107 protein-coding genes and 4 tRNA genes (2 of these 111 cut by a window edge) are annotated in these 113,182 nt (G+C 69.3%); 73 read left to right on the top strand and 38 right to left on the bottom strand.

Features of this window, described 5'->3' with window-relative positions; genetic code table 11:
- Window positions 1–1,546 carry the 3' portion of a cytochrome c biogenesis protein ResB gene (gene resB / locus CCK91_RS16035; protein WP_079003290.1) on the top strand. 119 nt of this gene lie to the left of the window's left edge, so the window shows 1,546 of its 1,665 coding nt (coding positions 120–1,665); the start codon falls outside the window, past its left edge; the stop codon is at window positions 1,544–1,546.
- Entirely contained in the window at window positions 1,543–2,598 is a 1,056-nt protein-coding gene (ccsB, locus tag CCK91_RS16040) for a c-type cytochrome biogenesis protein CcsB (RefSeq protein ID WP_086474868.1), read from the top strand. The genes resB and ccsB overlap by 4 nt, the downstream gene beginning before the upstream one ends.
- Window positions 2,599–2,614: 16 nt before the next feature.
- Here the strand turns inward: ccsB and CCK91_RS16045 are convergent, their stop codons facing one another.
- Window positions 2,615–3,592: an o-succinylbenzoate synthase gene (locus CCK91_RS16045; RefSeq protein ID WP_086474869.1), complete on the bottom strand. Its 978-nt coding sequence runs from the start codon at window positions 3,590–3,592 to the stop codon at window positions 2,615–2,617.
- 62 nt (window positions 3,593–3,654) lie between these two features.
- Here CCK91_RS16045 and CCK91_RS16050 point away from each other — a divergent pair, with 62 nt between their 5' ends.
- The 5 genes from CCK91_RS16050 (at window position 3,655) to CCK91_RS16070 (ending at window position 10,628) form a co-directional block, all read left to right on the top strand.
- Window positions 3,655–5,142, top strand: a complete 1,488-nt coding sequence (locus CCK91_RS16050) for a hypothetical protein (protein ID WP_086474870.1) — start codon at window positions 3,655–3,657, stop codon at window positions 5,140–5,142.
- Between the two features lie 16 nt (window positions 5,143–5,158).
- Window positions 5,159–6,085 carry a 1,4-dihydroxy-2-naphthoyl-CoA synthase gene (locus CCK91_RS16055; protein ID WP_064294597.1) on the top strand — a complete coding sequence of 309 codons (927 nt, stop codon included), beginning with the start codon at window positions 5,159–5,161 and terminating at the stop codon, window positions 6,083–6,085.
- A gap of 57 nt (window positions 6,086–6,142) precedes the next feature.
- A complete protein-coding gene (locus CCK91_RS16060; RefSeq protein WP_086474871.1) occupies window positions 6,143–7,303 on the top strand; it encodes an AMP-binding protein in 1,161 nt (386 codons plus the stop codon).
- 106 nt (window positions 7,304–7,409) lie between these two features.
- The gene (locus CCK91_RS16065; RefSeq protein WP_242664579.1) at window positions 7,410–9,551 is read left to right on the top strand and encodes an acyltransferase family protein; all 2,142 of its coding nucleotides are present in this window, start codon (window positions 7,410–7,412) and stop codon (window positions 9,549–9,551) included.
- A gap of 39 nt (window positions 9,552–9,590) precedes the next feature.
- Window positions 9,591–10,628, top strand: a complete 1,038-nt coding sequence (locus CCK91_RS16070; protein ID WP_086474873.1) for a 1,4-dihydroxy-2-naphthoate polyprenyltransferase — start codon at window positions 9,591–9,593, stop codon at window positions 10,626–10,628.
- Here CCK91_RS16070 and CCK91_RS16075 read toward each other — a convergent pair.
- Complete coding sequence (locus CCK91_RS16075) at window positions 10,566–10,913, bottom strand: DUF4229 domain-containing protein (protein ID WP_086474874.1); 348 nt, start codon at window positions 10,911–10,913, stop codon at window positions 10,566–10,568. The two genes, CCK91_RS16070 and CCK91_RS16075, sit on opposite strands and share 63 nt — an antisense overlap.
- Before the next feature lie 71 nt (window positions 10,914–10,984).
- Between CCK91_RS16075 and CCK91_RS16080 the strand changes: the two genes are divergently transcribed.
- From CCK91_RS16080 to CCK91_RS16090, 3 genes are all read left to right on the top strand, one after another.
- Window positions 10,985–11,407, top strand: a complete 423-nt coding sequence (locus CCK91_RS16080; RefSeq protein ID WP_085514031.1) for a PLD nuclease N-terminal domain-containing protein — start codon at window positions 10,985–10,987, stop codon at window positions 11,405–11,407.
- Window positions 11,404–13,140, top strand: coding sequence for a 2-succinyl-5-enolpyruvyl-6-hydroxy-3-cyclohexene-1-carboxylic-acid synthase (menD, locus tag CCK91_RS16085; RefSeq protein WP_086474875.1), 1,737 nt, complete (start codon window positions 11,404–11,406; stop codon window positions 13,138–13,140). Before CCK91_RS16080 ends, menD begins: the two co-directional genes overlap by 4 nt.
- A 98-nt stretch (window positions 13,141–13,238) precedes the next feature.
- On the top strand, window positions 13,239–14,102 hold the full coding sequence (locus CCK91_RS16090; RefSeq protein ID WP_086474876.1) for a polyphosphate kinase 2 family protein: 864 nt from the start codon (window positions 13,239–13,241) through the stop codon (window positions 14,100–14,102).
- A 17-nt stretch (window positions 14,103–14,119) separates the two neighbouring features.
- Here the strand turns inward: CCK91_RS16090 and CCK91_RS16095 are convergent, their stop codons facing one another.
- Complete coding sequence (locus CCK91_RS16095) at window positions 14,120–15,358, bottom strand: isochorismate synthase (RefSeq protein ID WP_242664580.1); 1,239 nt, start codon at window positions 15,356–15,358, stop codon at window positions 14,120–14,122.
- A gap of 88 nt (window positions 15,359–15,446) precedes the next feature.
- Entirely contained in the window at window positions 15,447–16,289 is an 843-nt protein-coding gene (locus CCK91_RS16100; RefSeq protein ID WP_086474877.1) for a helix-turn-helix domain-containing protein, read from the bottom strand.
- 101 nt (window positions 16,290–16,390) lie between these two features.
- Here CCK91_RS16100 and CCK91_RS16105 point away from each other — a divergent pair, with 101 nt between their 5' ends.
- From CCK91_RS16105 to CCK91_RS16140, 8 genes are all read left to right on the top strand, one after another.
- Entirely contained in the window at window positions 16,391–17,071 is a 681-nt protein-coding gene (locus CCK91_RS16105; protein WP_086474878.1) for an SDR family NAD(P)-dependent oxidoreductase, read from the top strand.
- Between the two features lie 63 nt (window positions 17,072–17,134).
- Window positions 17,135–17,839: a demethylmenaquinone methyltransferase gene (locus CCK91_RS16110; RefSeq protein WP_086474879.1), complete on the top strand. Its 705-nt coding sequence runs from the start codon at window positions 17,135–17,137 to the stop codon at window positions 17,837–17,839.
- Between the two features lie 150 nt (window positions 17,840–17,989).
- Window positions 17,990–19,549 carry an APC family permease gene (locus CCK91_RS16115; protein WP_079706661.1) on the top strand — a complete coding sequence of 520 codons (1,560 nt, stop codon included), beginning with the start codon at window positions 17,990–17,992 and terminating at the stop codon, window positions 19,547–19,549.
- 164 nt (window positions 19,550–19,713) lie between these two features.
- Window positions 19,714–20,151 (top strand): hypothetical protein, encoded by a 438-nt coding sequence (locus CCK91_RS16120; RefSeq protein WP_079706662.1) that lies wholly within the window; start codon window positions 19,714–19,716, stop codon window positions 20,149–20,151.
- Window positions 20,152–20,253: 102 nt separating this feature from the next.
- On the top strand, window positions 20,254–21,315 hold the full coding sequence (locus tag CCK91_RS16125) for a polyprenyl synthetase family protein (protein WP_242664581.1): 1,062 nt from the start codon (window positions 20,254–20,256) through the stop codon (window positions 21,313–21,315).
- Window positions 21,316–21,428: 113 nt separating this feature from the next.
- Window positions 21,429–22,814, top strand: a complete 1,386-nt coding sequence (locus CCK91_RS16130; protein WP_086474881.1) for an FAD-dependent oxidoreductase — start codon at window positions 21,429–21,431, stop codon at window positions 22,812–22,814.
- An 87-nt stretch (window positions 22,815–22,901) separates the two neighbouring features.
- Window positions 22,902–23,969 (top strand): hypothetical protein, encoded by a 1,068-nt coding sequence (locus tag CCK91_RS16135; RefSeq protein ID WP_086474882.1) that lies wholly within the window; start codon window positions 22,902–22,904, stop codon window positions 23,967–23,969.
- A 73-nt stretch (window positions 23,970–24,042) separates the two neighbouring features.
- Window positions 24,043–25,080: an alpha/beta hydrolase gene (locus tag CCK91_RS16140; protein WP_086474883.1), complete on the top strand. Its 1,038-nt coding sequence runs from the start codon at window positions 24,043–24,045 to the stop codon at window positions 25,078–25,080.
- Window positions 25,081–25,421: 341 nt separating this feature from the next.
- On the opposite strand, the gene CCK91_RS16150 is transcribed toward CCK91_RS16140, so the two are convergent.
- On the bottom strand, window positions 25,422–25,910 hold the full coding sequence (locus CCK91_RS16150; protein ID WP_056014685.1) for a YajQ family cyclic di-GMP-binding protein: 489 nt from the start codon (window positions 25,908–25,910) through the stop codon (window positions 25,422–25,424).
- Window positions 25,911–25,963: 53 nt separating this feature from the next.
- Here CCK91_RS16150 and CCK91_RS16155 point away from each other — a divergent pair, with 53 nt between their 5' ends.
- The 4 genes from CCK91_RS16155 (at window position 25,964) to CCK91_RS16175 (ending at window position 30,150) form a co-directional block, all read left to right on the top strand.
- Window positions 25,964–26,728: a lytic transglycosylase domain-containing protein gene (locus tag CCK91_RS16155; RefSeq protein WP_086474885.1), complete on the top strand. Its 765-nt coding sequence runs from the start codon at window positions 25,964–25,966 to the stop codon at window positions 26,726–26,728.
- Window positions 26,729–26,833: 105 nt separating this feature from the next.
- A tRNA-Tyr gene (locus CCK91_RS16160) sits at window positions 26,834–26,915 on the top strand.
- A 945-nt stretch (window positions 26,916–27,860) separates the two neighbouring features.
- The gene (locus CCK91_RS16170) at window positions 27,861–28,688 is read left to right on the top strand and encodes an inositol monophosphatase family protein (RefSeq protein WP_086474887.1); all 828 of its coding nucleotides are present in this window, start codon (window positions 27,861–27,863) and stop codon (window positions 28,686–28,688) included.
- A gap of 316 nt (window positions 28,689–29,004) precedes the next feature.
- Window positions 29,005–30,150 carry a M23 family metallopeptidase gene (locus CCK91_RS16175; protein WP_133060022.1) on the top strand — a complete coding sequence of 382 codons (1,146 nt, stop codon included), beginning with the start codon at window positions 29,005–29,007 and terminating at the stop codon, window positions 30,148–30,150.
- A 614-nt stretch (window positions 30,151–30,764) separates the two neighbouring features.
- Here CCK91_RS16175 and rfbB read toward each other — a convergent pair.
- The gene (gene rfbB, locus CCK91_RS16180) at window positions 30,765–31,763 is read right to left on the bottom strand and encodes a dTDP-glucose 4,6-dehydratase (RefSeq protein WP_071258697.1); all 999 of its coding nucleotides are present in this window, start codon (window positions 31,761–31,763) and stop codon (window positions 30,765–30,767) included.
- A 55-nt stretch (window positions 31,764–31,818) separates the two neighbouring features.
- Complete coding sequence (gene poxB / locus CCK91_RS16185) at window positions 31,819–33,555, bottom strand: ubiquinone-dependent pyruvate dehydrogenase (protein ID WP_086474889.1); 1,737 nt, start codon at window positions 33,553–33,555, stop codon at window positions 31,819–31,821.
- A 244-nt stretch (window positions 33,556–33,799) separates the two neighbouring features.
- On the opposite strand from poxB, the gene CCK91_RS16190 reads away from it, so the two are divergent.
- The 4 genes from CCK91_RS16190 (at window position 33,800) to treZ (ending at window position 41,136) form a co-directional block, all read left to right on the top strand.
- A complete protein-coding gene (locus CCK91_RS16190; protein WP_159453425.1) occupies window positions 33,800–34,861 on the top strand; it encodes a serine/threonine-protein kinase in 1,062 nt (353 codons plus the stop codon).
- Window positions 34,862–34,955: 94 nt separating this feature from the next.
- A complete protein-coding gene (gene glgX, locus CCK91_RS16195; protein ID WP_086474891.1) occupies window positions 34,956–37,004 on the top strand; it encodes a glycogen debranching protein GlgX in 2,049 nt (682 codons plus the stop codon).
- The gene (gene treY, locus CCK91_RS16200; RefSeq protein ID WP_086475108.1) at window positions 37,001–39,355 is read left to right on the top strand and encodes a malto-oligosyltrehalose synthase; all 2,355 of its coding nucleotides are present in this window, start codon (window positions 37,001–37,003) and stop codon (window positions 39,353–39,355) included. The genes glgX and treY overlap by 4 nt, the downstream gene beginning before the upstream one ends.
- Window positions 39,356–39,360: 5 nt before the next feature.
- On the top strand, window positions 39,361–41,136 hold the full coding sequence (treZ, locus tag CCK91_RS16205; protein WP_086475109.1) for a malto-oligosyltrehalose trehalohydrolase: 1,776 nt from the start codon (window positions 39,361–39,363) through the stop codon (window positions 41,134–41,136).
- A gap of 201 nt (window positions 41,137–41,337) precedes the next feature.
- On the opposite strand, the gene CCK91_RS16210 is transcribed toward treZ, so the two are convergent.
- Window positions 41,338–43,122, bottom strand: a complete 1,785-nt coding sequence (locus tag CCK91_RS16210) for a glycoside hydrolase family 13 protein (RefSeq protein WP_086474892.1) — start codon at window positions 43,120–43,122, stop codon at window positions 41,338–41,340.
- 218 nt (window positions 43,123–43,340) lie between these two features.
- Here CCK91_RS16210 and CCK91_RS16215 point away from each other — a divergent pair, with 218 nt between their 5' ends.
- The 5 genes from CCK91_RS16215 to CCK91_RS16235 all read left to right on the top strand — a co-directional run bounded on the left by CCK91_RS16215 (window position 43,341) and on the right by CCK91_RS16235 (window position 45,378).
- A complete protein-coding gene (locus CCK91_RS16215) occupies window positions 43,341–43,718 on the top strand; it encodes a PGPGW domain-containing protein (protein ID WP_086474893.1) in 378 nt (125 codons plus the stop codon).
- Window positions 43,719–43,949: 231 nt separating this feature from the next.
- Window positions 43,950–44,702: a lytic transglycosylase domain-containing protein gene (locus CCK91_RS19395; RefSeq protein WP_242664582.1), complete on the top strand. Its 753-nt coding sequence runs from the start codon at window positions 43,950–43,952 to the stop codon at window positions 44,700–44,702.
- Window positions 44,703–44,782: 80 nt separating this feature from the next.
- Window positions 44,783–44,854 (top strand) — tRNA-Thr (locus CCK91_RS16225).
- 42 nt (window positions 44,855–44,896) lie between these two features.
- Window positions 44,897–44,973, top strand: a tRNA-Met gene (locus CCK91_RS16230).
- A gap of 141 nt (window positions 44,974–45,114) precedes the next feature.
- Window positions 45,115–45,378, top strand: a complete 264-nt coding sequence (locus tag CCK91_RS16235) for a hypothetical protein (RefSeq protein ID WP_086474894.1) — start codon at window positions 45,115–45,117, stop codon at window positions 45,376–45,378.
- 53 nt (window positions 45,379–45,431) lie between these two features.
- Here CCK91_RS16235 and CCK91_RS16240 read toward each other — a convergent pair whose 3' ends face one another.
- The 8 genes from CCK91_RS16240 to CCK91_RS16275 all read right to left on the bottom strand — a co-directional run bounded on the left by CCK91_RS16240 (window position 45,432) and on the right by CCK91_RS16275 (window position 52,686).
- Window positions 45,432–45,641, bottom strand: coding sequence for a hypothetical protein (locus CCK91_RS16240; protein ID WP_086474895.1), 210 nt, complete (start codon window positions 45,639–45,641; stop codon window positions 45,432–45,434).
- A gap of 225 nt (window positions 45,642–45,866) precedes the next feature.
- On the bottom strand, window positions 45,867–46,301 hold the full coding sequence (locus CCK91_RS16245; RefSeq protein WP_133060023.1) for a hypothetical protein: 435 nt from the start codon (window positions 46,299–46,301) through the stop codon (window positions 45,867–45,869).
- A 144-nt stretch (window positions 46,302–46,445) separates the two neighbouring features.
- Window positions 46,446–47,222: a trehalose-phosphatase gene (gene otsB, locus CCK91_RS16250; RefSeq protein ID WP_086474897.1), complete on the bottom strand. Its 777-nt coding sequence runs from the start codon at window positions 47,220–47,222 to the stop codon at window positions 46,446–46,448.
- 112 nt (window positions 47,223–47,334) lie between these two features.
- Window positions 47,335–50,136, bottom strand: coding sequence for an immunoglobulin-like domain-containing protein (locus tag CCK91_RS16255; RefSeq protein ID WP_207568249.1), 2,802 nt, complete (start codon window positions 50,134–50,136; stop codon window positions 47,335–47,337).
- A 272-nt stretch (window positions 50,137–50,408) separates the two neighbouring features.
- Window positions 50,409–50,909, bottom strand: a complete 501-nt coding sequence (locus CCK91_RS16260) for a DUF3592 domain-containing protein (RefSeq protein ID WP_086474898.1) — start codon at window positions 50,907–50,909, stop codon at window positions 50,409–50,411.
- Between the two features lie 34 nt (window positions 50,910–50,943).
- Complete coding sequence (locus tag CCK91_RS16265; protein WP_133060024.1) at window positions 50,944–51,495, bottom strand: hypothetical protein; 552 nt, start codon at window positions 51,493–51,495, stop codon at window positions 50,944–50,946.
- 82 nt (window positions 51,496–51,577) lie between these two features.
- A complete protein-coding gene (locus CCK91_RS16270) occupies window positions 51,578–52,156 on the bottom strand; it encodes a hypothetical protein (RefSeq protein WP_133060025.1) in 579 nt (192 codons plus the stop codon).
- A 131-nt stretch (window positions 52,157–52,287) separates the two neighbouring features.
- The gene (locus CCK91_RS16275; protein WP_086474901.1) at window positions 52,288–52,686 is read right to left on the bottom strand and encodes a MerR family transcriptional regulator; all 399 of its coding nucleotides are present in this window, start codon (window positions 52,684–52,686) and stop codon (window positions 52,288–52,290) included.
- A gap of 92 nt (window positions 52,687–52,778) precedes the next feature.
- Between CCK91_RS16275 and CCK91_RS16280 the strand changes: the two genes are divergently transcribed.
- Window positions 52,779–53,480, top strand: coding sequence for an SDR family oxidoreductase (locus tag CCK91_RS16280; protein ID WP_086474902.1), 702 nt, complete (start codon window positions 52,779–52,781; stop codon window positions 53,478–53,480).
- 101 nt (window positions 53,481–53,581) lie between these two features.
- Here CCK91_RS16280 and CCK91_RS16285 read toward each other — a convergent pair whose 3' ends face one another.
- From CCK91_RS16285 to CCK91_RS16295, 3 genes are all read right to left on the bottom strand, one after another.
- A complete protein-coding gene (locus CCK91_RS16285; protein WP_086474903.1) occupies window positions 53,582–54,271 on the bottom strand; it encodes a M23 family metallopeptidase in 690 nt (229 codons plus the stop codon).
- A 74-nt stretch (window positions 54,272–54,345) separates the two neighbouring features.
- Window positions 54,346–55,122: a M23 family metallopeptidase gene (locus CCK91_RS16290; RefSeq protein ID WP_165767071.1), complete on the bottom strand. Its 777-nt coding sequence runs from the start codon at window positions 55,120–55,122 to the stop codon at window positions 54,346–54,348.
- A 110-nt stretch (window positions 55,123–55,232) separates the two neighbouring features.
- Window positions 55,233–55,523 carry a hypothetical protein gene (locus CCK91_RS16295; RefSeq protein WP_086474905.1) on the bottom strand — a complete coding sequence of 97 codons (291 nt, stop codon included), beginning with the start codon at window positions 55,521–55,523 and terminating at the stop codon, window positions 55,233–55,235.
- Between the two features lie 244 nt (window positions 55,524–55,767).
- Here CCK91_RS16295 and CCK91_RS16300 point away from each other — a divergent pair, with 244 nt between their 5' ends.
- The 8 genes from CCK91_RS16300 (at window position 55,768) to CCK91_RS16335 (ending at window position 60,461) form a co-directional block, all read left to right on the top strand.
- A complete protein-coding gene (locus CCK91_RS16300; RefSeq protein WP_133060026.1) occupies window positions 55,768–56,211 on the top strand; it encodes a helix-turn-helix domain-containing protein in 444 nt (147 codons plus the stop codon).
- Entirely contained in the window at window positions 56,156–56,602 is a 447-nt protein-coding gene (locus tag CCK91_RS16305) for an ImmA/IrrE family metallo-endopeptidase (protein WP_165767072.1), read from the top strand. Before CCK91_RS16300 ends, CCK91_RS16305 begins: the two co-directional genes overlap by 56 nt.
- A gap of 21 nt (window positions 56,603–56,623) precedes the next feature.
- A complete protein-coding gene (locus CCK91_RS16310; protein WP_207568250.1) occupies window positions 56,624–56,929 on the top strand; it encodes a DUF3253 domain-containing protein in 306 nt (101 codons plus the stop codon).
- A gap of 58 nt (window positions 56,930–56,987) precedes the next feature.
- Window positions 56,988–57,578 (top strand): histidine phosphatase family protein, encoded by a 591-nt coding sequence (locus CCK91_RS16315; protein WP_086474908.1) that lies wholly within the window; start codon window positions 56,988–56,990, stop codon window positions 57,576–57,578.
- On the top strand, window positions 57,575–58,372 hold the full coding sequence (locus CCK91_RS16320) for a sulfite exporter TauE/SafE family protein (RefSeq protein ID WP_086474909.1): 798 nt from the start codon (window positions 57,575–57,577) through the stop codon (window positions 58,370–58,372). The genes CCK91_RS16315 and CCK91_RS16320 overlap by 4 nt, the downstream gene beginning before the upstream one ends.
- A 63-nt stretch (window positions 58,373–58,435) precedes the next feature.
- Window positions 58,436–58,885 (top strand): MaoC family dehydratase N-terminal domain-containing protein, encoded by a 450-nt coding sequence (locus tag CCK91_RS16325; protein WP_085512810.1) that lies wholly within the window; start codon window positions 58,436–58,438, stop codon window positions 58,883–58,885.
- On the top strand, window positions 58,882–59,313 hold the full coding sequence (locus CCK91_RS16330) for a MaoC family dehydratase (RefSeq protein ID WP_242664583.1): 432 nt from the start codon (window positions 58,882–58,884) through the stop codon (window positions 59,311–59,313). The genes CCK91_RS16325 and CCK91_RS16330 overlap by 4 nt, the downstream gene beginning before the upstream one ends.
- A gap of 11 nt (window positions 59,314–59,324) precedes the next feature.
- Window positions 59,325–60,461 (top strand): UDP-N-acetylmuramate dehydrogenase, encoded by a 1,137-nt coding sequence (locus CCK91_RS16335; protein ID WP_086474910.1) that lies wholly within the window; start codon window positions 59,325–59,327, stop codon window positions 60,459–60,461.
- Between the two features lie 48 nt (window positions 60,462–60,509).
- On the opposite strand, the gene CCK91_RS16340 is transcribed toward CCK91_RS16335, so the two are convergent.
- From CCK91_RS16340 to aceA, 3 genes are all read right to left on the bottom strand, one after another.
- Complete coding sequence (locus CCK91_RS16340; RefSeq protein WP_086474911.1) at window positions 60,510–61,721, bottom strand: pyridoxal phosphate-dependent aminotransferase; 1,212 nt, start codon at window positions 61,719–61,721, stop codon at window positions 60,510–60,512.
- A 112-nt stretch (window positions 61,722–61,833) separates the two neighbouring features.
- The gene (aceB, locus tag CCK91_RS16345) at window positions 61,834–63,489 is read right to left on the bottom strand and encodes a malate synthase A (RefSeq protein WP_086475114.1); all 1,656 of its coding nucleotides are present in this window, start codon (window positions 63,487–63,489) and stop codon (window positions 61,834–61,836) included.
- A gap of 115 nt (window positions 63,490–63,604) precedes the next feature.
- Window positions 63,605–64,951 carry an isocitrate lyase gene (gene aceA, locus CCK91_RS16350; protein ID WP_086475115.1) on the bottom strand — a complete coding sequence of 449 codons (1,347 nt, stop codon included), beginning with the start codon at window positions 64,949–64,951 and terminating at the stop codon, window positions 63,605–63,607.
- A gap of 151 nt (window positions 64,952–65,102) precedes the next feature.
- Here aceA and CCK91_RS16355 point away from each other — a divergent pair, with 151 nt between their 5' ends.
- The gene (locus tag CCK91_RS16355) at window positions 65,103–66,596 is read left to right on the top strand and encodes a helix-turn-helix transcriptional regulator (RefSeq protein ID WP_086475116.1); all 1,494 of its coding nucleotides are present in this window, start codon (window positions 65,103–65,105) and stop codon (window positions 66,594–66,596) included.
- A 60-nt stretch (window positions 66,597–66,656) separates the two neighbouring features.
- On the opposite strand, the gene CCK91_RS16360 is transcribed toward CCK91_RS16355, so the two are convergent.
- Complete coding sequence (locus CCK91_RS16360) at window positions 66,657–67,730, bottom strand: alkene reductase (protein ID WP_086474912.1); 1,074 nt, start codon at window positions 67,728–67,730, stop codon at window positions 66,657–66,659.
- Window positions 67,731–67,967: 237 nt separating this feature from the next.
- Here CCK91_RS16360 and CCK91_RS16365 point away from each other — a divergent pair, with 237 nt between their 5' ends.
- A complete protein-coding gene (locus tag CCK91_RS16365) occupies window positions 67,968–69,236 on the top strand; it encodes a low temperature requirement protein A (RefSeq protein WP_086474913.1) in 1,269 nt (422 codons plus the stop codon).
- Here CCK91_RS16365 and CCK91_RS16370 read toward each other — a convergent pair.
- Window positions 69,211–69,771, bottom strand: coding sequence for a DUF805 domain-containing protein (locus CCK91_RS16370; RefSeq protein WP_086474914.1), 561 nt, complete (start codon window positions 69,769–69,771; stop codon window positions 69,211–69,213). The genes CCK91_RS16365 and CCK91_RS16370 overlap by 26 nt on opposite strands.
- Before the next feature lie 251 nt (window positions 69,772–70,022).
- On the opposite strand from CCK91_RS16370, the gene CCK91_RS16375 reads away from it, so the two are divergent.
- From CCK91_RS16375 to CCK91_RS16400, 6 genes are all read left to right on the top strand, one after another.
- Window positions 70,023–70,095, top strand: a tRNA-Trp gene (locus CCK91_RS16375).
- A gap of 41 nt (window positions 70,096–70,136) precedes the next feature.
- Window positions 70,137–70,409, top strand: a complete 273-nt coding sequence (secE, locus tag CCK91_RS16380) for a preprotein translocase subunit SecE (protein WP_079706702.1) — start codon at window positions 70,137–70,139, stop codon at window positions 70,407–70,409.
- A gap of 139 nt (window positions 70,410–70,548) precedes the next feature.
- Complete coding sequence (gene nusG / locus CCK91_RS16385; protein WP_079706703.1) at window positions 70,549–71,511, top strand: transcription termination/antitermination protein NusG; 963 nt, start codon at window positions 70,549–70,551, stop codon at window positions 71,509–71,511.
- A 93-nt stretch (window positions 71,512–71,604) separates the two neighbouring features.
- Window positions 71,605–72,036 carry a 50S ribosomal protein L11 gene (gene rplK, locus CCK91_RS16390; RefSeq protein ID WP_056014074.1) on the top strand — a complete coding sequence of 144 codons (432 nt, stop codon included), beginning with the start codon at window positions 71,605–71,607 and terminating at the stop codon, window positions 72,034–72,036.
- Between the two features lie 113 nt (window positions 72,037–72,149).
- Window positions 72,150–72,839: a 50S ribosomal protein L1 gene (gene rplA, locus CCK91_RS16395; protein WP_079706704.1), complete on the top strand. Its 690-nt coding sequence runs from the start codon at window positions 72,150–72,152 to the stop codon at window positions 72,837–72,839.
- A 79-nt stretch (window positions 72,840–72,918) separates the two neighbouring features.
- Complete coding sequence (locus tag CCK91_RS16400; RefSeq protein ID WP_086474915.1) at window positions 72,919–73,476, top strand: GNAT family N-acetyltransferase; 558 nt, start codon at window positions 72,919–72,921, stop codon at window positions 73,474–73,476.
- 103 nt (window positions 73,477–73,579) lie between these two features.
- On the opposite strand, the gene CCK91_RS16405 is transcribed toward CCK91_RS16400, so the two are convergent.
- Window positions 73,580–74,536 (bottom strand): NADP-dependent oxidoreductase, encoded by a 957-nt coding sequence (locus CCK91_RS16405; protein ID WP_086475117.1) that lies wholly within the window; start codon window positions 74,534–74,536, stop codon window positions 73,580–73,582.
- A gap of 301 nt (window positions 74,537–74,837) precedes the next feature.
- Here CCK91_RS16405 and CCK91_RS19720 point away from each other — a divergent pair, with 301 nt between their 5' ends.
- Entirely contained in the window at window positions 74,838–75,467 is a 630-nt protein-coding gene (locus CCK91_RS19720) for a Pr6Pr family membrane protein (protein ID WP_064294549.1), read from the top strand.
- Window positions 75,464–76,237, top strand: coding sequence for a DUF998 domain-containing protein (locus tag CCK91_RS16410; protein ID WP_165767073.1), 774 nt, complete (start codon window positions 75,464–75,466; stop codon window positions 76,235–76,237). Before CCK91_RS19720 ends, CCK91_RS16410 begins: the two co-directional genes overlap by 4 nt.
- Here CCK91_RS16410 and CCK91_RS16415 read toward each other — a convergent pair.
- Window positions 76,204–77,430: an ROK family transcriptional regulator gene (locus CCK91_RS16415; protein ID WP_086474917.1), complete on the bottom strand. Its 1,227-nt coding sequence runs from the start codon at window positions 77,428–77,430 to the stop codon at window positions 76,204–76,206. The two genes, CCK91_RS16410 and CCK91_RS16415, sit on opposite strands and share 34 nt — an antisense overlap.
- 42 nt (window positions 77,431–77,472) lie before the next feature.
- Window positions 77,473–78,135 (bottom strand): YqaJ viral recombinase family protein, encoded by a 663-nt coding sequence (locus CCK91_RS16420; protein ID WP_086474918.1) that lies wholly within the window; start codon window positions 78,133–78,135, stop codon window positions 77,473–77,475.
- 154 nt (window positions 78,136–78,289) lie between these two features.
- Between CCK91_RS16420 and CCK91_RS16425 the strand changes: the two genes are divergently transcribed.
- The 4 genes from CCK91_RS16425 to CCK91_RS16440 are packed head-to-tail and all read left to right on the top strand — an operon-like array spanning window position 78,290 to window position 82,288.
- Window positions 78,290–79,036 carry a sugar phosphate isomerase/epimerase family protein gene (locus CCK91_RS16425; RefSeq protein WP_086474919.1) on the top strand — a complete coding sequence of 249 codons (747 nt, stop codon included), beginning with the start codon at window positions 78,290–78,292 and terminating at the stop codon, window positions 79,034–79,036.
- Window positions 79,033–80,142 (top strand): Gfo/Idh/MocA family protein, encoded by a 1,110-nt coding sequence (locus CCK91_RS16430; protein WP_086474920.1) that lies wholly within the window; start codon window positions 79,033–79,035, stop codon window positions 80,140–80,142. The genes CCK91_RS16425 and CCK91_RS16430 overlap by 4 nt, the downstream gene beginning before the upstream one ends.
- A complete protein-coding gene (locus tag CCK91_RS16435) occupies window positions 80,139–81,257 on the top strand; it encodes a Gfo/Idh/MocA family protein (RefSeq protein ID WP_086474921.1) in 1,119 nt (372 codons plus the stop codon). Before CCK91_RS16430 ends, CCK91_RS16435 begins: the two co-directional genes overlap by 4 nt.
- The gene (locus CCK91_RS16440; protein ID WP_165767074.1) at window positions 81,254–82,288 is read left to right on the top strand and encodes a sugar phosphate isomerase/epimerase family protein; all 1,035 of its coding nucleotides are present in this window, start codon (window positions 81,254–81,256) and stop codon (window positions 82,286–82,288) included. Before CCK91_RS16435 ends, CCK91_RS16440 begins: the two co-directional genes overlap by 4 nt.
- Before the next feature lie 46 nt (window positions 82,289–82,334).
- Here CCK91_RS16440 and CCK91_RS16445 read toward each other — a convergent pair whose 3' ends face one another.
- A complete protein-coding gene (locus CCK91_RS16445; RefSeq protein ID WP_064294542.1) occupies window positions 82,335–82,595 on the bottom strand; it encodes a hypothetical protein in 261 nt (86 codons plus the stop codon).
- Window positions 82,596–82,704: 109 nt separating this feature from the next.
- On the opposite strand from CCK91_RS16445, the gene CCK91_RS16450 reads away from it, so the two are divergent.
- Window positions 82,705–83,544, top strand: a complete 840-nt coding sequence (locus tag CCK91_RS16450) for an NAD-dependent epimerase/dehydratase family protein (RefSeq protein WP_086475119.1) — start codon at window positions 82,705–82,707, stop codon at window positions 83,542–83,544.
- Window positions 83,545–83,619: 75 nt separating this feature from the next.
- Here CCK91_RS16450 and CCK91_RS16455 read toward each other — a convergent pair whose 3' ends face one another.
- From CCK91_RS16455 to CCK91_RS16470, 4 genes are all read right to left on the bottom strand, one after another.
- Entirely contained in the window at window positions 83,620–84,111 is a 492-nt protein-coding gene (locus CCK91_RS16455) for a MarR family winged helix-turn-helix transcriptional regulator (protein ID WP_165767075.1), read from the bottom strand.
- A 17-nt stretch (window positions 84,112–84,128) separates the two neighbouring features.
- Window positions 84,129–85,886, bottom strand: coding sequence for an MDR family MFS transporter (locus tag CCK91_RS16460; protein ID WP_086474923.1), 1,758 nt, complete (start codon window positions 85,884–85,886; stop codon window positions 84,129–84,131).
- Between the two features lie 299 nt (window positions 85,887–86,185).
- On the bottom strand, window positions 86,186–86,866 hold the full coding sequence (locus CCK91_RS16465; RefSeq protein ID WP_086474924.1) for an ABC transporter ATP-binding protein: 681 nt from the start codon (window positions 86,864–86,866) through the stop codon (window positions 86,186–86,188).
- A gap of 90 nt (window positions 86,867–86,956) precedes the next feature.
- Entirely contained in the window at window positions 86,957–88,480 is a 1,524-nt protein-coding gene (locus CCK91_RS16470; protein WP_086474925.1) for an ABC transporter permease, read from the bottom strand.
- 236 nt (window positions 88,481–88,716) lie between these two features.
- On the opposite strand from CCK91_RS16470, the gene CCK91_RS16475 reads away from it, so the two are divergent.
- The 4 genes from CCK91_RS16475 to CCK91_RS16490 all read left to right on the top strand — a co-directional run bounded on the left by CCK91_RS16475 (window position 88,717) and on the right by CCK91_RS16490 (window position 92,227).
- Complete coding sequence (locus tag CCK91_RS16475; protein ID WP_079003251.1) at window positions 88,717–89,475, top strand: response regulator transcription factor; 759 nt, start codon at window positions 88,717–88,719, stop codon at window positions 89,473–89,475.
- Window positions 89,472–91,067, top strand: a complete 1,596-nt coding sequence (locus CCK91_RS16480) for a sensor histidine kinase (protein ID WP_242664584.1) — start codon at window positions 89,472–89,474, stop codon at window positions 91,065–91,067. Before CCK91_RS16475 ends, CCK91_RS16480 begins: the two co-directional genes overlap by 4 nt.
- Window positions 91,068–91,094: 27 nt before the next feature.
- Window positions 91,095–91,715, top strand: a complete 621-nt coding sequence (locus CCK91_RS16485; protein WP_086474926.1) for a phosphoribosylanthranilate isomerase — start codon at window positions 91,095–91,097, stop codon at window positions 91,713–91,715.
- A 101-nt stretch (window positions 91,716–91,816) separates the two neighbouring features.
- Entirely contained in the window at window positions 91,817–92,227 is a 411-nt protein-coding gene (locus CCK91_RS16490) for a DUF5684 domain-containing protein (protein WP_086474927.1), read from the top strand.
- 24 nt (window positions 92,228–92,251) lie between these two features.
- Here CCK91_RS16490 and CCK91_RS16495 read toward each other — a convergent pair whose 3' ends face one another.
- A complete protein-coding gene (locus CCK91_RS16495) occupies window positions 92,252–93,409 on the bottom strand; it encodes an AAA family ATPase (protein WP_086474928.1) in 1,158 nt (385 codons plus the stop codon).
- Window positions 93,410–93,728: 319 nt separating this feature from the next.
- Between CCK91_RS16495 and rplJ the strand changes: the two genes are divergently transcribed.
- The 5 genes from rplJ (at window position 93,729) to CCK91_RS16515 (ending at window position 97,083) form a co-directional block, all read left to right on the top strand.
- A complete protein-coding gene (gene rplJ, locus CCK91_RS16500) occupies window positions 93,729–94,247 on the top strand; it encodes a 50S ribosomal protein L10 (protein WP_079706724.1) in 519 nt (172 codons plus the stop codon).
- Between the two features lie 78 nt (window positions 94,248–94,325).
- A complete protein-coding gene (gene rplL / locus CCK91_RS16505; protein ID WP_086474929.1) occupies window positions 94,326–94,712 on the top strand; it encodes a 50S ribosomal protein L7/L12 in 387 nt (128 codons plus the stop codon).
- A gap of 329 nt (window positions 94,713–95,041) precedes the next feature.
- On the top strand, window positions 95,042–95,185 hold the full coding sequence (locus CCK91_RS19725) for a hypothetical protein (RefSeq protein WP_165767076.1): 144 nt from the start codon (window positions 95,042–95,044) through the stop codon (window positions 95,183–95,185).
- Between the two features lie 147 nt (window positions 95,186–95,332).
- Window positions 95,333–95,794, top strand: coding sequence for a MarR family winged helix-turn-helix transcriptional regulator (locus CCK91_RS16510; protein WP_064294532.1), 462 nt, complete (start codon window positions 95,333–95,335; stop codon window positions 95,792–95,794).
- Window positions 95,791–97,083: an MFS transporter gene (locus tag CCK91_RS16515; protein ID WP_086474930.1), complete on the top strand. Its 1,293-nt coding sequence runs from the start codon at window positions 95,791–95,793 to the stop codon at window positions 97,081–97,083. The genes CCK91_RS16510 and CCK91_RS16515 overlap by 4 nt, the downstream gene beginning before the upstream one ends.
- 116 nt (window positions 97,084–97,199) lie before the next feature.
- Here CCK91_RS16515 and CCK91_RS16520 read toward each other — a convergent pair whose 3' ends face one another.
- A complete protein-coding gene (locus CCK91_RS16520; RefSeq protein WP_086474931.1) occupies window positions 97,200–98,249 on the bottom strand; it encodes a LacI family DNA-binding transcriptional regulator in 1,050 nt (349 codons plus the stop codon).
- Between the two features lie 298 nt (window positions 98,250–98,547).
- Here CCK91_RS16520 and CCK91_RS16525 point away from each other — a divergent pair, with 298 nt between their 5' ends.
- The 3 genes from CCK91_RS16525 to CCK91_RS16535 all read left to right on the top strand — a co-directional run bounded on the left by CCK91_RS16525 (window position 98,548) and on the right by CCK91_RS16535 (window position 102,096).
- Window positions 98,548–99,861: an ABC transporter substrate-binding protein gene (locus CCK91_RS16525; protein ID WP_086474932.1), complete on the top strand. Its 1,314-nt coding sequence runs from the start codon at window positions 98,548–98,550 to the stop codon at window positions 99,859–99,861.
- A 130-nt stretch (window positions 99,862–99,991) separates the two neighbouring features.
- A complete protein-coding gene (locus CCK91_RS16530) occupies window positions 99,992–101,125 on the top strand; it encodes a carbohydrate ABC transporter permease (protein WP_086474933.1) in 1,134 nt (377 codons plus the stop codon).
- Window positions 101,122–102,096: a carbohydrate ABC transporter permease gene (locus CCK91_RS16535; protein WP_086474934.1), complete on the top strand. Its 975-nt coding sequence runs from the start codon at window positions 101,122–101,124 to the stop codon at window positions 102,094–102,096. The genes CCK91_RS16530 and CCK91_RS16535 overlap by 4 nt, the downstream gene beginning before the upstream one ends.
- A gap of 340 nt (window positions 102,097–102,436) precedes the next feature.
- Here CCK91_RS16535 and CCK91_RS19730 read toward each other — a convergent pair whose 3' ends face one another.
- Entirely contained in the window at window positions 102,437–103,228 is a 792-nt protein-coding gene (locus tag CCK91_RS19730) for a DUF559 domain-containing protein (RefSeq protein ID WP_086474935.1), read from the bottom strand.
- A 355-nt stretch (window positions 103,229–103,583) separates the two neighbouring features.
- On the opposite strand from CCK91_RS19730, the gene CCK91_RS16545 reads away from it, so the two are divergent.
- From CCK91_RS16545 to CCK91_RS16570, 6 genes are all read left to right on the top strand, one after another.
- Complete coding sequence (locus CCK91_RS16545) at window positions 103,584–105,473, top strand: ABC transporter ATP-binding protein (protein WP_086475121.1); 1,890 nt, start codon at window positions 103,584–103,586, stop codon at window positions 105,471–105,473.
- Window positions 105,474–105,583: 110 nt separating this feature from the next.
- Window positions 105,584–107,821 carry an adenylate/guanylate cyclase domain-containing protein gene (locus tag CCK91_RS16550; protein WP_207568251.1) on the top strand — a complete coding sequence of 746 codons (2,238 nt, stop codon included), beginning with the start codon at window positions 105,584–105,586 and terminating at the stop codon, window positions 107,819–107,821.
- Entirely contained in the window at window positions 107,818–109,239 is a 1,422-nt protein-coding gene (locus CCK91_RS16555) for a mechanosensitive ion channel domain-containing protein (RefSeq protein ID WP_086474937.1), read from the top strand. The genes CCK91_RS16550 and CCK91_RS16555 overlap by 4 nt, the downstream gene beginning before the upstream one ends.
- 86 nt (window positions 109,240–109,325) lie before the next feature.
- Window positions 109,326–109,940: a GntR family transcriptional regulator gene (locus CCK91_RS16560; protein WP_165767077.1), complete on the top strand. Its 615-nt coding sequence runs from the start codon at window positions 109,326–109,328 to the stop codon at window positions 109,938–109,940.
- 121 nt (window positions 109,941–110,061) lie between these two features.
- Complete coding sequence (locus CCK91_RS16565; protein ID WP_086474939.1) at window positions 110,062–110,853, top strand: aquaporin; 792 nt, start codon at window positions 110,062–110,064, stop codon at window positions 110,851–110,853.
- A gap of 157 nt (window positions 110,854–111,010) precedes the next feature.
- On the top strand, window positions 111,011–111,526 hold the full coding sequence (locus tag CCK91_RS16570; protein WP_086474940.1) for a hypothetical protein: 516 nt from the start codon (window positions 111,011–111,013) through the stop codon (window positions 111,524–111,526).
- A gap of 96 nt (window positions 111,527–111,622) precedes the next feature.
- Here CCK91_RS16570 and CCK91_RS16575 read toward each other — a convergent pair whose 3' ends face one another.
- From CCK91_RS16575 to CCK91_RS16585, 3 genes are all read right to left on the bottom strand, one after another.
- Window positions 111,623–111,832, bottom strand: coding sequence for an antitoxin (locus CCK91_RS16575; RefSeq protein ID WP_079706736.1), 210 nt, complete (start codon window positions 111,830–111,832; stop codon window positions 111,623–111,625).
- A gap of 118 nt (window positions 111,833–111,950) precedes the next feature.
- Window positions 111,951–112,739: a DUF305 domain-containing protein gene (locus CCK91_RS16580; RefSeq protein WP_242664586.1), complete on the bottom strand. Its 789-nt coding sequence runs from the start codon at window positions 112,737–112,739 to the stop codon at window positions 111,951–111,953.
- Window positions 112,740–112,743: 4 nt separating this feature from the next.
- Window positions 112,744–113,182, bottom strand: partial view of a DUF3105 domain-containing protein gene (locus CCK91_RS16585; protein WP_086474941.1) — the 3' portion only. It continues 266 nt past the right edge of the window; only the last 439 of its 705 coding nucleotides appear in the window; its start codon lies beyond the right edge, outside the window; its stop codon occupies window positions 112,744–112,746.

The following is a 113,182-nucleotide window of genomic DNA, read 5'->3' on the forward strand; positions in this document are numbered from 1 at the left end:
GCGCACGGCGCTGTTCCTGCTCCTCCTCCTCGCGATCGCCGCGGTGCCCGGTTCGCTGGTCCCGCAACGGTCGAGCGACCCGAACGGCGTCACCCAGTACTTCACCGACAACCCGGACCTCGCGCCGATCCTCGACAAGGTGCAGGCGTTCGACGTCTACAGCTCGGCCTGGTTCTCCGCGATCTACCTGCTGCTGTTCATCTCGCTCATCGGTTGTGTGATCCCGCGGACGAAGCACCACTGGCTCGCCCTGCGCTCCCGCCCGCCGCGGACGCCCGCGCGCCTGTCACGGCTCTCCGCGTTCGAGCGTCGCAGCGACGACAGCGGCGCGACCGCCACCGAGCTCATCGACGACGCGACGAAGCAGTTGAAGCGCCAGGGCTACCGTGTCGAGCGCTACGACGCCGAGGGATCCGCATCGGTGTCCGCCGAGCGCGGCTTCCTCCGTGAGACCGGCAACCTCGTCTTCCACTCGGCTCTCGTCGGCATCCTCGTGACGGTCGGCTTCGGCGGCGGCTTCGGGTTCTCCGGTCAGCGCGTGCTCGTCGAGGGTCAGACCTTCGTCAACACCCTGCTCGACTACGACTCGTTCAACCCCGGCCGCTTCTTCAACGAGTCGGAACTGGCCCCCTACAAGTTGACGCTCGACGAGTTCGGCGTCACCTACGAGACCGAGAACCTCGACGCGTACGGTCAGGCGATCGACTACCGCGCGAAGGTCACGACGACCTCGCCCGGCGGGAAGCCGCAGGACGCGACGATCAAGGTCAACGATCCGCTGCGGTTCGAGGGCACCGACGTCTACCTGCTCGGCAACGGCTACGCGCCGACGATCACCGTGCGCGACCCCGAGGGCAAGGTCGTGTTCAGCGACTCCATCCCCTTCCTGCCGCAGGACGCCCAGCTCACCTCGCTCGGCATCGTCAAGGTCCCGGACGGACTGGCGGAGCAGCTCGGCATGATCGGGTTCTTCTACCCGACGCAGGCCGCGTCCAAGCCGCCGTTCTTCTCGTCCTACCCCGACCTCGCCTACCCGGTGCTGACGCTCAACGTCTACTCCGGCGACCTCGGGATCAACGCCGGTGCTCCGAAGTCGGTCTACGCGCTCGACGTCGACGACATGAAGCAGCTCACGGGCGGCGACACCGGCGTCGAGTCGATCGAACTCACGCCGGGGCAGATCACCGACCTGCCGAATGGACTCGGCACGGTGTCCTTCGACAACGTCGCCGCCAACCCGTCGACCGAGAACTACGCCGGCTCCGTCAAGCGGTTCGCCTCGTTCGACGTGCACCACGACCCGACCCAGCTGTGGGTGCTCGCGTTCGCCATCCTCGCCCTGTCCGGCCTCATCACCTCGCTCTTCGTCGCCAGACGTCGCGTCTGGGTGAAGGCCGTGACCGGGAGCGACGGCACCGTCTCCCTTGAATACGCCGGGCTCGCCCGCGGCGAGGACCCCGGCCTCGAAGCGGCCGTCGCGGCGATCGCAGAAGCGCACAGTCCAACGCCTGTCCCGTCCGAACCCGAAGGTAGAATCACCCCGTGACCCTCGTCGAAATCTCGAACCTCTGCCTCTGGTCGGCCGTCGCCGTCTACGCACTGGCGTTCATCGCCTTCACGTTCGACCTCGCGCGCCGCAGCGCCGAGGTCACCGCGGCGATCGACGCGGCCGAGCGGGCCGAGCTGGAACGTTCGGCAGCCGCCGAGGAACGCGTCGGTGCACTCACCTCCGCCTCGGCGCGGACCGCTGCACCGATCGTCACGAGCGACGGTGTCCCGCGCAAGACCCGCCGTCCCTCGGACGAGCCCGAGCAGCAGGCGTCGCGCAAGTCGCCGAGCCTCCGGGTCGGGGTCTCGCTCACGGTCATCGCCTTCCTCCTCCACCTCGTTGCGGACGTGACGCGCGGTATCGCCGCCGGTCGTGTCCCGTGGGCGAACATGTACGAGTTCGCGATGACGGGCACGCTGCTCATCGTCGCGGTGTTCCTCGTGGTCATCGCGCGGGTGGACCTCCGGTTCCTCGGTAGCTTCGTGATCGGCCTCGTGACCGTGCTCCTCGGCCTCGCGACCGCGAACTTCTACGTCGAGGTCGTCCCGCTGCCGCCGGCGCTGCAGTCGGCGTGGCTCGTCATCCACGTGTTCGTCGCGAGCCTCGGCACGGCGTTCTTCGCCATCGGCTTCGCGTTGAGCGTCGTGCAGCTCCTGCAGGGGCGTCGCGAGCGCCGGCTCGGGCTCGTGCAGCCGGCCCAGGGCTCAGGGCGTCTCCGCTTCCTGCTCACCCTCCCGAACGCGGAGCGCCTCGAGAACCTCGCCTACCGCGTCAACATCATCGGCTTCATCTTCTGGACGTTCACGCTCATGGCCGGTGCCATCTGGGCGGAGCGCGCCTGGGGTCGGTACTGGGGCTGGGACACCAAAGAGGTGTGGACCTTCATCATCTGGGTGATCTTCGCCGGCTACATCCACGCCCGGGCGACGCGCGGCTGGCGCGGATCACGCGCGGCCACGCTCGCGATCATCGGCTTCAGCGCCGTGATGTTCAACTTCGTCGTCGTGAACGTGTTCTTCAAGGGTCTGCACGCCTACAGCGGCCTGTAGGACCCTGCACCGGTCCTCAGCCCAGTAACGCGTGGGTGCGGCGGAGCCGGTCGAGCCACCACGCCGTGCGCTCCGGTGACGCCGTGAAGTGCTCGAGGAGATCGACGTCCACCTCGACGCGCCGGACGGCGATGCCGCCGTCCACGGGATCGAGCGGCGCGGTCGTCACATCGCCGCCGAGGAGCGCGGTGGTGGCGAGGCCGCAGTCGTAGTCGAGTTCCGGCAGGGCCGCCGCGAGGTGGGCACCCATGGAGATGCCGACGGAGGTGTCCAGCGCGCTCGAGACGACGATCGGCAGGCCGGCCTCGCCCGCGATGCGGAGCGCGGCGTGCACGCCGCCGAGCGGCTGCGCCTTCACGACGAGCAGGTCGGCGGCGCCGGCGCGAGCCACGGCCAGGGGGTCCTCGGCTTTGCGGACGCTCTCGTCCGCCGCGATGGCGACGTCCAGGGAGGAGACCCGTTCACGGATCTCGGCAAGTTCCGCGACGGTCGCGCAGGGCTGCTCGACGTACTCGAGGTCGAAGGGTTCGAGGGCGCGGATGGCGTGTTCGGCCTCGTCGACGTTCCAGTTGGTGTTGGCGTCCACGCGCAGTCGACCCTCGGGCCCGATGGCCCGCCGGACGGCGGCGACGCGCGCGACGTCGTCGGCGAGCACCTGCCCGCGCTCGGCCACCTTCACCTTCGCGGTCCGGCAGCCCGGGAAGCGGGAGAGGATCGACGGCACGTCCGCCGCGTCCACCGCCGGGACCGTCGCGTTCACGAGGATACGATCCCGGTGGAGGGGCGGGAGGTCCGACCAGCCGAAGTCGATGGCGGCCCGGAGCCAAGCGGCCGACTCCTGGTCGTCGTACTCGACGAAGGGGGAGAACTCCGTCCACCCGGCGGGCCCACGGAAGAGGACGGCCTCGCGGGTGTCGATGCCCCGGAACCGGACGCGGAGGGGGATGGAGACCACACGGGCGGTGGCGAGGACGTCGTCGAGGGTCGCTTGCATGTCCCCATCCTGCACCCGGACGTCGGAAGCCGTCGCGGGACGCCCGTGACACAATCGATCCCGTGCCGCTGTTCTCCCGACGCAAGCCGCCGCCCGGCGATCGGCGAAGCGTGCCCGCGGACGAACCCACTGCCTTCTCGGTGCCCGAGCCGATCTTCGAGCCGAGCCCCGAGGCCGAGGTGCTCCCGGTGATCGAGGAATCGCCCGGCGGATCCTCCGACGAGCCGCGCGATCCGAACGCCCCGCCGATCCCCGGGGCGCCGCCGGCAGCCGCGTCCTCGGCCGCGCCAGCACCGGCCACCCCGGAACGCACGCCCGAGGAGCTGGAGGCGGAGACCGCAAGGTTCCGTCGTCCGGGGTCCCGAGGGCGACGGACGCCACGGCAGCCCGCATCGCGGAAGCCGTCGTCGCGCCGTCAACGGAAGTCGGCGGAGCGCGCGGCCGCCTCGCAACCCGAGTCCACGGCGATCCCGGCCGATGACGGCGAGCGGAGTCCGGCGGCCCACCCGCCTGCCGCCGGTGCATCCCCGACGGGTCGGGACGAGCTCGGCGCACGGAGTCGGGGTGTCGTCGCCTCCTTCTCGCCGCTCGCCCTGCTCGGCGCGGTGGTGGCCGTCACCCTTTTCACCGTCCTGCTGGCCGTGAGCTACCGGCCCGGCGAGGGGGCCTGGGCCATCCTCGTGGCGTTCGTCCTCGTCGTCGTGGTGCAGATCGTGCTGCTCATCGGGAGTGTCATCGTCATCCGCCGGAAGGTGCGGCGCCGCTGGGGCGTGCTGGCGTTGGTGCTTCTCCTCGTCGTCAACCCGGGCACCGCGATGGCGGTCAGCGCCCTCTCCACGGACCGGGCAGGGGGTGGCTCCTCCGTCGGCGGCAGCGGTGACGAGGAGCACGACCCGATCTGGGACACCTACCCGGGATCCGCCTACGTCGATGCGAAGGAGACCCTCGACGGGCCGAGCTACGAGGACTTCGTCGGGACGTCCGACGAGATGCTCGCGGAGATCCGGACGGCGTTGACCGCCGAGTTCGGCTTCGACTGGGTGGAGCGACAGCCCGCCGAGACGGAGGTCGATCAGAACGGGTACGGCGGGGACTCCATGCTCTTCGAGTACACGGCACCGGTGTGGCAGACGACGACGACCGTGCGCACCTTCGAGGAGAAGTCGCGGGTGGTCGAGCTGATCCGGCAGGTCCTGCTCCGCTACGGCATCGCGAACCTCGACATGCAGAACGCACCGTCCTCCTGGCGTGAGCCGGGCGAGCTCACCGAGCGGTACGGCGGCGAGACCCTCGACACGCAGGCGCTGTGGGACCTGCACACCTACAACGCCATCACGGGGGCCGGCGACTTCCGGACGAGCATCGTCGATCTCACGCTCGATTCGGCCGGCACGGTCGCGAAGGACCGTGAGTTCGACGTCGACTACTACGACATGGCGGCGGAGGGTGTCGAGCTGCACCTCGACTCCTATGCGCTCCTGAAGGAGGCAGACCGCGCCGACTACCTGGAGGCGCTCAAGCCCTATGCGGACCTCGACAAGCCGAAGTAGTGCCTAGGCTGGACGCATGAGCGATCGAGTGTCCGAACTGTTCGACCCGGAGATCTGGGACGTCGTACCGGGGTTCGAGGACCTCACCGATCTGACGTACCACGTGGCGCGCGAGGGCGGCTTCGTGCGCATCGCGTTCGACCGCCCAGAGGTGCGCAACGCCTTCCGCCCGCACACCGTCGACGAGCTGTACCGCGCGCTCGACCACGCGCGCCAGAGCCCGACGGTCGGCGTGGTGCTGCTCACCGGCAACGGTCCGAGCGCGAAGGACGGCGGCTGGGCGTTCTGCTCGGGCGGCGACCAGCGCATCCGCGGTCGCGACGGCTACCGCTACGCGAGCGACGACGCCGCAGACGACGAGACGGCGAGCGGCATCGACGCCGCGCGCAACGGGCGCCTGCACATCCTCGAGGTCCAGCGCCTCATCCGCTTCATGCCGAAGGTCGTCATCAACCTCGTTCCCGGGTGGTCTGCGGGCGGCGGGCACTCCCTCGGCGTCGTGTGCGACCTGTCGATCGCGAGTCGAGAGCACGCGCGGTTCAAGCAGACCGACGCCGACGTCGGTTCCTTCGACGCGGGGTACGGGAGCGCGTACTTCGCCAAGCAGGTGGGCCAGAAGTTCGCCCGTGAGGTGTTCTTCCTCGCCCAGGAGTACGACGCGGAGCGCGCGCTGCAGGCGGGCGCGATCAACGCGGTCGTCCCGCACGCGGAGCTCGAGCAGACGGGGGTCGCCTGGGCCCGCACCATCCTCGGCAAGTCGCCGACCGCCATCCGCATGCTGAAGTTCGCGTTCAACGCCGTCGACGACGGTCTCGTCGGCCAGCAGGTCTTCGCGGGCGAGGCCACCCGCCTCGCCTACGGCACCGACGAGGCGGTGGAGGGGCGCGACGCCTTCCTGGAGAAGCGTAAGCCGGACTGGGCTCCGTTCCCCTGGCAGTTCTGAGCTCCGTGACGTCGAGGGGTCCGCGGCGCTCCGACGCACCCGGCGTACGCTGAATCCATGACCCGTCAGCTGCTCCCCGTCGACGCGTCCGCCTCGGTGATGCTCGCGGCCCTGGAGACGGCGCTCGACGGTTCCGGACCCGCGGTCCTGCCGATGCAACCCGGATCGTCCGCGGCACCGGCCGTGGTCGACGACCGGGTGGCCCTCGTGATCGAGACGTCCGGCTCGACGGGCGTACCGAAGCGGGTCGCCCTCGCGGCTGACGCCCTCCTCGCGAGCGCGGCCGGTTCCGCAGTGGCCCTGGGCGGCGCTGAGGCCCATCGCCGTTCCTCGCAGTGGATCCTGGCCCTCCCGACGCACTACATCGCCGGCGTGAACGTGCTGCTCCGGTCGATCGTCGCCGGGACCAGGCCGGTCGAGGCCCCGGCGGGATCGTTCGACGCCCGGGCGTTCTGCGGACTCGTCGAGCGGCTCGACGCCGATGCCGGCTTCGCCGCCCTCGTGCCGGCACAACTGCGCATGCTCGTCGACGCCGCCGAGACGAGCGCCTCCGTGCGTGACGCGCTCGCCGGACTCGCCGGGCTGCTCGTCGGGGGACAGGCCACCCCGGTTCCGCTGCTGGAGCGGTCCGCTGCGCTCGGCATCCGCGTCGTGCGGAGCTACGGTTCCAGTGAGACGTCCGGCGGCTGTCTGTACGACGGCGTGCCGTTCCCCGGTGTCGAACCCCGGCTGGTGAACGGAGAGCTCCTCATCGCCGGGCCCGTGCTCGCCGAGGGCTACCTCGGCGAACCGGACCGCACGGCGACCGCCTTCCCGGACGACGGCGGCCGACGGTGGTACCGCACCGGCGACACCGCCGAGTTCGTCGACGGCGTCGTCCGAGTGACCGGGCGGGCGGACAACGTGATCATCAGCGGCGGCGTGAACATCTCCCTCGACCGAGTGCAGGCCGTCGTCCGGTCGGTGCCCGGGCTGGCCGAGGCCGTCGTCGTCGCCGTCCCCGACGAGCGGTTCGGTCAGGCGTCCGCGATCGTGACCGGGGTCGGGACCCCCTCGGACCAACGCGAGGACGACGCGCTGCTGCGGACCGCCCGGCACGCCGTCGCGGAGGCGCTCGGACGCCCTGCGCGCCCCGCCCGACTCGTCCGTCTGGCCGAGCTGCCGCTGCTCGCGAGCGGCAAACCCGACCTCGTCGCACTCCGCTCACGACTGGGTTGAGCCCGTCCTCCGCGTGACCGTGAGGGCCGGTTTGCAGGCGGTTGTCGCATAGGGCATGCTCTCCCATGCGCGTCGACGAGCGACCGCAGCCGGGGGACGACGACAGGTGACAACGGGGACCGACACGGGCGCTGCGCCCACGAGGCCGACCACGGCGTTCCGCGCCGACATCCAGGGGATGCGGGCGCTCGCCGTGACCGCGGTGATCCTCGCCCACGCGACCGGCTGGCCAGCCGGCGGCTTCGTGGGCGTGGACGTGTTCTTCGTGATCTCCGGCTTCCTCATCACCGGGTTGCTCCTGCGCGAGCACGAGCGCTCCGGACGCATCTCCCTGCCGGCCTTCTTCGGTCGGCGGATCAAGCGGATCCTGCCCGCGTCGCTCGTCGTCCTGGCCGCGACCGTCGCGCTGGCGTCCTGGCTCTTCAACGCGCCGCGGGGGCTCACGACCTGGTGGGACGCGGTGTCGGCCGCGCTGCTCGTCTCGAACTGGCGCTTCGAGGCATCGGGAACCGACTACTTCCACGCGACGGACGCCGCGTCGCCGCTGCAGCACTTCTGGTCACTCTCGATCGAGGAGCAGTTCTACCTCGTGTGGCCGGTCCTGCTCCTCGTCCTGCTCGCGGTCGCGGCCCGGGGAACACGACCCGTGCTGCGCTCGCGCATCGTCGTCGGTGGTGTCCTCGTCGTCCTCATCGCGGCCTCGTTGGCCGTCGCCGTGTGGCAGTCCGGGGCGGCTCCGCAGGCCGCCTACTTCGCGACCGGCGCGCGGGTCTGGGAGCTGGGGGCCGGCGCACTCCTGGCCGTGTCCGCTCCGCTCCTCGGCCGGCTGCCGCTGGCGCTCCGGGTGGTCGCCGGATGGGCGGGGCTCGTCGGCATCGTCGCGTCCGCGCTGCTCATCACCGGGTCGATCGGGTTCCCCGGCCCCTGGGCGGTCGCCCCCGTCGCCGCCGCGATGCTGCTCATCGCCGCCGGGACCGGAGCCGGCCCGGCGTACTCGCGCTGGATGTTCCCGCTCGCGAACCCGCTGAGCCGTGGCGTCGGAGCGATCTCCTACTCGCTCTACCTCTGGCACCTCCCGATCCTCGTCTTCGTGCCGATGCTCGTCCCCGACACCGCCCTCAGCTCTGTCCCGGGGATGCTCGGGCTCATCCTCGGGGTCTCGGTGCTCTCCTTCCTGCTCATCGAACAGCCGTTGCACCGCACGCCGCTCGTGGGTTCTTTCGACGGCGACCGCGACGCACGCGACGCCGCCTGGACCGCCTGGCGCGAACGGTTCGCCTCCCAGTTCCTGTACTCGGCGGTCGGACTCGTGATCGTCGCCGGGCTCGCGGTGATCGCCATCGGTCCCGCGCTCCGCATGCCGGTCACCACCGGGGGACCGGCGGCCGTCGCGGCACCGGCCGGAGACCCGCTCCAGGGCATCGCCGCCGAGCTGCAACTCGCGAGCCAGGCCTCCGCGTGGCCCGACAACCTCTCGCCGAGCCTCGACGACGCGATCCGCGCGACCTCGAGCACCAACCCCGCCCGGGCCTGTTTCGACCTGGGTTCGACGCCAGACGACGGTTCGTGCACCTGGGGTGATGCGTCCGCGCCGAAGCACGTCTACCTCGTCGGCGACTCGACCGCGCTCGCCTACGCGCCGGCGTTCCGCGCGATCGCGGATCAGAGCGGTGGGGCGGTGCGGATCACCACCATCGGCCTCTACGGGTGCCGTTTCACGCAGGACCTCATCCAGAACAGCGGCGCCGGGGTCATGGACGACTGCCCGACGCGCAAGCACGACATCGCCGAACGCATCGCCGCGGACCAGCCCGACCTCGTGATCGTCTCGAACGCGTTCGCCGCAGGCCGCACCACCGACGGCCGATCGCTCGACACGACGTCGATGGTCGCGTCGGCGCTCGCCGAGACGGCGGGGTATCAGGTCCCCGGCCGCGTCGTGTTCCTCGCGCCGCCGCCGCTCGGTGCGGATCTCGGTTCCTGCTACTCGCGGGTGTCCAGCCCGCAGGACTGCGCCGTCGGCGTCGACGCGGCCTGGAACGACTTCGCCGCGGCGACCGAGTCGGCGGCGGGAGCAGCCGGGGAGCGCTTCGTCTCGTCGCTCCCGTTCAGCTGTTCGGAGGGCGTGTGCCCGGCGTTCGCGGGGACGACGCCGACGAAGTACGACAGCGTGCACCTCACCCCGGCGTTCGCCGAGCACATCGCTCCGGCGATCCTCCAGACGCTCCAGGCCGCCGGGGCCCTGTGACGCCGTCCGCCCTGAGGCGCCGCGGGTAGACTCGCCGTCGTGGCACATGGAGCACGGCCGGCAGCGCCGAAACAGCAGAAGACGTCCGCACAGCGCCCCACGGCGGGTCGTGGCGCGAACGGTGGACGATCGGGCAACCCCGCACGCGGTGGCGGTCGCAAGGTCCCGCTCGCGAAGCCGGCGACCTTCGGCGATTGGGTCGGGGCGGCGCGGATCCGTACGCTGCCGATGGCCGTCGCCCCCGTGCTCATCGGCACCGGCGCCGCGACGATCATCGCGGGACCCGGCGTCTACCACCCGGTCCGGGCGCTGCTCTGCCTCGTCGTCGCGCTCGCGCTGCAGATCGGCGTCAACTACGCCAACGATTACTCCGACGGCATCCGCGGAACGGACGACCTGCGGGTCGGCCCGAGCCGACTGACCGGTTCCGGCGCGGCGAAGCCCAAGACGGTCCTGGCCGTCGCGCTCGTGTTCTTCGGTATCGCGGCGGTCGCTGGCATCGTCCTCACGATCCTCACCCAGTTCTGGTGGCTGCTCCTCGTCGGGGCGGTCGCGATCGTCGCCGCCTGGTTCTACACGGGCGGGAAGCGGCCCTACGGGTACTTCGCGCTCGGCGAGGTCTTCGTCTTCGTGTTCTTCGGCCTCGTCGCCACGCTCGGCACGACCTTCGTCCAGGTCGGGACGGTGAACCAGGAGGCATGGTTCGGCGCGATCGGCGCTGGCCTCATCGCCTGCGCGGCGCTCGTCGTCAACAACCTCCGCGACCTCGAACAGGACAAGGCGGTCGGGAAGCGCACCCTGTCGACGTTCATCGGCAGGATCGCGTCGAAGGTGCTCTACTGCGTCCTGCTGCTCGTGCCGTTCGGCATCGCCGCGTTCCTCGCGCTCTTCTACCCGATCGCCTGGTTCGCGATGTTCGCACTGCTGGCCGCCATCCCGGCATGCGTGATCGTGCTGTTCTCCACGACGGCCAGGGAGCAGATCCTGGCGCTCAAGCTGACGGGGCTCGTGCAGCTAGCGTTCGGGGTGATCCTCGGTCTGGCGTTCTTCACCACGCCCGCGCTGATCGGCAGCTGACGACGCTTCCGGTGTCGCCGCGCTCGCATCGAGCGCCGCGTCCTCGGAGTCCTCGTCGTCGTGCGGCGTCGGCTTGTCGCCGTGCCGACGGGCGTACAGCTCCTGCGCGACGGTCTCCCGCGGGGTGCGCAGAAAGATGTAGGACACGCAGAGCCCGATGATCGCGGCGATGATCGCGGCGACCCAGGGCTGCAGACCCGTGAGGAAGACGAGGAGCAGGAGCGGCACCACGAAGGCCAGCAGGCGGAGGATGGTGTACCGGACGGCGGCGGGAACGCGTTTCACCAGACAAGTCTAGGCGTCCCGCCTGAAGGCAACCCCAGGTAATCACGTCACCTGGCGTTTACGATGGAGACATGGTTCGTCTCTGGATCGGCCTCGCCGTCGCGGCAGTCGTCTTCATCGTGTATTCGGTGGTTGACTGCGCCACGATGCCGCGCGACCGCGTCCGAGGGATCAGCAAGACCTCATGGATCATCGCCATCCTCCTCCTGCCGGTCATCGGCGGAGTCCTCTGGTGGATCATCGGCCGAGTTCGCGCTCCGAAGGCCGTGCCCCGCGGCTCAGCGCCGGACGACGACCCCGACTTCCTCAAGAAGCTCGACGCCGATCGCGCGCAGACGAAGCGCATCCGCGACCTCGAGGACGAGCTCAACCGCTTCGACGACGAGTCGGGCGACAGCCCGGATGCGACGACGCACGACGACCCCACCCCAGGATCCGACACGCCCGACGACGGCTCCGGCCGCAGACCGCCTGGCGCCCCGAGCGCCTCGTGAACCCGTCCGCCGCTCCCGAGCCCGTCGGCTCGGCTCCCTCGTCGAGCCCGGCCAGTGCGTCCGCGTGGGCACTCCTCGACGCGTTCGTCGCCGCGGGTGTCTCCGACGTCGTCGTCTGTCCCGGTTCCCGGTCGCAGGCGCTCGCGCTCGCCGCTGCCGAGCTGGCCGCCTCCGGACGGATCGCCCTGCACGTGCGCATCGACGAGCGGGTCGCCGGCTTCCTCGCCTTGGGCCTCGGCGTCGAGACCGACCGTCCGGCCGTCGTGATCACGACCTCGGGCACGGCGACCGCGAATCTGCATCCGGCGGTCCTCGAGGCGCATCACTCGCGCGTCCCGCTCATCGTCCTCACCGCCGACCGGCCGGCCGAAGCGCATGGCATCCGCGCGAACCAGACGACGAAGCAGGACGACCTCTACGGGTTCGCAGCGCGCCTCGCCGTGGTCGTCGAGGCCCCGACCGGTGACGCCGGTGAGCAGGACGCCGCCCGCGATCTCGCCCAGCGGGCGTACCTCGCAGCGACGGACGTCCTCGATCCGGGCCCGGTGCACCTGAACCTCGCCTTCCGGGAGCCGCTCTCGGGCAGCTTCGACCCGGTCGTCGCCGAGGCTGTCTCCGACGTCCTGGACGAGACGGACGCCACCACGGAAGCACCGCTCTACCCGGGGCGACCGCATCTGGTGCTGGAGCGCGGACCCAGGACCCTCGTCGTCGCCGGGCACCACGCCGGCCCGGCTGCCGAGCAGCTCGCAGCCGACGGCGGGTGGCCGCTCATCGCGGAGGTGTCGAGCGGATCCCGGTTCGGGCGGAACGTCATCGCCGCCTACCGGGAGCTGCTACGCGAGGAGGACTACCGCGAGGCCGTCGAGCGCGTCGTCGTCTTCGGCCACCCGACCCTCAGCCGCGAGGTCCCTCTCCTGCTCCAGCAGCCGCAGGTCGAGACGATCGTCGTCGCCCCGGCAGGAGCCGAGGTCTACAACCCCGGTCGACGGGCCGACCGGATCGTGTCCTCCGTCGCCGTCGAGGCGGGGCCCGCGGATCGCGCTTGGCTCGGAGCCTGGGTCGTCGGATCCCGCGAACGGGTGGTGGACCCGTCGCCTGCAGCCCCCGATCTCGACGGGCTGCACTCGACGACACCCGCCGAGCGACTGGCCTCCGTCCGGGCCGAGCTCGACGCCGTCCGTCTCCCGGTCACCCGCGAGGTCCTCGTCGACGCGGTCTGGCGTGCCACCTGGCCGCACGACCGCCTCGTCGTCGGCGCGTCGAGGCTCATCCGCGTGGCCGACGGTCTCGTCCCCGGCCGCAAGATCAGCGTGCACGCCAACCGCGGACTCGCGGGCATCGACGGCACCATCGCCACCGCCACGGGGGTCGCGCTGGCGAGCCAGGCCGACGGTGGTCCCGGTGTGACGCGGGTGCTCCTCGGCGACCTCGCCTTCCTCCACGACGTCGGCGCGCTGCTCCTGGACGACGGCGTCGCGCCGCGTCTCCAGGTGATCGTCGGCAACGACGGGGGTGGCACCATCTTCGACGCGCTCGAAGTCGCCCAGAGTGCACCCGGAGCGCTCTTCGACCGCGTCCAGTACACGCCGCAGCACGTCCGGCTCGAGTCGCTCGCGACCGCCTACGGGTGGGAGTACCGCTCGGCTCGCACGCGCACGGAGCTCGACCAGGCGTTCACCGCGCCGGTGACCGGTCCCGTCCTCATCGAGGTCCCGCTCCCGCGCGCCTGATCCGCTGATCCCTGAGCTCCATCCCGGTCCCTGAGCTTGTCGAAGGGCGGCCGTCGCAGGGGTCGACTTCCGACCCGACCTCCAGCCAGAATGGGCGGATGACGGCATCGAAGCACGCATCGACCTGGACCGCACCGCCCCGAGACACGCTGCGCGTGGGGGAGGGGTTCAGCCTCGCCGACATCGATCCCCGGTCGACACCAGGCTTCGAGGGCGACAAGCAGCAGGGCCGGCTCGAGCTCGACGCGGGGGTACCCGCCCTGTCCGAACTGCAGGAGCGACTCTTCGCGGCGAGCACGCAGGGAGCCCCGGAGGCGGTGCTCCTCGTCCTGCAGGCGATGGACACGGCGGGCAAGGGCGGCATCGTCAAGCACGTCGTCGGCTCCGTCGACCCGCAGGGCGTGCACCACTACGCCTTCAAGAAGCCCACGGAGGAGGAGCGCTCCCACGACTTCCTCTGGCGGGTGGAGCCGCACCTGCCGAAGCCCGGGCAGATCGGCGTCTTCGACCGTTCGCACTACGAGGACGTCCTCATCGGTCGGGTGCGTCAGCTCGCGGAGCCGGACGAGATCGAGCGTCGGTACGGGGCGATCAACGACTTCGAGGCGGGCATCGTCGCGAGCGGGACCCGCATCGTCAAGGTGATGCTGCAGATCAGCGCCGACGAGCAGAAGGAACGGCTCGCCGACCGGCTCGCGCGTCCGGACAAGCACTGGAAGTACAACCCCGGCGATGTGGACGAACGCGAGCTGTGGCCGGCCTATCAGGACGCGTACCAGGTGGCGTTCGAGCGCACGAGCACCGAGGCCGCCCCGTGGTTCGTCGTGCCGGCGGACCGCAAGTGGTACGCGCGCATCGCGGTCCAGCGTCTACTGCTCGACGCCCTCGAGGACATCGATCCGCAGTGGCCGGCGGCCGACTACGACATCGCCGTCGAGCAGGCACGACTCGCGGCGAGCTGAAGCGGTGGGGCCTCGGCTCAGCCGAAGGCCTCCACGATCGGACGGAACTTCATCTTCGTCTCGACGAGCTCCGTCGCGGCGTCCGAGTCGGCGACGATGCCGCAGCCGGCGTAGGCCGTGATGTCACCGTCCGGCGCGATCTGCGCACACCGGAGGGCCACCGCCCACTCGCCGTCGCCCGAGGCGTCCACCCACCCGACCGGACCGGCGTAGCGACCGCGGTCGAACGGTTCCAGCTCGCGGATGAGGGCGACGGCGTCGCGCGTCGGGGTTCCGGCGACAGCGGCGGTCGGGTGCAGGCCGTCCATGAGGTCGAGCGAGGACGAGCCGTCCGAGAGTCGTCCGTCGATGTCGGTCGCGAGGTGCCAGAGGTTCGGCAGTTTGAGGGTGAACGGGACCTCGCTGCGGCGCAACTGCGGGCTGTGGGCCTGCAGGGCGGTCAGCACCGACTGCACGGCGAACTGGTGCTCACCCTGGTCCTTCGCGCTCGTCATGAGTGCGACGGCCTGGTCGTGGTCGCTCTCGGCGTCGGGACCACGCGAGATCGTGCCGGCGAGGACGCGCGCCGAGACGGCACCCCGATCCACTCGGACGAGCGTCTCCGGGCTCGAGCCGATGAAGCCGTCGACCGCGTAGGTCCAGCAGTCGGGGTAGCCGAGGGCGAGGTCGTGGAGCACCCGGCGGCGGTCCGCTTCCGCGGGGAGGTGCCCGGCGAGGTCGCGTGCGAGCACCACCTTGCTGAGGCCGCCGGCCTGGATGCGGGCGATGGCGCGCTCGGCCGAGTCGAGGTAGCCCTCGCGGCTCTGCACGCCGGGGGTCAGCTGGATACGGTACTCGGGCCCGTACGCCGTGGTCACGGGATCGATGTCCTCGGAGCCGTCGCCGAGGGAGACCCGCGTGATGAAGCTCGCGTCGGGGTACCGACCGATGATCGTGCGCGGCACGATGAGGACGCTCGTCGCGGAGGACTCGTCGTCGAAGGCGAACGTGCCGAAGGCGACCAGGCCGGACCCGGGCCGCCGGACCTCGTCCGTCACCACCGCTGCGGCGGAGACGTCCCGCCAGGCCGCCGCGGCACGCGTGAACCGGTCGGGACCCGAGAACTCCAGGCGGAGCGCCTCACCCAGTCCGACCAGCCCGTATCCCTTCCGCACCCAGAGGAGCGGCGAGGTCTGGTCGGCGAACGGGAGGAGCTGGCGCGGGTCGTCGATGGCGACGGTCTGGGCGACCAGTGACGAGGTCAGGGGAATGGTCACCGTTCAACCCTACGCCCGCGCAGGAGGGGTCCCTCCCCGCCGCAGCCCGATCGGTGGAGGGTCGGTCACGGCCTCGTCGGCGGGGCGTTCACCGGCCGGACGTCCCGATCGTCTGCAACCCGGTGACCCCGAGCAGTGCGAGTTTCGCCGCATCCTCGGTGCCCGGTGCCGCCGTGTACACGACGATGCGCAGGTCGCCGCCCGGTGTGGACAGGACGTCGCAGTCGACGGTGATCGGTCCGACCGGCGTCCGCGTGACCGTCTTGCGGCTCGCCCGGTGCTCCGCGACCCTGGCCTCCGCCCAGTGCCGCTCGAACTCGGGCGACACCGATCGCAGCCGGGCCACGAGTCGCGTGAGCTCGTCGTCCCGCGGGTAGCGCCCGACCGCCGCCCGGAGGTCTGCGGCGAGGTCGCTCGCGAACTCCTCCTCGTGCTGCTCGTCGAAGTCGGTGCCGTCGTGCCCCGCGGTGAAGTGCCGCCACACCAGGTTGCGATCGTCGCCGACGAGGGCGGAGGGGTCACCGTTCACCGCGGCCCACAGCGGGTTCCAGAGCAGGATGTCGTGGGCGGCGGAGAAGACCGCCAGCGGCACGTCGCCGAGCCGGTCGACGATGCGCTGCACGCCCGGACCGATGTGCCGGGGGACGACCCCGGGTGGTGGTGGAGCGGCTCCGGCGACCCGGTAGAGGTGGTCGCGCTCCTGATCCGTCAGTCGCAGTGCGACCGCGAGGGCCCGCAGCAGTTGCGGTGAGGGATTCCGAGCGCGGCCCTGCTCGAGCCTGACGATGTAGTCCACGCTGATGCCGGCGAGGGCCGAGAGCTCCTCGCGACGCAGGCCGGCCGTCCGTCTTCCTGGGCCGGCGGGGAGACCGACCTCCGCAGGGGAGACCCGTTCGCGCCAGGCCCGGAGCACACCGGCGAATTCGTCCATCCGGCCATTGTGCCCCCGGTGGCGGTCCGCATCCTGGTACTGCCGGTCCCCCTGTCGACCGGGGCCTGGCGGACCGATCATGCCGGGCGGAGCATGGACCCATGACCACCACACTCATCACCGGGGCCAACAAGAGCCTCGGACTCGAAACCGCACGCCGACTGATCGACGCCGGCCACACCGTCTACGCCGGCATGCGCGACCTGGGCCGTGGCGATGCCGTCACCGCGCTCGGCGCCCACCCCGTCCAGCTCGACGTCACCGATCAGGCGAGCGTCGACGCGGCGCTCGCCGCGCTTCCGGAGCTCGACGTGCTCGTCAACAACGCCGGCGTGCTCGGTACCTCCTTCGGTGTGGACGACCTCACCCCGGAGACGATGCAGGACGTCCTCGACACGAACGTCGTCGGTCTCGTCCGCGTCACCCAGGCTGCGTTGCCCCTCCTGCGCCGTTCGTCCCGACCCGTCATCGTGAACGTCGCCTCGGGGGTGGGATGGCCGCGCTTCCTCACCTCCGAGGAGGCCGACGAGTTCGCGGTGCCGACGATCCCGTACGCCGCGTCGAAGGCGGCCGTCATCACGCTCACCGTGCAGTACGCGAAGAACCTGCCCGGGTTCCGGGTGAACGTGAGCGACCCGGGCTACACCGCGACCGACTTCAACGGACACGGAGGCCACCAGACGGTGACCGAGGGGACGGATGCGACCGTCGCGCTCGCCCTGCTCGGTCCGGACGGTCCCACCGGCGAGTTCCACAACCGGCACGGACGCATCGACTACTGAGTGCGAGCCTGGGAGCCGTGCTCGGACGGCCGGCTCCCAGCGGCGCGGACGTAGGATGGACGGGTGAACCGCGCCGACCTCTCCAAGCAGCCCGAGCAGGTCTCGGCCATGTTCGACGACGTCTCGACGAAGTACGACCGCATGAACGCGGTCCTCTCCGTCGGGAACGACGCCCTGTGGCGCATCGCGACCACTCGTGCGGTCGGTCCGGCCGCCGGTGAGCGCATCCTCGACCTCGCAGCCGGCACGGGCACGTCCTCCGCGGCGCTGGCACGCAACGGTGCACAGGTCGTGGCCGCCGACTTCTCGCCCGGCATGATCGCCGTGGGCCGCGAGAAGTACGCCGACCGCTCCGACATCCAGTTCGTCGAGGCCGACGCGACCGCACTGCCCTTCGCCGACGAGGAGTTCGACGCCACGACGATCTCCTTCGGCCTCCGCAACGTCGTCCGCCCGAAGGACGCCCTCGCCGAGATGCTCCGGGTCACGAAGCCCGGCGGCCGGATCGTCATCTGCGAGTTCTCCACGCCGACGCTCGCCCCGATGCGCGCCGCCTACAACCTCTATCTCGAGCGGGTCATGCCGCTCGTCGCCGGAGTGGCCTCCTCGAACGCCGAGGCGTACACCTACCTGAACGACTCGATCCGCGCCTGGCCGAGCCAGCCGGAGCTGGCCGCCTGGCTGCGCGAAGCGGGCTACGAGCACGTCGCCTACCGCAACCTCACCGGTGGGATCGTCGCCCTGCACCGCGGACTCAAGCCGGCCTGAGTCTCCTCACCATCGGGGTTCGTCTCGGCATTCTCGAGGGGTGGAACCTGTTGATCCCGTCACTTCCCGCGAGTCGGCGCGACTGATTCCGTAGCCCGGTCCCGAACGGGAGCATTGACACACGGGTGCGCCCGGCCCTACCGTTCCGTCATGACAGCACAGGACACGGCCCGCGGGTCGCAGCCGGCATCACCCACCGGCGGCAAGGGTCTCGCCACCGGCACCCTCGGCCTCTTCGGCTCCGTGATCATCGGCCTGGCGTCGACCGCGCCGGTGTACTCGCTCGTCGCGACGCTCGGGTTCGTCGTGCTCGCCGTGGGTGCACAGGCGCCGATCGCCTTCATCGTCGCCTTCATCCCGATGCTGTTCATCGCGTTCGCCTACCGCGAGCTGAACCGCGACGTGCCGGACTGCGGCACCACCTTCACCTGGGCGACGAAGGCCTTCGGCCCGGTCACCGGCTGGATCGGCGGGTGGGGCGTCGCGCTCGCCGGCATCGTGGTGCTCGCCAACCTCGCACAGATCGCGGGGCAGTACCTGTGGTTGCTCATCGGTGACGGTTCCCTCGCCTCGAACGTCCCGCTCGTCACCGCGACCGGTGTCGTGTTCATCGCCCTGATGACGTGGGTGTCGTACCGCGGCATCGAACTGGGGGAGCGGATCCAGAACATCCTCCTGGCGGTCCAGTACCTCGCACTCGTGCTCTTCGCCGTGTTCGCCTTCATCGGAGCGTCGAACGGCACCGCGCCCGACGCGACGCCGATCTCGCTCGACTGGTTCAACCCGTTCGCGTTCACCGATTACCACGGCTTCATCGAGGCGGTGCTGCTCGCACTCTTCATCTACTGGGGTTGGGACACCTGCCTCGCCCTGAACGAGGAGACGAAGGACCCGCAGAAGATCCCGGGCCGCGCGGCGGTCATCTCCACGGTCATCCTGCTGGTCACCTACGTCACCGTCACGGTCGCCGCGATGGTCTACGCCGGACTCGGGACCACAGGCACCGGCCTCGCCAACGAGGACAACGCGAACGACATCTTCCTGGCGCTGAAGGACCTCGTGCTCGGACCGTGGGCGTGGATCCTGGTCGTCGCCGTGCTCATCTCGGCGGTGTCGTCGACGCAGACGACGATCCTCCCGACAGCGCGCGGCACGCTCGCGATGGCGGCCTACAAGGCCCTGCCGAAACGGTTCGCGACCGTGCACCCGACGTTCAAGACGCCGTCCTTCTCGACGCTCGTCATGGGCATCGTCGCCATCGTCTACTACGTCGGCATGACGCTCGTGAGCGAGAACATCCTGGCGGACTCGATCCTCTCCCTCGGACTCGCGATCGCCTTCTACTACGGCATCACCGGGTATGCGTGCGTCTGGTACTTCCGGAAGGTGCTCTTCCGCTCCGCGCAGGACTTCTTCTTCAAGGGTCTCTTCCCGCTCCTCGGGGCGCTCATGCTCACCTTCGCCTTCGTGCAGAGCTGCATCGACATGTTCGACGTCGACTACGGCTACACCGTCCTGTTCGGCGTCGGCGGCACGTTCGTCATCGGCGTCGGTTCGTTGGCCTTCGGTTTCGTGCTCATGCTGCTCTGGTACAGCCGGAAGTCCTCGCGGCCCTTCTTCCGCGGGGAGAGCCTCAACCGCGACACCGAGGTCCTCGTGCCCGACGAGCCGATCGAGTACGGCCGCTCCGTCGACGGAGGCCTCACCTGACCTCCGGTCCCTGAGCCTCCGTCCGGTCCCTGAGCTCCCCTCCGCTCCCTGAGCTCCCCTCCGCTCCCTGAACTCCCTCCGCTCCCTGAGCTCCCTCCGGTCCCTGAGTCTGTCGAGGGGCGCATCTCCCGGTGTCGTCCAGGCGGGCCGGGCATACTGGTGGGATGTTGGACACCCTGCCAGGCGGCCCGTGGATCTGGGGCGTCGCGATCGTCGGTCTCGTGCTCGTCGTCATCCTCCTGAACGCCAGGCGGGCGAAGTCCGCGTTCGCGAAGCCCTACGAGCGCTACGACACCACCGAGATCCCGCCGGACACCCCGGGTACCCGCGAGTTCATCGTGCGAGACGACGCGACCGGTGCGCGGCTCCAGTTCGTGGCGTCCGGGCCGTCGGCCAGGATCGCCCTCGTCGTCGTGCCGCCGAAACACCTCGGGACCGGCGTCGAAGCCGGCCTCTTCCGCGCCGCGTTGCCGACTGCCCAGGGCGTCGACGCCTGGACGTGGCCGCCGCTCAACACCGACGGATACTCGATGCTGCTCGACCTCGCGCACGAGTTCCCGCATCTGGCGTTCTACGACGCCGAGGGCGTGCGACTCCGCTGAATCGAGTCGTGTGGTCCGACCACAGCTGCCAATCGCCTGATCGCGCCCGTGGATTCCGGTCCTCCGGCACAGGTGACGGGCTGCCCCGGCTAGGCTAGAGCTGTGAATCCCAGCGCGACCCGCCGTGTCAGCAACCTGGCCAGCCAGGCCGGGCTTGCCGAACGCATGTTCGCGACCGGTGCAGACCGCAAGCTCGCCAAGACCATCGACGACGGCGTGGCCCGCCTCGAGATCGGTCTGGAGGAGCAGCTCGGGTTCACCGACGACCTCGTCGACGTCACCGCACGCTACCTGCTCGAGGCCGGCGGCAAGCGGGTCCGCCCGCTGCTCACGATGCTCATCGCCCAGCTCGGCGACGGCATCACCGACAACGTCCTGCGGGCGGCCGAGGCGATCGAGATCACACACCTCGGCTCGCTGTACCACGACGACGTCATGGACGACGCCGACAAACGTCGAGGCGTGCCCAGCGCCCACCAGGTGTTCGGCAACAACACCGCCATCCTCACCGGCGACCTCCTGTTCGCGCGTGCCAGCCAGATCATGGCCGACCTCGGCGAGCGGGCGATCCGGATCCAGGCCGCCACGTTCGAGCGCCTCGTGCTGGGGCAGCTGCACGAGACCACCGGTCCTCGCGAGGGTCAGGACGAGGTCGAGCACTACATCCAGGTCCTCGCCGACAAGACCGGCTCGCTCATCGCCGCCGCGGCCCGGAGCGGCGTCATCTTCTCCAACGCCCCCGAGGTGTACGAGAGCGCGGTCGTCGAGTTCGGCGAGAAGGTCGGCATCGCCTTCCAGCTCATCGACGACGTCATCGACCTGTCGCCGCAACCCGAGGAGACCGGCAAGGTCCCCGGCACCGACCTGCGGGCCGGCGTCGTCACCCTCCCCATGCTCTACCTGCGCCGCGAGGCGGTCGCCGACCCCGAGGCCGCGGCCCTCGTCGCCCGTCTCGACGCCGAGGTCGCCGAGACGGACCACGATCCCGTCCGGTTCGCCGCGCTCGTCGCCACCCTGCGCGACCACGCCGTGACCGCACGGACCTTCGCCGAGGCCCGGCAGTGGGCCGACGAAGCGATCGCGGCACTGGCACCGCTGCCCGACGGCTCGGTCAAGAAGGCGCTCGTGCACTTCGCGAAGGCGATCGTCGATCGAAGGAGTTGATGGCGGCGCCGCCCCACCGGAGCGGCACGGCATCCCAGACGCGCATGCATGACGGCCGGAGCGCTCCGCCGGCCGCACCCGGAACCCCGCATGGGGACACGAAAGGAACCACCGTGACCAAGCTCAGGCTGGCCATCGTCGGCGCAGGACCCGCAGGCATCTACGCGGCAGACATCCTCCTGAAGGCGGAACGGAAGTTCGACGTCTCCATCGACCTCTTCGAGCAGCTTCCGGCCCCGTACGGCCTGGTCCGCTACGGCGTCGCGCCCGACCACCCGCGTATCAAGGGGATCATCAACGCCCTCCGCGACGTCCTCGACCGAGGCGACATCCGGATCTTCGGCAACGTCCGCTTCGGTGTCGACATCACGCTCGACGACCTCAAGCACCACTACAACGCCGTGATCTTCTCCACGGGTGCCGTCGAGGACGCCCCGCTCGACATCCCGGGCATCGACCTCGACGGGTCGTACGGCGCCGCCGAGTTCGTGAGCTGGTTCGACGGACACCCCGACGTCCCCCGCACCTGGCCACTCGAAGCGGAGTCGATCGCCGTGATCGGCAACGGCAACGTCGCGCTCGACGTCGCACGCATGCTCGCGAAGCACCCGGAGGACCTGCTCCCGACCGAGATCCCGGCCAACGTCCACGAGGGGCTGCAGCAGTCGCCCGTGACCGACGTGCACGTCTTCGGGCGTCGTGGGCCCGCACAGGTGAAGTTCACGCCGCTGGAACTCCGCGAACTCGGGGAACTCAACGACGTCGACATGATCCTCGCCGATGAGGACTTCGACTACGACGAGGCGTCGAAGGCGGCGGTGGCGAGCAACAAGCAGGTCATGGTCATCGACCGCGTCCTGCAGCACTGGCGGAAGCGCGAGACCGGCCAGGCCTCGCGCCGACTGCACCTGCACTTCTACGCGAAGCCGCTCGAGGTCGTCGACGACGGTTCCGGCAAGGTCGCCGCTTTCCGGTACGAGCGGACGAGGCCCGACGGTCAGGGCGGGGTCGAGGGCACGGGTGAGATCCGCGAGGTCCCGATCCAGGCGCTCTATCGCGCGGTGGGGTACTTCGGAAGCCCACTGCCCGGCGTGCCCTTCGACTCGCGGCACGGCGTCATCCCCAACCACGAGGGCAAGGTCCTCCACCCCGAGAGTAACGAGCGCGTCCCGGGCGTCTACGCGACCGGTTGGATCAAGCGCGGTCCGGTCGGCCTCATCGGCCACACGAAGTCGGACGCGATGGAGACCATCAGTCACGTCATCAACGACCAGGCGGACTGGTGGGCGCCGGCCGAACCCGAGGAGGAGGCCGTCGTCGCGCTGCTCGAGTCGCGCGGCGTGGCCTACACGGACCTCGAGGGCTGGCACCTCCTCGACCAGCATGAGATCGCGCTCGGTGAACCACAGGGTCGCGCCCGCATCAAGGTGGTGCCGCGTGAGGAGATGGTCGCGATCTCACGTGCGCAGCCGTCTGGCACCGGGACACCCTCCGCCTGAGCCGCGCTCGCGATCCCGCCGATCGCGTCGCGTCAAGCCGCTCGACGGAACCCGGTTCCAACGGGTGCCGGTCACTATGCTGGACGGATGACCGACCCCAACGCGCCCCAGAACGTCCCGTCGGAGCAGCCGACGTCCGTACCGCCGTCCGAGCCGCCGGCCTTCGTCGCCGACGGCCAGCAGCAGCAACAGCAGCAGCCGCGCTACGGCGAGATGCACCCGGATCCCGTGCAGCAGCAGTGGGACCAGACGGGGCAGCAGACTCCGGCGCCGCAGCAGGGTGGCCAGTGGGGTCAGCCGCAGACCGGTGAGCAGGCGGGCCAGTGGGGTCAGCCGCAGCAGGGCCAGTACGGCCAGCCGCAGCACCCGGGCCAGCCGCAGCACACCGGCCAGTACGGCCAGGACACCGGTCAGTACGGCCAGCCGCAGCAGACCGGTCAGTACGGAGCCCCCCAGGGCCAGTACGGTCAGCCGCAGCAGGGCCAGTACGGTCAGCCGCAGCAGTACGCGCAGGCTCAGCAGAAGGCGCCGAACCCCCGTGCACGCGAGACGCGTCTCGCGCTCGTGTCGGTCGGGATCGCAGCGGGTATCGCCGCGGCCGTCGCACTGGTCAGCCTCATCGGGTCCTTCTTCAGCATCTCCGAGTACTACCCCGTCGGCGACGTCCTGCTGGGCTTCGGTGCCAACCTCGTGAACATCGCCCTCTGGGGCGCGGGAGCGGCTCTCATCCTCATCATGGTCCGACCGCTCACGCGCGTCCGCACCGCTCGCGACCTCATCCAGGCGGTCGGCATCGCCGCAGCCGTCGGAACCGGTGTCATGCTGCTCGTCGTGCTCATCGTCACCATCGTGCGTGGCGTCGTCGAGCAGTACGGCACGCCGGCGTTCTTCGTCAACCAGGGCTTCCTCTCGCCGATCCTCTACGGGGTCACCCTCGCGGGCTTCCTCACGATCGGTGCCGTGCTCGTGACGCGCTTCGTCGCACCCGAGGGATTCGCCGACGCCCCGCACGAGCAGCACAGCGGTCAGCAGCACGGTCAGCAGTTCCTGCAGGGTCAGCACGAGCAGCAGGGGCCGCAGCAGCACGGTCAGGCGCAGCAGCCCTACGGACAGCAGCCGCAGGCTCCGCAGCAGCACAACCCGTACCAGCAGTAGTCGGAGGGTCGGGTGGTCGGCGCGCGAGCCCGACCATCCGACCACCGATCACCGGGCGCGGTAACGTGACGGTATGGCCGGATCTCGAGGGTGGACCGCCGACATCCTCGGCGAGGGCTTCCAGCAGCGCACGCTGACCCTCGAACCGGACGATGAGGGCGACGTCGTCGCGACCCTCGTCCGCTACCGGATGCCGCCGCTCGAGCAGCTCGGCGAGTTCCTGCTGCCCGACGTCGCGGACGGCATCGACGTCCTGTACGTCCACGGCTGGTCCGACTACTTCTTCCAACGCCACCTCGCGCGATTCTGGGCCAGGCTCGGCGCGCGGTTCTACGCGCTCGACCTGCGCAAGTACGGCCGGAGTCTCCGCCCGCACCAGACTCCGGGATACGTCGACGACCTCCGCACCTACGACGAGGACATCGAGGCCGCGCTCGCGGTGATGGGACACGGCTCCGACGAGCAGGCCGCCGGGCGGCGGACCCGGCGCAGACTCGTCCTCCTCGGGCACTCGACCGGCGGGCTCACCCTGAGTCTCTGGACGGCCCGGAACCAGGATCGCGTCGCCGGTCTCGTCCTGAACAGTCCGTGGCTCGAATTCCAGGCGAGGCAGCTCGGGCGACTCGCGATCGCTCCGCTCGTCCAAGCCGGATCGCGGATCGACCCACGTGCGCAGCTCCCCGTCGTCGACCTCGGGTTCTACACCCGCTCCGTGTCGAGCACGATGGACGGCGCCTGGGACTACGACTTCGCCTGGCGTCCGCTCCACGGCTTCCCGTTGCATCCCGGGTGGTTGAACGCGATCCTGCGAGGGCATCGGCTCGTCGACGCGGGCCTGCAGCTGCGTGTGCCGGCACTCACGCTGCTGTCGGCACGGAGTGTCCTGCTGCCGCGGTGGAACGACGCGATGATGCGGAGTGACACGGCGCTCGACGTCGATGCGGTCGCGGAACGCGCACTCGACCTCGGCGAGACCGTCACGATCGTGCGCCTCGACGGCGCCCTGCACGACGTCTTCCTGTCCGAGGAGCCCGTCCGACAGCGTGCGTTCGAGCAGATCGTCGCTTGGGGACGCGGCTACCTCACGAAGCCGACGGCCGTCGACCGCTAGCGTTCAGCGGGCGGCAGGTGCCGCCGCGAGCCCATCGGACGCCGCGGATCCGGTCGCCCGGCGGCGAGCCAGTCGGCGTAGCTGTGATTCGCGCCGATGGCGCACCAACACGGGACACCGACCTCCTGGCCGGCGCGCGAGGTCCGGAAGAGTTCGAGATGCGACCCGTCCGCGGGTCTCTGGTGATCCACTGCTCCACCCCAACCATCGAGCCCGCTCGTGCGGGTACGGCTCGTCCGGCGCCGTGCCGAACGGGAGCCCGCTGATCGGGTGCTCCGGTGAAGAGAGTGGTGCGGGGGTCGATCATGACGCGATCGAGGTGATCGACCGCGTCCGACCCGCTAGCGGTAGTTGACGAACTGGAGGTCGATGTCGAGGTCGGCACCCTTGAGCAGCGCCATGGTGGCCTGGAGATCGTCACGGCTCTTCGACGAGACGCGGAGCTCGTCGCCCTGGATCTGCGACTTGACCGACTTCGGGCCCTCGTCGCGGATGAGCTTGTTGGCCTTCTTCGCGATCTCCTGGCTGATGCCCTCCTTGAGGGTCGCCTCGATCCGGTACTCCTTGCCGCTCGCGAACGGGTCGCCGACCTCGAGGCTCTTGAGCGAGATGCCGCGCTTGATGAGCTTGGACTCGAAGACGTCGAGGATCGCCTTCACGCGCTCCTCGGTGTTGGCCTTCATGAGGATCTTCTCGCCGCTCCAAGCGATCGAGGCACCGACGTTCTTGAAGTCGTACCGCTGCTCGACCTCCTTGTGCGCCTGGTTGAGGGCGTTGTCCGCCTCCATCTTGTCGACCTTGCTCACGACGTCAAACGATGAATCTGCCATGTGGACCATGGTAGCGCCGGTGCCGCTCAGGCTGGTGTGGTTGGCTGGATGCGATGCGCAGCCCGATGAAGCAGGACCAGCGGACCGTCGTCGGACGACGAGGGGCGCTCGCGGGAGCGACCCTCGTGATCGGTGTGCTCGTGTTGAGCGGTTGCACTCCCGAGTCCGACCCCGTCCCGTATGCGGTTCCCGTCGAGCTCCCGCCGAAGAGCGACGCCCCCGACGGTGGTGTCGCGAACGTCGACCTCGCAGATCCCCAGTGGATCACCGATGTCGCCGAGGCGAGTGGCATCCCCGAGCGCGCCCTGCGTTCCTATGCCGGTGCCGCCATCCGCAAGGCCGAGCTGACGCCGGAGTGCGGCATCGGCTGGACGACGATCGCGGCCGTCGGGTTCGCCGAGAGCGACCACGGTCGCCACGACGGCTCGAAGCTCGGCGAGGACGGCGTCGTGTCGCCGCCGATCTTCGGTGTGCCACTGAAGGGTGGCGAGACCGAGGAGATCACCGACACCGACCAGGGGGTCATCGACGGCGATCCGGTCCACGACCGAGCCGTCGGTCCGTTCCAGTTCATCCCGCAGTCGTGGGAGAACTGGGGGACCGACGCGAGTGGTGACGGCGTGCTCGACCCGCAGAACCTCGACGACGCCGCGATGGCGGCCGCGAACTACCTCTGCCGGGCGAGCGACTACGACATGCGGACGGAGGACGGCTGGCTGAGCGGGATCCGGGCGTACAACTCGTCACCCGAGTACCTCCGGCGGGTCGCCGCCGCGGCGAACGAGTACGCCGAAGCCGCGCCGTCCGACAAGCGCTGAGCGGCCCGGCGACGGATGCCGATGCTGATTTCGCGTCCGGCGGTCTGACGGCTATATTGGTCAAGCGCTTTCGGTTGGCTGTTCGAAAGTCGGTCGGGCGCGCTTGGCGAGTTACCCTAGCGGCCAAAGGGATCTGACTGTAAATCAGACGGCTCAGCCTTCGGGGGTTCGAATCCCTCACTCGCCACGGACAAATCGCCTCATCCTTCGGATGGGGCGATTTTTCGTCGTGTCGCTCGGACGGTCGTGCACCCATCCGCTCCCTGCGCTGCGCTGAGCCGGTCGAAGCGTCGGAGGGCACGCGAGAATCCCGCCAATCCGCCTCGCCTCCGCCTCGCCTCCGCCGGTCCCTGAGTAACCCTCTCCGGTCCCTGAGTAACCCTCTCCGGTCCCTGAGTAACCCTCTCCGGTCCCTGAGCAACCCTCTCCGGTCCCTGAGCAACCCTCTCCGGTCCCTGAGCTTGTCGAAGGGTACACGGAGAACCCCGCGAATCCGGCATGCCTCTTCCGGTCCCTGAGCTTGTCGAAGGGCGTTCGTAGGCACTTCGACAAGCTCAGTGACCGGAAGAGGTGCTCCCGCATTCATTTCGGTCTCCGGGTGACCCTCGCCGGTCCCTGAGCCTGTCGAAGGGCACACGAGCAACTTCCACAGCCATCCCGACTCAGCATCTGGAATGTCAGTGGTCCGTAGTGGACTGGTTCCATGACTGAGACCACCGCGACACCCGACGGGAAGCAGTATCGGACCGAGCCGGATCCCGCACCGTTCTGACCTGCCTCGGTGTCCTCAGATCGAAGGGTTCCATGTGGGCACTTCGACAAGCTCAGTGACCGGGAAAAGTCTGTCCGCACCGTTTCGGTCCTCGAGCCGTGCCGCACTTCGACAGGCTCAGTGACCGGGAGCGGTGTGCCCGGCGCGGTGAGGGTTTTTTGTGGGCACTTCGACAAGCTCAGTGACCGGGCTGGACTGCTTCCGGATCGCTCCGGTCCCTGAGCTTGTCGAAGGGTACTCGGGTCGCGCCGGGTCGGTTTGCGGAGGAGGTGTGCCCGGGTTGGCTTCGGTTCCTGAGCTGCACCGCACTGAGCCCGTCGACATGTCGAAGGGCGGCAGGGGTCGCCCTAGGGTGGTGGGGTGACCGGACACGAAGAGCTCCTCCAGATCGCCGCCGACATCGCCGCAGAGGCCGGCGAACTGATCCTGCGCCGACGCCGGGAGGGTGTCGAGATCGCCGCGAGCAAGTCGTCGGTCGAAGACGTCGTGACCCGAGCCGACCGCGAGTCCGAGCAGTTCATCCGCGAGCGCCTCCTCGCAGCACGCCCGAACGACGGATTCCTCGGCGAGGAGACCGGCGCGGAGGGCGGATCGACGGGAACCTCCGGTCTGACCTGGGTCGTCGACCCCATCGACGGCACCGTCAACTACCTCTACGACATCCCCGCGTACGCCGTCAGCATCGGGGTCGTCGAGGGGGAACCGGACCCGGCCACCTGGACCGCCCTCGCCGGAGCCGTGGTGAACCCGGTCCTGGGTGAGCACTACACCGCCTCCCGTGGCGGGGGAGCGCGACTGAACGGCCGCGTCCTCGAGGTCAACCGAGACGTGGCACCGAACGTGGCGCTGCTCGGCACCGGCTTCTCCTACACCGCCTCGCGGCGCATGGAGCAGGCGGCCGTGCTCGGTGCCCTCCTCGGGACGTTCCGCGACGTCCGTCGGATCGGCTCCGCCGCACTCGACCTGTGCAGCGTCGCGTCCGGCCGTCTCGACGCCTACTACGAGAGTGGCCTGAAGCCGTGGGACCAGGTCGCAGGTGCGCTCATCGCTGCCGAGGCGGGCGCGACGGTCGCCGGCTTCGACGGTGCTCCGGCCACCACGCAGCTCATCATGGCCGCCGATGCGCCGCTGCTCGCGGTCCTCGAACGGCTCCTCGTCGAGCAGGGCTTCGCGACGCCGATCGGGTGACACTCCATGCGCGTTGCCGCCGCTCGCGGTAACGCTCCGGTGGCGACTCGTTCATAAGAGAACTCTCATATAGCCGCTGACCAGGGCTTTATCGAGTAAAACCGAGCACTGCCATGGCTTTTTCAGCCTCCCGTTGCTAGCATTTATGCATTCGTTACCTTCGCGTTCCCCCGCGCGGACGGACGTCGAGATCTTCCTGCTAGCCCATTGAAAGGCCCCCGCCCCCTTGTCACGCCATGCCAGCCCTGAGGACACCCCTGTGCTTCCCGACCCTCAGGACCCGCAGAACACGTCTGTCGAGAACGACGCTGCATCCGTGCAGACGCCGCCCCTCAGCCGCCGTGAACTCCGCGAACGTGAGCGTCAGGCGGCGGCCGCCCTGGAGCACCAGGAGTCCGTGCTGCAGGAGCCGACGCATGAGGCCAGCGCCGACCAGGAGGAGACGGCCGCGGCCGTCGACCCGGTCGACCAGATGATCGCGGAGGCGATCGACGCCGTGCACACCACCGACGTCGCCGACATCGCACCGGTCGAGGCAGAGCCGCTCATCACCGAACCGGCCGTGGCTTCCGACACCACTCCGGCCACCGAGTCCATCACCGTGCCGGTCGACGCGTCCACGATCGACGCTCCCCGCGTGCGCCGCGCCGCTGCGCCGAAGCCGGCCTCGAAGCCCCGCGCATCGTCCCGTCCGGCCGCCGCACCGGCGTCGCCTCGCCCGAAGACCATCGCGCGCAAGCGTCGCATCACCACCAAGATCTTCGCGGGTGCCGCGATGGGCTTCGTCGCCCTCATGGCCGTGGCCACCTCGGTGCCCGCCAATGCGCTGCTCACCGCTGAAGACGTCGCGACATCGGTGGCCGAGGCCTCGCAGGCCGAGCTCGGCGACGGCAACGGGCTGAGCAACCAGGCGTCGCAGTCGCTCGACAGCGAGGGTTCGGCAGAGCTGACCTTCACCCGCGACGACTACACGACGAGCACGGTCGAGGAAGCCGCCGCCGCGATGGGTATCCGCCCGGCGAACACCTTCACGAACAACCCGAACGGGACCATCCAGTGGCCGTTCGCGGTCGGTGTCACCATCGGTGACCGCTTCGGTGCCCGCGACTGCGCCGGCTGCTCCAGCGACCACCACGGCCAGGACTTCAACCCCGGCAACGGCGCTCCCATCCAGGTCATCGCCGACGGCGTCGTCCGCCACGTCGAAGACGGCGAAGGTTCGCTCGGCGTCAACGTCATCGTCGACCACACCATCAACGGCCGCCTCGTCTCCAGCGTCTACGCGCACATGCAGCACGGCTCAGTTCGCGTCGTCGAGGGCCAGGCGATCAAGGTCGGCACCATCCTCGGACTGACCGGCAGCACCGGCATGTCCACGGGCCCGCACCTCCACTTTGAGATCCGACTCGACGGCGTCACCTGGGTCGACCCGCTCGAGTGGCTCTACGCGAACGTCGACTAGACGCCGCCCATCCCGAACACTTCGACTGCCTCGCCCGATCCCGGGCGGGGCAGTCGTGTTTCACCCCGAGGGCGGGTGCCCTTCGACAGGCTCAGGGACCGGGGTGGGTGTCCGAGACTGCGGATGGGGTTCTCGTGTGGTGCGGCGTACTTCCTTCGGTCACTGAGCTTGTCGAAGTGTCTACGAGGTACGCCGCCCTTCGACAGGCTCAGGGACCGGGGTTGGGGCTCAGGGACCGGTGGTGGGCGTCCGGGGTTGGGGATGGGGTCCTCGTGGTGCGGGGTACTTCCTTCGGTCACTGAGGTTGTCGAAGTGCCCACGGGGTACGCCGCCCTTCGACAGGCTCAGGGACCGGGGTTGGGGCTCAGGGACCGGGGTGGGTGTCCGAGACTGCGGATGGGGTTCTCGTGGTGCGGGGTACTTCCTTCGGTCACTGAGCTTGTCGAAGTGCCCACGGGGTACGCCGCCCTTCGACAGGCTCAGGGACCGGGGTTGGGGCTCAGGGACCGGTGGTGGGGCTGAGGGGCCGGTGGTGAGAACTCAGGGACCGGGCAGGGAACGTCGAAGGCCCGCCCGGCTGATGCCGGACGGGCCTTCGTGACGGAGTCTGAGGGTTACTGACCCTGCTCCTGGTACTTCGCCTCGGTGGCGGCCTTCTGCGGCTTCCACCACGACTCGTTGTCACGGTACCAGGCGATCGTGTCGGCGAGACCCGCCTCGAAGTCGCTGAACGCCGGGGTCCAGCCGAGCTCCGTGCGCAGCTTCGACGAGTCGATCGCGTAGCGGAGGTCGTGGCCGGGACGGTCGTTCACGTGGTCGTAGGCGTCCGCCGGCTGACCGAGCTGCGTGAGGATGAGCTCGACGACGTCCTTGTTGTTCTTCTCGCCGTCGGCACCGATGAGGTACGTCTCACCGATGACGCCCTTGTCGAGGATCGTGAGGACGGCGGACGAGTGGTCGTTCGCGTGGATCCAGTCGCGGACGTTCTCGCCCGTGCCGTACAGCTTCGGGCGCTCACCGCCGAGCACGTTGGTGATCTGGCGCGGGATGAACTTCTCCACGTGCTGGTACGGACCGTAGTTGTTGGAGCAGTTGGAGATGGTCGCCTTGACGCCGAAGGAACGCACCCACGCGCGGACGAGGAGGTCGCTGCCGGCCTTCGTCGAGGAGTACGGGCTCGACGGGTTGTACGGCGTCTGCTCGGTGAAGCGCTCCGGGTCGTCGAGCTCGAGGTCGCCGTAGACCTCGTCCGTCGAGATGTGGTGGAACCGCGTGCCGTGCTTGCGAGCCGCCTCGAGCAGCGTGTATGTGCCGATGATGTTCGTGTCGAGGAACGGGCGCGGGTCGTGCAGGGAGTTGTCGTTGTGCGACTCGGCCGCGTAGTGCACGACGGCGTCGTGGCGGGCGAAGAGCTCGTCGACGAGCGTCGCGTCCTGGATGTCGCCGACGACCAGCTCGAAACGATCGGCCGGGAGGCCGTCGAGGGAGGCGCGGTTGCCCGCGTAGGTCATCTTGTCGAGGACGGTCACCGAGTGATCGGTGTTGTTCAGGACGTAGTGGACGAAGTTCGAGCCGATGAATCCGGCGCCGCCGGTAACGAGAAGTCTGGACACGGTAGACGAGTCTACCCGGCGGTCTCTGGATACCGCGGGGGAATCCGGACGTCGCTCAGTGACCGGGCAGGATGCGGCGCAACAGGTTCGTGTTCGCGAGGTCGAGCAGTTCATCGCCGCGGCCCGACATGACGGTGCGCAACGCGTACAGGGTGAACCCCTTCATCTGCTCGGCCGTGATCGTCGGCGGGATCGACAGCTCCTGCCTGGCGGTCACGACGTCGACGAGCGCCGGACCGTCGTGATCGAAGGCCCGACGGATGGCGCCCTCCAACTCGCTGGCCCGCTCGACGCGTTCGCCGTAGATGCCCATGCCCTCAGCCACCCGCGCGAAATCGGGGTTCTCGAGGTCGGTACCGTAGTTGACGAACCCGGCCGCCTTCATCTCGAGCTCCACGAAGTTGAGCGAGGAGTTGTTGATCACGATGATCTTCACGGGCAGCTTGTTCTGCGTGAGTGAGATGAGCTCGCCGAGCAGCATGGTGAGTCCACCGTCGCCCGCGAGCGCGACGACCTGACGACCCGGGTGCGAGGCTTGCGCGCCGAGCCCGTGGGAGACGGCGTTCGCCATGCTGCCGTGGCTGAACGATCCGATGAGTCGACGCCGTCCGTTCATGGTGAGGTAGCGCGAGGCCCAGACGACGGGGGAGCCGACGTCGGGGATGAACACGGCGTCGTCCGTCGCCAGTTCGTCGACGACCTTGGCGAGGTACTGCGGGTGGATCGCCTGGCCGTCGTGGTCGGCCGTCGCCAGCTCGTCGAGCCCCTTCCGCGAGCTGCGGTAGTGCTTGAGGGACTCCTCGAGGTGCTTGCGGTGGGTCTTGCGCTCGAGCTTCGGCAGCAGCGCGTCGAGGGTGTCGCGGACGGTGCCGACGAGTGGGAGGTCCACCGGGTGTCGGCGCCCGATCTGCTCACCACGGATGTCGACCTGGATGACGGTCGCATCCTCGGGGAAGAACTGCGGGTAGGGGAAGTCGGTGCCGAGCATGAGGAGGACGTCGCACGACAGCATCGCGTGGTAGCCGCTGGCGAATCCGAGGAGGCCGGTCATGCCGACGTCGAACGGGTTGTCGTACTCGACGTGCTCCTTGCCCCGGAGGGCGTGCACGATCGGGGCGGCGAGGGCGTCGGCCGTGTCGATGAGCTGCGCGTGGGCGCCCGCGACGCCCGCACCGGCCAGGATCGTGACGCGCTTGCCGGCGTTGAGGATGCGTGCGGCTTCGTCGAGCTCGCGCTCCGACGGCAGGATCCGAGGCTGCGTGGCACGGATGGCGGAGACGTGCTCGCTCACGGCCCGCTGCAGCATGACGTCGCCCGGCACGACGACGACGGCGACGCCGCGGCGCTCGACGGCGGTGCGCATCGCGATCTCGAGCACCCGCGGCAGCTGCTCCGGGACGGACACGAGCTCGACGTAGACGCTGCACTCCCGGAACAGTTCCTGGGGGTGGGTCTCCTGGAAGTAGGTGCTGCCGATCTCGGAACTCGGGATGTGCGCGGCGATCGCCAGCACCGGTACCCGCGAGCGGTTCGCGTCGAAGAGACCGTTGATGAGGTGGAGGTTGCCGGGGCCGCAGCTCGCCGCGACGACCGCCAGCTCACCGGTCAACTCCGCTTCCGCGGCTGCGGCGAAGGCGGCCGCCTCCTCGTGGCGCACGTGCACCCAGTCGATGCCGCCCGAGGATCGGAGGGCGTCGGTGAAGCCGTTCAGGGAGTCGCCCGGGAGCCCGTAGACGCGTTGCACACCGCTGGCCTGGAGGGTTGCGACGACGGTTTCGGCGACAGTGGACATGGGTGCTCCTCGCAGCAGACGACTCGGCCCGGGTTCCCAGGCCCCCTCCATGGTCCTCGTCGGGGTTCGGCGCCCGCAAGGGAGCATCGTGGTCTTGCAGACGCCTACCAGGTGCGCTAGCCGTTCTCAACACTCCGACACGAATCCGGCTGAACGACGAACGCCTTGTAACGTGGTTGCTGGAACAGCCTGCCGAGAACACGGTGGCGCGGCCAACATCGACTGCACCGTGAAGGGGGCGGCCGTGAGCGACTCCCTGCACCGACCGCCGGCACACGCCGGATCGATCACCGATCCAGCTGCGATGTTCACCGAGCACACCGAGACTGTCGTCACCGGTGTCAGCCTGTCGAACGGGCGTTACAGCATCGGCGAGCAGCTCGGCTCCGGCGGGTCCGCCAACGTCTACCGGGCACGCGACGAACTGCTCTCCCGCCCCGTCGCCGTGAAGCTCTTCCGCGACGAGGCTGCGACCGCGAACGACCGGCTGCGCCAGGAACGGGAGATCCGTCTGCTCGGCGAACTCCGCCACCCGGGCCTCGTCGAGCTGTACGACTCCGGTTCCGTCGTCCACCGCGGCGTCGAGCACCGGTTCCTCGTCATGGAGTACATCCCGGGCGCCACGCTCACCGACAAGCTGCAGGCCGGCCCGATGCTCCCGCGCGACGCCGCCGCGCTCGGTGCGCAGGTCGCGGACGCGCTGTCCTTCATCCACACGCGGTCGATCGTGCACCGCGACATCAAGCCCGACAACATGCTCTTCAGCGACATCGCCGCGTTCGGGCACGCGAACCTCGTGAAGCTGTCCGACTTCGGGATCGCGCACTTCGTGGGCGGGTCGCGCCTCACGAACACCGAGGCCATCTCCGGCACGGCGTCCTACCTGTCGCCCGAGCAAGCCCTCGGCGACACCGTCGGCACCGAGACGGACATCTACTCGCTCGGCCTCGTCCTGCTCGAGGCCGTCACCGGTCGCCGGGAGTTCGACGGAGGTCTCGTCGAGGCCGCCATCGCCCGTCTGCACCGCGACCCGGTGATCCCGCCCGAGCTCCCCGCCGCCTGGCACCCGCTGCTGCGGTCGATGACCGCCCGCAAGCCGGAGGACCGACCCGCCGCGCACGAGGTCGCGGCCAGCCTGCGCGAGATCTGGTCGGAGTCCCGCGTCCGCCGGGTCCGTCGGGTGCGTGCGCGCCTCGGCCTCGTCGTCGACCAGGGCGTCGACCCGCGGATCGCCTTGCTCCTCGCCGCCGCGACAGCCGCCGCGGGGCTCGCCATCGGTGTCGCGATCGGCATCTTCGCGTTCTGATCGGCCCATTACCACGTTTCGCCCGGATCCGGGGAAGTCATCCGGCCGGTGTACCGTCTCAACAACGATCGATCCCTTCGAGTGAAAGGGCGCCATGACGCTCTCGACCCCCTATCCGCTCGGCGTCACCCTTCGGGGCGATGGTGCGAACGTCGCCATCTACTCGGAGACCGCCGACGCCGTCACTGTGTGCATCTTCCCCGAGGGCGGCGAGGAGCAGCAGACGCGCCTCGAACAGCGCACCGGACACGTGTTCCACGGGCTGGTGGAGGGCCTCGTCCCCGGGACGCGGTACGGCATCCGCGTCGACGGTCCGTGGGACCCCACGAACGGTCTCCGCCACAACCCGGCGAAGGTGCTGCTCGACCCGCACGCGACGGCGGTCACGGGGCGTTACGACCTCGGCCAGGCGCAGTTCAGCCACCGCCTGGACGCACCGGAGACGATGGACGACACCGACTCCGCGGGCCACGTCGCGCTCGGCGTGGTCACCGACCCGTCCTCGTTCGACTGGGACGCCGACGGCCAGGACGTCGCTCCGCGCATCCCGCTCGCCGAGACGATCGTGTACGAGGTCCACGTGAAGGGCTTCACCAAGCAGCTCGCCGAGGTGCCCGAGGAGATCCGCGGCACCTACGCCGGCCTCGCCCACCCGGCTGCCATCCGCTACCTCACCGACCTCGGCGTGACCGCGGTCGAACTCCTCCCGGTGCACCAGTTCGTGCAGGACAGCCACCTCGAGGAGAAGGGCCTGCGCAACTACTGGGGCTACAACTCCATCGGCTTCTTCGCCCCGCATGGCGAGTACGCGGCCGCCGGCGACGCCGGTGGGCAGGTCGACGAGTTCAAGGCCATGGTCAAGGCGATGCACGCGGCCGGCCTCGAGGTCATCCTCGACGTCGTCTACAACCACACGGCCGAGGGCAACCACATGGGCCCGACCCTGTCGTTCAAGGGCATCGACAACGCGGCCTACTACCGTCTCGTCGACGAAGACCGCGAGCACTACTTCGACACCACGGGCACGGGCAACAGCGTCAACGTCGGCCACCCTGCGGCGCTCGGCCTCATCATGGACTCCCTGCGCTACTGGGTGACCGAGATGCACGTCGACGGCTTCCGCTTCGACCTCGCGACGACGCTCACCCGCCAGGACGGCTCCGCCGAGATCCACAGCGCGTTCCTGTCGCTCATCGAGCAGGACCCGGTCCTCGCCCCGATCAAGATGATCGCGGAGCCATGGGACACCGCCGGCTACCAGGTCGGTGGCTTCCCCGCGAGCTGGTCCGAGTGGAACGGGAAGTTCCGCGACGACGTGCGCGACTTCTGGAACGGCGCCGACAGCGTGCTCGGCACCATGTCGCAGCGCGTCCTCGGCAGCCCGGACGTCTACGAGGCGTCCCGGCGCTCGCCGCTGTCCAGCGTCAACTTCGTCACCGCGCACGACGGCTTCACCCTCGCCGACCTCACGGCGTACTCGATGAAGCACAACGCGGCGAACGGCGAGGACAACAACGACGGTGAGAGTGACAACCGCTCCAGCAACAACGGTGCGGAGGGCCCGACGGATGACCCCGCAGTGAACGCGCGCCGCGATCGCCAGCGTCGCAACTTCCTCGCGACGGTCCTGCTGTCGGCCGGTGTCCCGATGATCCTCGGCGGCGACGAGATCGCCCGCACCCAGGGCGGCAACAACAACGCGTACTGCCAGGACAACGAGGTGTCGTGGTTCGACTGGGAGCACGCCGACCACGACCTGCTCGGCTTCACGAAGCGGCTGATCGCCCTGCGCCTCGCCGAGCCGGCGCTGCGACCCGACTGGTTCCGCCAGGGGCCGGGCTCCAAAGCCGACGACCGGGTCTTCATCACCCGGTCCGACGACGAACCCTTCGCCGACGAGGACTGGGACAACCCCGACGCCCGCTCGATCACCTTCGTGTTCCGTCACGCCGGATCGGCGTCCTTCGCCCTGCTGCTCAACGCGGCCGAGAACGGCGTGGAGTTCAGCCTGCCGAAGGCTCCCGGCCTGCCATGGACGCTCGTCGAGTCGAGCGACCCGGAGCAGATGCTCGCCGAGGGGTCGACGACGGTGATCGTGCAGGGGACCTCCTTCACCCTCCTGTGGTCGGGGGTCGCATCATGACGACCGTGTCCGGCGGGAGGCCACAGCGTTCCGCTGTGCCCGTCTCGACCTACCGTCTCCAGCTGACCGCGGACTTCCGGCTCCAGGACGCCGCGGCACTCGTCGACTACCTCCAGGCCCTCGGCGCCGACTGGGTCTACCTGTCGCCGATCCTCCGAGCGGAACCCGGATCCACCCACGGCTACGACGTCGTCGACCACACCGAAGTCGACCCGGAACGCGGCGGTGCCGAGGGGCTCACGGCGCTCGCCGAAGCGGCCCACGCGGCGGGCCTCGGCGTCCTCATCGACACCGTCCCCAACCACATGGGCGTCGCGACACCGGTGGAGAACGCCTGGTGGTGGGACCTGCTCCAGCATGGCCGGGACGCGGAGCACGCCGCGGCGTTCGACGTCGACTGGGAGGCCGGCGACGGTCGGATCCGCGTGCCGATCCTCGGCGACGACGAGGACGGCCGCAGCGCGCTCGACGACCTCAGCATCGAGGACGGCGAGCTCCGCTACTTCGACCACCGACTGCCCATCGCCCCCGGGACGGCCGACGACGACGCGAGCCCGCGCGAGGTGCACGACCGGCAGCACTACGAACTCGTCAATTGGCGCCGAGCCGACAGCGAACTGAACTACCGACGGTTCTTCGCCGTCAACACGCTCGCCGCGATCCGGGTCGAGGACCCGGCGGTCTTCGACGGCTCGCACGTCGAGATCGGTCGCTGGTTCGACGACGGCCTCGCCGACGGGATCCGCGTGGACCACCCGGACGGACTCCTCGACCCCGGTGCCTACCTCGACCGCTTGTCCGAGCGCATCGGTGGAGCACCCATCTGGGTGGAGAAGATCCTGGAGGGCGAAGAGGACCTCCCGGCCGAGTGGGCCACGCTCGGCACCACCGGCTACGACGCCCTGGGCGACGTCGACCGCGTGCTCGTCGACCCGGACGGGCTGTCCACGCTCGGTCAGCTCGCGGGGATCGAGCTGACGCGTGACGCCTGGGACGACCTCGTGCACACCACCAAGCGAGGCATCGCCGACGGGATCCTCGGTTCCGAGGTCCGACGCCTCGCGAGGCTCGTCCCCGAGGTGCCGGACGCCGTCGACGCGCTCGCCGAGATCCTGACCGCGTTCCCCGTCTACCGTTCCTACCTGCCGCTCGGCGACGAGTACCTGGACGCCGCACTCGACGAGGCGGAGACGCGCCGGCCGGAGCTCGCGGAGGCCTTCGCCGCGCTGGCTCCGCGCCTGCGCAGCTCGACCGATCCGCTCGCCGCGCGGTTCCAGCAGACCTCGGGCATGGTGATGGCGAAGGGCGTCGAGGACACCGCGTTCTACCGCTACACGGCCCTCACCTCGCTGACCGAGGTCGGTGGCGACCCCGCCGAGACCGACATCAGCGTCGCCGAGTTCCACCACCGCCAGGCACGGCGGCAGGCGGAGTGGCCGTCCTCCATGACGACGCTCAGCACCCACGACACGAAGCGCAGCGAGGACGTCCGCGCCCGCATCGACGCCCTGAGCGAGGTCGCGGACCGGTGGGCGGAGCACGCCGTCGCCCTCCACACCTCGAACGGCTTCCCCGACCGGCAGCTCGAGCAGCTGGTCTGGCAGGCGGCCGTCGGTGCGTGGCCGATCGAGCGCGAACGACTGCACGCCTATGTCGAGAAGGCCGCCCGTGAGGCCGGCGACTCGACCACCTGGACCGCACCGGACGAGACGTTCGAGGCCGCTCTGCATGCCGCGGTCGACGGACTGTACGACAGCCGTCGTGCGAACGCCGCGCTGCTCGACGCCGTTGCGGACGTCGAGGCGGCCGGCTGGTCGAACAGTCTGGTCGCCAAAGCGATCCAGCTGACGATGCCCGGCGTGCCGGACGTGTACCAGGGCAGCGAGCTCTGGGACCGATCGCTCGTAGACCCCGACAACCGTCGTCCGGTCGACTACGCCGAGCGTCGCGCGGTGCTCGCCCGTCTCGACGAGGGGTGGCTGCCGCCGGTCGACGCCGAGGGCGCGGCGAAGCTGCTCGTGACCAGCCGGCTCCTCCGCCTGCGACGGGAGCACCCGTCGCGCTTCACCGAGTACACGCCCATCGGGGCGGACGGACCGGCCGCCGACCACGTCGTCGCGTTCTCGCGCGGTGGCGTGACCACGGTCGCGACCCGGCTCTCGCTCCGGCTCGCGGAGCACGGTGGCTGGAAGTCGACCACGGTCACCCTGCCGGAAGGCCGGCTCGTCGACGTGCTGACCGGCCGTGAGTTGCAGGGCGGAGAGGTCCGCCTCGCGGCGCTGCTGGAGCAGTATCCCGTCGCCGTCCTCACACGGCCCGACGATGCGGCCGAGGCCGCGAGCGAGGAGTGAGCACGATGACGACCAGCACCACGAGTCCGGCCGACGGGTTCCGCGTCTGGGCACCCGAGGCCCAGCGCGTCGACCTCGTCCTGGGCGGTGAGCAGCACCCGATGGACCGCGACGTCGCCGAGGGGTGGTGGATCGCGCTCGACGGTGCCGAGCCCCGCGCGGCGGTCGTCGACAGCGACTACCGCTACCTCGTCGACGGTGAGGGTCCGTTCGCCGATCCGCGCTCGCGTCGGCAGCCGGAGGGCGTCCACGGCCCGTCGCGCGTCGTCGCATCCGACCCCGTGCCGTGCGACGGGACCGGCTGGCGGGGTCGCTCGCTCATCGGTGCCGTGCTCTACGAACTCCACATCGGCACCTTCACCGAGGCGGCGACCTTCGACGGGGCGATCGAACGGCTCGACGACCTGGTCGAGCTGGGCGTGGACGCCGTCGAGATCCTGCCGGTCAACGCGTTCAACGGTGTCTGGAACTGGGGCTACGACGGCGTCTTCTGGTCGGCGGTCCACGAGGCCTACGGCGGACCGGACGGCTACCGTCGCTTTGTCGCCGCGTGCCATGAGCGCGGGCTCGCCGTTATCCAGGACGTCGTGTACAACCACCTCGGCCCCTCCGGCAACGTCCTGCCCCGCTTCGGCCCCTACCTCGCGGACGGCGCCGGCAACACCTGGGGCGACAGCCTCAACCTCGACGGGCCGAACTCCGACGAGGTGCGTCGGTACATCATCGACAGCGCGCTGCTGTGGTTCGAGGAGTACGGGGTGGACGGCCTGCGCCTCGACGCCGTACACGCCCTGCACGACACCCGTGCGATCCACCTCCTCGAGGAACTCGACGCCGCGGTGGATGCGCTCAGCGCCGACCTCGACCGACCGTTCACGCTGATCGCTGAATCGGACCTGAACGATCCGAAGCTCATCACGCCTCGGGGCCCCGGCGGTGCCGGCGGGTACGGTCTCGACGCGCAGTGGAGCGACGACTTCCACCACGCCCTCCATGTCGCGCTCACCGGCGAGGTGTCCGGCTATTACGCCGACTTCGCCCCGCTTGGCGCGCTCAGCAAGGTCATGGAGGAGGGGTTCTTCCACAACGGCACGTGGTCGAGCTTCCGCAAGCGCCACCACGGCCGCCGCATCGACCTCGAACGGACGCCGAGCTGGCGGCTCGTCGTGTCCGACCAGAACCACGACCAGATCGGGAACCGGGCGACTGGCGACCGGCTGGCCGCGACCCTCGACGACGGGCAACTCGCCATCGCCGCCGCCGTCACGCTGCTGGGGCCGTTCACCCCGATGCTGTTCATGGGGGAGGAGTGGGCCGCCTCGACGCCCTGGCAGTTCTTCACCTCGCACCCGGAACCCGAGCTCGGTGAGGCGACGGCGAAGGGCCGGATCGCCGAGTTCGCACGGATGGGTTGGAACGAGGCCGACGTGCCGGATCCCCAGGATCCCGAGACCTACCGTCGGTCGGTGCTCGACTGGTCGGAGCGGTCCCGTGGACGGCACGCGACGCTGCTGACCTGGTACCGCCGGGTGATCGAGCTGCGACGCACGGTCCCGGCGTTCACCGATCCGGCGTTCGCCGACACGACGGCGATCGTCGACGAGGCGACCGGCTCGTTCGTCCTGCGTCGTGGCTCGGCCACCCTGGCGGTCAACTTCGGGACGGAGCCGGTCGAGCTCGCATTGCGGGTCGGTGAGCTGCTCGACAGCTTCGGTGAGGTCGTCACGACGGACGGATCACTCCGGCTCGGCGCCCACGCGGTCGCGATCCTCCACCACTGACCTGACGGCCCTCGGGCCAGCGCGGTGCGCTGGCCCGAGCGCGGGTCTACGGCGTGAGCGCGCCCTCCAGAGGGGCGCGCTCACTCGCACGCCCCGCGGCGGGGCCGATTCCGGCGCGCTCACGTCAGCGCACCGCGCCGGTGCCGAAACGCCCGCGGTCACGTCGGCGCACCGCGCTGGCGCACCGGCCGGCGGAGTGTCTCAGGCGACGGGCAGGGTCGAGGGCGTCGTGAACCAGACCGTCGTGTCGCCGTGGATGGTCCTGCCGTCGAAGGGTCCGCTCGCGACGAGCACGGCCGAGTCCGCGAGCGACGAGGGCACGGCGATGTCGTCGGCACCGGTGTTCGCGACGACCGTGACCGCGCCGTTGGTCAGCGCGAGAATGGTGTCGGGTGCCCCTTCGATCCAGGCGATCGAACCGAGTCCCAGCGTATGCTCGCGGCGCAGGCGGAGCAGCGTGCGGTACAGCTCCAGCGTCGAACCGGGGATGCCGGCCTGTGCGTCGCGCGAGTAGTCGTTCCAGTCGTCGGGCTGCGGCAGCCAGGACGCACCGGTCGTGTTGAAGCCGTACGCGGGGTGGCCGGCCTCCCACGGGATCGGCACGCGGCAACCGTCGCGGCCGTACCGCTCGTGGTTCGTGCGGAACCAGGTCGGGTCCTGTCGGGCGTCATCCGGCAGGTCGATGACCTCGGGGAGCCCGAGCTCCTCGCCCTGGTAGAGGTACGCCCCACCGGGCAGGCTCAGCATGAGGGCGGTCGCCGCCCTGGCCCGCTGCAACCCGAGTGCCCGATCCGGCTGGCCCGGGGTGTTCGGACCGACGCCGTAGCCCTGGGGGTTCTCCTCCGTGAGCGCGAGACGGGAAGCGTGCCGGACGACGTCGTGGTTGGACAGCACCCACGTGCTCGGAGCGCCGACCTGCGCGAAGGCCCGCAGCGATTCGCCGATGACCGCCTTGAGGTCCGCGGCGTTCCACGGGGTCTCGAGGTACGGGAAGTTGAACGCCTGCTGCATCTCATCGGGACGCACCCACAGGGCCATCTTGTCGAGCGGGTCGACCCAGGCCTCGGCGCACAGCACGCGGTCGCCGTCGTACGTCTCCAGGAGCTCGTGCCAGTCGCGGTAGATCTCGTGCACGCCGTCCTGACCCCAGTACGGCGCGGTCTCCGGCCACGAGGCGGGCCCGGTGCTGATGCCGGGTTCGAGAGCGACGCCCGCCGAGGCGCCACCCATGCTGCCGCCCTCGGCCGGTGGGGTGTAGTCGGGCAGGCCGTCGGCCTTGATCATGCCGTGCGCCACGTCGACGCGGAACCCGTCGACGCCGCGGTCGAGCCAGAACCGGAGGATGTCGCGGAACTGCTCGCGGACCCACGGGTTCGTCCAGTCGAAGTCGGGCTGCGAGGAGTCGAAGATGTGCAGGTACCACTGGCCAGGCGTGCCGTCGGCCTCGGTGACGCGCGTCCAGGCCGGACCGCCGAAGACGGACTCCCAGTTGTTGGGGGCGATCTCGCCGTGCTCACCCGTGCCGTCGCGGAACATGTACCGGGCGCGCTCCGCCGAGCCGGGGCCGGCCGCGAGGGCCTCCTGGAACCAGCGGTGGGCGCTCGAGGAGTGGTTGGGGACGAGGTCGACGATGACGCGGATGCCGGCAGCGTGCGCGGCGGCGGTCATCGCGTCGAAGTCGGCGAGCGTGCCGAAGATGGGGTCGACGTCGCAGTAGTCGGCGACGTCGTAGCCGGCGTCCTTCTGCGGGCTCGTCATGAAAGGGGACAGCCAGATGGCGTCGACGCCGAGCTCCTGCAAGGCGCCGAGGCGGGAGGTGATCCCGGGCAGGTCGCCGAGGCCGTCGCCGTTCGCGTCCGCGAAGGATCGCGGGTAGATCTGGTAGATGACGGCGGAGCGCCACCACTCCGAACCGGGGGTGGAGCCTCCTGCGGGGGAGGCGTGCTGAGCTGCGGTCGCCGACGTGGTCGGGAGGGCGGAGTCCATGTCGCTACCCTAGGCCATCCACGGGGCCCGTCGCCGCTCGTGGACTGGCCAGCGCGGTGCGCTGACACGAGTGCGGTGCATGGCGGCGAGCGCGGCGCTCCGGAGGGGTGCGGTCGCGCCGGCACCCCGCGCTCACGTCGGTTCGGTCACACGGGAGTCACGTCGATTCGGACCGGATTCCCGGCCACCGACCTGCGCGCTCTCCGTAGAGTGGGGAGATGACCACGGAATCGGACGGCTCGGCCCGCAGCACGGCGAAGCGCGTCGCCGCACAGGCGGGAGGCATCGCCGGATCAGCGGCCCGGACGACGCGTGGCATCATCCGTCGGAATCCGACCGCGAACCGGGTGTACCGGGCGGGCGTCGGAGTCGTCGGCGGCGGCACCGTGGCCCTCGGCGTGGCCCTGATCCCGCTCCCCGGACCGGGAGCATTGATCGCCGTCGGCGGGCTCGCCGTCCTCGCCTCGGAGTTCGAGAGTGCGAAGCGCGCTAGCACGAAGGCGAACGCCGCCGCCAAGAAGGGCGTCGCCGTCGCGAAAGACCTTCGGGCGAAGCGCCAGGCCAAGCAGGCCGCGAAGGCTGCGCCGGAGCACTGACCCCACGGCGCACGGCGCCGACCGACGCGCGGGTACGGTGGACCGGTGGGGACATCGGCGAAGGGGAATGGTGCGCGTCGGCCCGCACAACGCAAGACCGCTGCGCCCGGACGGCGCACGACCAGCGCCACCCGTTCGACGCGGAAGCCGCGGTCCAGGCCGTCCGGCGCGCGCAACCGCTCCCGACGCCCCGTCGCACCGACGCGCCGGAACCGTCGGTCGGGCATCCGTGTGGGATGGCTCGTCGCCGGCGGAGCGGTCGCGATCGTCGGTCTCGCCGTCATCGTGGCAGCGGTCGTCTGGGGGCCGGAGCTCATCAGTCGGGCGGAAGCACGGGACTCTACCCTCGGAACCGCGCCACATGCTGCCGTCGAGGGACCGGGCATCCCCGCCGCGGGGTCGGCTGGAACAGCGCCGGCGGCGATCACCGACCGCGTGGACCGTGCCTGGGCGACGGCCACGGCGCTCCGCCTCGGCATCCCCGAGCGGGCGATGGTCGCCTACGCCGGTGCGGCGCTCGCCGTCGCGGAGACGCAGCCGGGCTGCGGGATCGCCTGGAACACCCTGGCTGCGCTCGGGAGCGTCGAGTCCGGCCACGGCACGATCTTCGGTGGTGCGCTCGACGACACCGGTCGGGCCGTTCCACCCATCGTCGGCCCGGCGCTCACCGGCACCGAGTTCGACGCCGTCACCGACACGGACCGCGGCGCCTTCGACGGCGACGCCAGATGGGACCGCGCGGTCGGCCCGATGCAGTTCATCCCGTCCACCTGGCAGCGGTGGGGAGCGGACGGGAACGGCGACGGCGTCGCGGACCCGCAGCAGATCGACGACGCGGCGCTCGCCGCAGCGCACTACCTGTGCCACGGCGGCCGGGACCTCCGCATCGAAGCCGACTGGATTGCGGCGATCGGGTCGTACAACGGGGCCGCGTCGTACCTGCAGAAGGTCGTCCACGCTGCGGACACCTTCGCCGCGAACTGATCCCGATCCGGTGTACGAAGCACCCCTCGCGGGATGCTAGTCTCTACTGGTGCCATTTCCGCGTGAGCGGTCTGGTTCGCGCTCCGATAGCTCAGTGGTAGAGCACTTCCTTGGTAAGGAAGAGGTCGCGGGTTCAAGTCCCGCTCGGGGCTCGTTCTCTCCGTCACTGCTCTCGCCGGCATACGGAGAGACGTGGCAGGGTAGCTCAGTTGGTGAGAGCGCACGACTCATAATCGTGAGGTCGAGAGTTCGAATCTCTCTCCTGCTACCAGATCAGCTGTTCAAGAGAGAAGCACCGGAGATTTCTCCGGTGCTTTTCTGTTTTGCTGTGGCGGTCACTCCATCGTCCTCGGTGACGACCAAGGTCTCGGCCCCGCAACCCCCGGCTACGACCGCGACCTGGAGTATTTCAATGCCCGACCGTGCTGAGACCTACACCTGCCCGGTGTGCGGTTACCCCGGGCTCGACAGCCCGCCCTCTCGCGACGGGCTCGCCTTCTGGGACATCTGCCCGAGCTGCGGCACCGAGTTCGGCAACGACGACGCGAACCGCACCCACGAGCAGTTACGCGAGGCGTGGATCGCCAAGGGGATGCCGTGGTGGAGCACCAGTCCGCGGGACCCGCCGCCGGAGGGCTGGGATCCCGCCGCCCAGCTGATCGCCGCCGGCTTCTAGCTGTACTCGGTCAGACCGTGGGTGGAACTCGGCCGCTGGTCGTTGACCGTGCGTCAGCGCTTGTCGCGCCGGAAGCGGGCCTCGCGACTCGCGACGAGTACACCGAAGCCTGTCGTCCCCGCATCGAAGGCGGTGATCAGCGTGAAGAACGCGAGCTCGTCTCCTGCACCGTAGGCGAACGCGGCGACAAGCAGTGCGACCGAGGCCGCGACGACGAGCAGCCCGCCGACCATCTCGCCCCGGCTTCCCACCATCTCTCGCATGACCCCATGCGTGCAGCAGGGGCCGTGGAACCGCAATGCCTGTTCGGCGGCAGGTGATCCGCGCCGTCTGCCGCGCAACCCGTCGGACGCCTCTGCCCACAACCGTCCGAGTGCTGAGCGACATTCCCGGCAGGTCGATCCAGTCATCGTTGTTCGCGCCGAACACGGGTGGGCAGGACGACGCTCCACGAGGTCGGAGTCACATCGTCGTCGGCGTGAGGGCCCTCAACCGCCCGAGGTCGCGAACGTCGTGACCGGCGAGCCGTTGGCTTCGCAGGCGTCTCGCATGTCGTTCTGGAGTCCACCGAACTCATCGGTCGTCGAGTCGAACCGTGCGCCAGACGGCAACGCCTCATGAGTCGTCATGTAGTCGGTCAGTCCACTGAGCTCGTCCTGGAGACCCCAATCGCGGAACCTGCGTATGCCGTCGAGATCCGTCTTGGCAAGGTTGGTCATGGCAACCCACTCCGCCTCCGTGATGCGGCCGGCCCTGAAGTCCGAGTCTGCGCTCTGGAGGTTCGCGAAGATGACGGACACAGCGCCGCAGGTCGTAGCTGCCGCGACTGCCGAGCCGGATCCGCCTGCCGTGGCTGTCTGTTCAGGCGACGACGATGAGGTACAGCCGGCAATGCTCACGCTGAGGACGACGGCTGCGGACACGACGGCGATGCATCGCACGGACGAGTGTTTCATGCGTTTCCCCCTGGTGTGATGCCGCCCCACCGTGAGGGCGTGCGTGCACTGAGCGTGCCCGCCCACGCGGCGAGGATGTCATCGAGGCTACTGGTTCTCAGAGCGATCCGGTCATCCCAGTGCGTCGTCGAGTTGCCGGAGCCACTGCTGGAACGCGCCGGGACCCGAGAAGTGGACTCCGGGCACCCGAGCGACCTCCTCCGCAGCATCGGGGCCGTCGACGACGAGTGCATACCCGCCGCTGGCCAACGCCACGCGGAACGCAGGCAGGTCCCCGCGGTCGTCACCGGCGTATGCGACAACACGCAAACCATCAGCCCGGATGATCCTCTGCAGCGCCGTGCCTTTGTCCTCATCCAAGGGCATCCGCAGCTCTTCGACGCACTTGCCGGGTTCCCGCCTGAGCCCGAACTCGTCGATGATGCGCGCGACGAGCGGCTCCACCAATTGCTCGGCCGCAGCGCGGTCGAGTGCACGGCGCCAGTGGACTGCGACGGCGAGGGACTTCTCTTCGACGTCGACACCGTCGATGCTGTCGAGTTCTCGGTGGAGTTCGCGTGTCGCGGCTTGGACAGCAGCCGTCCACTCCTGGGCTTCGGGCACGACGTCGATGCCGCCGTCGGTGAGACGTTCGAGACCGTACGAGCCGTAGAGGTCGACGCCGGGGATCATGGCGCGGTCGGCGAGGAAACCCACCGGGCGCCCAGAGAGGAGCGCGACCGTGGAGAGCTTCCCAGCCAGCCTCTCGAGCGTCTGCGCTGTGCCAGGCAGCAACTCGCTGAGAGCTGGCTCGTCGGTGATCGGGGAGAGGACACCGTCGAAATCCATCACGAGTCCTGCATCGGAACCAGCGGCAATGGCTTGAATCACTTCGTCATCGGAGCTCATCGACCAAGCCTAGCTTTGCCCCGCGCCCGCGGACGGTCGAGCAGACGGGCACGGTCCGCCGGCGCGGCTAGCGGTGGTCCCTTCCTCCTCCAGTGGGACGCCGAGATCGCCCTCAGATCTCCCCGCGTCTCGTGCGGCGCCGGGTGAGCAGCCCGCCGACGAGCAGGGCGATGGTCGCGGCCGTCGCCAGGAGAGCGACGGCCTCCGTGTCGACCCCCGTGGACGCCAGGCCGTCCCTCGGGCCAGCGCCGCTGGCGGCGTCACCACCCGACGACGAACCCGGTTCCGCCGCTGGCGGGGTGGACGGCTCGGGTCCACCCGGCAGCACGCCCCCTGCCCGCACGGTGACGGTGACGTCGACCGGCGTGCGGGCATCATCTGCCGCCGTTCCCGACACGGTGAAGCTGCCGGGCGCACCATACTGATCGGCTTGTACGGCCGCCCAGTCAACGGGGACCGTCTCGATCGAACCGTCCACCTTCGTCAGCACGGCTGACGGCAGGCTCGGAGCCGTACCCACCGCGGTGACGACGTCGGATACCGAGACGTCCTGGACGGCGACAGCCGGGGCGTAGGCGGTCAAGAGACGTTCGTACTCGGCACGGGTCACGGGGATGACCGTGCCGTGCCTCGGCTTTCCGCCGTCCGCGTTCTGAGGAAGGTTCTCCCGGAGCTTGGCCCCCAACGGCTCCCAGGAGTCGCCGTCGTCGAGGGAGTCGGTCCCGAACGGGATGTAGTGGTTCGGGCCACCGTGGTAGTCGGGTTGGTCGATGAACAGGTACCAGTCGAGCCCGTTCACGTCGCCGGGATTCGCGGGGAAGACACTCGGGCCCTCACCGTTCAGGTAGACACCACCCGGCTCGCCGTTCGGCAATCCGGAGGCGACCTGGTCCTTGACGAGACTCCACTGGTCGGCAGGTCCTCCCGCACCGGGCAGGGTCCCCGTCTCGGTGGCGAGGAGATCCGTCGACCGCTCCTCGCGGATGGTCAGCGTCCCCTCGTCCTTCGTGAACCGGTAGTAGTAGTCGCCCGACTTCGTGACCGAGGAGTCGATCGTGCCGAGACCGGGCCCACGCGAGACGTCGATCCACGGCTCGGGATCGGAGAAGGTGATGAAGTCGTCCGTCGTCGCGTACATCATCCGGTTGTAGGTCACGTTCGTCCGCTGGCTCTCGTCCGTGGTGTCGTACAGGTTCGAGGCCCAGAACACGACGAAGGTGTCCAGCTTGTCGTCCCAGTAGGCTTCGGGCGCCCAGGTGTTCCCGGCGAAGTCCGAGGAGACCTTCACATGCCGTTGCTCGGACCAGGTGACCAGGTCGTTCGACTCCCAGACCTCGATGTACCGCGACCCACTGATCTGGGCCGTGGCGAAGCCGCCGGGAAGACCGTCGATCTTCAGGTCGGTGGCGATCATGAAGAACCGGTCGCCATCGGGGGAGCGGAGGATGAACGGGTCGCGCAGACCGGTCGTGCCCTGGGTCGACGTGAAGATCGGCTTGCCCTCGTTCAGCGTGTTCCAGCTCAACGCGTCGTTGCCCTTGGATGCGGCGAGGCTGACCTGCTCGGCACCACTGCCCTCCCCGGTGAAGAACGCCCACACATAGGCCTCGGGATCCGGCTGGTCCGCCGGCAGCGGCTGGACGGTCACAGTGATGTCCCGCGTCAGTTCGGACCCGGCGATGCCCGCGGTGGCGCGGAGCGTCACGGTCACGGCACTCCCGGTGGCGGGGCGTACGACGTCGATGGTCTTCGACGATCCGTCGACGCCCGCGCGGACCGTCGCCGTCTCGCTACCGCCGATGACGGACCAGGTGAAAGACGATCCGTTCGGGCCCGCGCCCGGGACCGAGAAGTTGGACCGGATGTCACCCGAATTGGTGATCCGGATGCCCTCCAGGTCGAGGGCGAGCTTCTCAGCGTCGGACAGGTCGGCGGCGACACGGACGGGGAATGTCAGGGTCTCCTGCCGGCCCCCGGCGGTCGCCGTGGCAGTGAGGGTCACGGTGGCGTCCTGCTCGCCACTCGTCGGCCGGACGACCCGCGCGAGCCCGTCCTCCACGACGATGGCGGCGTCATCCGAGGTCCAGCTCAGACGCGTGCCATAGGAGGTCGAGGGGAGTGGGAAGTCGCTCGTCGCCTCCGTCGGTACGCGCAGCCCGGACGACGCCTTCTCGATCGACTGCTCGATGAACGCATCCTGGACCTCCGTCGCCGTCATCGCGACATCGCTCAGGACGACCTCGTCGATGGAGCCCTTCCACCCGGCGTCCGCGTAGGTGGAGCGGCCGAGGTAGGCGACGAGGTCCGGGCCGAAGGACGCCATGTCGCGCGTGATGGCGGTCTGCGCGATGCGCTCACCGTTCACGTAGCTCGTCAACGTGCCGGCCGGGCCGTCGATCACGGTCGTGTAGAGCGCCATCCCCGTCGGGGTCCGGAGCCCGCTGGTGGGCGCGTTGGTCGAACCGGCACCCACCTCGGTCGTCCAGGGGGCTCCGGGGTTCACCGAATCCGTGATGACGGACTTGACGTACCCGTTCGGATTCGCCGGATTGAGCAACCAGTAGCCCGCTGAGAACTGGCCATCGCCGACCGGGGCGCCGATGAAGGCTGCAGCGGTGTTCCCAGCTGGTGACTGCGACTCGAGCCAGATGCTCGAGGTCAACGTCTGCACCCCGGTCAGCTCGTCGGTCGGGATGTCGAGATAGGGCGCCGAGTCGGCCGAGCCGCCGGGCAGGGTGAGCAGGCCATCAGCGACCATGCCGCCCACGTTCCTGAGCGTCCCGTCGTTGCCGTTACCGCTCACATCCGGCACCACACCGTTCGCAGCCGTGTCGAATCGATAGTGCAGCAGCGTGCTCGGGTCGGCGGCTGCCGTCGCCGGCGCGGCGCCCAGAGCGGAGAGGACTCCTACCATGATCATCGCGCCCCAGGCAGCGGCCCGCTGCGGTGAAGCCGCCGGCGGGGTTGTCCGGTCATGGAAGAGGTGCCGGGGTCGAATGGTCGATACGCGTTGTGGACTCACCTGGAAACTCCATCGTCTCGGGATCTGGTTCACCGATTGTGATCGCTCACATCGTGATGTCGACCCTGGCGCATGCGGACCTGGTCCGTCAAGAGTAAGGAGCTGTACGAGTCGACCCGGTGGACGAGATGCTCGGACGTGGGGTGACCTCGGTCACCGCACGGTCACGGCTTCGAGATCCCCTCGGGGTCGGGCCCCCGACCTGCACGGAGCAGGACGCCGACGAGCATCGCGATGCCGATCAGGAGACTCGCGCCGGTCAGCACGACACCGATGCCGACGACGGAGGTCCCCGGCCCGTCGTAACCCTCGAGTACCGCCGTGCCGGGATCGTCCGCTCGATAGATCACGGTGACGACGTCGCCGACGGCGGGTTTGCCGTCGAGGGGCCAGTCCGCCCAGACGCGCTGCTCCGTACCGTCGGGTGCCAGGTAGTCGGTCCTGAACCGGTGGTCCGACGCCTGCCTGCCGTCATCCACCTCGGTGACCGTCCCACTCGTCCGCTCCCCGTTCTGCAACAGGTCACTGTCGGCAGCCATCATGAAGGAACCGACGACCACAGCCACCGGACCGGCCAACAGCATCAGGACGATCGCCACCGTCTGGAACACCCTGCTGTGCAGGAAGCCCCGTGTGTCGCCCGTCGCGCGCTTGCTTGCCGTCATCAGTGCACCACCGTCCCGCTTCGAAGCTCCTGCATCAGTGGTTCCCAGTGAGGGAAAGACTCAGCATGATGATGGCGGGCACGATCAGGCCGATCGCGACGCCACCGGCCGCCGCCCAGAGCCCGATGCTGACGTGAGGGCTCATGCGAGGACGCAGACCGAGTTCCTCGCCGATCTCCTTGATGCGCGCGCGTTCGTTCTCGGGACTGAACGCGATCTCGAACCCGCCGGGGGAGGTCCCGAGCATGATGACCCTGCCGTAGCGGACCCGGCCGGACTGCCAGGAGAACGACCAGGAGAGGCGCGGCACGAAGCCGGAGACACCAGCCGACCAGCTCATCCGCTTGACCGTGTCGGTGATGCTGAACCGCTGACGTCGCTCATCGACCCGCACGGTGTAGGTGATGCTGTCGGACACCTCGTTCAGCTGCAGGACGTTCCACCAGCGGGCGTCGGCGAGGTCGTATCCGACCTGGAACCCGTCGGGGAGGCGGGTGACGATGAACGGGGTGTTCTGCAGCTCGGCCTCGACGGCCCACTGGTAGTCCTGCAGCACGCCCGTCGGCGCAACGTCGGTTCCACTCACGGACTCAGTATGGCAACGCGGCGAGAGTCCGCGACGATCGTCGGATGGGCAGTGCTCCCCATCGCGCACTGGCCCCGAACGGTCATCGCTCCCAGATGCGACGGTAACCGGGCATGAAGGCGATCATCGCCGCGAGCAGGGTGCCGAGATTGAGGAGTGGCAGGGCAGGTCCGATGGTCCAGGGCGAGTCGGCATAGACCCCCATCAGCATCACCATCCAGGCGCCGATGTTGCCGAGGATGAGCACGATGATGAAGGTGACCGCAGTCGCTCCCGCTCGCGACGAGACCCGCTTGCCCGCGAGCATCGGCGCGGTGCAGATCGTGCCGATGATCACCACGATGAGCACCAGGAACGCACTCGCGAACAGGATCGAGGCGGCCTCCGGGTCGCCGTCGTCGTCACGATCGGCGAATCCCGCGAGGAAGAAGAACAGGTTGAAGGCCTCGGGGTCCTCATCCGTCTTCGTCTGGTTCGCGTAGGGGACGAACAGCGAGAGGATGAGCGCGATCTCGAGCAGCAGCATCGGGACCGAGATCAGGATCGACTCGATGCCCGCCACGCGCTCCTCGAGCCGGGTGCGCGCCGCCTGGGCGGCGACCGACTCGGTCGCGGTCGCTGGGCTCTGCTTCGCTGACCCCTGTTTCACTGGTTCACTCATCGCTGACCCCCGGATCGGGAGTCGGGCTCAGGCGTGCCCGACTCGGCTGCCGTGGAGGCGAGCGACCGGTTGCGCCCTCGACCTCCGACGTGGTCATGGTAGCCGCGATGGGCCGACCATGCCGGATGGCGTCAGGCGGCGTCCAGCTCGGCCGGAAGCTCCTCGCGCAGCGCAGGGCAGTGCTCTGGTGTCGGGTGGAGGGTGATGTCGATGACCGCTTCCAAGCGGGCGCGTGCTGCTTCGAGGTCGGCCATCTGCGCGGTGATGCGGTCGCGTTCGGTCCGAAGCAGCTCCAGGGACTCCGGCGTCGCGACTCCCGCATCGACGCAGGGGAGCAGCTGGACGATCGTGCGGCTCGGCAGTCCGGCCGCGAAGAGCTGCTGCACGAGCTCGACGCGTTCCACCGCTGCCCGATCGTAGGTCCGCTGGCCACTCGTCGTGCGGGTGGCGGTGAGCAGCCCCTGCTCCTCGTAATACCGGAGCGAGCGGACGCTCACCCCGGTCCGAGCCGCGAGATCTCCGATGCGCATCGAGCTTCCGTTCCTGGCTTGCACCTGACATTGATGTGAGGTCTTAGCCTAACCAGGCTGCTGTGGGATCGCCCCACACGCGGAAGGGAATCATGGACATCGCAGGATCCGTCGCACTCGTCACCGGCTCGAACAGGGGCATCGGACGCAGGTTCGTCGTGCAGCTGCTCGAGCGCGGGGCCTCGAAGGTGTATGCCACCGCACGGCGCCCGGAACTCGTCGACATCCCGGGTGTGGAGGTGCTGCAGCTCGACATCACCGATCAAGCGTCCGTCGATGCGGCGGCCGAGATCGCGACCGACGTCACCCTGCTCATCAACAACGCCGGGATCGCCACGCAGGGCTCGATGCTGACCGACGACCTCGCGAACGCCCGGCGGGAGATGGACACGCACTACTGGGGCAACCTCGCCATGGTGCGTGCGTTCGCGCCGGTGATCGAGGCGAACGGCGGAGGGGCGATCGTCAACGTGCTCTCCGCCCTGAGCTGGTTCGCGCATCCCGGCTCCGGCGGATACGCCGCGGCAAAGGCGGCGGAGTGGAACATGACGAACGCGGTCCGCTTGGAACTCGCCCCGAAGGGTGTCACGGTGCAGGGGCTCCACCTCGGGGCCGCCGACACCGACATCATGGCCGGTTACGACGGCCCGATGGTCGACCCCGCGGACGTCGCGCGGGCCAGCCTCGACGGCGTCGCAGGCGGCGCTTCCGAGGTCGTCGTCGACGAGTGGAGTGCCATGGTCAAGGCGTCGCTCGCCCATGACCCGGACGCGTTCTACGCACAGTTCGCCTGAGCATGGAGCCTGGGCGCTGTGCACGGGACGTGCACGGTGCAGAATGGAGGAAGCCCCCGAGCAGTTACGGTCTGCTCGGGGGCTTCCTCATGTTTGCGCGGCTACCGCGCGGCCGCGACGAGGTCGGCGATGCGCTGGCCTCGGGCGTTCGCCTCGGCGACGAGCGTCTTCACCTGGTCCTCGGTCAGGCCGGCGACCTGTCCGTAGGCCTTCGTGTTGGCGGCGATGGACGACCCCTGGACGCCGCTGGTGGACGTGTACATGGTGCCGAACGTCTCACTGACGAGCGCGATGGTGCCGCCCGGCACACTGATGATCTTGGGCATGTCTGACTCCTTGAATGGTTGGACTGGATCGTCGCCGTTCAGGCGAGCGTTGATGAACCGATACGGATCGGTGGTGACGCCGATGTCGGCGTTGTTCCACGTGCCGTCCGCGGTGAAGGTGATGGTGAGGTGCAGATGGGCTCCGCTGGAAGCGGATCCGGTGTTCCCGACGACACCGACGGGTTCACCACGGACGATCGCTGCGCCGACCTGGTGCGGTGAGGCGGTCGCCAGGTGCGAGTAGCCCGAGTACATCCCGTCGGGGTGGGCGATGACCAGGACGTTGCCCAGGGCCGCGTTCCAGCGGTTGGCGGAGACGACGCCGACGGCGACCGCCGGGATCGTGGCTCCGGCGCCGGGCTGGTAGTCCAGCCCGCGGTGCGGTTGGGTCCGCCCGCCGGCCATGGATCCCCAGCCGTCGGCGAGGTCGATCTGAGCGAACGGGTGCTGATACTTGAGAACCATGAGGCTCCTTTCGTGGTGCCGATGGGGATGCCCCCGAGCAGTTACGGTCTGCTCGGGGGCATCGGGGCGCGTCGCTAGGAGAAGTCGCCGGTCTTGGTGCCGGGGTAGCTCTTCCAGAACGCCGTCCACTGCGCGGCCGTGACCTGAGCGCCGAATCGATCGCGCGGGTCCTGGAATTCGGTGTTCGTCGGCGAGAGCCCGTAGATCACCACATGCGCCCGAACGGCACTGTTGATGTCGGTCTTGTCAGTCAGTGCGACTGCCTGACCACCCGGGTAGAGGAGCGCAGTGCGCACCTTTCCGGTCGTCTTCTCGGTCTCGTAATCGCGAACGATTGCTGCGTCTCGGTTTGCTGCCATGTCGTCGAGTTCTTCCTGTGTTGGGGCGGAAGGTCCGCCGGTGTTGCCTGGGTCGTCGCCGTTGAGGCGAGCATTGATGAATGCGTACGGGTCGACGGTGACGTTGATGTCGCCGTTGTTCCATGTCCCGTCCGCGGTGTAGGTGATGGTGAGGTGCAGATGTGGGGCCTTCGACGCCGTGCCGGTGCTCCCGACGTAGCCGACGTGCTGGCCCCGTGTGATCGCCGCCCCCAGCGAATGCGGCGACGGGTCACGCATGTGCGAGTATCCCGAGTACATGCCATCCGGATGAGCGATCACGAGGACGTGGCCGAGTGCCGAGTTCCAGTCGTTGTACGACACCGTCCCGGTGGCCACTGCGGGAATCGACGCGTTGGCACCTGGTTGGTAGTCGACGCCTCGATGAGCCTGTTTACGGCCGCCCGCCCACGAGTTCCAGCCGTCAGTCGCCTGATCCGTCTGCGCGAACGGTTGCTGATACTTCAGAACCATGAGCCCTCCTTTCTGTTTCGTGGAGGAAGTGTCCTCCGACATTCGAACGTGTGTTCGAGAGAGACTCTACGACCATCTCGTCATCTTGTCCAGTTCATTTTGCCGATTCATCATGAAATTCTTTCTTCAGCGACAGATTCGACGTCTGAATCGAGTCGAGCATGGCGCGGTGTGGATCCTGCGCTCAGTCTCGTCAGGAACCCGTTCACGCCGGGGATCGCCATGATCCGGGCCAGTGCTGCGGCGATCGCCGCCGTCGTGGCCACGGCTGCCGCCGCCCAGGCGTAGACGTCGTCCGGGAGGAGTTCCCGGATCGCCTCCAGGAGCTGTGGCGCGATGATGCTCGCGGTGGTGATGCACGCCACCGAACTCAGGATCACGGCCGCAGTCGTCTGGATCACGGTGCGGATGATCCGCTGTGCCGGAAACGGAACGGGCGGTGGGGTCGGTGGCGTGGGTGGTGGTTCGGGAGCGGGCCGGTGTTCGGTCATGGTGCCTCCTCAGGCGTCGTGGGTGGTGATGGACGACCTGGATGGTTTCCAGAAGTTGTCTCATCTGGCATCATTCAGGTCGGAGGTGACACTATAGAGCGCATGGGACAGGTTTTCTGCCGCTCACGACAGGGTTTCTGGCTACGATCGAAGCGTGAACGCAGCAGAGGCGATGGTCAATCAGGCGTTGGCGGACGAACTCGTCGCCGCCTACAAGCGGCGACGCATGAATCAGCGCGCCCTGGCTGAGGCGACGGGGATGAGTCCGACGACGCTGCAACGTGTCCTCGCCGGTCGCAGCGAGATCAGTGGCCCGACCTTCGTCACGCTCTGCGCGGCGACCGGCGCCGATCCGGTGCGCCTCCTGGCCGACGCGCTGCAAGCCGTCGGGGGGATGAGTCGGATCGAGGCCGAACTGCGGGCGAGCGACGACGAGCGTGTGGCTCCGGTGTCGGACACCACTGCTACGAATGACGAGCTGGATCGCAGACGCCGGCAGAGGGAAGCTGCGTCGTGGACGACGGAGCAGTTGGAGGGGGAACGTGGGGCGGCAATCACCGATGGAGAACTGGAGCAACCCGAGCCGGAAGCCCCGTGAGCGTGGGCGCGCCTACGACCCGTATGCGCACGCGGAGGAGCTCGGTCTCGCCGTGATCTTCCGGCCCCTTCGGGTGTCCCATGAGCGCTGGCTGCCGTCCGCGCACACGATCGTCATCCAGGAGTCGCTCCGGTCCGTCCACCGGCGGAACGCCCTCGCGCACGGCATCGCGCACTGCGTGCTCGGCCACGAGGACGACCGACCGAAGCACGAGGTGCAGGCCGACCGCTTCGCCGCGTCGAACCTCATCGACCTCGACGAGTTCCGGGCCATCGCGCGTTGGGCGCCGGACCTCGAGCATCTCGTCGCGGAACTCGGCGTCACGAAGCGTCTGGCCCGGGCGTTCGTCGCGCAGCATGCGGACCTGGCCCAGCACGCCGACCTCGCGTAGCGGCGCGCGCATACTGGGACCATGACCGACGAAGCCGCACCGGACCCGACGCCTGCGGCAGCCGTGGACGACGACCTCCTGGAGTCGACGATGCTGGACCTGCTGGGGAAGCGGGCCGCGACCTCGTCCATCTGTCCGTCCGACGTCGCGCGAGCCGTCGGCGGCGACGATTGGCGAGCGCTGATGGACGACACCCGTCGGGTCGCCTGGCGCCTGGTCGACGAAGGCCGGGTGCGGATCACGCAGGGCGACGAGGCGGTCGACCGCGCGACGGTCCGCGGACCCATCCGGATCCGATGGGCCAAGGACATCGGCGACGAGCAGTAAGCCCCATGTCGCGGTGAAGGCCGGAGGAGCTCGGTCCGGCGCCGGTTAGGCTTGAGACATGACCATCGCCCTCATCCGTCACGGACAGACCGCCTGGAACTTCGAACGACGGCTGCAGGGCACGACGGACATCCCCCTGAACGACACCGGGCGGGAGCAGGCGGCGACGGTCGCCCCGCGGCTCACCGGCACCTGGGACGTCGTCGTCAGCTCCCCGTTGGGGCGCGCACGCGAGACCGCGCAGATCATCGCGGACGCGCTCGGTCTCGAACTCGGCCCCACCTACCCCGACGTCGTCGAGCGCCACTACGGCGACGCCGAGGGCGCGACGGCGCAGATGGTCCTCGAGAACTGGCCAGACCACCAGTACCCGAACCTCGAGACCGAGGAGTCGGTCATCGAGCGCGGACTCCGCGGCATCGACGCCATCGCACGCGACTTCCCCGGGCAGAACGTCCTCGTCGTGAGCCACGGCACGCTCATCCGACTCACGCTCAGCCACCTCTCCGGCACGACGGTCCCGCCCCTGGAGAACTGCTCCGTGTCGGTAATCGAGGCGACGGACGCCGGCTGGTCGCTCCTGGACGCCGGTACCGCTCGCACGACGCCCTCGCTCGAGACGGCGCTGTCCGGCTCCAGCGCGCAGTGAGCGGGAGCGACTCGACCGGCCGTCCGGTCCGCTCCCCGTCGGGCATCGCCTGGCTCATCGGCATCGGACTGACCGCCGGATTCCTCTCCGGGCTGTTCGGGGTCGGCGGCGGTATCCTGATCGTCCCCGCCGTCGTCTTCCTGCTCGGGTTCGGCCAGCGGCTCGCGGCTGGGACGTCGCTCGCCGCGATCGTCCCGACCTCGCTCGTCGGCGTCGTGTCCTACGCGGTGAACGGGACCGTCGACTGGGTGGCGGCGATCCTCTTGGCGATCGGTGCGATCGGCGGGGCACAACTCGGCAGTTACCTCCTCTCCAAGCTCCCCAAGAAGGCCCTCCAGTGGGGTTTCATCGGCTTCCTGCTCGTCGTGGTGGTCTCGCTGTTCCTCATCGTCCCGTCCCGCACTGCCGAGATCGATCTGCACGTCGGCTCGATCATCGGCCTCATCGTGCTCGGCTTCCTGACCGGTGTCCTGTCGGGGCTGCTCGGCATCGGCGGCGGGGTCGTCGTCGTGCCGATGCTCATCCTGCTGTTCGGTGCGAGCGACCTCATCGCCAAGGGCACCTCGTTGCTCATGATGGTGCCGACCGCGATCTCCGGCACCATCGGCAACGTCCGGCGAGGCAACGTCGACCTGACGGCTGCAGCGATCATCGGTGTCGCCGCGTGCACGACCACCGCCCTCGGCGCCATCGTCGCGTCGGTCGTCCCGCCGTTCGTCGGCAACCTGCTCTTCGCGGCGTTCCTCGTGGTCATCGCCATCCGCATGGTGTTCCAGGCGCTCAAGCGCTCCTGACCGACCGCTGCCGGTCCGGCCGTGCCCGGTCGCCCGGCCGGGGCAGCGGGTAGGCTGGAGGGCGTGTCAGTGAACCCAGAGCTCGCCGGTCGGGTCTTCCCGCCCGTCGCCCCGTACCTGGTCGGACGCGAGAAGATCCGCGAGTTCTCGCGGGCCGTCTTCGCGACGAACCCGATCAACCTCGATCCGGAGGCGGCGCGCGCCGCAGGATACGCCGATGTCGTGGCGCCGCCCACGTTCGCCGTCGTCGTCCAGGAGCACACACTCCAGCAACTGCTCGCCGCACCCGACGCGGGTATCGACTTCAGCCGGGTGGTCCACGGCGACCAGCGCTTCGTGCACCACCGTCCGATCGTCGCCGGCGACGAGCTCACCGCGCAGCTCACCGTCACCGCGGTGAAGTCCCTGGGCGGCCACTCGATGGTGACGTGCGACTCGGTCATGACCGACGCCACCGGCGAGCCGGTGGTCACCGCGACCTCGACGCTCGTGGTGCGAGGAGACGAAGGATGAGCGACGTGCAGCAGACCCCGACCATGCCGGCTGTCGGAGACGTCGTCGCGGAGCGGACCGTCCACCTGACGCGCGACGCCCTCGTGCGGTACGCCGGCGCCTCCGGAGACTTCAACCCCATCCACTACCGCGACGACGTCGCCGCATCCGTCGGGCTGCCGGGCGTGCTCGCCCACGGCATGCTGACGATGGGCATCGCGGCCCAGCCGGTGGTCGACTGGATCGGCGATCCCGGTCGGGTGCTCGAGTACCAGGTGCGGTTCACCCGACCGGTCGTCGTCGACCCCGAGGCCGGCGCCGACCTCCAGATCGCGGCCAAGGTCGGCAAGGTCGACGAGGAAGCCCGCACCGCGCGTGTCGACCTCACCGTCACCTACGCCGAGCAGACGGTGCTCGGCAAGGCGCAGCTCGTCGTCAGCTTCGCCTGACTCGGAGGACCATGACCGACACCATCCGTCTGAGCGAACTCACCACCCTCGGGGTGGGTGGGCCCGCCACAGCCTTCGTGGAGTGCACGAGCGAGGCCGAGCTGATCGAGGCCGTGCTCGACGTCTGGAACACCGACCAGCCGTGGCTGTTGCTGGGAGGCGGGTCGAACCTGCTGATCGGCGACGAGCCCATCGACGCGACCGTCATCCGGGCGGCCAACCGCGGCATCGAACGCCTCGACGCACCGTCCGGCCGCGTCCGCCTGCGCGTGCAGGCCGGCGAGGGCTGGGACGAGCTCGTCGCCTTCACCGTGGAGCACGGCTGGGCGGGGATCGAGGCACTGTCCGGCATCCCGGGGTCCTGCGGGGCCGCGCCCGTGCAGAACATCGGCGCCTACGGGCAGGAGATCGTGTCGTCGCTCGTCGCCGTCGACCTGCTCGACGAGGAGTCGCAGACCGTCGAACGCGTTCCGGCCGCGGAGCTCGATCTCGGGTACCGGACGTCGGTCCTGAAGCGCCACGGTGGCGGAGAGCCTGAGCGCTCCGGCGTGGTCGTGGCGATCATCATCGACCTCGACGACGTCGGCGTCGACGGCCTCGCCGCACCGATCGCCTACCAGCAGCTCGCCTTCGCGCTCGGCGTGGAGCTCGGCGAGCAGGTCCGCCTGGCCCAGGTGCGCACGACGGTCCTGGCGCTCCGGGCGTCGAAGGGGATGGTCCTCGATCCCGACGACCCCGACACCGCCAGTGCCGGGTCGTTCTTCACGAACCCGATCGTGTCCGAGCACGTCGCCCGGTCGCTGCCAGGGGACGCCCCGTGGTGGCCGGTCGACCCGGCGGCCGACGACGACACCGAGTACGTCTTCCCGCTCGGGGAGGTCGTCAACCCGCCTCGCCCGGCTCCCGTGGAGCGCCTGGCGAAGCTCTCGGCCGCGTGGCTGATCGAGCGTGCCGGTGTCCGTCGCGGGTTCGCGCTTCCCGGATCGCGCGCCGCGGTGTCCACGAAGCACACCCTCGCGCTCACGAACCGTGGGGGAGCGACCGCGACCGAGATCGCGGAACTCGCCCGCTTCGTACAGGCGCGCGTTCACGCCGAGTTCGGCGTCCTCCTGCAGCCCGAGCCCGTGGTGGTCGGCGTCTCGATCTGACGCTGATGCGAGGTCCGCTCGCCCGGAGACGAGCGAGCGGACCTCGGGTCAGGACACGAAGAGCCGCTGCAGCCGCTGGACGCCCTCGAGGAGCTGGTCGTCGCCGAGTGCGTAGCTGAAGCGCAGGTAGCCGGACGGCCCGAACGCCTCGCCGGGCACGGCCGCGACCTCGGCCTGGTCGAGCATGAGGTCGGCGAGTTCGAGGGACGTCGTGGGCGTCACGCCGCCGAACGTGCGGCCGAGCAGGGCCCGGACGTCGGGGTAGACGTAGAAGGCGCCCTGCGGGGTCGGCGTCTCGAAGCCGTCGATCTTGTTGAGCTCGCCGACGATGAGCTTGCGGCGGCGGTCGAACGCCTCACGCATCGCCTCAGCGGCGTCCTGCGGACCGGTGAGGGCCGCGATCGCCGCGCGCTGCGCGATGTTGTTCACGTTGCCGGAGAGGTGCGACTGGAGGTTGCCGAGCGCCTTGATCGCGTCCGCCGGGCCCACGGTCCACCCGACGCGCCAGCCCGTCATCGCGTACGTCTTGGCGACGCCGTTCACGAGGAGCGTCTGCTCGGCGAGCTCGGGGACCGCTTCGACGATCGACGTCGCGCGGACGCCGTCGTAGGTGAGGTTCTGGTAGATCTCGTCGGTGATGACCCAGATGCCGTGCTCGAGCGCCCACTCGCCGATCGCCTTCGTCTGCTCGGGGGAGTAGACGGAGCCGGTCGGGTTCGAGGGGGAGACGAACAGGAGGACCTTGGTGCGCGGGGTGCGTGCCGCCTCGAGCTGTTCGACGGTGACCTGGTAGTTCTGCGAGGCGTCCGCGAAGACGTCGACCGCGACACCGTCGGCGAGCGCGATGGCCTCGGGGTAGGTGGTCCAGAACGGCGTCGGCACGATGACCTCGTCGCCCGGGTTCAGGAGGACCTGGAACGCCTCGTACACCGACTGCTTGCCGCCGTTGGTGACGATGACGCGGCTCGGGTCGACCTCGAGACCGGAGTCGCGGAGCGTCTTCTCCGCGATGGCGGCGCGGAGGTCCGGCAGGCCGGCCGCTGGGGTGTACCGGTGCGCCTTCGGGTCGCGGGCGGCGACGAGCGCCGCCTCGACGATGTGCTCGGGCGTCGGGAAGTCCGGCTCGCCCGCCGCATAGGAGATCACGGGCCGGCCTTGCGCCTGCAGCGCCTTCGCCTTCGCGTCCACCTTCAGCGTGGCGGACTCGGCGATCGCTGAGATCTTCGTGGACAGGCGGGGCGTGGGAGTCGATTCAGGCACGAGTCCGAGCGTACCGAACCCGGTGTCGAGAGGACAGTCTGTGTCCTGCAGCGAGGTGAGGCACCTCGTCGCCCGGAGCGCCCGGGAACGACGACGTGCCTCACCTCGGCCCTCATGCGGGGTCGACGAGGTACCGCGTGTACGCCGGGACGGTGAGGAAGGTCGGGAACTCGTCGCGGAGTGCCACCTCGCGGAACAGCTCGGCGGCGTCGTCGAAGCGGTCGTCCGCGGTGCGGGGCAGCGAGGCGAGGAGCTCGTCGAGGAGGTCCTCGACCCGCTCACGGGTGATCGGACGGCCGTCGTCGGTCGCGACGTCCTGGTGGATCCACTGCCACACCTGCGATCGACTGATCTCCGCCGTCGCCGCATCCTCCATCAAGCCGTCGATGGCCGCGGCGCCGATCCCGCGGAGCCAGGAGTCGAGGTAGCGGACGGCGATCGACACGTTGTCGCGGAGACCGGCGTCCGTGACCGCTCGACCGATGCGCACGTCGAGGAGCTGCGACGGTGTCACCGACACATCCTCACGCAGTCGGTCGAGCTGGTTCGGACGATCGCCGAGGACCGCGTCGAACTCGGTCCTGGCGGTCTCGATCAGTTCCGGGTGCGCCACCCAGGTCCCGTCGAAGCCGTCGCCCGCCTCGCGGCGCTTGTCGGCTGAGACCTTCTCGATGGCGCGCGCCGTCGCCTCCGGATCGCGCCGGTTCGGGATGAACGCGGACATCCCGCCGATCGCGTGCGCGCCGCGGCGGTGGCACGTCTGCACGAGGAGCTCGGTGTACGCGCGCATGAACGGCACCGTCATCGTCACCTCGCTGCGGTCGGGCAGGACGAACCGGGCACCGCGCCCCCGGTAGTTCTTGATGATCGAGAAGATGTAGTCCCACCGACCGGCGTTGAGGCCGGCGCAGTGGTCGCGGAGCGCGTAGAGGATCTCGTCCATCTCGAACGCCGCCGGGAGCGTCTCGATGAGCACGGTGGCGCGGATCGTGCCGTGGTCGAGACCCAGGCGTTGCTCGGTGAACGTGAAGACGTCGTCCCAGAGGTGCGCCTCCTCGCTCGACTCCAACTTCGGGAGGTAGAAGTAGGGCCCGCGGCCGGTGTCGATGAGCGTTCGGGCGTTGTGGAAGACGTAGAGGCCGTAGTCGACGAGGCTCCCGGAGGCCGCCATCGCCGCCCCGGAGCGGTCGATGAACCGCAGGTGTTTCTCCACGAGGTGCCAGCCGCGCGGGCGCATGACGATCGTCGGCGTCTCCGTCGCGGTGACGCGGTACACCTTCCCCGCCTCGTTCGTGAACGTCAGTTCGCCGCGGACGGCGTCACGCAGCGAGAGCTGACCGCCGATGACGTTGGCCCACGTCGGGCTCGTCGCGTCCTCCTGGTCGGCGAGCCAGACGTTCGCGCCGGAGTTGAGGGCGTTGATCGTCATCTTCGGATCGGTGGGGCCGGTGATCTCGACCCGACGGTCCTCGAGACCGGGCCCGGCGCCGGCGACCCGCCAGGAGCGGTCCTCCCGGATCGCCGCGGTGTCGTCGCGGAACCGCGGGTCGCGGCCGTTCCCGATCTCGAAGCGTCGGCGCATGCGCTCGGCGAGGCGGTCGTGCCGCGCACCCGCGAACCGCTGGTGCAGTTCGGCGAGGAAGGCGAGGGCGTCCGGGGTGAGGATCTCGTCGTACCGGTCACCGAGCCGACCGACGACCTCGATGGCCGGGCCGGTGCGCTGCGTGGGCACCGGCGCGGTGGTGGGTGTGGACGGGGAAGCGAGCATGGTGTTCATGGGGTGACTCCGTTTCGGATGGTCGTGCGTCGGATGGCCCTTCGACAGGCTCAGGGGCCGGGTGCAGGAACTGGGTGTGGGCGCAGGGAACGCGTCTGCGCATGGATCAGTGGAACTGTTGTTCCTCGGTCGACCCGGCGAGGGCGAGGGTGGCGCTGCCGGGGTTGAGGGCGGTCGCGACGAGGTCGAAGTAGCCGGTACCGACTTCGCGCTGGTGCTTGGTGGCCGTGTAGCCGCTGGCTTCCGCGGCGAACTCGGCTTCCTGGAGGTCGACGTAGGCGCTCATCGCCCGCTCCTTGTAGTCGCTCGCCAGCGTGAACATCGAGTGGTTCAACGCGTGGAAGCCGGCGAGGGTGATGAACTGGAACGCGTATCCCATGGCGGCGAGCTCCCGCTGGAAGGACGCGATCTGCGCATCGTCGAGGTGCGACTTCCAGTTGAACGACGGCGAGCAGTTGTAGGCGAGCAGCTTGCCCGGGAACCGCTCGTGGACGGCCTCGGCGAACCGACGGGCGAGGTCGAGGTCGGGTTGCGCCGACTCGACCCAGAGCAGGTCGGCGTACTCCGCGTAGGCGAGGCCGCGCGCGAGCACCGGACCGATGCCGCTCTCCACCTCGTAGAAGCCCTCCGGGGTCCGGTTCCCGTTCAGGAACGGCAGATCGCGCTCGTCGATGTCGCTCGTGAGGAGCGTGGCTGCCAGCGCATCGGTGCGGGCGATGACGATGGTCGGGACGCCGGCGACGTCCGCCGCCAGCCGGGCCGCATTGAGCGTCCGGATGTGCTGGCTCGTCGGCACCAGCACCTTGCCGCCCATGTGGCCGCACTTCTTCTCAGCCGCGAGCTGGTCCTCCCAGTGGACGCCCGCGGCGCCGGCCTGGATCATGCCGGCCATGAGTTCGTAGGCGTTGAGCGGCCCACCGAAGCCGGCTTCGGCGTCGGCGACGATCGGCGCGAGCCAGTCGATCGCCTCGGGTCCCGGCGTCTCCCCGACGGCTCGCTCGGCGAAGTCGATCTGCTCAGCCCGGAGCAGCGCGTTGTTGATCCGCCGGACGACCGCCGGAACCGAGTTCGCCGGGTAGAGGCTCTGGTCGGGGTAGGTCTGCCCGGAGAGGTTCGCGTCGGCGGCGACCTGCCAGCCGGAGAGGTAGATCGCCTGCAGGCCAGCCCGGACCTGCTGCACGGCCTGGTTGCCGGTCAGCGCGCCGAGTGCAGGAACCCACTCCTCGGTGTGGAGGAGGTTCCACAGCCGCTCCGCGCCTCGGCGGGCGAGCGTCGGTTCCTCCCGGACACCGCCACGCAGGCGGACGACGTCCTCGGCGGTGTAGTCGCGGCGGACCCCGTCCCAGCGTGGCTCGGTGTCCCACTCGCGCTGCAGTTCCTCGGCCGTCTGCGTCTGGTCGCCGGCGCGGAGGGGCGTGCGGTGGTCGGTCGGTCGGGTGGCTTCGTTGCTCACGATGACTCCTGTGGTGTCGAGGTCGGTGGGGCGGGTCGTGCTGTGGGAACGATCCTGCGCTCGCCGCAACCCCGACGGACGTCATCCGTGGACAGAAGAACGGCCGACCTTCTGTTTGCCGGAACAACCGGCGCGTGTGAGCATGATCACCATGACCAGCACCGCCGCTGCTCCACCCGCCTCCGCCACCCCTGGTGACGGACCTGCTCCGCACGCGGACGCCCTCGTCCTCGGGCGCCGGATCCGCGATGCCCGATCGCGCGCGGGCCTCACGCTCGACGACCTCGCGCAGGCGATCGACCGAGCACCGTCCCAGGCGTCGGCGATCGAGAACGGGCACCGGGAGCCGAGCCTGTCGATGCTACGCATTATCGCCGCGGCCCTCGGCACCACCGTCGACGACCTGCTCCGCGACGAACCGCCGAGCGACCGGGCCGCTCTGGAGATCGCCGTCGAACGTGCCCAGCGGGGCCCCGTCTTCTCCGCCCTCGGGATCGCACCCATCCGCGTCTCGAAGGGGACCGCGGACGAGACGCTCCGCACGGTGCTGGCGCTGCACGACGAGGTCGCCCGCCTGCATCGGGAGCGAGCGGCGACGCCGGAGGAGGCGCGCCGGGCCAACGCGGTCCTCCGGGCGGACATGCGGGCGGCCGACAACCACTTCCCCGACCTCGAGGCCGTCGCGAAGGGGCTGCTCGACGCCGTCGGCTACACCGGAGGGCCGGTCTCGCACCAGACGGTCGCGGAGATGGCACAGCACCTCGGGTTCTCACTCCACTACGTGGGCGACCTGCCGCACTCGACGCGTTCGGTCACCGACCGGCGCAACGGTCGGATCTACCTGCCGACTGAACCCTCGATGTCCCGTGATTCGCGTTCCCCCATCCTCCAGGCGTTCGCCAGCCACCTGTGTGGGCACGAGGAGCCGGGAAACTACGCGGACTTTCTGCGGCAGCGCGTCGAGACCAACTACCTCACGGCGGCCATCCTGCTGCCCGAGCGCGACGCCGTGCGCGTCCTCGGCGAGGCGAAACAGCTCCGGCGCATCTCGATGGAGGACCTGCGCGACGCGTTCGCGGTGTCGTATGAGACCGCCGCGCACCGCTTCACGAACCTTGCGACGAGGCACCTCGGACTCCCGGTGCACTTCATGAAGGTGCACGAGTCGGGGACGATCATCAAGGCGTACGAGAACGACGGGGTCACGTTCCCGTCCGACGTCCTCGGGGCGGTGGAGGGCTCGCTCGTCTGCCGCAACTGGACGGCCAGGACCGTCTTCGACGTCGAGGACCGATTCAGCCCCTGGTATCAGTACACCGACATGGACACCGGCACCTTCTGGTGCACCTCGCGGATCGAGAAGGCCAAGGAGGGCGAGTACTCGGTCAGCGTCGGCGTCCCGTTCGCGCACGTGAAGTGGTTCCGCGGACGCGAGACGCCGCATCGGTCGACTTCGAACTGCCCCGACGAGCGATGCTGTCGTCGGGCGTCACCGGCGCTCGCCGAACGGTGGGAGGGGAACGCCTGGCCGGCGGCGCGGACGCCGACGAGTCTGCTGGCCGCGCTGCCGACCGGATCGTTCCCGGGGGTCGACTCCGTCGAGGTGTACGAGTTCCTCGAGTCGCACGCGCCCCGGGTGGACTGAGGTGAGGCACCTCGTCGCTGCGCAGTGCGTCGAGCGACGAGATGCATCACCTCAGCGTGCTCAGCTCGCGAGGCGCGGGTAGTCGGTGTAGCCCTCGGCGCCCGGGCCGTAGAAGGTGGCCGGGTTCGGCGTGTTCTCCTCGTGCTCGCCCGCCCAGCGCTCGACGAGGTCGGGGTTCGCGATGGCGAGACGCCCGACGGCGACGGCGTCGGCGTGCGCGTGCTCGACGAGGGCGATCGCCTCGTCGCGCGTCGTGACGGTGCCGAAGCCGCTGTTGACGATGAGCTTGCCGCCGAAGTGCCCGCGCAGGTCCTGGACGAGTGCACCGGCCGGGTCCTCGTGGAGGATGCTGACGTAGGCGAGGCCGAGCGGTGCCAGGGCGTCGAGCAGTGCCTCGTAGGTCGCGCGGACGTCGGCCTCGTCGGTCTCCGCCGTGTCTCCGGCGCCGTTCATCGGGGAGATGCGGATGCCGACGCGCGCTGCACCGACCGCCTCGGCGACGGCGCTGACGACCTCGGCGACGTACGACGCGCGGGCCTCCGGGCTGCCTCCGGCGCGGTCGTCGCGCACGTTGGAGACGGGGGAGAGGAACTGGTGCAGCAGGTAGCCGTTCGCGGCGTGGAGCTCGACACCGTCGAGGCCTGCCTCGATCGCGTTGCGGGCGGCCTGGACGAACTCCTCGCGGACCGTGTCGAGCTCCTCGGTGGTCAGCGCGTGCGGGACGGGGTACGGCTGGGCGCCCGCCGGCGTCCGGACCTCGCCGGCGATGGCGATCGCGCTCGGCGCGACGATGCGGTCGGTGCCCGTGATGTCGGTGTGCGAGACGCGGCCGCCGTTCATGAGCTGCATGACGATGAGCCCGCCTGCTCCGTGCACGGCCTCCGCGACGCCCCGCCAACCCTCGACCTGCTCGGGGGTGACGATGCCGGGCTGGCCCGGGTAGGAGCGCGACTCGGCGCTCGGGTAGGTGCCCTCCGTGATGATGAGCCCGAGTCCTGCGCGCTGGCTGTAGTGCTCGGCGACGAGGTCGCCGGGGACGCCGTCGGCTCCGGACCGCATGCGGGTGAGCGGGGCCATGACGACGCGGTTGGCGAGTTCGAGGTCGCCGAGTCGGACGGGGGCGAAGAGATCCATACGGGTGATGCCTTTCGTGGGGGTGCGGCACGCGGAGGACGCGGCCTCCGGACGCAACCCGGCGGCGGCTGTCGATATTCCGATGATGCTTCTGGACCTTGTGCATCTGGAATACTTCTTGCTAGGCTCACGGTGTGGTCGTCGGGCTCTGTCCCCGCAGCTCGCGACGAGCACGACCCGGTGTCGACGAATCCGAGGGGGAGGCGTCGGCACCGGGAACCCTGCCAGGATACGAAGATGCCCGCCCCCAGATTCGGCCTCGTCTCCGATCTCCGTCGTCCGGAGTCCGGTGAACGCGCCGAGCGCGTCACGTTCGTCGAGTTGTTCTTCGACCTCGTCTTCGTCTTCGCACTCACCCAGCTGAGCAAGCTCATCGCCGACGACCAGAGCGTCACTGCCGCGCTCGAGTCGATCGTCCTCATCCTGGCGCTCTGGTGGTCGTGGGTGTCCACGAGCTGGGTGACGAACTGGCTCGACCCGGAGCGGCTCGCGGTGCGACTCGCGCTCATCGGCTTCGGCCTGTTGGCGTTCGTCGCGGCGGTGTCGGTGTCGGCGTCGTTCACCGACCGTGCGCTCGCGTTCGCCGTCGCCTACGTCGTGCTCCAGCTCGTCCGGACGCTGTTCATGGTCGTGGCGACCTGGCGGCACGACCGCGACGTGGCGCTGAGCTTCGCACGCGTCCTCGTCTGGACCGCGTTCGCCGCCGTCTTCTGGATCGCCGGCGCGCTGGTGCCTGCCGACTGGCAACTGGTGTTCTGGATCTGCGCCGTCGCCATCGAGTACGGCGGCGGGGCCCTCGGATTCCGGCTGCCGGGTGTGCGGGCCTCGAAGGTCGAGAGCTGGGAGCTCTCCGGTGCGCACCTCTCCGAGCGGGCGTCGCTGTTCATCATCATCGCGATCGGCGAGTCACTGCTCGTCACCGGGTTCGCGTTCGTCGAGCTCGAGACGTCGGCTGCCGCCGTCGTCGGGATGTTGAGCGCCTTCGTCTCCGCGGTCGCGCTGTGGTGGTTGTACTTCCACCGCACGGAGGCGGCGGGACGCCGAGCGGTCGAGGCCGCCGAGGAGGAGGGGGACCGCGCCGACCGCGACGAAGGCCGTCCCGGCCGACGGGGACCGGGACGTCTCGGACGCATCGCGCGCGACGGATACAGCTACGCCCACGTCGTGATCGTCGCCGGGATCGTGCTCGTCTCGGTGGGGGACAAGGAGATCCTCGACCGACCGGCCGACGCCGTCGAACTCGCCGGGGGCGTCGTGATCCTCGGCGGCCCGGTCCTCTATCTCCTCGGGCTGTCGCTGTTCCGGTTCGTCGTCGATCGCGCCGTTCCACTCGCGCCGGTCATCGGCCTCGCGATGCTGGCGGGCTGCGCGGTCGCCGCGTTCCTCGTGCCGCAGCTCGGGGAGCTCGCCCTCGGGTGTCTCTGCACGGTCGTGCTCGTCCTCGCCGCGATAGCCGACACGGTCCTCCCGGGCCGACGGGTCACTGCGGAGCGTCGGCAGGCTTGATCTGGGCGCCCTCTCGGTTCGGCCCCGTGTCGTAGCGGGCACCGCCCCGGTCGCTCGGCTGCGCCGCGAGCCAGATGAAGAAGAACCACCCGAAGATCGGGACCAGGTTGATGAGCTGCCACCAGCCGCTGTGGTCCGTGTCGTGCATGCGGCGCGCGTTCAGCGATAGCCCCGGGATGATCGTCGCGAGGCCCCAGATCCCGGACAGGATGCTCTGGACACCCCAGGCGGGGCCTTCGGTGATCTGACCCTCCCAGAAACCGGTCGTCACCCCGGTCGCGACGTCGACACCGCGTCCGATCACCAGGAGCGCGGTGACGATGACGGCGTGGACGACCACCCACCACCAGAACTCGCTCCGGCTGGCCCGCCCGGTGAAGATCGGATACCGCTTCCAGAAGCGGAGGAACGCCTGCATCGGGCCGGCGCCCGGGAGCGGGCTGTCATCCGCGAACCGGGCCGGGATCCGGCGATCGTCCTCACCGTTCGTCTCCGCCGCCTTCGCGGTCGTCGGGTATTCGTCTGCGCTGCTCATCGGTCCCCCAGGGTCGAGTCGTCGTGCGTTCGAAGGAGCAACCCTACGCGAGCACGCGCTCCGAGGGCAGGGCGAGATCGAGCCCTCGCCAGCGCGACCTGTCGCTGGTTTTACAGCCGGGCGACCGTGCCGTACACTGGATGGAGGTAGTTGAAATCTGCCATGATTTTCTGCGCCTGTTTTCACCCGTGTGGTGAGGCAACGCTCAGGAGGTCAGGGTAGCTTCGACCCCTCCGGTGCGTCAGCACTGAAGGGCGGTGGCTCAATTGGTAGAGCAGCGGTCTCCAAAACCGCAGGTTGCAGGTTCAAGTCCTGTCCGCCCTGCGAGTCGGTGCGTATGCACCGGCACACGAAAGGTGTAACGAGTGGCCCCGAAGAGTACCGACACGCCCGGCGAGGACGTCGTCGTCAAGGCGAAGGCGGACCGTGCCGAACGGCGCGGCTTCTTCTCGGGCATCGTCCTGTTCCTGAAGCAGGTCTTCGCGGAACTCAAGAAGGTCGTCACGCCGACGCGGAAGGAACTCCTCAGCTACACGGCTGTGGTGCTCGTCTTCGTCTGCATCATGATGGCGCTCGTCTACGGCATCGACTTCGTCTTCGCCTGGGTCGTCACGCTGGTGTTCGGTACCGCGAGCTAGTTCCGCTCAGGTTCCGGTGCTCCGGTCCGGCACCCGGGTTCCACAATCACAGACGGCGACGCAGTCGTCACGCGCCAGGATCTGGCGCCGCGGTCGGGGATCACCCACGATCCGCACAACAGAAACGGAATGGAAATCAGTGTCTGAGCGAAACTCGAACGACGTCGACTGGGCAACCGCTGCCGAGCAGTCCTCGGAGGACGACGAGGCCCAGGAGGGCAACGTGCTCTCGGCCGACGAGCACTCCGTCGACCCCGCTGAGCACAACGCCGTCCACGTCGAGGAGACCGGCGACACCGAGGTCGACCTCGACGCCGTGCTCGACGCGATGGCCGAGGCCGTCGACCCCGAGGCCGACGCCGTCGTCGACGACGCCCTCGAACTCGACGAAGCAGCCGAGGTCGAAGCCGCAGCAGAGGCCATCGCCGAAGAAGAGGCAGACCCCACCGACGCCGACGCCGAGCCCGCCGAGGAGTCCGAGGAAGACCCCTACGACGCGTTCCGCAAGGAACTCCGCTTCCTGCCCGGCAAGTGGTACGTCATCCACTCCTACGCCGGTTTCGAGCGCAAGGTGAAGGCCAACATCGAGCAGCGCAAGTCGACGCTCGAGGTCGCGGACTACATCTACCAGGTCGAGGTCCCCATGGAAGACGTGGTCGAGATCAAGAACGGCCAGCGCAAGATGGTCACCCGTGTGCGCATCCCCGGCTACGTGCTCGTCCGCATGGACCTCAACGAGGACAGCTGGTCGGTCGTCCGCCACACGCCTGGCGTCACCGGCTTCGTCGGCAACGCGCACAACCCCACGCCGCTCCGCTTCGAAGAGTCCTTCAACATGTTGAAGTCGCTCGTCGAGGTCAAGGAGACCGCGCCCGTCAAGGGCTCCGGCACCAAGGGCAGCGCCACGCAGCAGCGTGTCATCCCCGCCGAGGTCGACTTCGAGATCGGCGAGACCATCACGATCAAGGAAGGCTCGTTCGCGGGCCTCCCCGGCTCCATCAGCGAGATCAAGCCCGAGAGCGGCAAGCTCACGGTGCTCGTCTCCCTCTTCGAGCGCGAGACGCCGGTCGAGCTCAGCTTCGACCAGGTCACCAAGCTCTAAGCCGCACGGCTCCACAGTCCACCGCCGCCCGACGGGCGCGCGGGAGAGCGCACATCATCCGATGGCGTTCGAACCCCAGAAGAAGGAAGAAACATGGCACCGAAGAAGAAGGTCACGGGTCTCATCAAGCTGCAGATCCAGGCCGGCGCCGCAAACCCTGCTCCCCCCATCGGCCCCGCCCTTGGTCAGCACGGCGTCAACATCATGGAGTTCTGCAAGGCGTACAACGCGGCCACCGAGTCGCAGCGCGGCAACGTCATCCCCGTCGAGATCACCGTCTACGAGGACCGTTCGTTCACCTTCATCCTGAAGACCCCGCCCGCAGCGGAGCTCATCAAGAAGGCCGCCGGCGTCGCCAAGGGCTCCGGTACCCCGCACACCGTCAAGGTCGCGAAGCTCACCAAGGAGCAGGTCCGTCAGATCGCCGAGCAGAAGGCTCCCGACCTGAACTCGAACGACATCGACGCAGCCGCGAAGATCATCGCCGGCACCGCCCGCTCCATGGGCATCACGGTCGAGGGCTAGTCCTTCCGACCCGCACAGGGTGAGCCGTCCAGGCACACCCTCGCACCTTTCTTTTTCACTCGTGGCAGCGCCGGCCAGGCGCAGATGACCACATTTCTCATAGGAGAACGCACATGGCACAGAAGTCGAAGGCCTACCGGGCCGCAGCCGAGAAGATCGAGGCTGACAAGTTCTACACCCCGAACGAGGCCGTCGCCCTCGCCAAGGAGACCGGTTCAGCCAAGTTCAACAGCACCGTCGAGGTCGCCCTCAAGCTCGGTGTCGACCCGCGCAAGGCCGACCAGATGGTCCGCGGCACGGTCATCCTCCCGCACGGCACGGGCAAGACCGCCCGCGTCATCGTCTTCGCGACGGGCCCGGCAGCAGAGGCCGCGATCGCGGCCGGTGCTGACGAGGTCGGCGGCGACGAGCTCATCGCGAAGGTCGCCGAGGGCTACACCTCGTTCGACTCCGCGGTCTCCACCCCGGAGCTCATGGGCAAGGTCGGTCGTCTCGGTAAGGTCCTCGGTCCCCGTGGCCTCATGCCGAACCCCAAGACCGGCACCGTGACGCCGGACGTGGCCAAGGCCGTGTCCGACATCAAGGGCGGCAAGATCGAGTTCCGCGTCGACAAGCACTCCAACGTGCACTTCGTCGTCGGCAAGGCCTCGTTCGACGCATCGCAGCTCGAGGAGAACATCAACACCGCGCTCGAGGAGATCCTCCGCCTCAAGCCGTCCTCCTCGAAGGGCCGTTACATCCAGAAGGGCGCCGTGTCGACCACGTTCGGCCCCGGCATCCCGCTGGACGTCAACTCCATCTAGTCTCACCAGCACGAAGGCCCGGTCGCGTCACGCGACCGGGCCTTCGTCGTCCGACGGGATGGCGTCGTACGATGCAGGGATGGTCTCCACCCGCACCGCCACGGCCGACGACGCCGCCACCCTCGCCACGCTCGCCGCAGCGACCTTCGCCCTCGCCTGCCCACCCGGCACCGCGCAAGAGCACATCGACGCGTTCATCGCCGAGCACTTCACCCTCGACCGGTTCACCGGCTACCTGGCCGATCCCGGACGTGTGCTCCGGCTCCTGGTGGACGACGACGACGGCACGGCCATCGGCTACACGATGCTCGTCTTCGGTGATCCGATCGACCCCGACGTACGCGCCGCGGTCTCACACCACCCGACGGTGGAACTCAGCAAGCTGTACGTGCTCCCCGCGATCCACGGTGCCGGCGGAGCTCGCACGCTCATGGAGGCGACCCTCGACGACGCCCGGTCCCGGGGCGTCACGTCGGTGTGGCTCGGGGTGAACCAGCAGAACGCCAGGGCGATCCGGTTCTACGGCAAGAGCGGGTTCGCGATCGTCGGGACCAAGACGTTCCTCGTCGGACCCGAACGGCACGATGACTTCGTGATGGAGCAGGTCTTCGGGGACGCACTTCGACAGGCTCAGTGACCGGTCCTCCGGCCCCTGAGCCTGTCGAAGGGCGGTCCTCCGGCCCCTGAGCTTGTCGAAGGGCGGTCCGCCGGCCTTCGAGCCGGTCGACGGGCGGGCGGACTCAGCCGTCGGCGACCTTGAGGACGATCTTGCCGCGTGAGTGTCCGCCTTCGAGGAGCATGTGGGCCTGCCGGACGGCGTCGAGGTCGAACACCTGGTCGACGAACACCCGGACGTCCCCGGACTCCAGCAGCCGACTGATGGTGTCGAGTGTGGCGCCGTCGGGGGCCACGGTGAACCGCGTCGCGCGGACGCCCGCGGCCCGGGCCTCCTCCTCGAGCGTCGGCCAGGAACCGGTCGGCGCATTGATGATGAGCCCGCCGGGGCGCAGGACCCGCAGGGAACGCGACCCCGTGTCCTCCACGGTGTTGCCCACGAGGTCGATCACGACGTCGACCTGGTCGACGACGTCCTCGAACCGGTGCAACTCGTGGTCGACCGCCTGATGGGCGCCGAGCTCGCGCAGCCAACCGACGTTCCGACCGGAGCCGGTGGCGATCACCCGCGCACCGAAGTAGGTGGCGAACTGCACGGCGAAGTGCCCGACACCGCCGCTCCCGGCGTGGATGAGGATGCGCTGCCCCTCGTGCGCCTTCGCGACGTCGACGACCATGCCCCACGCGGTCAGCGCGGCGAGGGGGACCCCGGCGGCCTCGACGTGCGACAGCGTCGTCGGCTTCCGCGTCAGGCTCAGGGACGACACCGTCACGTACTCGGCGTAGCTGCCGCTCGTCCGCGGGAAGCTCGTCATGCCGTAGACCTCGTCGCCGGGCAGGAGGCCGGCAGCCGCGAAGGGTGACTCGACCACGATGCCGCTGAAGTCGTACCCGAGCACGGCCGGCATCGCCGTGATGGCGGAGGAGACGCCCCGGCCCGCGCGGGTCTTGGCGTCGACCGGGTTCACGCCGGCCGCGACGACCTTCACGAGGAACTCCGCCATGACCGGGCGCGGTGTCGGCACGGTCTCCATCCGGAGAACCTCAGGGCTGCCGACGGCGTCGATCACCGCGGCTCGCATGGTCTCCGGTGCCGGCTTCACCGCGTCCGCGGTTGTCGCCAGAGACCAGGAGTGTCCGACTCCTTGACGCATCGAGTACTCCTTCGTCGTTCATCCCCCGAAAGCTCCACCCGGCGGAGGTCGGCTCGGCGACGAGTCTCGCTCCGGTGCGTGGTCCGGCTCTGTTCTCATCAAAGCCGTCGAATGAGTCGGCGCTGTTACGGGGGTGTCAATTGGCTGGAAACGATTCCCTCTCTTCGGGGGACACGGCGGCCCGGCGGTCGCCCGATCGTCGGGCGCGTGCTTCCGATACAGTGGCGCAATGCGCGCACTGTTCGGAGTCATCAGGATCATCGCGGGTGGGGTGATCATCGCCGCCATCGTCGGCCAGTTCGTCTACACCCTGTCCTTCGGTGATGCGCCCGACGACTTCTTCGTCAACTTCTTCAGCTACTTCACGATCCTGTCGAACGCGCTGAGTGCGATCGTCCTGTTGGTCGGTGCCGGGTACTGCTTCCGGCTGCGACGCGATCCGGCCTGGTACAACCTCGTCCTCGGCTGCGTCGTCACCTACATGGCGACCACCGGCGTCGTCTACAACCTGTTGCTGCGCGGCATCGCCCTCGACCAGGGGCACACCCTCGGTTGGTCGAACGAGGTGCTGCACCTCATCGCACCGATCTATCTGGTGCTCGTCTGGATCGTGACGCCCGGCAAGTCCCGCCTGGAATGGCGTCAGGTGTGGGCGATCATCGCGTTCCCGCTCGTCTGGACCGTCTACACGATGATCCGCGGATCGATCGTCGGCTGGTACCCGTACCCGTTCCTCAACCCGGCGCAGCCCGGCGGCTGGGGAGCCGTCGTCGTCTACATGATCGCCATCGCCGGGTTCATCGGCCTGATGGGCTGCGCCGTCATCGCGTTGAGCCGGACGAGGCTCATCCGCGGATGACGGGGGCAACATCAGACCAGCGGGTGTCTCGCCCGTCGGCCGTCCGTCGACGCCGGACCGTCGCCCTCGGGTTCGCGATCATCGGTGGCGTGCTCGTCGTGGTCGCCACGGTCATGATCTGGGCCGCGCGTCTCAGTCTCGGGAAGAACAGCTATGTGAGCGGCCTCGGTGCCACCGGCGAGGTGACGGCTCCGGTCTTCAACACGGCACTGCTCATGGTCGCGGTCGGTGGTCTCAGCATCGCCGTGGCGCTGCAGCGAGTCGTTCCGTCCCGCGAGCCCGGTCAGCGCCGCACGAGGGTGGGACTGCTGCTCGTCCCCTGGCTGCTCGTGGGACTGTCGAGCCTGTGCTTCCTCGTGGCGTCCCGGGTGACCTGCACCTACGAGTGCCCGATCCCGTCGAATCCGCTGTTCACGCTCCAGGACGCGGTGCACATCTCCTTCGCGGTGCTGGGCTTCGCGCTCGCCTGCCTGGCGATGATCGGGTCGGCCCTCGGATCACGGCTGCGCGTCGTCCGGCGGTTGTCCTGGTTCGCCGGGTCCGCCGTCGCGGTGATCGCGGGGCTCGGCGGCCTGCTCTCGCTCGCCGAGGTCGGGCAGCAGGTCGGGAGTTGGCTGGAGTTCGCGGCGATGACCATCGCCCTGTTCTGGCTCGTCGGGTACGGCCTGGCGGAGGTGCTCGCCGTCGGGAAGGCGGACGACGTCGGACGCCCTGGTTCCGCAGCGGAGGACGCGCGTCAGGTCGATGCGGCGTCGAGCGCCCGGGGCTGACTCATCGCGTCGATCGCCGGTGCGGACAGGGCGTCTCGCAGCACCATGATCGCCGCTCCCAACACCCCGGCCTCCTCGCCGGCCGTCGAGGTGACGATGCCGAGGTGCCCGGTGGCGAGCGGCATCGACCGGCGATAGACCACCTCGCGGACACCGGTGAGGAGATGTCCACCCGCCCGGGTCATCGTCCCGCCGAGCACGATCACCGAGGGGTTCAGGAGGTTCACCACGACACTGAGTACTTCACCGATCTCCCGGCCGGCCTGTCGCGTGGTCTCGATGGCGGTCCGGTCGCCCGCGCGGATGAGCGCTGCGACGTCGCGACTGCTCACGGCGTCGATCCCATGGGCGCGGAGCTCGGTCGCGATCGCCGGCCCGCTCGCGATGGCCTCGAGGTCGCGCTCGTCGTCCGCAGCACGCGGGGAGTCCCTGCCGACGGGGACCTGGACGTGCCCGATGTCGCCGGCCGCACCGAGTGCGCCGCGCTGCAGCTCGCCACCCGCGATGATGCCCGCACCGATACCCGTGGACACCTTCACGTAGACGAGGTCGTCGGTGTCCGGCCAGGAGATCGCGTGCTCGCCGAGCGCGAGGACGTTGACGTCGTTGTCGACGAGGACCGGGACGTCGATGGTCCGTCGGATGTAAGCGGGGACGTCGAAACGGTCCCAGCCCGGCATGATCGGTGGGTTGGTCGGCCGTCCGGTGGAGTGCTCGACCGGTCCCGGGAGGCCGATCCCGATCCCGATGACCGGGGGAGCGACCGGCTGGGGTGTGGCCCAGGTCTGCGGAGCGGCCAGCAGGGCCGACGCCGCTTCGACCACCCAGTCGAGGACGGGCTCGGGTCCTGCGGCGATCTGCAGCTCCGCTCGGCTCGTCGCGAGGATCGCTCCGGCCAGGTCGGTGACGGCCACCGTCCCGTGCGTCGCCCCGAGGTCGACGGCGACGACGACGCGCGCGAGCGGGTTGAACGCGATCCGTGCGGGCGGGCGACCACCCGAGGAGGCCGCCTCTCCAGCGGGACGGAGCAGGTCCGCGGCCACGAGGGCGTCGATCCGGAGGGAGACGGTGGAGCGGGCCAGGCCGGTCAGGGCGCACAGCTCCGACTTCGTGCGTGCCTCACCGCCGCGGAAGAGTTGGAAGAGGTCGCCGGCGCCCGGTGCTCCGGGGGAGGGGCGTAGCGGCTCGGTCATGGCGACAGTCAACCACCTCGGCCGACTTCTGTCGACTCGTCGTCAGAAGTCGAGGCTCAGCAGGGGTTCCCGGAGCGGACGAGTGACGGGCGTGGGCTCCGGCAGGACCGGTCGCCGGGCGGCTGGATTGGTGCGGTGGTACAGCTCGTCGATGAGTGCGTTCGCGAGGCCGACCAGCTTCGCGATCTCGGCGTCGTCGCGCTCGACCCACCGACAGAGCGGTTCGTCGTCGATGGGGACGAAGTCCTTGTGCTCCTCCCAGACCACGAGCGTCCGCTCCGCGCCGATCACGTACTGCTGCCACCACACCTGACGCAGGTAGTTGCGGGGGATCGAGCGCCAGGACTTCGTCGTGGTCTTGATCTCCGCGAGCACGACGGCCCCGCGCTCGGTCACGGCGATACCGTCGGGGGTGGCGAGGTGACGGTGTTCGACCTCGGCCCGGAAGAGCGCCGACGAGGGGTTGATCCCGTGCGTCGCGGCGACCCACCGGGCGATCTCCGGCTCGCGGGCTCGCCCGTGGTCGGTGAAGGCGTTCCCGGAGAAGCCCGTCCTGCCGAGCTTCGCGTCGGCCGCTCGCTGGATCGAGGCCGGGGTCGAAAGGGTGGCGACGTCGGTCGCGGTGATCCCGCGCGAACGAGCCCGCAACCACGAGATGCGGTCGCTGGAGTCAGCGACGATCCGGGAGAGCAGAGCTGAGTTCACCTGACCATTGTCCCCCACGCTTCCGACTCCTGCGGTATTCGTCGCCGGGGGAGCGGCGACCGGTGGGAGACTTTTGTTTGACCACCGACAGAAGTGTGGTTAGCCTGGATCTCGCAGCAGCGGCTGCCTGACACCATCATCATTGAGGAGCATCGTGTCGACTTCCCAACTCTCTGTCCAGCTCTACTCGGTACGGGAGCCGCTCACCGCGGATCGTGCCGCAGCGCTGCAGCGCCTGACCGAGATCGGTTTCCGCCAGGCCGAGCCGTTCGGCTTCGGTCCCGGCGTCAGCCTGCAGGACATCCACGATGCCGGCCTCGTCACGCCGAGCGCGCACGGCAAGGTCATCGCCGACGACATCGACCTGTCGGCGGCCTTCGGCGCGGCGGCTGAGCAGGGCGTGCAGGTCCTCATCGATCCCGCCATCGCCGAAGAGCGCTTCGCAACGGCCGAGACGGTCGCATCGATCGCCGACGAGCTGAACGCCGCGGCAGCGGTCGCCGCCGGTCACGGGGTCCAGGTGGGCTACCACAACCACTGGTGGGAGCTCGAGGGCGACGTCGCGGGCACCAGCCCGCTCGAGCACCTCGCCGCGCTCACCGACCCGGCCGTCCTGTTCGAGGTCGACACCTACTGGGTCGAGGTCGGCGGACGCCGCGCGGTCGACGTCCTCGGCGCGATCGGCGATCGTGTGCGCTTCATCCACGTCAAGGACGGCGACGCCTCCCGCGACACGCTGAAGCAGCTGCCCGCGGGTGCCGGGGTCGTCCCGGTGCTCGACATCCTCGCCGCGGCACCGCAGGCTCTGCGCGTCGTCGAGTTCGACGCGTTCGACGGCGACATCTTCCAGGGGCTCGAGCAGAGCTTCACCTACCTCACCACGAACGGAGTCCAGGCATGAGCAACAGCACCGGAACGGTCGGTGTCGGCCTCATCGGCGCCGGCGTCATCAGCGACCAGTACCTCAGCAACCTGGTCACCTTCCCCGACCTCGACGTCCGGTTCGTCGCCGACCTCGACCTCGAGCGGGCGAAGACGCAGGCCGAGAAGTACGGGGTGCCCGGCCACGGCTCGGTCGCCGAACTCCTGGCCGACCCCGAGATCGAGATCGTCGTCAACCTGACCATCCCGAAGGTCCACGTCGAGGTCGCCATGCAGATCCTCGACGCCGGCAAGCACGTGTGGAGCGAGAAGCCCTTCGCGCTCGACCGTGAGAGCGGGCAGGCCCTGCTGGCCGCCGCGAAGGAGAAGCGGCTCCGCGTCGCCACGGCTCCCGACACCTTCCTCGGCGCCGGCATCCAGTCCGCCCGCCGACTCGTCGAGGCCGGCGGCATCGGCCAGCCCCTCACCGCGCTGACCCTCATGCAGAGCCCCGGCCCGGAGTCGTGGCACCCGAACCCCGACTTCCTGTTCCAGGACGGCGCCGGTCCGCTCTTCGACATCGGCCCGTACTACATCACGGCGCTCGTGCAGCTGTTCGGTCCGATCGCCCGCGTCACCGCGCTGGCCTCGCAGGCCTTCCCGCAGCGGACGATCGGTTCCGGCCCGCGCGCCGGTCAGTCGTTCGACGTGACGGTGCCGACGCACGTGAGCGCCCTCTTCGAGTTCGAGAGCGGCCAGCTCGCGCAGAGCGTCTTCAGCTTCGACTCCAAGCTCGGCCGCACGCAGTTCGAGGTCGCCGGCTCGACCGGCACGCTCGTCGTCCCCGACCCGAACACCTTCGAGGGCGACCTGCTCGTCTACGGCGGTGGCGAGGAGCCCGAGGCGATCCCGTCGACCGGTCCGACGCAGGGACGCGGGACCGGGGTGGTCGAGCTCGCCCAGGCGATCCGCGCCGGTCGTCCCGAGCGCGCCTCCGGTGAGCTCGCGTACCACGTGCTCGACGTGATGGTCTCGACGGCCGAGTCGGGTCTCAGCCGCACCTCGGTCGACGTCGTCAGCACCGTGGAGCTCGCTCCCGCGCTGCCCGAGTCGTGGACCCCGGCGGACGGCACGTTCGGAGCATGACCGTGGCCGGTCCCGGTATCGCCGTGGTGGGCGGTGGCTTCATGGCCACCGTCCACAGCCGGGCGGCCCGCGCTGCGGGTGCCCGGCTGGTCGGAGTCGTCGCCTCGACGCCCGAACGCTCGCGGGAGGTCGCCGCGAGCCTCGGGTTCGAGCGCGGATACGGCTCGCTCGACGAGCTGCTGGCCGACCCGTCGGTCGACGTGGTGCACGTCTGCACGCCGAACGCACTCCACGCCGAGCAGGCACTCGCGGCCATCGCGGCCGGCAAGCACGTCGTCTGCGAGAAACCCCTCGCGACCGACGCTGCGACCGCCGAGCGTCTCGTCGTCGCCGCCGCCGAGGCCGGTGTCGTCGGCACGGTGCCGTTCGTGTACCGCTTCCACCCGCTCGTCCGGGAGGCCCGCGCGCGTGTCGCCGCCGGCGACCTCGGGACCCTGCTCACGATCAGCGGGTCGTACCTCCAGGACTGGTTGCTCGCGCAGGCCGACGACAACTGGCGGGTCGACTCGGCGGCCGGGGGCCGTTCGCGCGCCTTCGCCGACATCGGTTCGCACCTCGTCGACCTCCTGGAGTTCATCACGGGCACGCGCATCACCGAGCTGACTTCGACGGTCCGCACCTTCTTCGCCGAACGCGCGAACACCCCGGAGGTCACGACCGAGGACGCGGCCGCGGTCGTCATCCGGCTCGAGGGCGGCGCCATCGGCACGCTGCTCGTCTCGCAGGTCGCGCCCGGTCGGAAGAACCGGCTGCACCTCGAGGTCGCCGGGACCGAGCTCAGCATCGGCTTCGACCAGGAAGCACCCGAGACGCTCTGGCTCGGACGTCGGTCGGGGACGCAGGTGCTGCCTCGCGACGCCGACCAGCTGCACCCGGACGCCGCACGCCTGTCCATCGTCCCCTCGGGGCACCCGATGGGCTACCAGGACGCCTTCAACGCCTTCGTGGCCGACAGCTATGCGGCGATGGCCGGACAGTCGCCGGACGGCCTGCCCGTCTTCGCCGACGGACTCCGCACCGCGCGCATCACCGAGGCCGTCCTCGACGCGGCCGACACCGGTCGCTGGGAAGCGATCGCCACCTCCACCGACGACGAGCAGAGGATCATCGCATGACCGACACCACCGACAAGCAGTACGCGAGCCGCCTCCCGGTGACCCTGTTCACCGGACAGTGGGCGGACCTCCCCTTCGAGGAGGTCGCCCGCCTCGCCGCCTCCTGGGGCTACGACGGGCTCGAGATCGCGGCCTCGGGCGACCACCTCGACCTCAAGCGCGCGGATGAGGACGACGCCTACCTGCAGTCCCGCCTCGACATCCTCGACCGGCACGGCCTCGAGGTCTTCGCGATCTCGAACCACCTCACCGGCCAAGCCGTCTGCGACGACCCGATCGACTTCCGCCACCAGGCGATCGTCCGTGACTACACGTGGGGCGACGGCGACGCGGAGGGGGTGCGTCAGCGGGCAGCCGAGGACATGAAGCGGTCCGCGCGGGTCGCGCGCAAGCTCGGCGTCGACACGGTCGTCGGCTTCACGGGGTCGAAGATCTGGCAGTACTCCGCGATGTTCCCACCGGTGCCGGCCTCCGTCATCGACGCCGGGTACGAGGACTTCGCGACCCGCTGGAACCCGATCCTCGACGTCTTCGACGCCGAAGGCGTCCGCTTCGCACACGAGGTGCACCCGTCCGAGATCGCCTACGACTACTGGACGAGTGTCCGCACTCTCGAAGCGATCGACCACCGTCCGGCGTTCGGTTTCAACTGGGACCCGTCGCACATGATGTGGCAGGGCATCGACCCGGTGGGGTTCATCGTCGAGTTCGCGAACCGGATCTACCACGTCGACTGCAAGGACACCCGGATCCGGCCCGCCACCGGTCACGCCGGCATCGTCGGCTCGCACCTGCCCTGGGGCGACCCGCGACGCGGCTGGGACTTCGTGTCGACCGGTCACGGCGACGTGCCGTGGGAGGACGCCTTCCGCGCCCTGTCGAGCATCGGCTACGCCGGGCCGATCTCGATCGAGTGGGAGGACGCCGGCATGGACCGCCTGCACGGCGCCGAGGAGGCCGTCGGGTACATCCGGAACCTGCTCTGGAAGCTGCCCGAGCAGTCCTTCGATGCGGCGTTCAGTACCCAGTAGCCCCGGTCCCTGAGCTTGGAACCCGGTCCCTGAGCCTGTCGAAGGGCTACAACGCCTTCGCCGCCGCGACGAGCACCTGGTTGAGCGTGGGCGCACCCGTCGCACGGAACACCTCGGTGCCGTCGTCGGCCGTGATGATGACGGTCGGGGTGGAACGGATGCCGTCGGCCTCCGCCTCCGCCGACCGGAAGGCGACGTCGCGCTCCTCGACGACGGCGCCGGCCACGAGCGCCGGGACCTCGGCCAGGACGGCGCGAGCCTGCATGCAGGGGGCGCAGAACGCGGAGGTGTACAGGGTGAGCTTCACGTCTCGTCCAACGCGACCCGGCGGTCGACCATTCCGCTTCGGTCGCCCGATCCTGGGGGAGTTGTCAATCGTCCACGCGATCACGGGTTGATGGACCAGGATGGGCGTCATGAGAATCGCAGTGACGGGAGGCTCGGGCAAGCTCGGGCGAACAGTGGTCGGCCACCTTCGGGAGCACGGTCACCTGGTGATCAACCTCGACCAGGCGGGAGAGCGCGGCGAGGGTTTCGTCCGCATCGACCTGCGTGACGCGGGCCAGGTGTTCGACGCCCTCACCGGTGTCGACGAGCAGGCGCCCGACGGGTTCGACGCGGTCGTCCACCTGAGCGCCATCCCCGCGCCGGGGCTCTCGACGAACACCGCGACCTTCCAGAACAACATCCTCAGCACGTACAACGTGTTCAACGCCGCCATCAAGGCCGGCATCACGAACATCGTCACGGCGTCGAGCGAGACCGTCCTCGGGCTGCCGTTCGACACCCCGCCGCCCTACATCCCCGTCGACGAGGCCTACGCCGCCCGACCCGAGTCGACGTACTCGCTGTCGAAGCACCTCGAGGAGCAGCTGGCGATCGAGCTCACGCGGTGGCACCCCGAGCTCAAGATCATCGCGCTCCGCTTCTCCAACGTGATGGACGAGGCCGACTACGCGGCGTTCCCGTCGTTCGACGCCGACGCCACCCTCCGCAAGTGGAACCTCTGGGGCTACATCGACGGACGCGACGGCGCCCAGGCCGTGCGGCTCGCGCTCGAGCACCAGGCCACCGGGTTCGACCGGTTCATCATCGCGGCGGCCGACACGGTCATGTCGCGAGACAACGTCGAGCTCGTCGCGGAGGTCTTCCCGGACGTGCCCGTCAACGGCGACATCGCCGGCAACGGGACGCTGCTCTCGATCGACCACGCCCGCGAGGTCCTCGGGTACGACCCGAAGCACAGCTGGCGCTGACCCGTTCTCAGGAGTTCCTCGGCGCGTCGCTCGCTCGCGAGCCCGGCGCTCCGGAGGACTCCTGAGTAAGGGACTTCAGAGGGCGCCGTTGAGCTTCGCGAGGAGTTCGGCGAGCCGCCGCACCTCGGCCTCGTCCCAGGATGAGAGCTGCTGGTAGAGCATCGCCTGGTCGTTGGCCCGTGTCGACTCCATCCGGCGCTCGCCCTCGGCGGTCGCGACGACGAGGCTCGCACGGCCGTCCTCGGGGTCCGGCGTCCTCGTCACGAGGCCGAGCTCCTCCAACTGGTGGATGAGGCGGCTCACCGCGCTCTTGTCGGTCGCGAGCATCTCGGCCAGGGCACCGGCGCGGATCGCTCCGGAGCGCGAGACCATGCTGAGCAGCTTGTAGCCGGCCGGCTGGAGTCCGGGGGAGATCCGCTCGGCGCGGTCGCGGATCCCGTTGCGGATGCGGTTGACGAGGAGGGCGAACTGCTCCTCCACGGCACCGATCGCGAGGTCGTGCGCGGTGCCGGCCGCTGCGTCGTCGGCAGCGGCCGGCCCGGCCTGGGCGTCGTGATCGATGGACATCGTTCGCATTGTACGGACTAGCGGCCGTGGCGGGGGCTGTGCGCCTCGGCCTCCGAGCCGCTGTCGGCGTCGGCGGTCTCGTCCCGTCCTCGCTCGAGTCGGGTGTCCGCCTCGCCACCGATCATGGCCTCGGCCACGTCGAGCGCACCGGTCGCGAACGACTGGGTCGACGTGGACGCGGTGGCCGTCGTGACGGAACCGGTGGCCGCGCCGACGAGGGCCGGCTCCCCGGCGCCTTGCTCGGCCATGCGTTGCACGGCGTTCTTCGAACCGAGCTTCTTGTTCGGGAGGAAGATCACGGCGATGATCGTCAGGATTGCGAGCGGTGCGGCGACGAGGAAGATGTCGGCCACCGCGTCACCGTAGACGGATTCGATGATGGTCCGTACCGACTCGGGCAGCGTGCTCACCTTCGGGATCGTGCCGCTGGAGAGCGTCTCGGCGATCTTGGCGCCGGGAGCACCGAGGGCGACGATGGCCGCCTGCAGGTCGTCCTGTCGATCGGAGAGCATGTCGGTGACCTTCGTCGCGAGCACCGAGCCCATGACCGAGACGCCGATCGTGCCGCCGAGGCTACGGAAGAACGCGACACCCGCGCTCGCCGTCCCCAGCTGCTGCGGCAGGACGTCGTTCTGCACCACGAGCACGAGGTTCTGCATGACCATGCCGACACCGGCGCCGAGGATGAACATGTACACGGAGACGAGCAGGTAGTTCGAGTCGTAGTGGATCGTGCTCATGAGGAACAGGCCGACGGTTAGGAGGATCGAACCCACGATGAGGTACGGCTTCCAGTGCCCGAAGCGGGAGATGAACTGCCCGACCACGATGGAGGCGATCAGGAGGCCGCCGATCATCGGGAGCGTCAGCAGGCCCGACTCGGTCGGCGTCGCTCCACGCGCCAGCTGCATGTACTGGCTGAGGAACACCGAGGTGCCGAACATCGCCACACCCACCGAGATGCTCGCGACGACCGCGAGGGTGAAGGTGCGGTTCTTGAACAGCGACATCGGGATGATCGGCTCGTCGACCTTGATCTCGACGATGACCGCGGCGGCGAGCAGGAGGACGGAGATGCCCACCATGACGAGCGTCGTGAAGCTCGCCCACTCGAACTGCGTCCCCGCCAGGGTGACCCAGATGAGCAGCAGCGAGACGCCGCCGGCGATGAGGGCGGCGCCCAGGTAGTCGATCTTGACCTTGCCGACGTTCCGCTTCGGGAGGTGGAGCGTGCGCTGCAGGAGGAAGATCGCGGCGATCGCGAAGGGGACGCCGACGAAGAAGTTCCAGCGCCAGCCGAGCGAGTCGGTGAGGAGACCGCCGAAGAGCGGGCCGCCGACCGTGCCGACCGCCATGACCGCACCGAACAGGCCCATGTACCGCCCACGCTCACGCGGGCTGATGATGTCGGCCATGATGATCTGGCTGAGCGCCGTGAGACCACCGGCGCCGAGGCCCTGCAGGACGCGGAAGCCGATGAGCGTGCCGGTGTCCTGCGAGAAGCCGGCGAGCGCCGAACCGAGGACGAAGACGCCGAGCGCCAACTGGATGAGCAGCTTGCGGTTGAAGAGGTCGGCGAACTTGCCCCAGATGGGCGTCGAGACGGTGGTGGCGAGCAACGTGGCCGTGACGACCCAGGTGAACGCCGTCTGGTCGCCGTTCAGGTCGGAGATGATCCGGGGGAGGGAGGTCGAGACGACGGTTCCGGCGAGGATCGACACGAACATGCCGAGGAGGAGGCCGGAGAGGGCCTCGAGCACCTGGCGATGCGTCATGCCGTTGTCCGCGCGAGCGGGCGTGGCTGTTGAAGAGGTGGTGTGTGACATGGGCTCCGCGATCGTGATGACGTCAGCTAGTTGATATGCGTCAACTATATGAGAAGTAGTTGATCAGTGTCAACCAATCACGACGGCGGGGTATTCCCGTGGCCCTTCGACAGGCTCAGGGACCGGGGAGGGGCGGCTCAGGGACCGGGGAGGGGCGGCTCAGGGATCGGGCGCGTCGGCCCAGGGACCGGGTGTGGGTGGCTCGGGGAGCGGATGGGAGATGCTCCCCGAGCCTGCCGACGGGCCGGTCAGCGCCGAGTCGTGACGTCCTTGAGCTTCCCGTTCGCGAGGTGCAGACGACGCTCGGCGCGCTTGGCGACCGCGGTGTCGTGCGTCACCACCACGACCGTGAGCCCGCGGTCGCGCCACAGGCCCTCGAGGAGGTCCATGATCTCGTCGCGGGTCTCCTCGTCGAGGTTGCCGGTCGGTTCGTCGGCGAGCAGCACCCCGGGCTCTTTGACGAGCGCACGGGCGATCGCGACCCGCTGCTGCTGCCCGCCCGACAGCTCGGTGGGGAGGTGCGAACCCCGCTCCGCGAGTCCGACGGACGCGAGCGCCGCACGAGCCCTGGTCTCGCGTTCGGCCCGCGGGGTGCCGATCGGGACCAGGGCCATCTCGACGTTCTCCTGAGCCGTCAGCGTCGGGATGAGGTTGAAGCCCTGGAACACGAAGCCGATCTCCGTGGCGCGGATCCTGCCGAGCTTCGTCTCGCTGAGCGTCGAGAGGTCGTCGCCGGCGAGGGAGATGCTGCCGGCGGTCGGTCGGTCCAGCGCGCCGAGCATCTGGAGGAGCGTCGACTTGCCGCCGCCCGTCGGGCCCTGGATGGCGACGAGCTGTCCGTCGGGGATCTCGAGGTCGACGCCGTCGAGCGCCGTGACGGAGCGCTTCGCCTGGCGGTACTGCTTGGTGAGGCCGGTGATCGTGTACATGGGGTCCTTCGTTCTGCTGGTCGGAGTGAGGAGTGGGACCGCCGGGTGGTCGCGGGGGAGACGACCACCCGGCGGCGTCTGGTGCGTCGCCTAGGCGACGGAGCGGAGCGCCTCGGCCGGGCGCAGTCGTGAGGCGCGCCACCCGCCGATGGCACCGGCGAGCAGCCCGCCGAGGATGGCGATCCCGACGGCGATGACGATGATCCACCCGGTCACGGGGGCCTGGAGGACGATGTCGGTGGTGGTCGCGGCCGCAGCGCCCGGGGCACCGCCGAACCCACCGGCCGCTCCCGCCGCCGCGTCCGACGGCATGCCCGCGGCACCACCGGGGCCGCCGAGTCCGCCACCGGCCGAGGTCGTCGCCGCCGCGCTGAGGGTCGGGGCGGCGAGGTTCACGACGAGGATGCCGACGAGGCCGACCGCGACACCGACGGCACCGCCGATGAGCGACTGTACGACGGACTCACCCGCGACCTGGCCGACGATGCGCCGGTTGCTCCACCCGATCGCCTTGAGCGTGCCGAACTCGCGGGTGCGGCGCGTGACGCCGGAGATCGTGAACAGGATCGCGATGAGGAACGCGGCGGCGAGCACGATGAGCGACAGCCAGGTGCCGAGGTTCGACACGAGCGTCGACGCCGAGGCGAGCGAGCCGGACACGGTGGACGCGAGGTCCTCCTGGGTGCTCACGGTCGCGTCGGGCAGAGCCGTCTCGATGTCCGTCTGCACCTGCGTGATGTCGGTCGACGAGGCGGCCTGCACGTACACGTCGCTGACCTGGCCGTCGAGTCCCGCGAGCGTCTGCGCGACATCGAGCGGGATGTAGACGTTCGACGCGGTCGTGGCGTCGGCTCCGGAGGCGGTCACCGTGCCGACCACGCTGAACGTGGTGCCCGCGATGTCGATCGTGTCGCCGGTGGCGATCCCCGCCTCGGTCGCGTAGGAGGCGTCGAGGACGGCGACGTCCGTACCCGCGTCGTCGGCTGCGAGCGAGCGACCGTCGCTGAGGGTGACGGCCGAGAGCGGACCGACGGCGTCACCTGAGGGGTCGAGACCGAGGACCGTGAAGGAGTCGACGCCGAAGGAACTCCCGCCTGCGCCGTCCGGACCGCCCTGCGGCGGGTTCGCGCCGGTCGTGTCATCGCCCGGCACGCCTGCCGTCCCGCCGGATCCCTGCGCCTGGGAGAAGTCGGGCAGCTCGCCCGTGAAGGTCGTGTTCGTGAGCGACAGGGTGGCTGCGGCGGCCTCGACGTTGGCGACGTCGGTGATCGTGCCGAGCGCCGTCGCGTCGAAGGTCGACGTGCCACGCGCCGCTTCGAGCCGCGACTGGTTGACGGTCGTCGTGCCGTCGCTCGTCGACCCGTCGCCGGAGCCGAAGTCGAAGTTCTGGCCGGGGCCGCCGCCCTCCGTCGGTGCTTCGGCGGCCTGACTGACGGTGATGTCCGTTCCGACCCCGTAGACGGATTCCAGCACCGACGCCTGCGCCGTCTTCACGCCGGCTGCGACGGAGTTGACGATGATCACGAGGGCGATGGCGAGCGCCATCCCGATGGCGATGATGATGGTCTGTTTACGACGACCGACGAGTTCCCGCCGGAGATAGGTTCCGAACATGTGCGCGTTTCCTTCTGCTCTGGTGCCACGTGCCGGCGTCCCCGTTGCGCGACGCCGACGATCCGCACGTCGCGGATGACTTGGACCGGACGCTACGGAGGCCCGCTTGGCCTGCGCCTCGGCGACGCTATGAATCGGCCCAGGTCGATGCGGGCGCTTCGCCGGCTCGGGGAGGGCACAGCATCCGTCTGGTCGGTTCATAGACAGCTCATAGGGCGGAGGCGAATACTGAACCCGTGAACATCCCGACCCAGGCGCCCGGTGCCGCGCGAAGCGCACTCAAACGGGCCGACGGCACCGCCGTCCGTGTGCTCGTCGTCGACGACGAGGCGACGCTCACGGACCTTCTGCAGATGGCCCTGCGCTACGAGGGCTGGGAGATCCGGACCGCCGCCGACGGCCGCGAAGCCCTCACGATCGCCCGCGACTTCCGCCCGGACGCCATCGTGCTCGACATCATGCTGCCGGACCTGGACGGCCTGCAGGTGCTGAACCGCCTGCGGACCTCGGGGAGCGACGTCCCCGTCCTCTTCCTCACCGCCAAGGACTCTCTCGACGACCGCATCGCCGGCCTCACCGCCGGCGGCGACGACTACGTGACGAAGCCGTTCAGCCTCGAGGAGGTCGTCGCCCGGCTGCGCGGGCTCATCCGCCGCTCGACCCTCCTGGCCGCCGACGAGTCCGGGCCGGACATCGTGGTCGGCGACCTCGTGCTCAATGAGGACAGCCACGAGGTGACACGCGACGGCGAGCCCATCGAACTCACCGCGACCGAGTTCGAGCTGCTGCGGTTCCTCATGCGGAACCCGCGCCGGGTGCTGAGCAAGGCCCAGATCCTCGACCGGGTCTGGAGCTACGACTTCGGCGGTCGCGCGAGCGTCGTCGAGATCTACATCTCCTACCTGCGGAAGAAGATCGACGCCGGGCGCGAGCCCATGATCCACACCGTGCGCGGCGCCGGGTACATGTTGAAGATCCCGACGGTCGGTTCGTGACCACGAGCGCTCCCGCCCCCGACGCAGTCACGACGACCGCCGGCTCCACCCACCCCAAGCGCGCTCCGTGGACACTCCGTCGACGCCTCATGGTCGTCGTCGTCGGGCTCCTCGCCCTCGGCAGCGCCATCGTCGGTGTCGCGAGCGCGGTGGCGGTGAGCGGCCTCCTCACCGAGGGCGTCGACAACCAGCTCACGAAGGCCGCCGAGCGGATCGTCGACTACGGCCGCAACGGTCAACTCCCCGCGTCGGACTCCATCCCCGACGCCGCGATCCCGGACGGCTACGGCGGTGGTTCGGGCACGCGCGAGCCGCCCGCCTTCATCGGCGCCCCAGGCCTCGGGCCCGGCGCACTCGGTGCGATCGTCGTCGACGGCACCATCGTCAACGCCGGATACCTGAACGCCGACGGCAGCACGGTCCCGTGCACCGAGAGTCAGGACGCCATGATCCTCACGGTGTCGGCCGGTGACCGACCGTCGACCATCAACCTCGGGGAGCACCTCGGCGACTACCGCGTCGTCGCCGTCACCGACGCGAGCGGCGCGACGAGGATCATCGGGCTTCCGCTCGCCGAGGTCGCGTCGACGGTCATGCAGCTCGTCACCCTCATCGCGATCATGAGCGTCGTGGTCCTGCTGCTCGCCGGACTGGCGGCGTTCGCGATCGTGCGGTACTCGCTCCGCCCGCTCGACCGGGTCGTCGCGACGGCCGCGGTCGTCGCCGAACTGCCCCTCGACCGCGGTGAGGTGGCGCTCGCCGTCCGGGTACCGGAGTCGGACACCGACCCGCGCACCGAGGTCGGACGCGTCGGATCGGCGATCAACCGCATGCTCGGGCACGTCTCGTCCGCGCTGAACGCCCGGCAGGCGAGCGAGAACAAGGTGCGCCGGTTCGTCTCGGACGCGAGCCACGAGCTCCGGACCCCGCTGGCGTCCATCGCCGGCTACTCGGAACTCGCCGCCCGGAAGTCGGACGCACTGCCGGAGGACGTCACCCACTCCCTCGGCCGGATCCGCTCCGAGGCCGGTCGCATGACCACGATCGTCGAGGACCTGCTGCTCCTGGCGCGGTTGGACGAGGGACGCGAACTCGCGAAGCGCCCCGTCGACCTCACCGAACTCGTCATCCACACCGTCGGCGACGCCCATGTCGCCGGGCCGGACCACGTGTTCGAACTCGACTTCCCCGAGGAGCCCGTCCTCGTCACGGGTGATGCGTCCCGGCTGCAGCAGGTGATCGTCAACCTGCTGGCCAACGCGCGCACCCACACGCCCGCCGGGACGACCGTGCGGACGGGACTGGCGGTCGAGAGCGGTCCTGCGGGCGAGATCGCCGTGCTGACCGTGTCGGACGACGGCCCCGGCATCGACCCTGCGCTGCAGCCCAACCTCTTCGAGCGCTTCGTCCGTGGTGACGACTCCCGCTCCCGGGCCACGGGGAGCACCGGCCTCGGGCTCGCGATCGTGCACGCCGTCGTGGCCGCGCACCACGGCACGGTCAGGTGCGAGAGCACACCCGGACGGACGGTGTTCCGCGTCGAGCTGCCGGCCGTCGCCACCCCGGACGTCCTCGTCCCGACGGCGGAGTGATCCGTGCGGCCGGGTAGCGTGGTCCCCATGTGGGTGAAGGTGTGCGGTCTGTCCGAGGCGTCCGACGTCGCTGCGGCGGTGGACGCCGGAGTCGACGCGATCGGCTTCGTCTTCGCGCCGGGGTCGCCCCGGACCGTCGAGCCCGAACGCGTCGCCTCGCTGCTCGCCGACGTCCCCGAGTCGGTGCTGACGGTCGGCGTCTTCCGGCGGCAGTCGGTCGAGGAGGTCTCGCGGATCGCCGGTGCTGCCGGGGTGCAGGCCGTCCAGCTCCACGGCGATGAACCACCCGAGGCGTTCCACGAGCTGCAGGCCATGGGGTGGCGGACGCTCCGGGCGACCTCGGCGGTGCACTACGCCTCCGAGAACGCCGCCGAGCGCGCCGCCTCCGCGGAGGAGCTGCTGCTCCTCGACGCACCGGACCCGGGAGCCGGGAAGACCTTCGACACGATCGCCCTGGTGGCGAACCCACCCACCCGCACCTGGATCCTCGCCGGCGGTCTCACGCCGGAGAACGTCCAGGGCCTCGTCGCGGAGCTCCGGCCCTGGGGGGTCGACGTGTCCAGCGGGGTCGAGTCCTCGCGCGGGGTGAAGTCGCCGGAGCTCATCCGGTCGTTCGTGCACGCCGCCCGTACCGCCCGGGCGGTCTGAGCGTCTGCGGGACACCCGCTGGTCCGGGGTGCGACCCGCGCGCTACATTCGTCGGATGAAGCGGTCGGTCGACCGCGACGACGACAAGGAGCGCCTCCACCGTGTTCGACACCATCCTGCTCGCCGCGGACGACAACGGTCGTGCCGCCATCGAGTTCATGAACGCCCCCGCCAACGTCTTCGGCGGCATCATCGGCTACGCCCTGTTCGTCGCATCCGTCTGGGGCATGTTCGAGAAGTCGGGCCGCTCCGGCTGGACCGCGATCATCCCGATCTACAACTGGTACGTCGTCGTGAAGCTCGCCGGCTTCTCCGGCGCGGCGACCATCCTCTACTTCATCCCGCTCGTGAACATCGTGTTCGGCTGGATCGTCGGATGGCACATCGGCAAGCAGTTCGACAAGAGCACGGTGTTCCGGATCTTCGGACTCATCCTGTTCCAGCTGATCGGGTTCTTCATCCTCAGCTACGGTTCGGACCGCTACCTGGGCAAGCAGGCCGACCGCGCCTAGTCGGCGGTCACCGGGGCCGGACGCTCACCGCGACGGCCAGGCCCACGGCGGCGTCGACAGCAGGCCCTGATCCTCGACGGTCGTCTCGCCGAGTCGCTTCACCAGCCGGTGCTCGTGCACCTCGCCCGCCTCGAGCATGGCCTCGATGAGCGGGCGGGCATGGGAGACGACCACGAGCTGCGTGTCGGCGCTGGCCGCAGTGATCAGTCGAGCGAGCTGGGGGAGCAGGTCGCCGTGCAGGCTCGTCTCCGGCTCGTTCAGCACCATGAGCTCGGGCGGGCGCGGCGTGAGGAGCGCCGCGACGAGCAGCAGGTAGCGGAGCGTGCCGTCGGACAGCTCGCCGGCCGAGAGCGGACGGAGCATCCCGGGCTGTTCGAGCTCCAGCCGGAACACCCCGTCGTCGACGCGCACGCGCAGGACGCTGCCGGGGAACGCGTCGTCGACGGCGGCATCGAGACGGTCCCGACCGCCGGACTCGATGATCGTCTGCACCGCTGCGGCGAGGTCTGCGCCGTCGTGTCCGAGCACGGGCGTCCTCGTCCCGACCTGCGGCGCACGCGCCGGGGACTCGCGGTCGGTCCGAAACTGGTCGTAGAACCGCCAGCCGCGCACCTGACCGCGCACGCGGAGGACCTCGGGCGTCGCGTCGGCGTCCGAGAACTCGGTGAGGATGCTCTCCGAGGTGCCGAGCGTTCGACCGATCGGACGCCATGAGCCGTCGCGGACGCGGACCGCCGGACCGTGCCGGTCGACGAGCAGGCTGCTCGGTTTGGCCAAAGCGCCGGCGAAGATCTGCTCCCGCTTGATCTCGGGGTCGCGACCGAACAGGGTCGTGGACGGCTGCGGGATCCCGAGGTCGACGAGATACCCCAGCGTGTCCGTCGCGAATCCGAGTCGCAGGCTGATCGGACCCGAGCGGCGCGTGCCCTGGACGGGGACGGAGCCGTCGACCATGGCCCGACTCACGTGCTCGGGGCCGGCCCAGAGCGTCGAGGAGAGCCCGCCGTCGCGCGCGAGGGATCCGACGACATCGCCGTCGCCCGCACTCGCGAGGAGTCGGAGTGCCCGGTAGAGGTTGGACTTGCCGGTGCCGTTCGCGCCGGTCACGACGTCGAGGCCGTGCAGCGGCAGCACGGTGTCTCGGATGGACCGGTAGCCGGAGATGGCGAGCGTCTGGATCATGGCTCCATGGTGCCGGGCGCCTCGGACATCCGGACGGGCGGTCGTGGCGCTCTGTGCACGCCTGTCGGAACGGGGCCGGGGGTGTGTTATGGTTGTCGAAACCAAAGACCGCCGGTCACTGTCGCGTGCAAACGAGACAGTCGAAGGTTCTCATGACGAGACGTCCAGCGCAGGTGTATGAAGATCTGATCGAGGCTCGCCTCTCCCCAGCTCCGTGCGCTTGCGCCGGAGCTTTTTTCATGCCTGAACCCTTCGCCGGCCCGGCGGTTGGTGTGTGCGGCCTCCGCTGCATGCATTCAAGATTCGAAAAGGAGTGGCCATGGCGAACAAGGAAGCCTCGGTTGCCGAACTCACGGAGAAGTTCCAGAGCTCGACCGCCGTTCTGCTGACCGAGTACCGCGGCCTCACTGTTGCTCAGCTCAAGAACCTGCGCAAGAGCATCAGTGCGGACGCAACCTACGCCGTGGTGAAGAACACGCTGACCAAGATCGCGGCGAACAACGCCGGCATCTCGTCGTTCGACGACGAGCTCGCCGGTCCGTCCGCGATCGCATTCGTGCACGGTGACCCGGTCACCGTCGCGAAGGCTCTTCGTGACTTCGCCAAGGCAAACCCTCTCCTCGTGGTCAAGGGCGGTTACTTCGACGGTAACCCGCTGACCGCTGAAGAAGTCGGCAAGCTCGCCGACCTCGAGTCCCGTGAAGTGCTGCTGGCAAAGCTTGCCGGCGCCGTCAAGGCCTCGCTGTTCGGAGCTGCCTACCTCTTCAACGCACCGCTCTCGAAGGCCGTTCGCACGGTCGAGGCGCTGCGCGAGAAGCAGGAGTCCGCGGCCGAGTAATTCGGTTCCGCGAACAATCAACCCCGTACCTGTCCGCCGCGTGATGCGGTTGCAGGGCATGAAACAAGGAGAACAATCATGGCAAAGCTGTCAAACGAAGAACTGATCAACGCGTTCAAGGAGCTCACGCTCATCGAGCTCAGCGAGTTCGTCAAGCTGTTCGAGGAGACCTTCGAGGTCACCGCTGCTGCTCCCGTCGCCGTTGCCGGCCCGGCTGCTGCCGGCGGCGCTGCTGCTGAAGAGGTCGAGGAGAAGACCGACTTCGACGTCATCCTCGAGGCTGCTGGCGACAAGAAGATCCAGGTCATCAAGACGGTCCGCGAGCTCACCTCGCTCGGCCTCGGCGAGGCCAAGGCTCTCGTCGACGGCGCTCCGGCTGCCGTCCTCGAAGGCGCCAACAAGGAAGCCGCTGACAAGGCGAAGGAAGCCCTCGAGGCTGCCGGCGCCACCGTCACGCTCAAGTAGTCGGTCCCCTGCGGGGGACAACCACTGGGCTGGCGACCGACTCCGGTCGGTCGCCGCTGACGATCGCGGATCTTCCTGAGACGAGTGCTGTACGCACTCGGCAGAGACATCCGTGATCGGAGGGCATCGCCCCCGATTCGTTCGGGAGCGGTGCCCTCCGTCGGTTAACCGGAGGGCTTGCGATTCGTCGCGTCACTCCACCCGGACGCGGATGCTCTGCACCCGTCGACGACGTTCGTCGACGGTTCACGCAGGTATCCGCGTCGTCGTCCCGCTCAGTGTGAGTGTGGGCTGTCGGTGCGGTGCCCGAATCGGGAGAACCCACCACCATGAACACCCACGCACGCTGGCGTGCAACCATCACCTGGATCCGAGCCCAGCTCGCATCCGCCTTCACCGAGTCGGAGCGGGCGAGCGACGCCCACCCGCCCGATCCGAGGGTCGGCCAGTCCTTCACCACCTGGATGCGCTGACCCTCGGACCACCCCTTCCCCAACTCAGGAACACCGCGGCGTGTCGCCTTGGGCACCCGGTGCTGCCGGGGGACACGCCGCCGATCTCCTGAGTTGGGGAAGTGGCGCAGGGGAGTGCATAGCTTGGCTATGTATACTGGATGGATCATGACCGAGAACCGTACGCATTCACCCCTGCACACCATCCTCGGCGACCTCATCACGGCATCGCATCGGCTCACCCGCCTTGCCGCCCAGGCCACCGGATCCTCCGAATCGCCCGCCGTCTGGCGCACGCTCTCCGTGCTCACCACGGTCGGCCCCGTCCGGGTCGGCGAACTGGCCCGCCAGAGCCGGGTGTCCCAACCCACGATGACGAAGCTCGTGCAGAGCCTCGACGAGCGCGACTGGATCAAGCGGATCGCCGACGTCGACGACCACCGCGCGTGGCTCATCGCCATCGCCCCCAAGGGGACGGCCGCCCTCCTCGCCTGGCGCGACGAGCTCACCGACGCCCTGGAGCCGGCCTTCACCGACCTCGAGGACGACGACCTCGCCGCGATCGCCAGGACCGTCGAGATCATCCAGGCCCGTGTGGCCGTCGAGGTCGCCTCGGAGCTGACGGCATGAGCGCCGACACCAGCGCACGCACGTCGTCCACGCCCACGGCGTCGAGCCACGGCCACGGCGCCGGCCACAGTGCCGGCCTCAGCGGCATCCTGCACCAGCCGAAGGCCGTCTGGGCGGTCGCCTTCGCGAGCGTCATCGCCTTCATGGGCATCGGCCTCGTCGACCCGATCCTCCCCGCGATCGCAGAAGACCTCCAGGCGACGCCCACCCAGGCCGAGATGCTCTTCACGAGCTACCTGCTCGTCACCGGCGTGGCCATGCTGTTCACGAGCTGGCTGTCGAGCCGGATCGGTGCCAAGCGCACGCTCCTCATCGGACTCGCACTCGTCGTCCTGTTCGCGCTCCTCGCGGGCCTGTCCGACTCCGTCGGTGCCGTCATCGGCTTCCGGGCCGGCTGGGGCCTCGGTAACGCGCTCTTCATCTCGACGGCACTCGCCACCATCGTCGGAGCTGCAGCGGGCGGCCGCGCCAACGCGATCATCCTGTACGAGGCCGCACTCGGGCTCGGCATCGCGATCGGACCGCTGCTCGGCGGTCTCCTCGGCGGCATCGGCTGGAAATGGCCGTTCTTCGGCACTGCGACGCTCATGGCCGTCGGGTTCATCGCGATCGTCACCCTGCTGAAGACCGAGGGACCGAAGCCCGCGCCGCTCAAGCTGTCCGCGCCGTTCAAGGCGCTGGCGATCCCGTCGCTGGGCATCCTCGCGGCAGCCGCCCTGTTCTACAACATCGGCTTCTTCACGCTCCTCGCGTACTCGCCGTTCCCGCTCGGCCTCGATGCGATGGGCCTCGGGTTCACGTTCTTCGGCTGGGGTGTCGCGCTGGCGATCACGAGCGTGTTCGTCGCGCCGCTGCTCACGGCTCGGATGCGCCGCACCTCCGTGATCAAGCTGGTCCTGCCGTTGCTTGCGCTGGACCTCGTCGCCGCCGGACTCCTCGTGCAGTCCACCGCCGGCCTCATCATCTGCATCGTCGTCGGCGGGCTCCTGCTCGGCGTCATGAACACGGTGCTGACCGAGTCGGTCATGGAGGCGACGGACCTGCCGAGCAACGTCGCATCCTCGGCGTACTCGTCCGTACGGTTCCTCGGTGGGGCCATCGCGCCGCCGGCCGCCGCGGAGATCGCGAAGCTCCTCTCGCCCGCCGCGCCCTACTACGTGGCCGCAGGCTCGCTCATCGTCGCGGTCCTCATCGTCGTCCTCGGTCGCAAACACCTCGCCCGCGTCGACGGCCCGGTGGAGAGCGAGCTCGACGAGGCCATCGCGATCACCGCAGCCGACGCGAGCTGATCCGACCCGTCACCGCGCCCCACTGACGCGAGCGCTGCCCTCCGGGGGCCCGCGCTCACGTCAGTGGGGCACGCTCGCGTCAGCGCACCGCGCTGGGAGCGCAGCCGGGGGAGGGGCTACTCAGCGGACTCGGGGCGCGTCGTGGTCTGTCGGATCACCAGACGGGTCGGCCAGCGCACCTCGGAGACGGTGCTGCCCGGCTCCCCGGAGTCCGGGGCCTGCGCGCGTCGCTCGTCCTCCAGGTCCTGGAGGAGGATCTCGACGGCATGCCGCCCCTGCGCGCGGGGCTCCTGCTCGAACGTGGTGAGCGCGAACATCTCCGCGTAGGAGTGCCCGTCGATCCCGATGACCGACAGCTCCGCCGGAACGGTGATCCCGAGGCGTCGTGCGGCGATGATGATGCCGATCGCCACCTCGTCCGTCGATGCGAACACCGCCGTCGGGCGGATCCTCGCGTCCCGCAGCAGCTGCGCCGCGGCCTCGTACCCGCCCGGCAACGAGTGGACTGCGGGCAGGACGTGCACGGCCGAGGTGAGCCCTGCATCCTCCATCGCCGCCAGGTAGCCGGCCAGGCGCCTGCCGTGCACGGTGTCGGTCTGAAGCTCGGCGTCGTGACCGGTGATGTGGGCGATGCGCGTGTGCCCGAGCGTGATCAGGTGCTCCGTCGCCTCGCGGCCGAGCGCCTGGTCGTCGATGTTGATGGAGTGGGCCCCGCGGATGTTGCCGCCGATCGACACCAGTGGACGAGGGTTGGCGAGCAGGCGCGCGATCTCGTCCTGCGAGGCCTCGATCCCGATCGAGATCATGCCGTCGAAGCGCTTGTTCGTGAGGTACGAGTCGAAGATGCGGTCGCGTTCCGGGGAGTCGGGCGGCAGATGGTGGAGCGTCAGGTCGTAGCCGCGCGCACGGAGGGCGCCCTCGGCACCTTCCAGGACCTCCCCGAAGTACCAGCGGTTGAGGAACGAGGTGAGGACGCCGATGGCCAGCGTGCGGCCGGTGGAGAGGCTCGCGGCGATGGGCGAGGCGACGTACCCGATCGTGGCCGCGGCCTGCACGACCCGTTCCCGGGTCTCGGCCGACACGTATCCGCGCCCGGTGAGCGCTCGCGAGGCCGTCGCTTTCGAGACGCCGGCGAGGGCCGCGACATCGCTGATGGCACCACTCATGCCGACTCCCTCCGTTGGGTAGCACCACCATAGCGAATCTGGAACAGACCTGGAACTGCCGACTGGAACTGATCCATAACATCTGGAACACGAATGGTCCGCCTGGCCGCGTGATTTCGGTGGGAGCGCTCTCACTGTCTATTTCGTTATGTTCTCGTGCTTGCATCCTGTCGCCGGGTGAAGTACTTTGACGCATGGAAACGGTTCCGCATCCGGACCGATTCCGCACCAGTGCATCATCGGAACGGCTCGACCCTGGAGACGTTCGAACCTGCAGCACTCAATGAGGAGGACACAGATGAGTTTCATTCGGACCCGCCGGACGGCCCTGCCGCTGGCCGTCCTGGCCGTCGCGGGCGTCGCGCTCACCGCTTGTTCAGGCGGATCGGGCAGCAGCGGCGGTGGCGACGACGACAAGACCGTCACCATCTACGGGACGATCGCCGACACCGAGGCGAAGCTGCTCGAGGAGAGCTGGGCCGACTTCGAGAAGGAGAGCGGCATCACGATCAAGTACGAGTCCTCCAAGGAGTTCGAGTCGCAGATCGGTATCCGCGCCCAGGGTGGTAACCCGCCCGACCTCGCGATCTTCCCGCAGCCCGGCCTGCTGGCCGACCTCGCCAAGCGCGACTACCTGAAGCCCGCGCCCGACAGCGTGAAGGCGAACATCGAGAAGTACTGGTCGAAGGACTGGGCCGCCTACGGCACCGTCAACGACACCGTCTACGGCGCTCCGCTCATGGCGAGCGTCAAGGGCCTCGTCTGGTACCAGCCGGCCAAGTTCACGGAGTGGGGCGTCGAGGTCCCGAAGACCTGGGACGAGCTGCTCACGCTGACCAAGACCATCCAGGAGAAGACGGGTGCAGCTCCCTGGTGCGCCGGCTTCGGCTCCGGCGACGCCTCGGGCTGGCCCGGCACCGACTGGATCGAAGACCTCGTCCTGCGTCAGCAGGGCCCGGACGTCTACGACGACTGGGTGGCCAACAAGGTCAAGTTCACCGACCCGAAGATCAAGGAAGCGTTCGACTCGGTCGGCGAGATCCTCAAGAACCCGGAGTACGTGAACGCGAGCTTCGGCGACGTGTCCTCGATCAACTCGACCGAGTTCGGTGACGTCGCTCCGGCCCTCGCCTCCGGCGCGTGCGCACTGCACCACCAGGCATCGTTCTTCTCCGGCTTCCTCGAGGACGCCGGCGCGACCGTCGCTCCCGACGGTGACGTGTGGGCCTTCGTGACCCCCGGCATCAAGGAGGGCGAGACCGCTGTCACCGGTGGTGGCGAGATCGTCGGCGCGTTCAGCGACGACGAGAGCACCGTCAAGGTCCAGGAGTACCTCTCGAGCCCTGAGTGGGCGAACAAGCGGGTCAAGCTCGGCGGCGTCATCTCCGCCAACAACGGCCTCGACCCGGCGAACGCCTCGACCCCGATCCTCAGCCAGGCGATCGAGATCCTGCAGGACGAGAAGACCACGTTCCGCTTCGACGCCTCCGACCTGATGCCCGGTGCCGTCGGCGCCGGAACGTTCTGGAAGGGCCTCGTGAACTGGATCAACGGCGACGAGACCGACCAGGTCCTCAAGGACATCGAAGCCGGCTGGCCCTCCAGCGAGTAATCGATATCCGGAACTGCTGCTCGTGAGCGGGAGCGCCGGAGGGTGATCACCACCCTCCGGCGCTTCCGCCTCGGCAGTGGAACCCCCTAGGGTTCACTCAGGGTCCAACGCCGTACTCGAAAGGCCAGCTATGTCAGGTTTCCTCAACTGGTTGGGCGGACTGCCACCGCTCGCCCAGATCCCGATCGTCGTCATCGCCTTCGGCGCGGTGGTGGCCCTCCTCCTCTTCTTCGTGGACATCGCGCCACGCAAGGGCACCCTCTACACGGTCATCCGTCTGGCGTTCTGCGTCCTGGTGCCCGTCATCGTCGTCCTCTTCTTCGGCTCGTTCCTGTGGGCCGCGGCCGTCGCAGCCGTCCTGGGGGGCGTGCTCTTCCTCCTCGACTACCGGTCCAAGAAGGGCGTCGGGTACCTCGTCCAGCTCGTCGGCTTCCTCGCACCGGCGTTCCTGCTGCTGCTGATCGGTCTGATCCTGCCGTCGATCAACACGACGATCGCCGCGTTCATGTCGGCGTCCGGTAAGAACTTCGTCGGGCTGAACAACTTCATCTGGCTGTTCACGCAGCCGAGCGCGATCCGCACCGTGATCAACACGATCATCTGGGTGCTGCTCGTCCCGTCGCTGTCGACGGCCTTCGGCCTCGCCTACGCGGTGTTCATCGACAAGTCCCGCGGCGAGAAGTACTTCAAGATCCTCGTCTTCATGCCGATGGCGATCTCCTTCGTCGGCGCATCGATCATCTGGCGCTTCATCTACGCCTACCGTGAGGCCGGCGCGACCCAGATCGGTCTGCTCAACCAGATCGTCGTGTGGTTCGGCGGCACCCCGGTGCAGTGGCTGCAGAACGAGCCGTGGAACACCCTGTTCCTCATCGTCGTGCTCATCTGGGTGCAGACCGGGTTCGCGATGGTCGTCCTGTCCGCCGCGATCAAGGGTGTCCCCACCGAGCAGATCGAGGCCGCCGAGCTCGACGGCACGAACGGCTGGCAGCGTTTCACCAACGTCATCGTCCCCGGCATCCGCTCCTCGCTGGTCGTCGTCGTCACGACGATCTCCATCGCGTCGCTGAAGGTCTTCGACATCGTCCGCACCATGACCGCCGGCAACAACGGCACCTCGGTCATCGCGAATGAGATGTACACCCAGTTCAAGAACTTCGAGAACGGCCGGAGTGCGGCGTTCGCCGTGATCCTGTTCATCCTCGTGCTGCCGATCGTCATCTACAACGCACGGCAGATCAAGAAGCAGAGGGAGATCCGATGAGTGCTGTGCAGCCGATCGAACTACCGATCGACGAGTCCACGAAGGAGCAGCTCGCGAAGGGTGAGCGCGGCATCGAGGCCGCGAGCCGACGGACGAAGAAGCGGCTCACGAGCCGTGGCGCGACCATCGCGGCCGTGGTCATCGCGGTGCTGTGGACGATCCCGACCTTCGGTCTCTTCGTCTCCTCGTTCCGGCCTGAGCAGCAGGTGAAGACCACCGGTTGGTGGACGATCTTCTCCGACTTCCAGGTCACCATCGACAACTACGTGCAGGTGCTGCAGGCCGGCAACTCGACTCTGAACCTCGCGGGCTCGTGGGTCAACTCCATCGCCATCGCGGTCCCGGCGACCCTGATCCCGCTGGTGGTGGCGAGCCTCGCGGCGTACGCGTTCGCGTGGATCGACTTCCGGGGCAAGAACTTCCTGTTCATCCTCGTGTTCGCGCTGCAGGTGGTGCCGATCCAGATGGCGCTCGTCCCGCTGCTGTCGACGTTCTCGCGTGGCCTGAACATCTTCGGTCTGCAGGTCGGCGAGGGACTGGACGCGAGCGGCACGTTCGCCCAGGTGTGGATCGCGCACACCATGTTCGCGCTGCCGCTGGCGATCTTCCTGCTGCACAACTTCGTCGCGGAGATCCCCGGCGAGGTCATCGAAGCGGCACGCGTGGACGGCGCGGGTCACGGTCAGATCTTCTTCCGGATCGTGCTGCCCCTGACCATGCCCGCCATCGCGTCGTTCGCCATCTTCCAGTTCCTGTGGGTGTGGAACGACCTGCTGGTCGCGCTCATCTTCGCGGACGGCGAGGTCGCACCGATCACGAAGCTGCTGGCGGAGATCACCGGCACGCGTGGCAACGAGTGGCACCTGCTCACGGCCGGCGCGTTCATCTCGATCCTCGTCCCGCTCGTCGTGTTCTTCGCGCTGCAGCGGTACTTCGTCCGCGGGCTCCTGGCCGGTTCGACGAAGGGCTGACCTGACACGCGGTTCGATCCTCCGATCGACAGCGTCGTCGGTGCGCGAACGCCCCGGGAGCTCACGCCCCCGGGGCGTCCGTGCGTCTGCGGGTCGTCTTGTCTGGCGATCGACATGGTCCTTTCTCAGGAGAGTTGCGGTGCGTCGTGCCGGAATCCGCCCGGCGCGCCGGAAGAGTCCTGAGAAAGGGACGGAGCTGAATTCTGGCCGACGCGTGACTGGGATGGCCCTTTCTCAGGAGAGCTGCGGTGCGTCGTGCCGGGGTACGCCCGGCGCGCCGGGGGAGTCCTGAGAAAGGGACGGAGTGCAGGCTGGCAGGTGCGAGGGTGATCGGATCCGCTCAGCGGGGCCTCGGACGGCCCTGCGCGAGCGCGGCGCGGACTGCTCCGATGACCGCGTACCAGTCGTCCATCACCATGCGATAGGTGAAACGGAGCGAGCGGTAGCCGCGGATCGCCAACTGAGCGTCGCGCCAGCGGTCCTGTTCATGGGCGTCGGGCGTGTCGTGGAACGCGCGCCCATCCCACTCGACCACCAGCCAGCCCTCGATCAGCTCGTCGACGCGTCCGACGCCCGGAATCTCGACCTGGTGTCGACCGACGATCCCAGAGCGTTCGAGTCGGATGCGACCGATGCTCTCGAGGAAGCTCTCGCATCCGGCCTCGAGACGGGGAAGCCTGCGTCTGCGGGCACAAGGCAGCTCGTCGAGCCAAGCCCGGAGATCGCGACGGCGGTGGGGCTCTCGGTGCAGCACCGAGTCCAAGATCGCGCCGGCGACGTCAGGGTGCTGGCAGGTGACGATCTGACGAACTGCCGACTCACGGCTCACCACGAGGAGCGGCGCGATCGAACCGCCCCGAGGGACCACCGGTTGATCGTCGTCCCAGTGCAGGACCGTGTCGTCCCGGTCCTGCGCGGGCGGATGACATCGGCGGTCGCTCACATCGCGGAGGCGTCCCGCGTTCGACGGGACGGCGACGTGTATGCGCCGGTCTTCCGGTGTGGCCCAGCCGAACCATGCGGCCGCCGAGATGCACGCGAGTCTCCCGCCGACCCGAACGGCTTGGACGATCTCCGGGGGTGCACCGGGGTCCGCGTACCAGCCTCGTTTCACCCTGATCAGCTCGGCCATCTCGACCGCGAGTCGGAGCGACCGTTTGGAATGGCCGCGAGCCCGAAGCTGATGGACCGTGGCGATACCGTACGCCGGGCGTAAGGCGTAGGTTCCTCCTGTCATTGGTCGATCGTCCACCCGGTGTCGCAGGACCGCCGAGTCACGCTGCTCATCTGGGGATGATCCGCCCCGCAGTGGACCTGGGGAGCGGACTCGTGGTGGTGGCCCTTTCTCAGGAGACTTACGGCGGGTCGGAGAGCGGGCGAGGCGACGCGCCGGCGGACTCCTGAGAAAGGACACGGAGCGGGAAGCATACGGGGACGGGGAGAGGGGCGGGAGGGACGGTGGGCGGGGATAGGGTGGCGGGATGAGCATGCACGGCGGACGGGGCGGGCCACGCGGCGGTGCACCCGGGGGCGGCGGGCCCCGCGCGGGCAGCCGCGTCAGCGGTGGCGACATGGCGGCGCAGAAGGCGCTCAACGCCGAGGCACCGAGGATCCCGAACCTTGGCAAGCGCATCGTCGCGCTGTTCGTGCCGTTCCGCGCGAAGATCATCCTCACGATGGTCCTCGTCGTCATCGGTGCCGCCCTCGCGGTGCTCCCACCGCTGCTGGTCAAGCAGGCGTTCGACGTCGGCCTGTTCCCGACCGACGGCGGCAGCCCGAACCTCGTCGCCCTCGCGGAGATCGTGGGTGTGATGGTGGCGCTGTTCATCATCGCCGCCCTGCTCGGCGTCTGGCAGACCTACCTCACGGCGACCGTCGGCAACAGCGTCATGGGTGCCCTGCGCATCAAGCTGTTCTCGCAACTGCAGGCGATGGAACTGAGCTTCTTCACCCGCACCAAGACGGGCATCATCCAGTCGCGCCTCCAGAACGACGTCGGCGGCGTCGCGAACGTCCTGACCAACACCGTGTCGAGCGTGCTCGGCAACACCGTGACGGTGATCTCCGCGCTCGTCGCGATGCTCATCCTCAACTGGCAGCTGACGATCGTCGCCCTCATCCTCATGCCGATCCTCGTGATCGCGCAGCGCCGCGTCGGTCAGGTCCGGGCACGGATCGCGACGAAGACGCAGGAGTCGCTGTCGGAGATGACCGCGATCACCCAGGAGGCCCTGAGCGTCTCCGGTGTGCTCCTCGCGAAGAGCTTCAACCGCCAGGACACCGAGGTCGAGCGCTACAGCGCCGAGAACCGCACCCAGATCCGCCTCCAGGTCAGCCAGGCGATGAGCGGTCAGTGGTTCTTCGCGATGGTGAGCATCTTCCTGTCGTCCATCCCCGCGATCGTGTACCTCGTGGCCGGCTGGCTCATCACCGGCGGCGCGGTGGACGTCACCGCCGGCTCGATCGTGGCCTTCACCACCATCCAGGCCCGCCTGCTGTTCCCACTCATGGGTGTCATGCGCGTCGCCCTCGACCTGCAGACCTCCGGCGCCCTCTTCGCGCGGATCTTCGAGTACCTCGACCTCAAGCCCGCGATCGCCGACCGCCCCGGAGCCGCACCGCTCCCGAGCGTCGCACCGCAGATCCGCTTCGACGACGTCACCTTCCGGTACGCCGACGCCCAGGACGACTCGACCCCCACCCTCGACGGCGTCTCCTTCACGATCGAACCCGGACAGTTCGCTGCGTTCGTCGGGCCCTCGGGAGCGGGCAAGACGACCATCTCCTACCTCATCCCGCGCTTCCAGGAGGTGTCGGGCGGCCGGGTCATGGTGGCGGGTGCCGACGTCCGCGACGTCACGCAGGAGTCGCTCGTCTCCCGCATCGGGATCGTCAGCCAGGAGACCTACCTCTTCCATGCGACGATCGCGGAGAACCTCCGCTACGCGAAGCCCGACGCGACCCTCGCCGAGCTCGAGACGGCCTGCCGCGCGGCGAACATCCACGAGACGATCGCTCGGTTCGAGGACGGCTACGATACGCTCGTCGGGGAACGCGGCTACCGCTTGTCCGGCGGCGAGAAGCAGCGCATCGCCATCGCGCGCGTACTGCTGAAGGACCCGGAGGTGCTCATCCTCGACGAGGCGACGAGCGCCCTCGACACGATCTCCGAACGGGTCGTCCAGGTCGCCCTCGATGACGCGACCCGCGGACGCACCACGGTGTCGATCGCCCACCGCCTGTCGACCATCGTGCACGCCGACGTCATCTTCGTCCTCGACCGCGGGCGCATCGTGGAGCGCGGCACCCACCAGGAACTGCTCGCCGCCGGCGGCGTGTACGCGACCCTCTACGCCCAGCAGGCCGTCACCGTCTGAGCGGTCCAGCCCATTGTGCGCGTGTGGCACGGGTGGCTAGAGTGAGCGCCATCGTGACCCCCGAAGGAGGGGGTGACCGTGCACCGCCGGATCGAGTAGGGGACTCGTCGATGACCGCAGCTGTGGACGCACCATCCGGACCCTCGCCAGACGGCGCCGCGCCGACAGGCCGGTCTGGCCCGCCGATTCCACCGGCACCCTCCTCGGCCGCCAGATCCCGCAGGTTCGGCCGCGGACGGTTCGGTCGCCCCGGCTTCAGCATCCAGTCGAAGCTGCTCGTCATGCTGCTGCTCGTCAGTGTGGGGGCGTCGATCGTCACCGGGATCGTCGGCTATCTGTCCGGCAGTGACTCGCTGCGCCAGGCGTCCTTCGAGCGGCTGACCGAGGTCCGGGAGTCCCGCGCCCGAGAGATCACGAACTACTACGACCAGACGCGGGACTCCCTCGTCGTCTACACCCGGGGAACCACGGTGGTCGACGCGATGAACGGTTTCCACGACGCCTTCCACGAGTTGGAGGAGCAGCCGGTGGACCCGGCGCGCGCGTCGACGGTGACGTCGTTCTACGAGGACACGTTCGCGCCGGAGCTCGCCGAACGCACCGGTGACGAGGCGGATCCCGCCGCGTTCATCCCGACGAACCCGGCCGAGACCTACCTGCAGTCGGTGTACACGCCGGGCGACCTCGACTACGACACCGCCATCACCGTCGACGACGCCGGTGACGGGAGCGCCTGGTCGTCCGTGCACGCGCAGTACCACGACTACTTCCGCGAGATCATCGACCGCTTCGGCTACGAGGACGCCCTGCTCATCGACGACGAGGGCGACGTCGTCTACAGCGCCTACAAGGGTCCGGACCTCGGCACGAACGTCCTCACCGGCCCCTACAAGGGCGGGGTGCTCGAGGACGGCTTCACCGCGGCGCTCCGGTCGAACGCGATCGACTACGTGGGCATCACCGACTTCGAGCGCTACCAGCCGTCGCTCAACGTCCCGACGCAGTGGATCTTCTCACCGGTCGGCGAGAACGGTCGGATCGACGGGGTGATGGCGCTGCAGGTCCCGATCGAGGCGATCAACGACATCATGACCGGCTCCGGCCAGTGGGAGCAGGACGGCCTGGGGGAGACCGGCGAGACGTACCTCGCCGGGCCCGATCAACTCATGCGCTCGACCTCCCGCCTGCTGATCGAGGACCCGAAGGCGTACGAGCGGGCCGCGGTCGCCGCCGGCACACCGCCGGAGACCGCCGAGCGTGCCGTGGCCGTCGCCGGGACGATCCAGATCCAACCGACCCGCACCGTCTCGGTCGAGCGTGCGCTCGCGGGCGAGACCGGCACGACCATCGGGCGCGGCTACCTCGGTGAGGAGAACCTGACGGCGTACACACCGCTCGACATCGACGGGCTCCAGTGGGTGCTCGTCGCACGGATCGACGCGTCTGAAGCCTTTGCGCCGGTGACCGACTTCACCCGCAACCTCGTCATCTCGGTGCTCGCCATCGTCGTTGTGGTGTCGTTGCTCTCCCTGCTCCTGGCGCAGGTGTTCGCCCGGCCGGTCCGGGCGCTCGTCGGCGCGGTGCGGCGCGTGGCCGGTGGCGACTACAGCGTCGAGGTGCCGAACACCCGACGCGACGAGTTCGGCGATCTCGGCACGGCCTTCAACAACATGAGCCGCAGCCTGAGACTCAAGCAGGAGCTCATCGAGGAGCAGCGAGCGGAGAACGAGAAGCTGCTGCTCACCCTCATGCCGGCGTCGGTCGCCAAGCGTTACAAGGACGGTGAGGAGACGATCTCCGAGGTCCACCAGGACGTGTCCGTCATCTTCGCCGACCTCGTCGGGTTCGACGACCTGACCCGCGGCCTCGATCCGGAGCGGGAGCTGTCGATGCTCAACGCGCTGGTCCGCAGCTTCGACGAGGCGGCCGAACGGCTCGGGATCGAGCAGGTGCGGACGCTGCGGGAAGGGTATCTCGCGAGCTGCGGGCTGATCGTCCCACGTGTCGACAACGTGCGTCGGACCCTCGACTTCGCGCTCGAGATGCGCACGATCGTCGAACGCTTCAACGCGCAGCACCAGGCGAACCTCACCCTGCGGGTCGGTGTGGACGCCGGTGTCGTGACGAGCGGCCTCGTCGGCCGGACGAGCCTCGCCTACGACATGTGGGGCGACGCGGTCAGTCTCGCCAACCAGGTGCAGTCGGTCTCCGGGACGGCCGGCATCTTCGTGAGTCAGCGGGTTCGTGACCGCATGCAGGACACCGTGGCGTTCGAGGCCGCCGGCACCGTGGAGACGCGCGGGGGTCCGCAGGCCGTCTGGCAGGTCGTCTCGGGGCCGAAGTCATGACGCAGGTGTGGCAGGAGGCGTGGTTCCCCTGGGCCGTGGCGCTGGCCGTCGGCGTCCCCGTGCTGCTCATCGTTCTGACCGAGGTGCTCGGTGCGCTCAACCGCCGGAAGCACGCGGCGGCGAAACCGATCCGTCTGTTGCGGAACTACGTGGTGCCGGTCGGCGCGGTGTTCGCGCTCCTGGTGTTCGCCACGGCGCGGGCGGACGACAGCACCTGGGTGCGGATCGTCGGAACCCTCCTCGGGTTCCTCGTGATCCTGCTCATCCTCTCCGCGTTCAACGTCGCCCTGTTCGCGAACGCCGAGGAGGGGTCGTGGCGCGACCGGATCCCGTCGATCTTCGTCGACCTGGCGCGGCTGGCCCTCATCCTCATCAGCCTCGCGATCCTGTTCTCCTGGGTGTGGGGAGCCGACATCGGCGGGCTCGTCACCGCGCTCGGCGTGACGTCGATCGTGATCGGCCTCGCCCTGCAGAACGCGGTCGGCGGGGTCATCTCCGGACTGCTGCTGCTGTTCGAGCAGCCGTTCCGGCTCGGCGACTGGCTCGACACCGGAAGCGTCCGCGGTCGCGTGGTCGAGGTGAACTGGCGTGCGGTCCACCTCGACACCGGCAACGGCATCCAGATCGTGCCGAACTCCTCACTCGCCGGGGCGTCGTTCACGAACCTCAGTCAGCCGGTCGGTGCGTACACCGCGAGCGTCGAGGTGACCTTCTCGACCGACGACCCGCCGGACGACGTGCTCCGACTGCTCCGCGAGGTCGGGTCGGGCCTCCCGATGCTCGAGCCGGGGGATGTCGTGTCCGCCTCCTACCTCGGTGCCGCGCGGTTCTCCGTCACGCTGCCGGTGTCCGGGCCCTCCACGGCCGACGCCGCCGTCGCCCTGTTCCGCGCCTGGCTCTGGTACGCCTCGCGGCGCCGCGGTCTCGCGCTCGACGGCGACGGCACCGACCCGATCGCGACGCCGGAGCGCTTGCGGAGTGCCATCGCCGCATTGGCACCGACCCTCCACGCGCGGGAGGAGGACTACGACGACCTCGCCCGGACGTGCACACTCGAGCGGTACGGGCCGGGGGAGACGATCCAGCAGGCGGGCACCATCCCCGGCGCGATGCGGTTCCTCGTCGAGGGCGGCGTCCACCTCGCCGTGCCGACGACGGACGGGCTCATCACCTTCCAACGACTCGGCGTCGGCGACTTCATCGGCCAGACGGCGCTGACGAGAGAGGTCGCCATGGCCGCCGCGATCGCCGACGGGACGACCCTGGTCCTGCGGATGCCGCTGTCCACCATCGACCAGCTCGTGCGCAGCAAGCCCCGTCTGGCCCAGGAGATCGGCGCCTCGATCGACAACAAGCACCGGCAGGCGCAGGCGGCGCTCGCCGAGGCGGGGATCGTCCGCGGTACGATCGGCCGGTAGCCAGCAGCCGTCCCCAGCCGAGCGAGGAACCGATGCCGAACCCCGATGGACCGTCCGGGTCGCGGCCGTCGCCTGTCGGCGATTCCGTGACCGAGCGGATCCGCAACGCGATCTACGACGGGACGCTCGCCTCCGGTGAGCTGCTCATCGAGGAGGAACTCCGGGTGTGGCTCGGCGCTCCGATGGATGCGATCGACGCAGCACTCCGGGAACTCGAGCGCGTCGGACTGGTCGAGACGGCTCCGCAGCGGCACACCCGTGTCGCGCAGCCACGGGCCGAGGACCGGACAGCCGTGCTGCAGACCCTCGGAGCGCTCGTCAGCGGCGTCGTCCGGGTCACCGTCCCGACCTTGACCGCGGGGCAACGGGCCGAGCTCCTGGCGTTCGTCGAGCACACGATGACGACGGTGACGGCGGAGGACGCGGATGCGCACGGCCGCTGCGTCTGGGGGCTCGTGGATCGGTTCCTGAAGCACTGCGAGAACCCGGTCCTCGTCACGGCGACGAAGGACGTGATCGGCGCCCTGATCTACCGCGTCGCGGCGACGCGGTCGGCTGAGACGGTGGACTGGTCGGATCTGCGGGTCGGGTACCCGCACCTCCGCTCCGCGATCGCCTCGGGCGACGCCGTCGGCGCGGAACTCGCGATCGAGCACGTCTTCCGGCTCCAGGTCCCGCTCCACGACCTGGAGGTGCACTGACGGACGACGACATGCGGACCGCGGGCTGTCGCCGGTGGGACGCCTGGCAATAGTCTGCTGGTGACGCGGTGGCCGCCAGTCGACCGCGTCCACGTCGTCACCACGAGCGAGAAGAGTCCAGATGTCCTCCCCGGAAGTCCCACCCTCCGTCGAACCGACGACCGCATCGCAGCTGCTCGCCGAGGTCGCGGGCACCTTCCTGCTGGTCTTCGGTCTGGTGGGGACAGCGACCTTCTCCGCGTTCTTCGGCGAGGAGACGTCCAACCCCCTGGGCGTCGGTTTCCTCGGGGTGGCGATCGCCCTCGGCCTCTCGGTGACCATCGCCGCCTACGCGTTCGGCCCCATCTCGGGCGGGCACTTCAACCCGGCGGTGACGCTCGGGCTGGCCGCCGCCGGTCGGTTCCCCTGGCGTGCGACGTGGACGTTCATCCTCGCGCAGCTCGTCGGAGCGTTCCTCGGCGCGCTCACGGTGTTCGGCCTCGCGGCCGGCGGCCCGGCAGGCTTCCTCGACAAGGCCGTCGCGAGCGGCTTCGTCTCGAACGGCTTCGGTGAGCTCTCGCCCGGCGGATTCGGACTCGTCTCGGCGATCGTGATCGAGGTCGTCATCACCGCACTCTTCCTCTACGTCATCCTGGGCGTCACGCACACGCGGGCCGCCGCGGGCTTCGCGCCGATCGCCATCGGCGGCACGCTCACGCTGTTCCTGTTGATCGCGATCCCGATCGACAACGGCTCGATCAACCCGGCGCGCTCCATCGCGACCGCCATCTTCGGCGGAGGCGACTGGCTCGCGCAGGTCTGGGTGTTCATCGTGTTCCCGATCATCGGCGCGCTGATCGCCGGATTCAGCTACCGCATCCTGTTCGAGGGGACCCGCCCGGTGGGTTCCCGTCCGGTCGTGAACCGCAGCTGAGTCGTCCGAGCGTCGCCCGCACCCCGTCCGCCCTGGTGGACGGGGTGCGTCGTTTCGGGCCGGCACCCCGCGAACGCGGGCAACCCGCATTGGGGGACGCGCTTTCCACGGGCACCGAGCATGCTTGAGGTTCGAGCGCCGGAACCTTGGAGGGGCGATGACGATGACCGAACGCGACGCCCCCACGAACGCGTGGGTGGGTCCGCTGCAGGACGGCGGCAGCATGCCCGATGCGCCGCTGCCACCGGACGTCGCCTGGGAGCTCCTCCGGGAGGCGCTCGTCGAGGACTTCATCGACGACCTCCCGCGTCCGGTCCGGACGGCGGAACTCGCCGCGCGGCTCCATGTGAGCCGAGCGTCCCTGATGACCAACATCCGTCGTGGCAATGTCGTCGCGAACCGTCGCGCCGGCCGATGGGAGATCGACACCGTCGCGAGCCGCACCTATCTGCGGTCGGCCATCCTCAGCCTGGGTGAACGTCGTCGGGCGCTGAGCGGTGTCGATGAAGACCGCTCCGCGACCGTGCAACTGACGCTCAGCGGACGCGCGTCAGAGGTCCTCTCGGACCTCATGCAGGACACGCACCTGTCCGCTCCCGAGCTCGTCGCCATCGCGCTCGACCGGTTCCGGAGCAATCCCGTCGACGCCGGCGTCGGCATCGACGGACACTGACCGACCCGGAGTGACGATCGACCGCTGACCGCCACAGACGCGAACGGCCGGGCGCCCATCGGGACCCCCGGCCGTCACACGCCTCGAGCGGTCGGACTACTCGTTGCCGACGGCCTTGTCCGCTGCGTCGCGGGCCCCGTCGATCTGCTCGTCGAACTTGCCGCCGGTGACCTTCTTGGCCGCGTCGGCCACGCTGCCGAGGAGTTTGTCGCTGATGTCCTCGGCCTGTTCGCTCTTCAGCGCGTCCTTGACCTTGTTGTCCTTCAGGAATTCCTGAGCCTTCTTGGTGATGTCGTCGAGTGCCATTCGTCGCTCCTGTTCATCGGGCCCGTTCGGGCGTCGGGATCATTCTTCGCCGTCGGCCGGGGTTCTGGCTAGCCCCTTGTCGGAGCTCGCAGGTCGCCCGGGCGGTCGACGGGAGGCCTCAGTCGGCGAGGTCGACCGGCCCGCCCCGGTCGTCGAGCATGCCGGTCATGAGTTCGATCTCCGCCTGCTGGCTCGCGATCACTGCTCGTGTGAAGGCTAGCGCTGTCGCGTTCGTGGTCCGCGGCTGCAAGGCCTCGGCCATCTCGACCGCGCCCTGATGGTGGGCGATCATCAGGGTGAGGAACACCCGCTCCGCCTGGAGACCGGACGCCGCCGTCAGCTGGTCGATCTGGGCGGGTGTGGCGAGGCCCGGCATCGGGTCGCCCGGGGTGTGGGTGGACCCCGGCGTCGCCGTGTCGCCGCCATGCGCGTGGCCGCTCGCACCGGTGAGCGTGGGCAGCGTCATCCACGTCATGTCCGGCTGCCGTGAACCCTGCGGCAGGTTCCACTGGACGAGCCAGTCGTACAACTGGCCCGACTGCTGCGCCTGGGTGGTCGCGATGTCGTACGCGAGGGTGCGTACGTCGATCGCGTCCGTCCGGTCGCGGATGATCATGGCGAGTTCCACGCCCTGGTTGTGGTGCACCTGCATGTCGCGCGAGAAGCCCGCTTCGGCACTCGTCGTGGTGGGTGTCGGGTCGGCGAGCGTGCTGAGCCGACCGACCGAGAAACCGATCGCCGCGGCGACCATGATCGCGACGACGGCCATCGCGGCGATGACGACGCGGGTCCGGCTGGAGCCGTCGGGGGAGCCTTGCGCCTCCCAGGCGGCGAGTTCCTCGTCGGTCACGCCGCCGTCGGCCGGTTCACCGGTCGCCGGGGCGTCGGATGTGCTCGCCGGGGTCAACGGATCAGACCTTGCCGGGGCCGTCGATCGCGCCGGTGCAGGCCGCGCCGGGCTCCGGGACGTTGTTGCTCTTCCAGAACTCCTCGAAGAAGTCGGCGATGCGCGCGTCACTCGCGTTGTTGACCTGCAGCTGTGAGTTCCAGCCGCTCAGCACGATGGGCGAGGGGAGGTCGGACTTCGGCGACAGGACGACGTAGGTGGTGGGGAGCAGCTCCTTGAGCTTCGTGAGCTCCGCGTCGCTGAGGGACGGGTCGTAGGTGACCCAGATCGCGCCGTGCTCGAGGGAGTGGACCGCGTTCTCGTTGGTCTGCTCCTCGGTGTAGACACCGCAGTTCAGCCAGTACTGGTTGTGCGGGCCACCGGCCGGCGGGTTCTGCGGGTAGTCGACCGTGCCCTCGACGTGCTCCGAGGTGTTCTGGAACAGTTCCACGCCCGCGATGTCC

The organism is Plantibacter elymi (nom. nud.) (assembly GCF_900177795.1).
GTDB lineage: Bacteria > Actinomycetota > Actinomycetes > Actinomycetales > Microbacteriaceae > Plantibacter > Plantibacter elymi.

Excerpts from the sequence above, each read along its gene's own strand:
- CCK91_RS16530 (WP_086474933.1), top strand. The coding sequence starts at position 99,992 with ATGTCAGGTTTCCTCAACTGGTTGGGCGGACTGCCACCGCTCGCCCAG.
- CCK91_RS16430 (WP_086474920.1), top strand. The coding sequence starts at position 79,033 with ATGAGCAACAGCACCGGAACGGTCGGTGTCGGCCTCATCGGCGCCGGC.
- CCK91_RS16315 (WP_086474908.1), top strand. The coding sequence starts at position 56,988 with ATGACCATCGCCCTCATCCGTCACGGACAGACCGCCTGGAACTTCGAA.
- CCK91_RS16460 (WP_086474923.1), bottom strand. The coding sequence starts at position 85,886 with ATGACGCATCGCCAGGTGCTCGAGGCCCTCTCCGGCCTCCTCCTCGGC.
- CCK91_RS16235 (WP_086474894.1), top strand. The coding sequence starts at position 45,115 with ATGCCCGACCGTGCTGAGACCTACACCTGCCCGGTGTGCGGTTACCCC.
- CCK91_RS16400 (WP_086474915.1), top strand. The coding sequence starts at position 72,919 with ATGGTCTCCACCCGCACCGCCACGGCCGACGACGCCGCCACCCTCGCC.
- otsB (WP_086474897.1), bottom strand. The coding sequence starts at position 47,222 with ATGAGCTCCGATGACGAAGTGATTCAAGCCATTGCCGCTGGTTCCGAT.
- CCK91_RS16450 (WP_086475119.1), top strand. The coding sequence starts at position 82,705 with ATGAGAATCGCAGTGACGGGAGGCTCGGGCAAGCTCGGGCGAACAGTG.
- CCK91_RS16060 (WP_086474871.1), top strand. The coding sequence starts at position 6,143 with ATGACCCGTCAGCTGCTCCCCGTCGACGCGTCCGCCTCGGTGATGCTC.
- CCK91_RS16495 (WP_086474928.1), bottom strand. The coding sequence starts at position 93,409 with ATGATCCAGACGCTCGCCATCTCCGGCTACCGGTCCATCCGAGACACC.
- CCK91_RS16525 (WP_086474932.1), top strand. The coding sequence starts at position 98,548 with ATGAGTTTCATTCGGACCCGCCGGACGGCCCTGCCGCTGGCCGTCCTG.
- treY (WP_086475108.1), top strand. The coding sequence starts at position 37,001 with ATGACGACCGTGTCCGGCGGGAGGCCACAGCGTTCCGCTGTGCCCGTC.
- CCK91_RS16565 (WP_086474939.1), top strand. The coding sequence starts at position 110,062 with ATGTCCTCCCCGGAAGTCCCACCCTCCGTCGAACCGACGACCGCATCG.
- CCK91_RS19730 (WP_086474935.1), bottom strand. The coding sequence starts at position 103,228 with ATGGCCGAGCTGATCAGGGTGAAACGAGGCTGGTACGCGGACCCCGGT.
- CCK91_RS16330 (WP_242664583.1), top strand. The coding sequence starts at position 58,882 with ATGAGCGACGTGCAGCAGACCCCGACCATGCCGGCTGTCGGAGACGTC.
- CCK91_RS16135 (WP_086474882.1), top strand. The coding sequence starts at position 22,902 with ATGACCGACCCCAACGCGCCCCAGAACGTCCCGTCGGAGCAGCCGACG.
- glgX (WP_086474891.1), top strand. The coding sequence starts at position 34,956 with ATGACGCTCTCGACCCCCTATCCGCTCGGCGTCACCCTTCGGGGCGAT.
- CCK91_RS16470 (WP_086474925.1), bottom strand. The coding sequence starts at position 88,480 with ATGTTCGGAACCTATCTCCGGCGGGAACTCGTCGGTCGTCGTAAACAG.
- CCK91_RS16045 (WP_086474869.1), bottom strand. The coding sequence starts at position 3,592 with ATGCAAGCGACCCTCGACGACGTCCTCGCCACCGCCCGTGTGGTCTCC.
- CCK91_RS16215 (WP_086474893.1), top strand. The coding sequence starts at position 43,341 with ATGACCACGGAATCGGACGGCTCGGCCCGCAGCACGGCGAAGCGCGTC.
- CCK91_RS16140 (WP_086474883.1), top strand. The coding sequence starts at position 24,043 with ATGGCCGGATCTCGAGGGTGGACCGCCGACATCCTCGGCGAGGGCTTC.
- CCK91_RS16105 (WP_086474878.1), top strand. The coding sequence starts at position 16,391 with ATGACCACCACACTCATCACCGGGGCCAACAAGAGCCTCGGACTCGAA.
- CCK91_RS16275 (WP_086474901.1), bottom strand. The coding sequence starts at position 52,686 with ATGCGCATCGGAGATCTCGCGGCTCGGACCGGGGTGAGCGTCCGCTCG.
- CCK91_RS16370 (WP_086474914.1), bottom strand. The coding sequence starts at position 69,771 with ATGAGCAGCGCAGACGAATACCCGACGACCGCGAAGGCGGCGGAGACG.
- poxB (WP_086474889.1), bottom strand. The coding sequence starts at position 33,555 with ATGTCCACTGTCGCCGAAACCGTCGTCGCAACCCTCCAGGCCAGCGGT.
- CCK91_RS16260 (WP_086474898.1), bottom strand. The coding sequence starts at position 50,909 with ATGACGGCAAGCAAGCGCGCGACGGGCGACACACGGGGCTTCCTGCAC.
- CCK91_RS16150 (WP_056014685.1), bottom strand. The coding sequence starts at position 25,910 with ATGGCAGATTCATCGTTTGACGTCGTGAGCAAGGTCGACAAGATGGAG.
- CCK91_RS16550 (WP_207568251.1), top strand. The coding sequence starts at position 105,584 with ATGACCGCAGCTGTGGACGCACCATCCGGACCCTCGCCAGACGGCGCC.
- CCK91_RS16335 (WP_086474910.1), top strand. The coding sequence starts at position 59,325 with ATGACCGACACCATCCGTCTGAGCGAACTCACCACCCTCGGGGTGGGT.
- CCK91_RS16090 (WP_086474876.1), top strand. The coding sequence starts at position 13,239 with ATGACGGCATCGAAGCACGCATCGACCTGGACCGCACCGCCCCGAGAC.
- CCK91_RS19725 (WP_165767076.1), top strand. The coding sequence starts at position 95,042 with ATGAACACCCACGCACGCTGGCGTGCAACCATCACCTGGATCCGAGCC.
- CCK91_RS16535 (WP_086474934.1), top strand. The coding sequence starts at position 101,122 with ATGAGTGCTGTGCAGCCGATCGAACTACCGATCGACGAGTCCACGAAG.
- CCK91_RS16290 (WP_165767071.1), bottom strand. The coding sequence starts at position 55,122 with ATGGTTCTGAAGTATCAGCAACCGTTCGCGCAGACGGATCAGGCGACT.
- CCK91_RS16210 (WP_086474892.1), bottom strand. The coding sequence starts at position 43,122 with ATGGACTCCGCCCTCCCGACCACGTCGGCGACCGCAGCTCAGCACGCC.
- rplJ (WP_079706724.1), top strand. The coding sequence starts at position 93,729 with ATGGCGAACAAGGAAGCCTCGGTTGCCGAACTCACGGAGAAGTTCCAG.
- rplA (WP_079706704.1), top strand. The coding sequence starts at position 72,150 with ATGGCACAGAAGTCGAAGGCCTACCGGGCCGCAGCCGAGAAGATCGAG.
- CCK91_RS16285 (WP_086474903.1), bottom strand. The coding sequence starts at position 54,271 with ATGGTTCTCAAGTATCAGCACCCGTTCGCTCAGATCGACCTCGCCGAC.
- CCK91_RS16520 (WP_086474931.1), bottom strand. The coding sequence starts at position 98,249 with ATGAGTGGTGCCATCAGCGATGTCGCGGCCCTCGCCGGCGTCTCGAAA.
- CCK91_RS16155 (WP_086474885.1), top strand. The coding sequence starts at position 25,964 with ATGCGCAGCCCGATGAAGCAGGACCAGCGGACCGTCGTCGGACGACGA.
- CCK91_RS16120 (WP_079706662.1), top strand. The coding sequence starts at position 19,714 with ATGTTGGACACCCTGCCAGGCGGCCCGTGGATCTGGGGCGTCGCGATC.
- aceB (WP_086475114.1), bottom strand. The coding sequence starts at position 63,489 with ATGCTCGCTTCCCCGTCCACACCCACCACCGCGCCGGTGCCCACGCAG.
- CCK91_RS16080 (WP_085514031.1), top strand. The coding sequence starts at position 10,985 with ATGGTTCGTCTCTGGATCGGCCTCGCCGTCGCGGCAGTCGTCTTCATC.
- CCK91_RS16515 (WP_086474930.1), top strand. The coding sequence starts at position 95,791 with ATGAGCGCCGACACCAGCGCACGCACGTCGTCCACGCCCACGGCGTCG.
- CCK91_RS16465 (WP_086474924.1), bottom strand. The coding sequence starts at position 86,866 with ATGTACACGATCACCGGCCTCACCAAGCAGTACCGCCAGGCGAAGCGC.
- CCK91_RS16115 (WP_079706661.1), top strand. The coding sequence starts at position 17,990 with ATGACAGCACAGGACACGGCCCGCGGGTCGCAGCCGGCATCACCCACC.
- CCK91_RS16405 (WP_086475117.1), bottom strand. The coding sequence starts at position 74,536 with ATGCGAGCCGCGGTGATCGACGCCGTCGGCAGCCCTGAGGTTCTCCGG.
- CCK91_RS16100 (WP_086474877.1), bottom strand. The coding sequence starts at position 16,289 with ATGGACGAATTCGCCGGTGTGCTCCGGGCCTGGCGCGAACGGGTCTCC.
- CCK91_RS16555 (WP_086474937.1), top strand. The coding sequence starts at position 107,818 with ATGACGCAGGTGTGGCAGGAGGCGTGGTTCCCCTGGGCCGTGGCGCTG.
- CCK91_RS16440 (WP_165767074.1), top strand. The coding sequence starts at position 81,254 with ATGACCGACACCACCGACAAGCAGTACGCGAGCCGCCTCCCGGTGACC.
- CCK91_RS16365 (WP_086474913.1), top strand. The coding sequence starts at position 67,968 with ATGCCCGCCCCCAGATTCGGCCTCGTCTCCGATCTCCGTCGTCCGGAG.
- CCK91_RS16485 (WP_086474926.1), top strand. The coding sequence starts at position 91,095 with ATGTGGGTGAAGGTGTGCGGTCTGTCCGAGGCGTCCGACGTCGCTGCG.
- CCK91_RS16255 (WP_207568249.1), bottom strand. The coding sequence starts at position 50,136 with ATGGTAGGAGTCCTCTCCGCTCTGGGCGCCGCGCCGGCGACGGCAGCC.
- CCK91_RS16280 (WP_086474902.1), top strand. The coding sequence starts at position 52,779 with ATGGACATCGCAGGATCCGTCGCACTCGTCACCGGCTCGAACAGGGGC.
- CCK91_RS16510 (WP_064294532.1), top strand. The coding sequence starts at position 95,333 with ATGACCGAGAACCGTACGCATTCACCCCTGCACACCATCCTCGGCGAC.
- CCK91_RS16570 (WP_086474940.1), top strand. The coding sequence starts at position 111,011 with ATGACGATGACCGAACGCGACGCCCCCACGAACGCGTGGGTGGGTCCG.
- rplL (WP_086474929.1), top strand. The coding sequence starts at position 94,326 with ATGGCAAAGCTGTCAAACGAAGAACTGATCAACGCGTTCAAGGAGCTC.
- treZ (WP_086475109.1), top strand. The coding sequence starts at position 39,361 with ATGACGACCAGCACCACGAGTCCGGCCGACGGGTTCCGCGTCTGGGCA.
- CCK91_RS16355 (WP_086475116.1), top strand. The coding sequence starts at position 65,103 with ATGACCAGCACCGCCGCTGCTCCACCCGCCTCCGCCACCCCTGGTGAC.
- CCK91_RS16410 (WP_165767073.1), top strand. The coding sequence starts at position 75,464 with ATGACGGGGGCAACATCAGACCAGCGGGTGTCTCGCCCGTCGGCCGTC.
- CCK91_RS16240 (WP_086474895.1), bottom strand. The coding sequence starts at position 45,641 with ATGCGAGAGATGGTGGGAAGCCGGGGCGAGATGGTCGGCGGGCTGCTC.
- CCK91_RS16545 (WP_086475121.1), top strand. The coding sequence starts at position 103,584 with ATGCACGGCGGACGGGGCGGGCCACGCGGCGGTGCACCCGGGGGCGGC.
- rplK (WP_056014074.1), top strand. The coding sequence starts at position 71,605 with ATGGCACCGAAGAAGAAGGTCACGGGTCTCATCAAGCTGCAGATCCAG.
- CCK91_RS16360 (WP_086474912.1), bottom strand. The coding sequence starts at position 67,730 with ATGGATCTCTTCGCCCCCGTCCGACTCGGCGACCTCGAACTCGCCAAC.
- CCK91_RS16455 (WP_165767075.1), bottom strand. The coding sequence starts at position 84,111 with ATGTCCATCGATCACGACGCCCAGGCCGGGCCGGCCGCTGCCGACGAC.
- CCK91_RS16435 (WP_086474921.1), top strand. The coding sequence starts at position 80,139 with ATGACCGTGGCCGGTCCCGGTATCGCCGTGGTGGGCGGTGGCTTCATG.
- CCK91_RS16310 (WP_207568250.1), top strand. The coding sequence starts at position 56,624 with ATGACCGACGAAGCCGCACCGGACCCGACGCCTGCGGCAGCCGTGGAC.
- CCK91_RS16270 (WP_133060025.1), bottom strand. The coding sequence starts at position 52,156 with ATGAGTGAACCAGTGAAACAGGGGTCAGCGAAGCAGAGCCCAGCGACC.
- CCK91_RS16575 (WP_079706736.1), bottom strand. The coding sequence starts at position 111,832 with ATGGCACTCGACGACATCACCAAGAAGGCTCAGGAATTCCTGAAGGAC.
- CCK91_RS19720 (WP_064294549.1), top strand. The coding sequence starts at position 74,838 with ATGCGCGCACTGTTCGGAGTCATCAGGATCATCGCGGGTGGGGTGATC.
- CCK91_RS16415 (WP_086474917.1), bottom strand. The coding sequence starts at position 77,430 with ATGACCGAGCCGCTACGCCCCTCCCCCGGAGCACCGGGCGCCGGCGAC.
- CCK91_RS16055 (WP_064294597.1), top strand. The coding sequence starts at position 5,159 with ATGAGCGATCGAGTGTCCGAACTGTTCGACCCGGAGATCTGGGACGTC.